The organism is Massilia sp. UYP34, from assembly GCF_056279385.1.
Map to the genome: position 1 here is coordinate 1 of NZ_JBWBRF010000006.1, position 115343 is coordinate 115343.

Below are 115343 nucleotides of genomic sequence, written 5' to 3' on the forward strand. Positions count from 1 at the left end.
CAAATATTCTTGCACGACTGCGAGCTTGAACTGCTCATCGTACTTGGTCATGAAAAACCCCCAAAAGTTGTGTCCAACTTTTGGGGGTCAGTTCACCGAGGTGCGCCGTTTTTTTGTTCCAGCTCAGCTGATCAGAACTTGGCGGTCAGGTTCAGGAATACGTGACGGCCCATCGCGTCGTACACCTGCGGGTAGGTGTTGCCGTTGCCGAAGACTTCAGCCACGACGCCCGACAGTGGCGGATCCTTGTCCAGCGCGTTGTTCATGCCGGCGCGCAGAGCGAAGATCTGGTTGATTTGCCAGCCGGCGGTCAGGTCCAGGTAGTTGCGCGCGCCCAGGCGTGCGTCGGCTGCCTGGAAGGTGCCGCTCAGCAGAGGCTGCTCGCTGGTCGAGTCGAGGTCGGTGCCCTTGACGTAGCGCCAGGTCGCGCCCAGCTCCACGCCACGCCATGGGGTGCCCCACACCGCGCGCACCTTGTGACGCCATTTCGGCAGCGGCACGCCGCAGGTGGTGCCGTGCAGGCCGGCGCAGTCGTACTCGCCCGAACCCGGGAAGTCTTCCTGCTTGAACTCCTTCAGGTAGGTGCCCATCAACGACAGGTTCAGGCTGCCCCATGCGCCGAGCTTGGTGTTCCAGTTGGCGCCCAGGTCGACGCCCTTGGTCGAGCTCATGCCCAGGTTCTGGTTGGTGGCGACAATGTTGGCGCTTTCCAGGGCCCACAGGCTGCCCAGGCGGTCACGCGTGATCAGGCCGCAGAACTGCGGGTCGCCGGTTTCCAGGCACTGGGTCAGGGTGGTCGATGCCGGCAGGCCGCCGATCGTGCCGTTGACCTTCATGTCGAAGGCATCGATGGTCAGCGAGGTATTGCGGGTCGGGGTCAGCACCAGGCCCAGGGTGTACGAATCCGATTCTTCCGGTTCCAGGTTGGTGTTGCCACCGATGATCTGGTTGTACTGCTGGGCCGGCGAATTCAGGATGTTGCCGTACTGGCCAGCGGTCACGCCGGTGCGCGCGCACTGTTCCAGGGTCGCGGCCGGATTGGCGCCGGCGCAAGGATCGGCGCCCATGCCGAACAGCGCCAGGCCGGACGGGGTGTACAGCTCGACCACGTTGGCGGCGCGCGCCGCGCGCTGGTAGCTGAAGCGGAACTTCGCTTCCTTCACTGGCGCCCACTCGAGGCCGAAACCGTAGGAGTCGGTGTCCTGGCCGGTCGAGTAATCCGATTTGCGGTAGCTGCCGGTCATGGTCAGCTGGTCGGCGAACGGCACGTTCTGCAGGATCGGGATGCGGGTTTCGGCGAAGTAGTCGCGCACGCTGAACTGGCCGCTCACGTTCTTGGTCGGGCCGCCCTGGCCGGCCAGGTCACCTGACTCGAAGGCGACGTCCGAGTTCAGCTCGAGCTTTTCGGTGCGGTGTTCCCAGCCGAGCGCGATGCCCACGCCTTCGCTGCTGGTGGGGAGCTTGATGCCGTATTCGCCCAGGTCGGACGACAGGTTGATGCCCTGCACGGTCTGCGAAGTGTGGCCCTTCTGGAAGCCCGGGGTCTGCAGGTAGGACAGCGCTTCCGGAGTCACGCCGCCCAGGCGCCAGATGTTGTACGGGACGCAGTTCGGGTCGACGCCGTTGAGGGTGCTGGCGCAGACCGGCTGGCCGTTGGCGCCCGGGACCACGTTCAGCGCGCGCGCGCTGCGCGAGACCGAGAAGTCGTTGAAGTAGGTTTCCGAGTACAGCACCTTGCCGACCTGGGCGAAGGCGTCGTACCTCCAGTTGCCGATATCGCCCTTGACGCCGATCACGCCGCGGTACGAGGTGTGGCGCAGGTCGTCGCGGCGACCGCCGCCTTCGACGTTGCGGCGCAGGATGACGACGTCGGCGGTGTCGCCGGGGCCGGTCATGCCCAGTGCGCTGCGCCAGGCGTCGGACAGCAGAGGATTTTCCCAGCGGATCGCATTGGCGCCGGAAGCGTCCAGGCCGAACAGGCCGGATGGCGCGATCTGGGCCACGGTGCTGTCGTCGTGGAAGCTGGCCTCGGCGTACAGGCGGGCCTTGTCGTTGATGTCGTAGTGGGTGAACGAGCTGAAGGTGTAGCGTTCCGAGGGACGGCGGAAGTAGTTCAGCGGACCGAAGTTGTAGGCATCGCTGGCGCCCACGTAGTTACGCACGTTGCCGTTGGCGTCGGCCACGGTTTTCAGGCCGGTGGCGGTGATGAACTGGCCGGGGAAGCTGGTGCCGGAACCGCCGCAGTTGAAGACGTCGCCACGGCTGGCGCCGCCCAGCGCGCAAGACGTGAAGTCGCGCTCGGATTGCAGCAGCGCGTCTTCCTTCTTGTAGCCGAAGAACACCACGGCATTGCCCTTGCCGTCGGCGAAGTTGCCGCCCATGGTCAGGCTGATGTCCTTGACCTTGCCGTCGGCGCCCTTGTCGCCCGGCAGCGCGAAATTGCGGCGCTTGGCGGCGTCGGCCACCGGGCCGCCGTTCTGGTCGTGGTTGTAGAACTGGTAGTTGGCGTCGATCTGGACGCCCTGGAAGCGGTCGTCCATGATGAAGTTGACCACGCCGGCCACGGCGTCCGAGCCGTAGATGGCGCCGGCGCCGCCGGTCAGTACTTCGACGCGCTTGATCAGGCCCACCGGAATCTGGTTCAGGTCGGCCGCGGTATTGCGCGGGCTGCCGGCCGGCAGGCGGCGGCCGTTGACCAGCACCAGGGTGCGGTCGGCGCCGAAGTTGCGCAGGTTGACGGTGGCGGTGCCGGACGAGCCGTTCGACACCGAGCCGCCCTGGTCGGCGAACACCTGGGGCAGGTTGTTCAGCAGGTTCTCGACCGAACGGACACCTTCCATCTTGATGTCCTTGGCGTTCACCACGGTCACCGGGCTGACGCTTTCCAGGTTCGCGGTCGCGATGCGCGAGCCGGTCACTTCCACCCGCTGCAGCGATTCGGCGGCAGGCGCCGTATCCTGGGCGTGGGCCGCCGTGCAGGCGACGGCAAGGCCGCCCGCGCAGATCAGGCGCACCGATCGAGATAACACAGTTTCAACCATCATAGTCAGTCTTCCCCGTAAGACCTGGCGGCGGGTCGCGCCGGCCAGTAAAAGTCAGTGAATCGCCGTGTGATATGGACACGGCATGTTTTTGCTACTTAACAATAAAAACATTGACCAATCGACAGTGTCAATTGGTAACGTCGGCGCCGAGCAAAATACAACTACTTGATGGCTTGTCTTTACAATCTGAATTTTTTTTGCTAGTCACACAAAAGTCACAAAACTCGGACTGCGATAGTTCATGCGACAAATATAGTTGGATGTGGAATTTGATTCGTTCAAACTTTATTTTTTGGGCATGATATTGCCGTCAGCACGTTGTGTGTGCCGAAGGAGGATGGCAAGGTTCTTATATGAAATATTGATACCTGTGTCATTACGTGGCAATAACCTGCAACTATCGGGGCATAAGATTGCGCGGCTGTCGGCGCGTGCGGATATGCGCTATCGTGTCGTTTTTTGCCGCCTAGAATTTGGGCTGGTGGCAATCCTTGGGGCGGCCCGTTCGCCCAATCCGCAAATTCGGGAGTGCGATGTTTGCTTATGTCCTGCGCCGGCTGTGGCAGATGGTGCCGACAATGGGCGGCGTGGTGCTGCTGGTGTTTTTCTTGTTCAACTGGGTCGGCGGCGACCCGGCCTATCTTTTGGCAGGCAAGATGGCCGACGCCGGCGCGATCGAGAACATCCGGCGCCAGCTGGGCACCGACCAGCCCTATGCTGTGCAGCTATGGATCTTCGTCAAGCAGATCCTGACCTTCGACTTCGGCAACGCCTGGAGCACCGGCGAGCCGGTGTCGCACATCATCAAGAGCCGCCTGGGGCCGTCGCTCACGGTCCTGATTCCACTCACCGTGCTCGAGACCGTGCTGGGCGTCGCGCTGGCGCTGGCGATCGCCTTCGTGCGCGGCTCGCTGACCGACCGTGCCGTGATGGTCGCCTGCACGGTGGGGATGTCGATCTCGATCCTGGTCTACATCATCGTGTTCCAGTACGTCTTCGCCTATCAGCTGGGCCTGTTTCCGGTCCAGGGCTGGGGCAATAGCCTGGGCGAGAACCTGCTGCGCTATGCGCTGCTGCCGATCATCATCGGCCTGGCGGTCTCGATCGCGCCGACGCTGCGCCTGTACCGCAGCTTCGTGCTCGACGAGGCAGGGCAGGACTACGTGCGCACCGCGCGCGCCAAAGGCCTGGGAGAGGGCCGCATCGTCTGGGTCCACGTGCTGCGCAATGCCGCGATCCCGATCATCACTCACGTGATGGCCAACCTGCCGGCGCTGCTGATCGGCGCCTTCCTGCTCGAGCGCTTCTTCGGCATTCCCGGCATCGGCCGCGAGGTGATCCTGGCCGTCGAACGCAGCGACTTCCCGGTGATCAAGGCGATCACGGTCTACGTGGCCGCCGCGACCATGGTGTTCAACCTGCTGGCCGACCTGCTGTACCAGGCGGTCGATCCCCGCGTGCAGCTCAAATAGCGATGACGGCCACCCTGAACACGAGCGCGCACATGCGCTCTCCCGGATTGTGGGCGCTCGCCTGGCGGCGCCTGTGCGCCGACCGCGTCGGGATGGCGGCGCTGGCCGTCGTCGCCGGTTTCCTGCTGCTGGTGTTGTTGTCGGCCACGGGCATGCTGGCGAGTGACTGGGAAGAAGAGGTTGCGGTCAACTATGCGCCGCCCACGTTCGTCGGCGCCGACCCCACGGCGCGTGCGCTGGCGCTGGCCCAGTTGCCGCGCACGACGCCGCCGAACGCCTTCGATCCGCTGGCGGAGGAGCTGGCCGAACTCAGGGCGCAGGTCGCGCAGACCCATCCGCCAGTGGAAAAGCGCACGACGTTGCCGTTCGGCGCCGACAAATGGGGGCACGACATCGTCAAGAAAACCATCAAGGGCGGCGAGACCTCGATCGTGGTGGGGCTGGTCGCGGCCCTGCTGGCGGTGGCGCTCGGCACGCTGTTCGGCGCTGTCTCGGGCTTTTATGGCGGCTGGGTCGACGACCTGTTCAACTGGTTCTACAGCATCTTCACGGCGATCCCGGCGATCCTCATGATCCTGACCGTGGCCGCCGTGCTCCAGCAAAAAGGCGTGGCCACCATCGTGCTGATCCTCGGCCTGACCGGCTGGACCGGCCCCTATCGCCTGATGCGCGCCGAATACATCAAGCACGGCGCGCGCGAATACGTGATGGCGGCCGATGCCATCGGCGCCTCGCCCTGGGCCCGCATGTTCGGCCACATCCTGCCCAACGTCTCGCACGTGGCGCTGGTGCAGATGTCGATCCTGGTGGTGGGCTTCATCAAGGCCGAGGTGATCCTGTCGTTCCTGGGCTTTGGCGTGCCGGTCGGCACCGTATCCTGGGGCAGCATGCTCAACGAGGCGCAGAATGAACTGATCCTCGGCAAGTGGTGGCAGCTGGCGGCGGCGGCGGGCGCGATGGCGCTGCTGGTGACGAGCTTCTCGCTGTTCGCGGACGCGCTGCGCGACGCACTCGATCCCAAGATCAAATGATGCCCGATATGACCCCAGCAACCACGCCCCTGCTGCAGGTACGCGACCTGCGCATCGCCTTTCGCACCGACAAGCGGCACACGTTCGAGGCTTTGAAGGGCGTCTCGTTCGACGTCCCGGACGACGGCACGGTGGCGCTGGTGGGCGAGTCCGGCAGCGGCAAGTCGGTCAGCTCGCTGGCCGTGATGGGCCTCTTGCCCGCGGCGACCACCGTCATCGATCCCGCCTCCAGCATCCGCTTCGCCGGCCGCGAACTGCTCGGCCTGCCTGCGCGCGAGCGGCGCGCGCTGTGCGGCAAGGAGATCGCGATGATCTTCCAGGAGCCGATGTCCTCGCTCAATCCGGTGTTCACGGTCGGCTATCAGATCGGCGAAGTCCTGCGCTTGCACCTGGGCATGAGCAGGCGCGCGGCGCGGGCGCGCACCCTGGCGCTGCTGCACGAGGTCGGCATTCCCGATCCGGACCGGAAGATCGACGCCTACCCGAACCAGATGTCGGGCGGCCAGCAACAGCGGGTGATGATCGCGATGGCGATCGCCTGCGAGCCACGCCTCCTGATCGCCGACGAACCGACCACGGCGCTGGACGTGACGATCCAGAAGCAGATCATGGACCTGATCGCGCGCCTGCAGCGCGAGCGCCGCATGGCGGTGCTGTTCATCACCCACGACCTGGGGCTGGTGGGCGAGATCGCCGACCGCGTGATCGTGATGCGCCACGGCGAGGTGCGCGAGCAGGGCGCGGTCGGCCAGGTGTTCGGCGCCCCGGTCGACGCGTATACCAGGGCCTTGCTGCATTGCCGGCCGCCGCTCGATGCGCGACCGCTGCGCCTGCCGGTGATCGACGACTATCTGCGTGGCCTCGAGCCCGATCAGGCGCCCGAGCGGGCGCCGGCGCAGCGCGTGCGCGGCACCGCGCCGGATGACGAGCCGGTGCTGGTGGTCAACAACCTGGCCAAGAGTTTCTGGGTGCGCGAAGGCCTGTTCGGCAAGCGCGAATTCAAGGCGGTCAAGGACGTTTCGTTCACCCTCTGCCGCGGCAAGACCCTGGGCGTGGTGGGCGAGTCGGGCTCGGGCAAGACCACGGTGGGCTTGACCCTGCTGCGCCTGCATCGCGCGAGCGGCGGCTCGGCGCTGTTCGAGGGGCGCGACCTGCTGGCCATGTCCGACCGCGAATACCAGGCGTATAAACGCCGGATCCAGATCATCTTCCAGAATCCCTATGCCTCGCTCAACCCGCGCTTCACGGTGGGCCAGATTTTGCTGGAACCGATGCGCATCCACGGCATCGGCGCCAATGAACTGGAGCGCGAAGCGTTGGCGCGCCAGCTGCTGGGACGGGTGGGCTTGCCGGACGCCGCCTATGGCCGCTATCCGCACGAGTTCTCGGGCGGCCAGCGCCAGCGCATCGCGATCGCGCGCTGCCTGACCATGCGGCCCGAGATCCTGGTGTGCGACGAATCGGTGTCGGCGCTCGACGTCTCGGTGCAGGCCCAGGTGCTGAACCTTCTGCAAGACCTGCAGGACGAATATGGCATGAGCTATATCTTCATCTCGCACGACCTGTCGGTGGTCAAGTACATCTCGGACCAGGTGATGGTGATGCACCACGGCAGCGTGGTCGAGATGGCGGATGCCGACGTGCTGTACCGCAATCCGCAGCATCCGTACACGCGCTCGCTGCTGGCGGCGATTCCCCGCGGCGCGGGGTAGAGCGGGGCGCAACCGGCGTCGATCGTCTGCGCCACATCCGTCCCGCATGCGCCCGGAGTCAAGGCCGCGTTGCGCTGACGCCAAACGGAATGGGGGCGCTCCTGTGCCGCCAGCCCAATTGCGCTAATATACATGGATGCCCCAGTTAGCCGAACTCCTCCAGGTCTATGGCGTGCTGATCGTGTTCGGCATCGTCCTCGTCGAACAGTTCGGCCTGCCCATACCCGCCTACCCGGTCCTGATCGTGGCCGGCGCGCTCTCGGTCACCGCCGACGTGAGCTGGCAGCTGGTATGGATGGCGGCCATCCTGGCCTGCCTGATCTGCGACGCCTTCTGGTTCCGCGCCGGCCGCTTCTACGGCAAGCGCATCCTGCGGCTGCTGTGCAAGATTTCGCTGTCCCCCGATTCCTGCGTCAACCAGACCGAGGATCGCTTTCGCAAGTTCGGCGTCAAGTCGCTGCTGGTATCCAAGTTCATCCCCGGCTTTAACATCGTCGCGGCGCCGTTGTCGGGCGCCATGGGCGTCCACCTGCGCCCGTTCCTGCTGTATGCGGTGAGCGGCGCGGCGCTCTGGAGCGGCACCGGCATCCTGCTCGGCGTCTGGTTCCACGACAGCGTCGACGGCGTGCTCGATACGCTCTCGACCATGGGCAGCACGGCGCTGACGATCGTGGCCGGCCTGCTGGCCCTGTTCATCGCCTTCAAGTATGCCGAACGGCGCCGCCACCGCTCGCGCAGCGCGATCGAGCGCATCGGCATCGACGAGGTGCTGGCCCTGATCGATGCCGGCCAGGATCCGGTGATCGTCGATGCGCGCAGCCTGAGCGCGCAACAGCTGGAAGCCCCGATCCCGGGCGCCCTGATTTTCAAGGCTTGCCAGCCCGAACACCTGATGGCCTCGCTCGACCGCGACCGCCACATCGTCGTCTACTGCAGCTGCCCGGACGACGTCACCGCCGCCCAGGTGGCGCGCCAGTTCCTGGCCAACGGTTTCCACCGGGCGCGGCCGCTCAAGGGCGGGCTCGACGCCTGGAACGCCCGGCGCGGCGACGATCCCGCGCTCGATCCGGCCGCCTGCTGATCGGCGCCGCGCGTCCGGCGGCGCGATGCTTTCAATGTTCGGTGCAAGTAGTTCTACTACGTCGGCGTGCGTCCAGGTAATAAGGTGCATTGGTGCATCGTGCCGCCGGGTATGTACCTAAACTACAGAAAACACTTGTCGTCAGGGCAAAAAATTTAGTAAGCTTGGGGGTCTCTTACATGCGTACCGCCATGACTGTCTCCCCGCTCAGCCCTTCCACCGACCGCCTGCACCGCGGCGGCGCCCGCCTGCTTGCCGATATCGGCGGCACCAATTGCCGCTTCGTGCTGGAGCTGGGGCCGGGCCGGCTCGCGGCAGTCGAGGTGCTGCCTTGCGCCGACTATGCGACCCTGGGCGAGGCCATGCGCGCCTACCTGGGCAGCGCGGCGGTCAAGGCCTGTTGGGCGGCGCCGATCCGCCACGCCGCGATCGCCATCGCCAACCCGGTGAATGGCGATTATGTGCGCATGACCAATCATCACTGGGAATTTTCCACTGAAGCCTTGCGGCAGGAATGCGGTTTCGAGATCCTGCTGGTGGTCAATGACTTTTCGGCCCTGGCACGTGCGCTGCCGCACCTGGGCGAGCAGAAGCGCCAGGTGGGTGGTGGTGCGCCGCAGCCGGACGCGGTGCTGGGTCTGGTGGGCGCCGGCACCGGCCTCGGCGTTTCCGGGCTGGTGCCGTGCGGCGCCAGCTGGACCGCGCTGCGCAGCGAAGGCGGCCACGTCAGCTTTTCCCCCGTCAGCGAGCAGGAAATCGCGATCCTGCAATATGCGTGGCGCGAGTTCGAGCACGTCTCGTTCGAGCGCTTCCTGTCCGGCGCCGGCGTCGAGCTCATCTATCGTGCGCTGGCCGATCGCGCCGGCCGCCCTGGCGAGCGCCTCGGCGCGGCCGAGATCTCGCGCCGCGCGCTCGCAGGCGAATGCGCGCTGTGCGACGAGGTGCTGGAAGCCTTCTGCGGCATGCTCGGCACCGTGGCCGGCAACCTGGCCGTCACCCTCGGCGCCCAGGGCGGCGTGTACATCGGCGGCGGCATCGTGCCGCGCCTCGGGGAGCGCTTCGACCGTTCGTCGTTCCGCCGCCGCTTCGAGCAGAAGGGGCGCTTCGCCGGCTACCTGGCCGACGTGCCGACCTATGTGATCACTGCCGAGTACCCCGCATTCCTTGGCGTATCGGCGATTTTGTCCGAAAAACTGTCCGACTGACGCAAATAGGTGCGCATCGCAGGGCCGTCCCTTGTCCGCTGCGGGGTTTTATCGGTTACAATGGCCGCCAGTTGGAAGAAACGACGTCGTCCACTCGCGTGCCGCACAGGCCGCTCCCAGGCGGCGCCCCGATCGCGGGCGTGCCTAAGAGCCAGAGTTCCGCCGAGTTCCACGTTTCGCAATGAAAATCAACACCAGCGGCCCGTCGCACAGGCGGGTTGCCCTGGCGGGTTCCTTGCCCGCCATGTATTAGCTCCGGCGCTCAGCGCGCCGGGCCCACGGATTCCGGTTTCAGGCAGCACAGCGCAAAGCGCAGGGCGACAGCCGGCGCATGGCACGCAGGCATGCGCACCACGCGCATCGATGCTGTCCCAACCCCGATTGGCCCAATTGTTTGATTGACGACATCGCGATATGAATACTGACGAGGCCAAGAGAGTCCTCGAAACCGCCTTGCTATGCGCCCGCGAGCCGATGTCGATCCACGGCATGAAGAAACTTTTCGCCGAGGTCGACGGGCAAGGACGGCAGATTGGCGCCGGCGTCGGCGCCGATACGATCAAAATCTTGCTGGAAGAACTGCGCCAGGACTGGGATGGACGCGGCATCGAGATCGTCAGCCTGGCGTCGGGCTGGCGTTTCCAGAGCCGTCCCGAGATGAAGCCCTATCTCGACCGCCTGGCGCCCGAAAAGCCGCCCAGGTACTCGCGGGCGACCCTGGAAACACTGGCGATCATTGCCTACCGCCAACCGGTGACGCGCGGCGACATCGAAGAGATCCGCGGCGTCGCGGTCAATTCGCAGACCATCAAGATGCTGGAAGACCGCGGCTGGATCGACGTCGTCGGGCACCGCGAAGTGGTGGGGCGGCCAGCCCTGCTGGGCACCACGCGCCAGTTCCTGGACGACCTGGGCCTGGCGGCGCTGTCCCAGTTGCCGCCGCTGCAGCCGCTGGCGGAAGGCCCGGACAGCCGCAGCCTGGAAGCCCTCGAGGCGGCATTGAATGACAATTTTGACAAGGTGGATGCCCCCGCACCTGCCGACGATATAGAGTTAGCGACTTCACCCGTTGAAGTTCCGATCCGCGACACGCTTGACGACGGGATTGCCAAGGCGGGTCAGCACAATAAAGACACGAACGATGAACCCAACTGAACAAAACGATACCAAGCCCGTGGATGCAGGCGAGCCGGCAGTAGCCAAGCCGAAGCGTACGCGCAAGACGGCTGCCGCTGTCGTTGCCGACACGACGACAGGCGAGGCCGTCGCGGCCGACGCGCCGGCCAAGCCGAAGCGCACCCGCAAGGCAGCCGTTGCCGCCGAGCCGGCCGCACCGGCGCCAGATGCCGAAGCGCCGGCGCCGAAGGCCCGCAAGCCGCGCGCCGCCAAGGTGGCGAAGGAGGCGTCCGACGCTTCGGCCGTGCCGGCAGCCGCCGCCGAAGCGCCGGCGGCCGTCGAAGTCGCCCCGGCCCAGGAAGCGCGCAAGCCGCGCGGCCCGCGCCAGATGCGCGAAAAGCGCGCCGAACGCGAAGCGTTGCAGCAGGCCGCCGCGCCGGTTGTCGCCGAGCAGGCTGCTGCCGCGCCCGAGACTGGCGCCGACGCCGCGCCGGAAGGCGCCGGCGCGCAGGAGGGCGCCCAGGAGGCGCGTGGCCGCGGCCAGGGCAAGCGCGGCCAGCAAAGCGGCCGTCCGACCCAGCAAAGCGGTCGCCCCACCGAAGGCGGACGTCCGGCCAAGCAGATCGGCCGCGGCGGCAAGCAGCAGCCGGGCAAGGGCGGCAAGCAACAGCCGGGCAACGAGGCCGATAATGTGTTTTCGTTCGTCACCTCGAGCGACTTCGACGCCAACGACGGCGCGCGCAGCAATGCGCCGGCCAAGGCGGCGCGGCGCGACCTGACCGCCGACGACGATGCGCCGAAGCTGCACAAGGTGCTGGCCGAGGCCGGCCTGGGTTCGCGCCGCGACATGGAAGACCTGATCGTCGCCGGCCGCGTCTCGGTCAATGGCGAGCCGGCCCATATCGGCCAGCGCATCCTGCCGACCGATGCGGTCCGCATCAACGGCAAGCTGATCCAGCGCCGCGTGAGCAGCAAGCCGCCGCGCGTGCTGGTCTACCACAAGCCGGCCGGCGAGATCGTCAGCCACGACGATCCGGAAGGCCGACCATCGGTGTTTGACCGCCTGCCGACCATGAAGGCCGGCAAGTGGCTGGCCGTCGGCCGCCTCGACTTCAATACCGAGGGCCTGCTGCTGTTTACGACCTCGGGTGATCTGGCCAACCGCTTGATGCACCCACGCTACAACATCGACCGCGAATACGCGGTGCGCACCCTGGGCGAGCTCGAGGAAGGCATGCGCCAGAAGCTGCTGTCCGGCGTGGACCTGGACGACGGCAAGGCTGCGTTCTCGAAGATCCAGAACGGCGGCGGCGAAGGCATCAATCGCTGGTACCGCGTGGTGATCGGCGAAGGCCGCAACCGCGAGGTGCGCCGCATGTTCGAGGCGGTCGGCCTGACCGTCTCGCGCCTGATCCGTACCCGCTACGGCGCCATGACCCTGCCGAGCGGCCTCAAGCGTGGCCGTTGGGAGGAGTTCGAAGAGAACGATGTGCGCGCGTTGATGGCGGCCTTCGGCGTCGAAAAGAAAGGCGCTGCCCCCGAGAAGCATGTCAAGGGCGGCCACAAGGGCAAGGGCCCGCGACCGGACGGCATGCGCGCCGACGGCAACCGCGGCGCCGAGCGCAACAACGAGCGCAGCGGCGAGCGCGGCAACGATCGCAGCGATGGCAATCGCATCGACCGCGCCGACGCCAACCGCAACGTCGATCCCTACGGCCCGCCGGTCGCGCGGGTCGGCAGCACCCGGGGGCAGGGCATCCTGAACGGTCCAGTGCCGAGCGGCAAGCCAGCCACCGGGCGCCAGGGCGGCTTCGGCGGCCAGGCTGGCGGCAAGGGCCGTGGAGCCAGCGCGGGCGGCGGCAAAGGTGGCGCCAACAGCGGCGCCGCCAGCAGCCGTCCGCGCCAGCCGGACCCGCTGCAGACGACCTTCGGCTTCGCCGGCACCGGCGGCGGTGGGCGTCGCGGTGGCCAGGGGCCGCGCGGCTCCGAGCACGGCCTGCCGCGCCGCGGTCGTCGCGGCTGAGAACCTACCGGGACAGGTTCTGAGTAGCATCCATGTCCGGCCTGCGCGAGCGTGCGCTGGCCGCGCATGCGCCGGTGGATCGGCGTAAAATATTTCTTCGCCCTTAGAAACTATCCCGTAGGTTCTTAGCAGCTCGCCAACTGTTGTTTAAAATCTCATTGATGGTATGGCGATTGCGAGAGAAGCGGAAAAGCAGTATAATTTGCAGCCTAATCGAAGTCCTTCCCCGAACGCTGTATCCGCAAGTCATGATGCGCGTGAAATTGGTGCAAGTGCTTTCATCTGGTTGGGTTGTAAGTACAAAAAGATGGGCAGATGCCCATTTTTTTTTTGGTAAATCGTTTTAAAGCCCTGGAGAAGTGCCGTGCAGCAGTTTGACTTAATCGCCACGACAGTCAGTGGACTCGGCTATGACCTCGTCGATGTGGAACGAGGCGAGCGCGGGATCCTGCGTGTGTACATCGATTTCCCGGCTGCCGATGCGGACGAAAAGGGCCCGATCACGGTCGAGGACTGCGCCAAGGTGAGCCACCAGTTGTCGCACGTGTTGACCGTGGAAAACGTCGATTACGAACGATTGGAAATTTCGTCGCCGGGCCTCGATCGCCCGGTACGGACCCTCGCCGATTTTGCCCGCTTCGCCGGCCATGAGTGCACGGTCAAGCTGCGCGTCGCGGTACCCGGCAGTGATCACCGCAAGACGTTCACCGGTATCCTGCGCGGCGTCGAGAACGACAAGGTCGGCTTGGAATTTGACAGTAAAGATGGCCCGGCGTTGATGGAATTTACGCTGGCCGAATTGGACAAGGCACGTTTGGTGCCACAGGTGGATTTTAGGAGTCGCAAAGCATGAGTCGCGAAATTTTATTGCTGGTGGATGCGCTTGCGCGCGAAAAGAACGTCGACAAGGAAGTCGTTTTCGGTGCGCTCGAGTTCGCGCTGGCACAGGCCACGAAGAAGCGCTATGAAGGCGAAGTCGACATTCGCGTGTCAATCGATCGCGACACCGGTGAATTCGAGACTTTCCGCCGCTGGCACGTGGTGCCGGACGAAGCGGGCCTGCAACTGCCTGACCAGGAAATCCTGCATTTCGAAGCCAAGGAACAGATTCCTGACATCGAAGTCGACGAGTACATTGAAGAGCCGATCGAATCGGTCGATTTCGGCCGTCGTTTTGCCCAGGATACCAAGCAAGTGGTGCTGCAGCGCGTGCGCGATGCCGAGCGCGAGCAGATCCTGCAAGACTTCCTGGAGCGCGGCGATTCGCTGGTCACCGGCACCATCAAGCGCATGGAACGCGGCGATGCGATCGTTGAGTCGGGCAAGATCGAGGCGCGCCTGCCGCGCGACCAGATGATCCCGAAAGAAAACCTGCGCATCGGTGACCGCGTGCGCGCCTTCATCCTGCGTGTGGACCGCAATATGCGCGGCCCGCAGGTGATCCTGTCGCGCACTGCGCCAGACTTCATCATGAAGCTGTTCGAGCTGGAAGTGCCAGAGATCGAACAAGGCCTGCTGCAGATCAAATCGGCGGCCCGTGACGCCGGCGTGCGCGCCAAGATTGCCGTGTTTACGGCCGACAAGCGCATCGATCCGATCGGCACCTGCGTCGGCATGCGCGGTTCGCGCGTGCAGGCCGTGACCGGCGAACTGGGCGGCGAGCGTGTGGACATCGTGTTGTGGTCGGACGATCCGGCCCAGTTCGTGATCGGCGCCCTGGCTCCTGCGAACGTTTCGTCGATCATGGTCGACGAAGAAAAGCACGCCATGGATGTGGTCGTGGACGAAGAAAACCTGGCCATCGCGATCGGCCGTTCGGGCCAGAACGTGCGCCTGGCGTCCGAGCTGACCGGCTGGAAGATCAATATCATGACCGCCGAGGAATCGGCGAACAAGGTGGAACAAGAATCGGCCGCGATCCGCGCGCTGTTCATGGAAAAACTGGACGTCGACCAGGAAGTGGCCGATATCCTGGTTGAAGAAGGCTTCTCGAGCCTGGAAGAGATCGCATACGTGCCAATTTCCGAGATGCTGGAAATTGAATCGTTCGATGAGGACACCGTCAACGAACTGCGCACCCGCGCCCGTGACGCGCTGGTGACCGAAGCGATCGCTTCCGAGGAAGGTCTCGAAGGCATGGAAGAAGCTCTGGTCAATCTGGAAGGCATGGACCGTACCGTTGCCGGCAAGCTTGGCCTGGCTGGCATCAAGACGGTCGAAGCATTCGCGGCGCTGGCCTATGACGAATTTGGCGCCATCCTGGCGTTGCCGTCGGACCGCGCCCGCGAATTGATCAAGAGTGAATTTAATGATGTGACCGACGACGAGATGAAGCTGGTCGATGGCAAGTATGACGACCGGGCGAAAGCACTGCAGGCGAAAGCCTGGAGCCTGGCAGAAACGGCCAAAGCTTGAACATTTCTTTATCATCTGTCGCGACACGTAGAAAAGAGGACTGAATGGCGAGTAACAACGTAGCCCAATTTGCCACCGAGCTGAAGATGCCTGCAGACCTGCTGCTGACCCAGCTGCGTTCGGCCGGCGTCGAGAAAAGCTCGACGTCAGATCCCTTGTCGAAAGATGATAAGGACAAGCTGCTGAACCACCTGCGCCGTGCCCACGGCGCAGCCGACACCGGCGAAAAGAAGAAAATCACGGTGACGCGCAAGGAAACCAGCGAAATCAAGCAGGCCGATTCGTCGGGTAAATCGCGCACCATCCAGGTCGAAGTCCGCAAGAAGCGTACCTTCGTGCAGCGCGACGACCTGGTCACCACCAAGGCCCCGGAAGAACCGGTGATCGACGCCGCCGAACAGGCGCGCCGAGAAGAAGATGCGCGCCGCCAGACCGAGCTGATTGCCCGTCAGGAAGCCGACCTGCGCGAAAAGCAGGAACGCCTGGCCAAGCTGGAAGCCGAAGAAAAGGCGCAAGCCGCGGCTGCCGAAGAGCAGTCCAAGCGCGAAGCCGCCGAGGCGGCCAAGCGCGACGCTGCCGAAAAGGCCGCTGTTGCTGCCGCCAAGGAAGTCGCTGCCGGCAAGGAAGCCGCTGCTGGCGCCGACGAGGCCGCCAAGAAGGCCGCCGACGACGCCAAGGCCGCCAAGGAAGCTGCCGCCAAGGAAGCTGCCGAACGCGTTGCCGCCACCGAGCGCGCACGCAAGGCCGTGGCCGACGAAGTGGCGCAGATCAAGCTCATGATGAGCCAGCCGCGCCGCGTGATCAAGGCGCCGGAACCGGTGGCCAAGCCAGCCGCTCCGGCCGCTGCCGCCGGCACGCTGCACAAGCCTGCGGACAAGAAGCCGGGCGAAGTCAAGAAGGACGACGCCAAGAAGCCGGGCGACAAGAAGTCGATCAAGTCGGCCAATGTGTCGTCGACCTGGTCGGACGACGCCAAGAAGCGTGGCGGCCAGGGCCTCAAGACCCGTGGCGCACCTGCCGGCGGCGGTGGCCGTGACGGCTGGCGCAGCGGTGGTCGTGGCGGCCGTCGTGGCCATGGCGACGATCGTGAATCGAACTTCCAGGCGCCGCTCGAAGCGATCGTGAAGGACGTGTACGTGCCCGAAACCATCACCGTGGCCGAGCTGGCGCACAAGATGTCGGTCAAGGCGTCCGAGGTCATCAAGCAGCTGATGAAGCTGGGCCAGATGTGCACCATCAACCAGGTGCTGGATCAGGAAACCGCGATGATCCTGGTGGAAGAGATGGGCCACAAGGCCTTCGCCGCCGCCGAGGACGATCCGGAAGCGGTCCTGGCCGACCAGGGCGAGCACACCGAGTTCGAGTCGAGCCCGCGTGCGCCGGTCGTTACCGTCATGGGTCACGTCGACCACGGCAAGACCTCGCTGCTGGACTACATCCGCCGCGCCAAGGTGGCGTCGGGCGAAGCCGGCGGCATTACCCAGCACATCGGTGCCTACCACGTGGATACCCCGCGCGGCATGATCACCTTCCTGGATACCCCGGGCCACGAAGCGTTCACCGCGATGCGTGCCCGCGGCGCGAAAGCGACCGACATCGTCATCCTGGTGGTGGCGGCGGACGACGGCGTGATGCCGCAGACGAAAGAGGCGATCGCTCACGCGAAAGCCGCCGGCGTGCCGCTGGTCGTCGCGATCAACAAGATCGACAAGCAGGGCGCCAACCCGGATCGCGTGACTCAGGAACTGGTCGCCGAAGGCGTGGTGCCGGAAGAATACGGTGGCGAGTCGCCATTCGTGCAAGTGTCGGCGAAAGTCGGCACCGGCATCGACGACCTGCTCGAGAACGTGCTGCTGCAGGCCGAAGTGCTGGAACTGAAGGCGCCGACCGAGTCGCTGGCCCGTGGCCTGGTGGTCGAAGCCCGTCTGGACAAGGGCCGCGGCCCGGTCGCGACGATCCTGGTGCAGTCGGGCACCCTGAAGCGCGGCGACGTCGTGCTGGCGGGTTCCTCATTCGGCCGCGTCAGGGCCATGCTGGACGAAAACGGCAAATCGATCGCCGCAGCCGGCCCGTCGATTCCCGTGGAAATCCAGGGCCTGACCGAAGTGCCGAGCGCCGGCGAGGAAGTCATGGTCATGGCCGACGAGCGCAAGGCGCGCGAGATCGCTCTGTTCCGTCAAGGCAAGTTCCGTGACGTGAAGCTGGCCAAGCAGCAAGCCGCGAAGCTGGAAAACATGTTCGAGCAGATGGCCGAGGGCGAGGTGAAGAACCTGCCGCTGATCGTCAAGACCGACGTGCAGGGTTCGCAGGAAGCGCTGGTGGGTTCGCTGCAGAAGCTGTCGACCTCGGAAGTGCGCGTGCAGATCGTCCATGCGGCGGTCGGCGGCATCACCGAGTCGGACGTCAACCTGGCGACCGCCTCGAAAGCGGTCATCATCGGCTTCAATGCCCGTGCGGACGCCCAGGCGCGCAAGCTGGCCGAGGCGAACGGCGTCGACATCCGTTACTACAGCATCATTTACGATGCGATCGACGAGATCAAGACCGCACTGTCGGGCATGCTGGCGCCGGAGAAGCGCGAGACCATCACCGGCCAGGTCGAGATTCGCCAGGTCATCCTGGTGTCGAAGGTCGGCGCGATCGCGGGCTGCCTGGTCACCGATGGCGTGGTCAAGCGTTCCTCCTCGGTCCGCCTGCTGCGCAACAACATCGTGATCTGGACCGGCGAGATCGATTCGCTGAAACGCTTCAAGGACGACGTGAAGGAAGTGCGCGCCGGTCTCGAGTGCGGTCTGTCGCTGAAGGGCAACAACGAAATCCAGGTCGGCGACGTCCTGGAGGTGTTCGAAGTCACCGAAGTGGCGCGTACGCTGTAAGTCACGCCGTTGGCGTACCATGGGGGCCAGGACGCTTCGCGGCAATGCCGCGGGGGGCCTGGCCCTTTTTTATCCGTACAGGAACGGGACGGCCACCGGCCCGGACACGTCGTTCCCGCGAAGGCGGGAACCCAAGTTTGTTCGCTTGAACGCTACCCGCAAGGCCAGCTGCTGAGCTAAGAAACTTGGGTCCCCGCCAAGGCGCCCGGCTAGGGCGGGGACGACGCTAACAAAAGAATAAAGTAGTGAACCATCATGGCTAAACACAGTAAAAGCATTCCACAGCGCGGCCTGCGCGTGGCCGACCAGATCCAGAAGGACCTGTCGGAACTCATTGCCTTCGAACTGAAGGACCCGCGCGTCGGCATGGTCACCATCAGCGAAGTCCAGCTGACCCCTGACTACGCCCACGCCAAGATCTATTTCACCCTGCTCAAGGACAGCGCGGAAGACGTGCGCCAGACGCTGGAGGGCTTGAACAAGGCCTCCGGCTACCTGCGCAATATGCTGGGCAAGCGCCTGCACATCCATACGCTGCCGTCGCTGCACTTCCTGCACGACACCTCGACCGTGCGTGGCCTGGCGATGTCGGCCCTGATCGACCAGGCCAACGCCACCCGCGCCAAGGACGATCCGGAGTCGAATCCCGATTCGCATCCCGACGCGCAGGCAGCCGACCCGGCGGAGAAAGAGTGAACGGTCGTCCCGCGAAAAAGCCGCGCGATCCTCTGGATGGCGTGCTGCTGCTCGACAAGCCGGTCGGCCTGTCCTCGAACGACGCCCTGATCCGCGCCAAGCGCGTGCTGAACGCGAAGAAGGCCGGCCACACCGGCACGCTCGACCCGTTCGCCACCGGCTTGCTGCCGCTGTGCTTTGGCGAAGCGACCAAGTTCTCGCAAGACCTGCTCGAGGCCGACAAGACCTATGAAGCCACGGTCCACCTGGGCGTCATGACGAATACCGGCGACACCGAGGGCGAAGCCATCGAGACCCTGCCGGTGGAGGTCACCGTGGAACAGATCGAGGCGGCGCTGGCGCGTTTTCGCGGTCCGATCCAGCAAGTGCCGCCGATGTATTCGGCGCTCAAGCGCGACGGCAAGGCCTTGTATGAATATGCGCGCCAAGGCATCACGCTCGAGCGCGAGGCGCGGCCGGTGACCATCCACGCGCTGGCGCTGATCGACTACCAGGCGCCGTTCCTGAAGATCCGCGTCACCTGCAGCAAGGGCACCTATGTGCGCGTGCTGGGCGAGGACATCGGCGCGGCGCTCGGCTGCGGCGCGCACCTGAACGCGCTGCGCCGGATCGAGGTCGGCGCGCTCGACGTCAGCGGCATGATCACGCTGGACGAGCTGCTGGCGCATCCGGACCCGCGCTCGCTGCTGCGGCCGGTCGATGCGCTGCTGTCGACCTTCCCGTCCATCGAGCTGGACGCCGAGCTGGCGCGCCGCTTCCTGCAGGGCCAGCGCCTGGCGCTCGGCAAGGAAGACGTCGCCGTGCCGGACCAGCAGGGCAGGATGCGCATCTACCATGCCGGCCGCCTGCTCGGCACCGGCCAGCTGGGCGAGTATGCGATCCTGGCGCCGGAGCGCCTGATCTCGACGGCGCCGGCGGCCTGATCCTTTTTTCCGCTACGCATGTCACGCCACTGTCACGGGCAGCGGCTACGCTGCCACCGTGACCGGCTGTTGAAATTCCGTCGAAAAGTCGTGCCTTTCGGCGGCGAGACTCAGACTGGGCGGCTTCCCATGCTATACTAGTCGGTTTCCGAAATCAGCAGTATCGGACCATCTTCGTACACCACGCTACTTCTCTAAAATCCATGTCAAACACCAAACGCGCGATTCGTAATATCGCAATCATTGCCCACGTTGACCACGGCAAGACCACGCTCGTCGACCAGCTGCTGCGCCAGTCCGGCACCTTCCGTGAAAACCAGGCCGTGGACACCCGCGTCATGGACTCGAATGATCTCGAGAAAGAGCGCGGCATTACCATTCTGTCGAAGAACTGCGCGGTCGAGTACGAAGGCACGCACATCAACATCGTCGACACCCCGGGCCACGCCGACTTCGGCGGCGAAGTGGAACGTGTGCTGTCGATGGTCGACTCGGTGCTGCTGCTGGTCGATGCGCAGGAAGGCCCGATGCCGCAGACCCGTTTCGTGACCCGCAAGGCGCTGGCGCTTGGCTTGAAGCCGATCGTCGTCGTCAACAAGATCGACCGTCCGGGCGCGCGCGCCGACTGGGCGATCAACCAGACCTTCGAACTGTTCGACAAGCTGGGCGCGAACGACGAGCAGCTGGACTTCCCGATCGTCTACGCTTCGGGCCTGAACGGCTATGCCGGCATGGACGAGAGCGTGCGCGGCGGCGACATGAAGCCGCTGTTCGACGCGATCCTGCAACACGTGCCGGTGCGTGACGACAATCCTGAAGGCCCGCTGCAAATGCAGATCACCTCGCTGGACTACTCGTCCTACGTCGGCAAGATCGGCATCGGCCGAGTCAATCGCGGCACCGTCAAGACCGGCCAGGACGTGATCGTCCTGAACGGCCCTGATTCGACGCCAATCCGCGGCCGCATCAACCAGGTGCTGAACTTCAAGGGCCTGGAGCGCGTGCTGGTCGACGAAGCCGTCGCCGGCGACATCTGCCTGATCAACGGTATCGAAGACATCGGCATCGGCTCGACCCTGTGCGCGGTGGACACCCCAGAAGCGCTGCCGATGCTGACCGTCGACGAGCCGACCCTGACCATGAACTTCATGGTCAACAACTCGCCACTGGCCGGCCGCGAAGGCAAGTTCGTCACCAGCCGCCAGCTGCGCGAGCGCCTCGAGCGCGAACTGAAGGCCAACGTCGCCCTGCGCGTGGCGCCGACCGACGACGACACGGTGTTCGAAGTGTCGGGCCGCGGCGAACTGCACCTGACCATCCTGCTGGAAAACATGCGTCGCGAAGGCTTCGAGCTGGCAGTGTCGCGTCCACGCGTCGTCTACAAGATGGTCGATGGCGTGCGCCACGAGCCGTACGAGAACCTGACCGTCGACGTCGAGGAAGTCAACCAGGGCGGCGTGATGGAAGAACTGGGCCGTCGCCGTGGTGACCTGCAGAACATGGAATCGGACGGCAAGGGCCGCGTGCGCCTGGAATACCTGATCCCGGCGCGTGGCCTGATCGGCTTCCAGGGCGAATTCATGACCCTGACCCGCGGCACTGGCCTCATGAGCCACGTGTTCCACGAGTACGCACCGGTCGACAACAGCAAGGGCGACCTGGCCGGCCGTCGCAACGGCGTGCTGATCTCGCAGGACGACGGCGCCGCCGTCGCCTACGCGATCTGGAAGCTGCAGGACCGCGGACGTATGTTCGTCGAGCACAACACCCCGGTGTACGAAGGCATGATCATCGGCATCCACTCGCGCGACAACGACCTGGTCGTCAACCCGATCAAGGGCAAGCAGCTGACCAACGTGCGTTCGTCGGGCACCGACGAAGCGGTGCGCCTGGTGCCGCCGATCCAGATGTCGCTGGAATACGCCGTCGAGTTCATCGAGGACGACGAACTGGTCGAGATCACCCCGAAATCGATCCGCCTGCGCAAGCGCTACCTGAAAGAGCACGAGCGCAAGAAGGCCAGCCGCGACGGCGCGTAAGCAATTCCCGGGGCGGTTCGCCGTCCTGGAACAAAAAAATCCCGCTGCATGCAGCGGGATTTTTTTTCGTCCGACCTGGCCGGCCTGGGCGTCGATGGCAGCCCGGGATTGCCGGCCGGCAGCGACTGCGTCAGATTGGTGCGGAGGTCGGCGTATTGGCTGGCGGCGGGTTGGGACGCGCGTCCCGTGGTGGAGGCGGTCGGCATGGTTCGATCATCCTGAGAGGGGATGTCGTGCAACCGGAGGTCGCTGACCGTGTTTTATCGCGTGAAAATGCGGCCGCGAACAGTCATCGATTGTAGCGGCGGCCGGAACGGTCAGGTTCCGGGCTCCCGCGCGGCTTTAGCGCAGGCCCAGCAGGGCGTGCACCCGCTCGCGGCTCACGCCGACCAGGGCCGAGGTGATGGCCAGCAGCGACTCGTAGTCGTGGCTGGCGGCGGTGGCGGTGAAGTCGCGCGCGATCATGGCCAGTTCGGCGGTCGGGATCTCGGGCTGGGCGGTGCGCGCCACGGCGGTGCTCAGCGCCAGCGAGGCCGCGTCCTGGGAGCGGCGCACCCGGGCCAGCGCCTGCACCACTTCGCGCAGGCTCTGGCGCAGGGCGTCGGGGTTGCCCAGCTCCCAGGCTTGCGGTGCGAGCGAGGACGGCAGGGCGACCGTGTCGACCCGGCCGCGGCCGGTCACCGCGATCGCATCCTTGACGCCGGCGAACGCCGATTCGCGGGTGGTGAACACCAGTTCGCGATCCCGGTCGAGGCCGGCGCGCACCTGGACCGGGGCCAGGGTGCGGTCCAGGCGCCGGGCGATCTCTTCCGGCGTCATGCCCGGTTCGATCGCGGCGGCCAGCTGCGGGCCGCCGGCGCTGCCGACCGAGAAACCCAGGGTCTGGGCGCCGCCGGCCTTGAGCGAGGCGATGTCGAGGCCCTGGATGCGGAAGCGCTGCTGGGCGCCCTTGACCGCGTCGAAGTCGAGTTGGGCGTCGAGGCCGTCGCCGGCCTGCTGGCGGCGCGCTTCGAGGGTGGCGGCGAGTTGGCGCACGCGTGCTTCGAGTTCGCGCGAAGCGGCGCCCCGGCCCGACAGGCGTGCGCTCAGGTCGCCCTTGAGCGCCTCGAGCTGGCCGGCCATGCGCTCGAGATAGTCGAGCGCCTGCTGGGCGCGCGCGACTTCGCCCTGGTTCTGCTGCATGCCGATGCCGCGCCGCAGCGGACTGGCCGTCGGCGCCGCGCGGCCGATGGTGCGCTCGGCGGAGCTGGCGCTCTGCAGCGCATGGGTGCGCCCGGTGGCCGCGGTGCTTTGGGCGCCGGTATTGCCGCTAACGACGCCGCCCTTGAGGTCAGCGCCGCTGGCGGTCGATGTGCTGGTTGGTCTGAGCAGGGCTTCCATGGCCATCAGATCGCATTGAACAGGCTCAGGTTGCCGATCTTGGCGTAGGCCTTGTAGGTCGCCTGCAGGGCAGTGGTATAACCGTTGAGCTCAGTGGCGGCGATGCCGACGTCGAGCGCGCCGATCTCGGTGATCGCGATCTTGTTCGACATGCTGACGTTGGCGTGGTTGTCGTCCAGCGTCTTGATGATGTTCTGGCGTCCGCCAAGATCGGCGATCTTGCTCGAGATGAGGGCCTGGGTATCGTCGAAACCGCCCAGGTTGGCGGTCAGCACCGCGCGCACGGCCGGATCATTGGGCGATGCGCCCGGCACCGACATCACGCGAATGGTTTCGTCGAGCTGGTTCAGCAATGTTTCCAGGCCGGCCAGGTTCTGGTTGGCGGGCTGCGTGAGGCCAGTGCCGACCACCACGTTCTGGGCGTTGGTATTGCCGGTGTAGGTATAGCGCGAACCGGAAGGCGCGGCCGGGTCGAAGGTGATCGCCGGGGTCTTGGTCAGCGTGCCCGAGAACAGGTGGTTGCCTTCATGGTCGACCGTGTTGGCCCCGTACAGCAGGCTCTCGCGCAGCGATGCCAGCGGCGCGATCATGGCTTGCAGGTCGTCCGGGGTATTGCCGCCGTCGAGGGCCCAGACCATCAGATCCCGCCCCGACGTCATCTCGGTGACCATATTGCTCAGGTAGCCTTCGGACTTGGTCAGGCGCAGCTGGAGCGAAGAAATATTGCTGCGGTACTGGGTTACGCTGGATTCCTCGCGCGCCAGGCGCGACAGGCGCACGCTGTCGACCGGGTCGTCCGAGGGCAGCAGGATGCGCTTCTGGCTATCCAGCTGGCGCATGATGTAGCTGAGCCGATCCTGGTTATTCTGGAGCGACTGGTTCATCGTCGATTGGTATTGGGCGGTCGCGATACGCATGGTGTTTCTCCTTAAGCCATCATCGCCAGGGTGGCGTCGAACAGCGAGTTGGCGATCGAGATCACCTGCATGTTGGCCTGGTACATGCGCTGGAACTCGACCAGCTTGACCGCTTCTTCGTCTTCGTTGACGCCGCTGGTCGACTGCCAGTCGTTGATCGACTGGACGCGCACGGTCTCGGTGGTCTTCAGGGCGGCCCTGTTGATCTTGCTGTCCACGGCCAGCTTGCCCAGCATCTGGCTGTCGGCGTCGCTCAGCAGCACGCTGCCGATGCCCGGCAGGGGGATCGACTGGCCCTTGAGCGCGGCCAGCTGCTGCAGGTTGCCGGTGTCGCCCGGCGTGCCGTCGCTCGAAAAGGCCAGGTCCTGGGCCTTGAAGCCGGCGACCGTCTTGAGCATGTCCGAACCGCTGCCCGGGGTATAAACGAACAGGGGGACGCCGTTCGGCGTGGCGCCGGGCGCGTTGTAGCCCAGCGTCAGCTGGGTGTTGACGCGGTTGGCGATCTCCTCGGCCAGCGCGGCGACGTCTTGCTGCAGCGGGAGCAGGGTATTGATCTCGAACTGGGTCAGGCCGCCGAGCTGGCCGCCCATCTTGCTGGCGTCGAGCGCGAAGGTCGAACTGGCGAAGGTGATCGAGAACGCTTGCGGCGACGTGGCGGTCGGCGCGGCTTTGAGCTTGCCGTGCATGCTGCCGATCACCAGCGCCTGTCCGCTCTTGAGCGAGACGTCGCGGCTGCCGTCGCCGTTGTCCGATACTTCCAGCGCCATCTTGGACGACAGGTCGTCGATCGCCTGGTCGCGCGCATCGATCAGGCTCGAGGCCGACACGCCGCCGGCCTGGGTTTCGATGATCTGCCGGTTCAGGCGGGCGATGGTGGCGATATCGACGTTGGCCGCGTCGACCAGGGCGCTGCGCTGCTGGCGCACCGAGGTCAGTTGCGAGTTGAAGACGTTGTTCAGGCCGTTGAAGCGCTCGCCCATCAGGCCGGCCGCAGTCAGGACCTGCTGGCGCAGCGGGGTCGAGCCGGGGTCGCCGGCCACCGCATTGACCGCCTTGAAGAAGTCGTCGATGCCGGCCGACAGGCTGGCCGAGGCGTCGCCCATCACGCTCTCGAGCTGGGTCAGGTAGGGCTGCGACTGCGAATACATGCCCTGTTCCGAATTGGCGCGCCACATCGCCTGGGTCTTGTAGTTGTCCGAGAAGCGCAGCAGCGAGGTCACTTGCACGCCATTGCCGGCCGAGCGGCCGCTGGCGTCCGGCCCGACCGCCGTCAACAGCGCCGACTGGCGGGTATAGCCCTTGGTCTGCAGGTTGGCGATGTTCTGGCTGCTGGCCGACAGGGCGAGCTGGGCGGCGAGGGCGCCGGTGAGGGCATTATTGATGATCGTCATGGTGCGAATACGTCCTCGAGACAGGGTTAACCTGCGTTAACCTAATAGGGCGACCAATTATTGCCGTTTATTAAGTGGTCGATGAATCGGATGTGCCCGGCAGGCCGGGCAGGCCTCAGCGCTTGCCGGTGGTGGCGCCCGGCACCAGCTGGCGCAGGATGGCGTCGGCGATGCCGAAGGCGCGCTGGCCGGCCATATTCCCGGCCAGCAAGTCGTCGGCCATGTCCTGCATGTCCTGGTTGACGCGGTTATTGAACACGCTGTCCTCGGCCGCCATCGCGCGGGTCGAGGAACGCATCGTGCGCAGCATGTGACTCACGAAGAAGCGTTCGAACTCGACCGCGGCCTGGGTGGCTTTCGCCAGGTAGGCCGGGTCGGGCTGGTCCGCGGCCGGCGCGACCGGGGCGTCAGCGTTCGCGCTCGGGCTGGCGTTGCGAAGATCGTCGATACGCATCAGATCACCACCAGTTCGCCTTCGATCGCGCCGGCCTGGTCGAGGGCCTGCAGGATCGCCATGATGTCGTCGGGCGAGGCGCCCAGGCTGTTCACGGTGTCGATGATGGTCTGCAGGCGCGCGCCGGGCGGCCAGCGGAACATCTGGCCTGAACCCTGGTCGACCGACAGCTTCGATTCCGGCGTCACCGCGGTCTGGCCGCGCGCGAACGGGCCCGGCTGGCTGACGCGCGAACTCTCCGAGATGATCACCTTGAGCGAGCCGTGGGTCACGGCGGCCGCCTTCACGCGCAGGCCGTCGGCGATGACGACGGTGCCGGTGCGCGAGTTGAACACGACTTTCGGCACTTCGATGCCGGCTTCCACGCTCATCGCGCTCAGGGCGGCCACAAAAGCGACGCGCGCGGTCGGGTTCTCGGGGGCGATGACTTCGACGCTGGTGCCGTCCAGGGTGGTGGCGATCGGGCCGTAGCGCTTGTTGATCGCGTTGACCACGTTGGTGGCGGTCTCGAAATGCGGCTGGCGCAGGCGCAGCATCACCTGCGGGCGGGTCGCGAAGTCGGTCGCGATCTCGCGCTCGATCATGGCGCCGTTCGGCACCCGGCCGGCGGTCGGGGTGTTGACGGTGACCGAGGAACCGCTGCGGCCGGTGGCGTTCAGGCCGCCGACCACCACATTGCCCTGGGCCAGGGCGTAGATTTCGTTGTCGGCCGCGCGCAGCTGGGTCAGCAGCAGGGTGCCGCCGCGCAGGCTCTTGGCGTCGCCCAGCGAGGAAACGGTGACGTCGATGCTCTGGCCGCGGCGGTAGCCGGGCGGGAAGGTGGCCGAGACCATGACGGCCGCCACGTTCTTGTTCTTGGCGTCCTCGCCTTCCGGCAGGCGCACGCCGAACTGCTTGAGCATGTTGATGACCGACTGGCTGGCGAACCTGACCTGGGTCGAGTCGCCCGAGCCGTTCAGGCCGACCACCAGGCCATAGCCGACCAGCGGGTTCTCGCGCACGCCTTCGACGCTGACCAGGTTGCGCAGGGCTTGCGCGGCCTGGGCGGGCAGGATGGCGCATCCGAGGACGGCGGCGACCATCAGGGGAGCGAGCTGGGAAATCTTTTGGCGCAGGTTCATATCGTCCTCAGAACGGCATCAGGGAGCTGTTGAAGAACCGCGTCAGCCAGCCCGGCTGGTTGGCGTCGGCCAGCGCGCCGCGCGCCGAGTAGGCGATGCGGGCATTGGCCACGCGCAGCGAGGACACACGGTTGTCTGCGTCGACGTCGGCCGCGCGCACGAAGCCCTTCAGGCGCACGAATTCCTCGCCCTGGTTCAGCATCAGGTTCTTTTCTCCGGCCACCCGCAACAGGCCGTTGGGCAGCACTTCCTGCACGATCACGGTCAGCGAGCCGGACAGCGCATTCTGCTGGGTGCTGGTGGCGTCGCCCTGGAAATCGCGGTCGGCCGTGATGTCGACCGCCACCTTGTCGTAGACCTTGCCCAGCGCGGCCAGCGGCGAGATGCCGATCGACGAGCCCTTCGAGATGCTGGTGCCGGCGCGCTTGCTGGCCTGGGTCGTCTCTTGCAGGATCACGGTGACGGCGTCGCCCACGCGGTAGGCGCGGCTGTCCGAGGTCAGCGAGACGGTGTCGGCGGTGAACACGCCGCCCGAGACGCCGCCGCGCGCCATGCGCTGCAGCGGCATGTGGTCGTCGTCGTCTTCGCGCATGGCGACCTGCGCCGGCGTGGCGCAGCCGGCCAGCACGACGATGCCGAGAACGGCGGCCAGGGCTTTCATCAGCGCGCCGCCTGCGACAGGTATTGCAGCATATTGTCGGCCGCCGACAGCACCTTGGTGTTCATTTCGTAGGTGCGCTGGGCGGCGATCATGTCGACCATCTCTTCGACCACCTGCACGTTCGAGCCTTCCAGCATGCCTTGTTTCAGGCTGCCGAAGGCGGCGTCGCCCGGACGGCCTTCGTTCGGCGCGCCGCTGGCGGCGGTTTCCTGGAACAGGTTGTCGCCCAGGGCCAGCAGGCCCGTGGGGTTGATGAAGGCGGTCAGGTTGATCTGGCCGATTTCCTGCGGATCGGGCTGGTTGGCGAAGCTCACCGAGACCACGCCGTTTTCGCCGATGGTGACGCGGGTGGCGTTCTGCGGAATCGTGATCTGCGGGACGATGGCCAGGCCCTGGGCATTGGTCAGCGTGCCGTTCGGGTCGACCTTGAGCTGGCCGGCGCGGGTGAAGGCCGGTTCGCCGTTCGGACGCAGCACCTGCAGGAAGCCGGCGCCCGAGATGGCGACGTCCAGCGGCTGGCTGGTGGTCTGCAGGCTGCCATTGGTGAAGGCTTTCTGGGTGCCGACCACGCGCACGCCGTTGCCGAGCTGGACGCCGCCGTTGACGGTGTTGTCGGCGTTCTGGGCGCCCGGCTGGGCGTCGACCTGGTAGAACAGGTCTTCGAACACGACGCGGTCGCGCTTGAAGCCGACGGTGTTGACGTTGGCCAGGTTGTTGGCGATGGCTTGCAGCTTGGCGTCTTGTGCCTGCACGCCGGTCTTGCTGATCCACATTGCTGGATTCATGGTTGCTCCCTGTTTGGTTGTGGCGTCGCGCTGTGCGCTATGCGCCGATGAGGCGGTTGCCCGACTCGTTCATGCTGTCGCTGGCCTTGAACATCTTCATCTGCAGTTCGAAGCTGCGGTTCAGGCTCATCACGGCCACCATCTCTTCCACTGCCGAGACGTTGCTGCCCTCGAGGGCGCGGCCGCGCACGGTCACGTTCTGGTCGGCCGCGAGCGGCGCGCCGTCGCGCGTGACGATCAGGCCGGCCTCGTTCTTGGCCAGCTGGGCGCCGTCGGCGCTTACCAGCCGCAGGCGGTCGATGATCTGGGTGATGGTGCCGCCTTCGGGCATCACCGAGATGGTGCCGTCGACCGCGATGTCGACCGCGGTGTGCGGCGGCAGCACGATCGCTCCGCCTTCGCCCAGCAGCGGGCGGCCATTGACCGACAGCGCGCCGTTGGCATCGATGTCGATCGCGCCGGCGCGGGTATAGGCTTCGCCGTTGTCGTATTCGACCGCCAGGTAGCCGTTGCCGTTGACGGCGACGTCCAGCGCGCGGCCGGTGTCGCGCACCGCGCCGTTGCGGGTCGAGACGGCATCGGCCACGCTGCGCGACAGGTGCACGTCGTCGTAGCCGTAGCCGGCCAGGGCCTGGCTCGATGCCAGTTCGATGTTCGCGCGAAAGCCCGGGGTGTCGGCATTGGCCAGGTTGTTGGCGCGCACCTGCTGTGCTTGCAGGGTACGCTGGGCGCCGCTGACGGCAGTGAAGATGAACTTGTCCATGGTCCGTGCTTACAGTGCCTGCATCAGCGACTGCATCATCTGGTTCTCGGCGGTGATCACCTTCGAGTTGGCCTGGTAGTTGCGCTGCGAAGTCATCAGGCCGACCAGTTCCGAGGTGATGTCGACGTTCGAGCCTTCGAGCGAGCCCTTGGACAGCTTGCCGGCCAGGCCGGAGCCCGGGGTGCTGTACAGCGGCGCGCCGGAACTGGCGTTGGCGACCCAGGTGGTGTCGCTGGACGGGGCCAGGCTGCCTTCGTCCGCGAAGGTGGCGATCGCCACGGTGCCCACGACCTGCTGCTGTTCGTTGCTGTACTTGGCGACGACCGAGCCGTCCTCGGCCAGTTCCACGCCGACGAAGGTGCCCGAAGCGTAGCCGTTCGCGCGGTTGGTGGTGGTGGTGGCTTCGCCGGCGAACTTGGTGGTGGCGGTGTAGTCGATGTTGATCGCCAGCGGGGCCGCGCCTGGCGCCGGGACGGCAATGGCCGGGCCGGTGACGCCGGCGGTGATCTGGCCATTGACGTCGAAAGTCAGCGTATGCGCGGCGCCCGTCGCGCCGCCGTTGACGCTGTAGTACACGTCCACGTCCGTCGGAGTGGTCTTGACGAAGTATTGCGACACGGTGTGCTGGTTGCCGAGCGAGTCGTAGACCACCGATTGCTTGACCATGTTGTAGGTATTGGCGTCGGTCATGTCGAACGCCAGGGCCGGCGTCTGCCAGTCGGCCGACATATTGCCGGTATAGGCGACTCGGGTGCTGGCCACCGCCGGGATCTGGCCGGTCGGGATCGCGATGTCGCCCATGGTGCCCATGATGCCGTTCACGGTGGCGCCATAGCCCTGCACGCGGTTGCCGGTGGCGTCGACCAGGTAACCGTCGACATTGGTGTTGAAGATGCCGACGCGCGAATACGAGACCACACCCTGGGCGTCGCGGCTGGCGAAGAATCCGCGGCCGAGGATGGCGGCGTCGAGGCCGCGGCCGGTGGTCTGCAGGCTACCGTTCTGGCCGATGTTCTGGGTCAGCGAGCCCACCTGCACGCCGTTGGCCATGTCGCCCGCGTACACCGACGCGAAATTGGCGCGGCTGCTCTTGAAGCCATAGGTGCCGGCGTTGGCGATATTGTTCGACAGGGTGTTCAGCTGTTCGTTGATGGCCTGGATGCCCGACAGGGCGATATTGAAGCTCATGGGGGAATCCTTTGTTTAGTTGGTCAACGCCAGGTCGGCGGAGGTGTTCTTGCCGTTGAAACCGGTGATCCAGCCTGGCTCGACTTCGCCAATGCCGGCCACCTGCATCAGGATGCCGCCGGTCGAGTCGAGGCGCACGCTGTTCAGGCGGCCGTTGATCTCGATCGCCGGCTTGGTGCCGTCCGACGCTTCGGCGGCGATGCTGTACTTGCCGGCCGGCAGGCCAAGCTTGGCCGGGTCGAGCGTGAATGCCTGGCCGCCGATGCCGTGCGGCGGCAGTTCAATGCGGGTCTGCCTGCCGGCAACGTCAGTCAGGACCACGTGGGTGAGGGTGCTGGCGCCTTCCAGGCGCACACTGCCGGTGACCGGCGCATCGCCCAGTTCCATGCGGCCGGTCTGGACCGAGACCTGGCTGCCGACCTGGCCGCCCATCGCCAGCACCTGCAGGCTCTGCAGCATGGCGGCGCTGGCGGCGGTGGTCTGGGTCATCTTTTCCAGCGCCTCGGTCTGCGACAGCTGCGACAGCTGGTTCACGAAGGTGGCCGGATCGGACGGCGCCAGCGGATCCTGGTTGCGGATCTGCGCCACCAGCAGCTTGGTGAACATGTCCTTGTTCTCGCTCACCGGCGCGCTGACCGGGCTGTTGCCGGTACCGGTGCTGGCGTAATTGCTGCTGAAACCGAAGTTATTGTTGGTCGTGACCATGATCAGCTTTCTCCCATGCGGATCAGGGACTGCTGCATCGACTTGATGCGGCCCATGACTTCGACGTTCGTTTCGAAGGCGCGCGACGCGGCCATCATGTCGGCCATCTCGGCCACTTCATTGACGTTGGCATAAAACACCATGCCATCGGCGTCGGCCAGCGGATTGTCCGGCTCGTGCAGACGGCGCAGCGGCTCGCTCGACTGCACCACGTCCAGCACCTGCACTTTGGCCACGCCTTCGCCGTCGAGCACGGCGGAAAACACGGGCTTCCTTGCGCGGTAGGCTTCGGCCTCGGTGGTAGCCACGGCATTCGCGTTGGCCAGGTTGCTGGCAATCGTGTTCATGCGCACGGTCTGGGCCGCCATGGCCGAGCCGGCGATCAGGGAAATATCTTTGAAACCCATTCAGCGCTCCTTATTGGCCGGAAATGGCTTTGTTCAGGCCGCGCAGCTTCATGTTGATGAAGGTCAGGCTGGTCTGGAAATCGGAAGCGTTCTGCGAGAACGCTGCCTGCTCTACGCCGATCTCGACGGTATTGCCGTCGGCGCTTGGGTGGTAGGGCACACGAAACAACGGGCCATCCTCGGACAGGGTAGGCAGGCCGTCGTCGGCATCCATCCGGCCCTGCATCACGCTGGCGAAGTCGATGTCGCGCGCCGTATAGCCGGGCGTGCTTTCGTTGGCGATGTTTGCGGCCAGCACGCGAGTGCGCTCGGCGCGCAGTTGGAGCGCGTCAGCGCTGACGCCGAGGGCTTCCTTGAAATTAATCGACATGGCGATTCTCCGGTGAACTGCAGTGAACTTGGTTAGAATGGATCTTTCTGCCTGACCCGTATTGTCCAATGATTGCTTTCCGCACGGCAACAATAAGTATTGTAACCTGTCTGTTGTGCACCACAGCGTGGTCGGCGCAAACTCTTTCCGTGCAAATAGAACAAGTCGCGCGCGAGCAGCTCGAGAAGGTCGCCGCGGCCAGCGGCCTGGGCGATCCCGAGTTCGACCTGGACGTCGCCAGCAGTCGTCCGGCGCCCGCCTGCAAGGGGCCCGTGAGCGTCGAAGCGCTCGACACGCGCCAGCCGGCGCGCATGCGCTTCGTGGCGCGCTGCCCGGACGGACAAGGCTGGCGCCATGATTTCGTGGTGCGCGCGCGCATGTCGGCGCTGGTGGCGGTCACCGCGACGCCGGTGGCCGCCAACCAGACATTGGGCGAATCCGACGTCACCTTCGAGCGGCGCGACGTCACCAACCTGCGCGATCCGGTCGGCGTGCCCGAGGAGGCGGTCGGCCGGTCGAGCCGGCGCAGCCTGCGCGCGGGCGAGGTCCTGCGCGCCAGCCAGCTGGTGGCGCCGATCGCGGTCAAGCGCGGCGACGCCGTGGTCATGACCGCGCGCCAGGACGGCATCGAGGTCAGCATGGCGGGCGAGGCGCTCGACGCCGGCGCGCGCGGCGCCGTGGTGCGGGTCAAGAACAGCGCCAGCGGCCAGGTGGTGCGCATGCGCGTGCTGGGCGCCGGCGCCGTGCAGCCGATCGACCTGCCGCTGGGCGAATAGACCGTCATTCCCTGTTTCCTTGCAGGCGGCCCGCGATGCGGGCCAGCTTGGCGGCGTAGCCCGGATCGGTCGCGTAACCGCCGCGCGCCAGTCCCTGGGCGAAGGCCTGCGCGTCGTTGCCGGTGTTCAGGGCGGCGCGGTAGCGCGGATTATCGGTCAATACGCGCGCATAATCCTGGAAGGCGCTGGCCGCGTCCGGATAGGCGCGGAAACGCTCGCGCGTCTTGAGCGCGGCGCCGTTCACGTATTCGGTGGTGGTGGACACGCCGGCGGCGCCTTCCCAACTGGCGCCGGCCTTGATTCCGAACAGGTTGTGGCTGCTCGCGCCGTCGGCGGTGCGCAGCGGACGCTGGCCCCAGCCCGATTCGAGGGCGGCGTGGGCCTGCACCAGTTCCGGCGCCACGCCGAGTTGTCTGGCGGCCTGGCGCGCCCAGGGGGCGATGCTGTCCAGGAATGCCTGCTGCTCGGGCGTGTCGGCGGCCGCGCCGCCGCTGACGGCGGCGGCATCGTCGCTGCGCTCTTCCTCGCCCATGATCACGCCTTGCGCGCGCAGGCGCACCGTGGCTCCTTCGGCGCTCAGGCCGCCGGCGGCGCCGCCATCCGGGTCGCCGTGCTGGATGTAGGCGTTCACCTCGCCCTGCAGTTCGCTGAACAGGCGGCCGAAGCTGGCTTCGCCGCCGCCGCCGATGGCCGCGGTCGGACGGGTCGAAGCGGTCGCCGCCGTGGCCGCGGTCGGCGCGATGGACAGATCAGCGTGGCGCATACAGGGTGTCCTCGCCGTGCAGCACGCGCTGCATGACGGAATATTGCTCGGCCAGCAGCTGGCCGTTGCGGGTGGTCGCTTCCTTGCAGGTGCGCACGATGGCTTCCAGCCCGGCCCAGGCGGCTTCGAACGTGGCACGCGCGGGCTGGGCCAGGCTGGCGACGTATTGTTCCATCGCGGCTTGCGGGCCGAGCAGGGCGCGCACCAGCTGCAGGCGCTGCTGGCGGCGGCCCTCCATGGCCTCGAGCAGCGGCGCCAGGTCTTCGGCCAGCGCGGTCAGTTCAACGCTGCGGTGGCGCACGGCGGCCTCGAACTGCCGTTCCAGCAAGGCGTGGATGGCGGTTGCTTCGTGCAGGTCGCGCTGGACGCCTTCGAGCAGCAGCGCATTGGCCTGGGTGCGGGTAAGTGTGGTCATCAGCGTCCCCCGTGGAATTTCTGGATCAGTCCGGCCAGGCGGCCCGGATCGAACGGCAGCTCGCCGCGCGCCAGTGCGTCGCGCAGCTCGGCCACGCGGGCGGCGTCGAAGTCGGGCATGGCGCGCAGCGCTTCGGCCGCGGGTTTGAGCACTTCGGACTGTAAGGCGGCGGCCGGCGCGGCCGATGAATCGGGCTGGAACTGCGCGACCTGGACCGGCGCGGCCACAGTCTGGGCGCTACTGGCGACGCTGGCCACGGCGCCGTTGGATGAGCCGGTGATTTTCATGCGGTTACCTCGGGATTTCGGTTGGATCGTCATGGCGTTTTCGGCAATTGGCCGCGCAATTCTTCGAGCGCCGTCGCGTCCGGCAGGGTGACGGTGGCGCCGCTGCCCAGCGCCACGCCGTTGCTGCCGGGGGCGCCGAACATGTTCGACACCGCGCGCGACTGGGCGCTGGTCAGGATCAGGAGTTCGATGCGGCGGTTCATGCCGCCCAGCGGGTCTTCCGGATGCAGCGGACCGCGGTCGGCCATGCCGACCACCTGCAGAATGGTGGAGGTCTGCATGCCGCCGGCGAGCAGCTGCGCGCGCGCGGACAGCGCGCGGTCGGTCGACAAGGCCCAGTTCGAATAGCCGCCCTTGTCGGCGCTGGCGTAGCGGCTCGAATCGGTATGGCCGACGATCAGCATCTGGTTGCGCATCTGGGCGAACAGCGGCCCCATCTTCTGCAGCAGGCGCGCGAAGCGGCCGGTGGGCAGCGCGCTGCCGCGCATGAACATGCCCTGCTTGTCGGTGTCGTGCAGCATCACGCGCAAGCCGTAGGGCGTGACGACGGTGGCCAGGTTCGCGCCCAGGCCGGCGTTCACCGACAGCTCGGTCAGGGCCTTCGACAGGGCGGCCAGGTCGGCCGGGGTTTCATAGGCGGTGCGCGGCGCGCTCGGGCTGCCCGGCTGGCTGGTGCCGGCATTGCCGGTGCGCGGGACTTCGAAGCGTTCGATCAGGCTGCCGCTCGGCTCGGTGGCGATGGCCGGCTTCTGGCCCTGGCCTTCGAGCATGCCGGCATTGGTGGCGTCGCTGACGATCGCCTTCAGGTTCTGCTGCTCGCGCGCCGCGATCAGCCACAGCACCAGGAATAGCGCCATCAGGGCCAGGCAGAAGTCGGCGAACGCCACTTTCCAGGCGCCGCCGTGCTCGTCGTGCTGGTGCTTGCCGCCGCCGCGCTTGACGATGGTCGATTCGTGCTTGTCGTTCGTTTTCGACACGTGTTACCCCGCCATGCGGTCGCTGCCGCGGCGCCGCTTGTTCTGCGATTCGTCTTCGCCGCCCATGGCGTTGATCCACTGTTCGAGCTGGGCGAAGCTGGGTTTGGTGTTCAGCTGGATCAGGCGGCGCCCGGCGTCGATCGCCAGCAGGGCTGGCTTGCCGGCCACGTGGGTGCACAGCACCACCTTGACGGTCTCCATGGTCGAGGCATCCGAATTGACGGTCTGCTTCATCAGGTTGGCCAGCGGTTCCAGCACGCCGTAGCAGAAGAAGATGCCGATGAAGGTGCCGACCATGGCCGCGCCCACTTTCTCGGCGATCTCGCCCGAATCGGCGCCGCCCGAGACCGAGAACATGGCCATCACGATGCCCAGCACCGCGGCCAGGATGCCGAACCCCGGCATCGCCTCGGCGATCTTTTGCAGCGATTTCGACGGCTGGGTCAGCTCTTCATGGATGGCTTCCAGTTCCTGCTCCAGCACGCCTTCCAGCTCGTGGGCGTTGATTTTGCCCATGGCCATCAGGCGGAAGTTGTCGACGATGAAGGCCAGCAGCTTCGGCTCTTCCAGGATCAGCGGATAGCGCTGGAACAGCGGGCTTTCGGCGGGCGCCTCGACGTGCGCATCCAGGGCCTTCAGGCCGCCGGCGGCGGTCTGCAGCAGCTCGTACATCAGGAGCAGCAGCTGGCGCTGGAATTCGGAATCGTGCTTCTTGCGCGCCGCGACCTTCTTGAGCTGGTGGCCCATCTCGGCCAGCACGTGCCTCGGATTGCCCAGCACCAGGGCGCCGAAGGCGGCGCCGCCGATGATCAGGATCTCGATCGGATGGAAGATTGCGGAGAATGTGCCTCCCATCATCGTGAAACCGCCGAAGACGGCGCCGAGCACGATGGCGATACCGAGTAGTTGCTGCATGACGTAGGGCCTTTCTGGCGTTTCTGTTATTCGGTTCAGTCGCGCTGGAGCGCGGCCTTCATCTTGGCCAGCGCACTCTTGTTGAGCTGGCAGACGCGGGCGTCGGACAGGTCGAGCACGGCGGCGATTTCCTTGTAGCTCAGTTCGAACTCGTAGATCATCTGGATCACGCGCTGCTCCTTTTCGTTGAGGGCGGTCAGCACCTGTTCCAGGCTGCGCCGCACCATGAACTGTTCTTCCGGGCCGGGCGTATGGTGGGCTTCGGCGACCGCGTCCTGCAGCACTTCGTCAAAGCTCAGCATTTCCTCGGCGCTGTCGTCGAGCAAATATTGCTGATACTCCTCGGCGGAAAGGCCCAGGGCCTGCGCCGCCTCCTTTTCGTTCGGCTCGCGGCCCAGGTTTCGGGTCAGCGCGCGCAGGGCGTCGCGCTGGCGGTGGCTGTCCTGGCGCACGGCGCGCGGGCGCCAGTCCTGGCGCCGCAGCTCGTCGAGGATGGCGCCGCGCACGCGCAGCGCCGCATAGCTCGAAAAGCCGGTGTCGGGCTGGCCGTAGCGGCGCAGCGCTTCGAGCAGGCCCATCAGGCCGATCTGTTCCATGTCCTCGCGCCCGACCGCGCCCGACACCTGGCTGCCGAGCTGGCGCGCGATGCGCTTGACCAGCGGCGCGTAGGCCAGCAGGTGGCGGCCTTCGTCCTGCGCGCTCATGGCGGCGGCTTGCGCCTCGCCATATTCGGCGCAGGCGCCGCCGGCGGCGACGTCGAGGTAATCGGTCATATAGGCCACGTGGTCACCCAAAATGGTGCATCACTCGATGATCAGCTTGCCGACCATGACTTCGGAAAACGGCTTGATGTGGTTTTCCTTTTCATAGTTGGCGTTGAAAACCTTGTTCAGCTCGGCCGCATACTGGTCCACCGTCATGCTTGATGCTTCTGCCATGGTGCGCGCCGACAGCGCCGAGACGGCGATCGAGCGCAGCAGCGGCAGCTGGTCCTTGGCTTCCTTTTCTTCGGCCGGGGTGGTGGCCAGCACCAGGTCGACCGACAGGTAGTGCGCGGCCTGCTCGTTCGGCGCGCGGCGCAGCATGACGATCACCTTGTCCAGCGTGACGTACTTGGTCGGCTTCTTTTCCGGGGCCGGCTTGGCCATGGCGCCCGCGGCGGGCGCCGGGGTCATGTACCACATGGCGCCGCCCGCGGCGGCGGCGGCGGCCACGGCGACCCCGGCAAAGGCGATGATCAGTTTTGCTTTCATGGTCTTCTTAGTCGCGGTTATTCATCGAAAACAAGGAACCGGCATCGCCGGCGTCGTTCAGGGCGAGGCCCGGCGCGCGCTGGCGCTGTTCTTCCTCGCTCTGCTGGCGGCCGCGGCCCTGGGCATCGGCGCCGGGCTGGCCGGACGGCTGGTTGCCGGCCTGGGCGGTCGATTGCGCGCGCGGGATCTCGCTGACGCTGACCGAGACGTTGCTGTACTGGCGGCCGGCCAGGTCGTTGCGCAGGCTGTCGCTGACCGTGTTCAGCTGGCGCAGCACTTCGCCGTTGGAGGCGGCGATGGACACTTCCAGGTTGCCGCCGCTGTGACGTACCGAGATGTCGATCCGGCCCAGCATCGGCGGCTCGAGGCGGATCGTGGCCTGCTGCGCGCCGCGGCCGAGCTGCAGCTGGAGACGCTCGCCCAGCGCTTCCTGCAGGGTCTGGCGCCAGGCGGTCGGCGGGCCGGCGAGGACGACGCTGTCGGCGCCGCGCGCCGCGGCCGGCTGGGCGCCGGCGCCGGCGATGCCGGCGCTGGTGGCGCTGGTGGCCGTGGGCGCGGTGTCGGCGCCGTCGGCCGGCGCGGCGTCACGGGCGGCGGCCGACGGCGCGGCCGGCGCGGCCGTGGCCGGGGTAGGGGTGGCCGGCAGCGACTGCGCCACGGCGGCGTCGCCGCGTGGTGCGGCGGGAGGAGCAGCCTGCAGTGCCGGGAGCGGGAGCGGGACCGGGCCGTCGACCGCGCTGCGGGCCTGCGGCGCCGCGGCATCGGGCGCCAGCGGCGCAGCCGCCATCGCGGCGGCGGCCGGCGCAGCCGCTATCGCCGCAGCCGCCGGCGCGACAGTCGCCTCCGGCGTCGCGGCGGCGGCCGGGGCGGCCAGCGTGGCTGGAGCAGTTGGAGCGGTTGGAGCGGTTGGAACGGCTGGAGCGACAGGTGCGGCAGGCGCGGCGCCGTCATTGGCGGCGCTGAATCTGGCGCCCGGTTTGGCGCCTGGCATGGCCAGCATCATGGCCGGCAATGCGGCCGGGACAACCTGCGGCGTCATCGCGGCCAGCGCGGCGTCGAGCGGCAAGGCGGCGTCGGCGTCGTCCGGCTGTGCGGCGGCTGGATCGCGCGGCGAGGCGTCAGGCGCGGCGGCGTCGGCCGTGGCGGCGTCGGGCGGCAGCGTCGCGGCGGGTGGCAGCGTCGCGTCGGCCAGCGACGGCGCGCCATCGACGGTGATCCATTGCTGGAACGGCATCACCTGGGCCGACAGCTGGGAAGGCAACGCGCCCGGCAGCGCGCCCTCGCCGGGCATCGCGGCCGGGGCCGATCCGAGCGGCGCGCCGTTCGCGGCGACCTTGCCGGCGCTGGCGCCGACGGCGTTCATGGCATTCATCGCGCTGTTCATGGAGAAATTCATTATTGGGTGCTACCTGCTTCGAGTTCGCCCGCGAGGGCATAGGCTATCCAGCCTTCCTTGTTGTCGCGCATCTCGCCCAGCTGCGCTTGCAGCTGCGTGGTGGCGGCGGCGGCCGCGCTGGCGGCGCCATCGTGGGCCGCGCGCAGGCCGGCCAGGGCGGCGCGTTCGCGCTCGTTCCAGGCGCCGCGCTCGGCCAGCGTTTGCACCTGCGGCCCCAGCTCGCGCACGGCCAGCTCCAGCAGGCTCCAGTCGGCGCGCGTAGCGGCATCGTTCAGGCGCCCGGCCAGGCCGTCGATGGCGGCGGTCCTATCCATTGCGTTCCTGTACACCTTTCCAGCCCTGGCGGATGGTGGTCAGCACCCCGATCACATCATCGACCATGGTGGGGTCGAGCTTGATCCCGGCGCCGTGCAGGCGGGCGGCGCAGAATTCATAGATATTGGCCAGGTTGGCCACGGTCTCGCCGCCGCCGTCGAAGTCGAGCGAGCTCGACAGACCATTGATGATCTCGATGCATTTGTCGATGCTGATCGCCTTGGCTTCGTAACGGCGCGCGACGATATGGGCGCGGGCGCGCGCCAGCTCGTCGAGCAGGCCGTCGGTCAGCAGCAGGACCAGCTCCACCGGCGAGGCGCGCGAGGTCTGCGCGTCCAGGTTGACGGCGTGGTAGCTGCCGTAGGCTTCCTGATAGGACATGATGTCTGGCTTTCGTTTAGTCTTTGCTGTTGCCGAACAGGGCGTCGAACAGCGACACGTTATGGTTCATGACGCCCTGCATGGCTTGCAGTTGCGTGAACTGGCGCAGGTAGCGGTCGTAGGCCGACTTGTGCTGCATGTCGAGCGTGGCCTGGCGATCGGTCATCCGGGCTTGCTTGATGCCGTTCTGGTCGCGGCGCAGCTTGATCTGCCCGTCGACGCCGTTGCTCCAGGTCTTCACGTACTTGTCGAGCTCACCGGCGATGCCGGTCGGGGCGCTGATCGAGGCCGAACCGATCACGGCATCCAGGCCGTTCGGATTGCGCGCCAGCTGGGCCAGAAGGCGATCGGTGTTCACTTCGAGGGTGCCGCTGCGGGTGGCGATGATGCCGTAGGTGGCCAGCGATTCGCCGGTGCCCGGACGCAGCAGGGCCGCCAGTCGATCGCTCAGCGCGCGCACGCCGCTGTCGCGGGCAAAGGCGCCGTCGTCGGCCGCGGTGGCAGGGTCGTTGCCGGCGGTTAACTTGGTCAGGGTACCCTTGAGCTTGTTGAAGGCATCGACGAAAGCCTGGACATTGGCGATGGTGCCCTTGTCGTCCGGCGCCACGGTCAAGCTGACCGCCGCGTCGCCGCTGGCCTGGGCCTTGGTGAAGGTCATCTTGACGCCATCGATGGCGGTGAAGATGTTGCTGGCCTGGATAATCGGGGTCCCGCCTTCGGCGCCGACATGGATTTCGGCATCGGACGCCGCGACCACCGTGCGCAGGTTGGCGGCGTCGAACTTGTCGGCGAGCGTGCCGGCGGTGAGCGTGCCTTGCAGGTTGGAGGCATCGACCGTGATCTTCGAAGCCAGGCCGGTGTCCTTGGCCGTGAGCACCAGCTCCGAGGTGCCGTTGCCGGTATTGACCACCGAGGCCATCACCTTGCCGGCGTTGCCCTGGGCGCTGTTGATCGCGGTCGCCAGTTCGCGTGGGGTCAGATCGCGGGGTGTGGCGCCCAGGTCGACCTCGAAGGACGTCCCGCTGGCGCCGCCCATTTCAATGGTCAGCTTGCCGCTGACATTGGTGGCGTTGCCCAAGCCGGCATACGACACCTGGCTGGCGGCGGCCAGTTGCTTGACGAAGAAGGAATAGGTGCCGGCCGCGGCGGTGGCGGTGGCGGTGGCGCTGCCGATGGTGGTGTCGCCGAAGGTTGCCGACTGCGCATACACAGTCTTGTTCAGGCCGGTAAGCGCGGCCAGGCTGGTCTGGAACGAGGTCAGCGCCGAACCCAGGTCGGACAGGCCTTTTTCGGCGGCATTGGCGGCCGCCTTCTGCGCGTTCAGGATGGACTGGCGCGACGCGATGTACTTGTCGGCCAGATCGTTCGCGGTCGGAATCGGATCGTAGGATGGTGCCGTGATTGCAGTTGCCATGAATTGCTCCTTGGTTTATTCGTATGGGTCGTTCATGCTGCGGCCAGGCCGCCCGTTTTTCCAGCCATCCACGATTGCGTGGCGACGTCGTCTTCGCGCTTTCTGGTGGCGCGCTCTTGTTCGATTGCCAGCGCATCCTGCTCGCGCACCAGCACCTTGCCCAGCAGCTCGCGCCGCACCCAGGCGTCCTTCAGGCGGCCCTGCGCCACCGCCATGTTCGCTTCGTGCAGCGACAGGTCGACGCGATGGCTGTCGGCCAGCGCCAGCACGCCCTGCTTGTAGGCGCCGCAGTTCAGCGCCAGCGCCGGGTTGAGCGCCAGCCTGGCGCCGGACGCGCCGCTGCCTTCGGCCAGCCGCGCCAGGCGCTCCAGGTTGACCTGGTAGCGCGCCCGGGTCGCTTCCTGGCTGGCCAGATCGGCCTGCAGGCGGTCGACCTGGGTCGAGCGCAGCTGCACCAGGGTGTCCAGGCTCCGGATCGTCTGTTCGCGCTTCATGCCATCATCTCCTTCAGGGCGGCGACGCAGCCATCCATCGGCGCTTCCTCGCGCGTGCCCTGGCACAGGAAGGCTTCGATCCGCGGCTGCAGCTGCACCGCGCGGTCGGTTTCCGGATCGGCGCCCGGCACATAGGCCCCGAGCGGAATCAGGTCGCGCACGCGCGCATGGCGCGCCATCGCGGCTTTCAGCTTGCGCGCGGCCAGCGTGTGCTCCTGCGACACCACCTGGGCCATGCAGCGCGAGATCGACTGGGCGACGTCGATCGCCGGATAGTGGCCGCGCTCGGCCAGTTCGCGGGTCAGCACGATGTGACCGTCGAGGATCGCGCGCGCCGAGTCCACCACCGGATCCTGCTGGTCGTCGCCCTCGGCCAGCACCGTATAGATGGCGCTCATGCTGCCTTGCGGGTGTTCGCCATTGCCGGCCGATTCGACCAGCTGTGGCATGTTCGAAAACACCGAGGGCGGATAGCCGCGCGTGGCCGGCGGCTCGCCGAGCGACAGCGCCACTTCGCGCAGCGCCATCGCATAGCGGGTCAGCGAATCGCACAGCAGCAATACGTTCAGGCCACGGTCGCGGAAGTGGGCGGCGACCGCGTGGCACATCTCGGTCGCCATCACGCGCATCAGCGGACTTTCGTCGGCCGGCGCCACCACCAGTACGGCGCGTTTCAGGCCTTCGGGGCCGAGCGAGCGCTCGACGAATTCGCGCACCTCGCGGTTACGCTCGCCGATCAGGCCGACCACGATCACGTCGGCCACGGTCTGGCGCGTGATCAGGCCCAGCAGCACCGACTTGCCGACCCCGGAGCCGGCCATCAGGCCGACGCGCTGCCCTTTGCCGATGGTGAGCATGGCGTTGATGGCGCGCACGCCGACGTCGAGCGGCTCCTCGACCGGCGCCTTCTTCAGCGGATTGACGCGCGGCGGGGCGGTCGACAGCGGCTGGTCGCCGCCAAGGCGGCCCAGGCCGTCGATCGGCTCGCCCAGGCCGTTGACCATGCGGCCAAGCCAGGAAGGGCCGATCATCAGTTCGCTCTTGTCGGGCGTGGGCAGCACCCGCGCGCCGGTGGACAAGCCGGTCGCCTTCTTGAACGGCATCAGGTACGAAACCTTGTCGCGAAAGCCCACCACCTGGGCGTCGAGCCACTCGCCGTCGACGGTCTCGATGCGGCAGCGCTGGCCGGTGTGCAGGCGGCAGCCGACGGACTCCAGCAGGAGTCCCTGGGCGCCCACCAGGCGCCCGGTCGGCGTCGCCACCGGCACCGCGCCGATGTCGACCGCGCGCAGACTGTCGGCCAGGGCCATCATGCCGTCGGCTCTTCCATCATGAGCTGCTCATGGACCTGCTCCATCACCGCCGCCAGGCGGCCCTGGCAGCCAGCGTCGACCTCGTTGTCGCCCGAGCGCACGCGGCACTCGCCGGGTTCCAGGGCCGGGTCGGGCAGCAGGGTCCAGGTGCGCGCGCGCTTGGGATCGAGTTCCTGCACCCGGCGCAGTTCTTCGGGGTTGAGGAAAACCTCGACCTCGTCGCGCGAAGGCGGCATCACGGACAGCGCTTCTTCCACCAGGGCCAGCAGCTGCACCGGCTGCAGCGCCAGTTCGGCGCGGATCACCTGGCGTGCGATCTTGCCGACCAGTTCGACGACTTCGTTGCGCTGGGCCGCGCGCAGGTCGGCCTTCAGCTGGGTCAGGCCCTGGAGCATGGCCTCGACCGGGCGCGCCAGCTCGTCGAAGCGCGCCAGCGCGACGGCGCGGCCTTCTTCCATCCCGCGCTCGCGGCCTTCGGCCTCGCCGCGCGGATAGCCTTCGGCGCGGCCCTGGTCGAGGCCGGCCTCATAGCCCTCGCGCTGGCCCTGGCGGTAGCCGTCGGCCAGGGCGCCCTGCCATTCTTCCTGCGAGCCCACGCCGCTGGAGCCAGCCGGGCGCGCGGCGCCGAACTGGTGCAGCGGCGGGAAGTGATAGGACCTGAACTGCTTCATTCCGCGGTCGCCTCGGCAAACAGCTGGATGTCGATTTCGCCGGCGTCGGCCAGTTGCTTGACGGTGGCCATGATTTCGCGGCGGGTCTGCTCGATGCGCGACATCGGGACCGGGCCCGAACGGCGCATCAGGTCTTCGAAGCTCTGGGCCTGGCGGCGTGGCATCGCGGCCAGGATGGCGTCGCGCAGCGGCGCCTCGGCGCCCTTGAGCGCGATCGCCCACTGTTCCAGCGGCACGTCGTCGAGCAGGCGGGTGATGACCTGTTCGGTCTGGCGCGACAGGATGAAGAAGTCGTACATCGACATCTCGATCTGCGACACCACTTCCGGATCGTGGGCGCGCAGCAGTTCGACCATGCCGGCGCGGTTGTCCTGCAGGCGGTTGAGGATGTCGGCGACCTGGCGCACGCCTTCCACGCTGGCGCTTTGCGTATCCAGCGCGGCCAGGCAGCGGTGGACCAGCTCTTCGAGTTCGTGCAGCACGTCGCGGTCGATCTCGTCGAGGCGCGCCATGTTCAGCAATACCAGCTCACGGCCCTCGACCGGCAGCGCCTCCAGGATCTGGGAAGCCAGCGCCGGCGGCAGGAAGGCCAGGAACACGGCCTGCATCTGCACGTGCTCGCTCGAGACGAATTCGGCCAGCCAGCGCGGCGACGCGTATTGCAGGCGCGCCATCTTCGGGCGGATCGCATCGCCATAGATCGTGTTGAGCACGCTGTTGGCGATGTCGCTGCCCAGCGCCAGGTCGAGCGAGCGCTTGAGGTAGCTGCGCGAGGCGCCGTGCAGGCCGCTCTGCTGGCGGTAGTCGTCGAAGAAGGACTGGAGCGCCGACTTGACGGCATCGACCTTGATGCCGCTCATGCGCGACATGACCTGGGTCAGTTCCATCAATTCGTCCCGTTCCAGGCAGCGCAGCACGGCCGCAGCCTGCTCCTCGCCGATCGACAGCAGCACGATCGCGGCCTGTTCGACCGGGCTCAGGACGACGGCGTCGTCGTCCTCGTAATTATTCTGGTCGGCCATGTTTTTTCTGTACCCATTGTTTGACGACTTCGGCAACGCGCTCAGGCTCCTTGCCGGCCAGGATCTTCAGGTGATCGACCATGACGTCCACCGCGGAACCGCTCGGCGGCAGGTCGTAGTTCTCGAGCAGCGGGACCACGGCGCCGGGGCTGGCGGCCGTGGCGGCGTCCGGCGCGCCGAGGGCGGCCACGCCGGCCGGCAGCGCGCCGGCAGGCGTAGCAGCGGCGCCGGGGGCGCCCGGCAGGGCCGCGGTGGCCGGCGCCAGCGGCGGCTGCTGCGGCGCCAGGCGCGTGGTGACAGCGCGCAGCAGCGGGCGCGCCAGCAGGAAGTAAGCCAGGATCGCGCCCAGCGCCCACAGGGCGTAGCTGGTCATGTCGACCACGTTGTCGCGCTCCTGCCACCATTCCTGGGCGACCGGCGCGGCCGGGAAGCTCAGGCTCGACACGGCCAGCACGTCGCCGCGCGCGGCGTCGATGCCCAGGCCGCCGGCCAGGATGGTCTTGATGTTGGCCAGCTCGGCCGCGGTCCAGGCCTGACCATTGGCGGCGCTGGCATTGTTCAGCACCACCGCCACCGACAGCTTCTTGAGGCGGCCGCGTTCGCGCTTGATCTGGGTGATCGCGCGGTCGTAGGCGTACTGGCGGGTGGTGGCGTTCTTGCGCGCGCTGCCGTCATCGTCGTTCGCGCCCGGCGCCTCGGTGTCGAGCGCATCGGGGTTGGCCGGCGCCGGCGCGCGGTTCGACAGGGTGCCGGGCACGCCCACCGTCATGCGGTTCTTTTCCATCTCCTCGCGCATCGCTTCGCTGGTGACCTTCGGCGCTTCGCCGTATTTTTCCTGGGTCTCCTGGATGCGGTCGTTGTCGACCGCGGCGGTGACGCTGAGCTTGTAGTTGTTCACGCCCAGGATCGGCGCCAGCAGGTCGTTGACATTGGCGCGCACCTCGTCGGTGTAGCGCTTCGAGGCTGCATCGCCCTGCGTCGCGCCCTCGAAGCCATCCTCCAGGTCGACCCGCGAGGACAGCAGGTTGCCGGCCTGGTCGACCAGCGACACGCGCTGCGGCTGAAGGCCTGGCACGCTGCCCGAGACCAGGTTGACGATCGCCGCCACCTGTTCGTTCGACAGCGCGCGGCCGGGCTTCACCGAGACCATCACCGAGGCCGAGTTGCCATCGGTATTGGCGGTCACGAAGGAGCTGGTCTTGGCGATCGCCAGGTGAACCCGGGCCGAAGCGATGGCGTCCATGGTCAGGATGCTTTGCGCCAGCTCGCCTTCCAGGCCGCGCCGGAAGCGCACGTCCTGCACGAACTGCGACACGCCCAGCGGATCGTTGCGGTCCATCAGTTCCAGGCCGGCCGGCAGCTGGGCGGTCACGCCCTTGGCGGCCAGCAGCATGCGCACCTTGCCCAGCGCCGACGCCGGCACCATCACCTGGCCGCTCTCGGGATGGATGCGATAAGGAATCTGCTCGGCTTCGAGCACGGTCATCATGTCGGCGGCGACGACTTTTTCGCGCGCGCCGAACACCGGCTTGTAGCTGGACTGGTCCTGCCACAGGTACATCATGACGGCGGCGGTGAGCGCCACGGCCAGGCCGAGCATCAGCGGCAGGTTGTTGCGCAGCAGCGGCGGCAGCGAGGGCAGGGCCAGCTTGCCGCCGAAGGCGGACTTGAGAGAGGAAATCACGGGAAGTTTCGCTGAATGGTTAGACCGGGAGCTTGATCAGCTCGTCGACGGCCGTCATGACCTTATTGCGTACTTGCATCAGCATCGAGAACGACAGGCTGGCTTGCTGGCTGGCCAGCATGGCGCCGACCAGGTCGTCGCTCTTGCCGGATTCGACGGCGGCCACGCGCGCGCCCGCCGCCTGGTCCTGGGCATCGACGTTGGCGATGGCCTGCTTCATCGCCTGGGTGAAGGAAAAGGCGTTTCCGGCATCGGCGCCGGGGGCGTCGAAGGGGTTAGCGGGCGCGATCGCCAGGCGGTTCGCGTCGTTGGTCAGTTGTGCCAGGTCGGCCCGGATCAAGCCGGCAAGTTCAGTTGCCATCGTGGTTCCCATGTAAAAGCGTTGTTGTTTGCGAGCGACAAAAATGTGCGATTTTTCGGCTTTTGCCAGCCCGGTGAGTCTTTTAATTCTTAAACATCGGTCAACGAACGAACGTTTGTTTTTACTGTTTGTTTCGTGTTCTGGAACCCATTCTCTCCTCTGAGAAGCCGGGAAGCGGGGCCGGTTGTTGCGATGCGACAGTACGATATTACCGTACGGCAAGTTGGAAATCAAAGAAGAATGTCAAAGCTTCTGCGGAAGACTTCCCTGTATAATTGTTGCCGTGGAGAATGAAAAGCTGCTATCGAAACGTAACACTTAGTCAACAAACATGTCGATAAATCAACCAGATCGTGCACGCGATTTCCAGGTGCTCGACCCCTGCCTGCTGGGGCGGCCGGTGCATCTGTTGCCGGCCTTCGCGGCGCGCCTGGCCGAGGCGCTCGCCGCTGCGATGGTTTCTCCGGGAGGACGCCGCTATTGGGGCGCCTTCCGTCTCGAGAGCCTCGCCTTCGAGCGCGCCCCCGATGACCGCGCGCTGCGCTGGCTGGGCTTGAACGGTCCGTATGGCGTGTCCGCCGTCGCTTTCGAACGCAGCCTGCTGCTGGACCTGCTCGAAGGCCGCTATGCGCGCCGCACGCAGGGCGCGCCGCAGGGGGCGACTGCCGCGCCACAGCGCGACCCCGGTCTCGAGCGTGTGACCGCCACCGAGGAGCGCCTGGCCGCGACCCTGGCCCAGCAGGTGGCGCGGCTGCTCGACGAGCAAGTGGCGCACGGGCTGGCCGCGGCCGGCGCCGCCGCGCCTGCGGCCGCGCCGCAGCCGGCCAGGGCCGGCGCCTCGATCGTGCCGGCCGGCGCGCCAAGCAAGGCCGGCTGGGTGATCCGCGCCGTGCTGCGCGCCCAGTACGGCCGGCGCGACACCGACGACCCCGGCCTGGCGGCGCCGGAAGGCCGCCTGTGGATCGGTCTCGACCACGCCCTGATGGCCCACGTGCTGCAGGGCCTGATGGCCGACCGCAACGGCATGCGCGGCGCGCCGCGCATGGCGCGCGAGACGCTGGCGTCGCACCTCCAGGTCAAGCTCGAAGGCCGCCTGGTGAGCAAGGAAGTGACCCTCGCCACACTGTTCGGCCTGAAGGTCGGCGACGTGATCCCGGTCTCGGTCGGCCGCGCCGACGTCCTGCTCGACGATTCCCGCCTGTTCACGGCCGCGGTGGCCGAGCACAAGGGCAAGCTGTGTTTAACCTCATTTGAAGACGCCGAATAATGGACATGAACCTCAACGAGCAACTGGCTGGCGACGTGATCATCGATGATCTGGACGCCGCCGACGGCGCGGCCCCCACGGCCGGCCGCGATGCCGGACGCCGGCTGCCGCAGATGATGCGGCGCATCCCGGTGACCCTGACCCTCGAGGTCGGCTCTGTCCGCGTCTCGCTGCAGGAACTGATGGAGATCCAGCCGTCGTCGGTGCTGCCGCTCGATTCGCTGGCCGGCGAGCCGCTGGTGATCAAGGTCAACGGCACCCCGATCGGGCGCGCCGAGGTGGTGGTCGCGGGCGAGCAGTACGGCCTGAAGGTGATCGACCTGGACGGCCTGAACCTGGACATGCTCGCGCCATGACGGGTGTCACCCGCAGTGCGCCGATGGGCGCGCTGCTGTTCGGCGCGCTGCTGGGCGGCCTGCTGTTGTCGTCCCCGGCGCTGGCCCAGAACCAGGACCTGCTGGCCGGCGTCATCCCGGGCGCCGATGCGACCAGCTCCGGCATGACCGTCAAGTCGCAGATCCTGGTCATCATGACCCTGCTCGGGCTGCTGCCCGTGATGATCATGATGACGACCTGCTTCACCCGCTTCGTGATCGTGCTGTCGCTGCTGCGCCAGGCTCTCGGCCTGCAGCAGGGACTGCCCACCCGGATCATCACCGGCATCGCCCTGATCCTGACCATCCTGGTGATGCGTCCGGTCGGCGAGCAGGTGTGGAAAGAGGCGTTCCTGCCCTACGACCAGGACAAGATCGGCCTGGAACAGGCGCTGCGGATCGCCGAAGTGCCCCTGTCGCGCTTCATGCTGGCCCAGACCAGCAAGACCTCGCTGGCGCAGGTCGCGCGCCTGGCGGGCGAACCGGCATATGCGCAGCCGCAGCAGCACAGCTTCCCGGTCAAGCTGGCCGCCTTCGTGCTGTCCGAACTGAAGACCGCGTTCCAGATCGGAGCCATGCTGTTCATTCCGTTCCTGATCATCGACCTGGTGGTGGCCTCGGTGCTGATGGCGATGGGCATGATGATGCTGTCGCCGCTGGTGATCTCGCTGCCGTTCAAGCTGCTGCTGTTCGTGCTGGTCGACGGCTGGACGCTGACGGTGAGCACGCTGGTGGGCAGCATCCACGGCTACTAGCCGGCCATTCCTACACGAGAGAGCGACGAACATGAGTCCCGATATCGCCGTCGACCTGGTGGTCGAGGCCCTGCAGATCGTGATGCTGCTGGTGATGGTGCTGGTCATCCCGGGCCTGATCATGGGCCTGGTGGTGGCGCTGTTCCAGGCCGCGACCCAGATCAACGAACAGACCCTGAGTTTCCTGCCGCGCCTCCTGGTGACCCTGCTGGCGGTGATCCTTGCCGGCCACTGGATGACGACCCGGCTGATGGATTACTGCGTCTCGGTGTTCCAGCGCGCGGCGACCCTGGTGGGTTGAATGGGCGTCGAGCTGTACGGATACCTGTTGCCGCTGATCGGCGCCCTGTGGTGGCCGTTCTGCCGCATCATGGCGATGATGGTCACCGCGCCGGTGATGGGCGACGGCGCCATCCCGATGCCGGTGCGCGTGCTGCTGGCGATCGTGCTGTCGTTCCTGATGCTGCCCCTGACCACGCGCGCCGGCATGGCCGCTCCCGATCCGTTTTCGCTCTCCGGCGTGGTCGCCATGTTCGAGCAGGCCGTGATCGGCGGCGTGCTGGGCCTGGCCCTGCAGTTCGCGATGGCGGCCGTCACCATGCTGGGCTTCCTGGCCTCGAGCCAGATCGGGTTTTCGATGGCGCAGATGAACGATCCGATCAACGGCCAGGTGTCGGACGTGATCTCGGGCCTGATGTCGCTGGTGGCGATGCTGGTGTTCTTCGCCATCGACGGCCACCTGGTGCTGGTGGCGGTGCTGGGCCAGAGCTTCCATGCCTGGCCGGTCGGCGCCGGCTTCCAACCCATGCTGCTGGAGGCGGTCGCGCTCAACGTCGGCTGGGTGTTCGCGGCCGCCGTGCTGCTGGCGCTGCCGATCGTGTTCTCGACCATCGTGGTGCAGATGGGCTTCGGTTTCCTGAACCGGGTCGCGCCCAGCCTGAACCTGTTCTCGCTGGGTTTCGCGCTGGTGACGATCTTTGGCCTGTTGATGTTGATCCAGCTGGTGCGCTTCATCCCCGAGCACTACGTGGCGATGACCAACCAGGTGCTGGAGATGCTGACCGAACAGATGAGGATGGCCCGTGGCGGATAACAACAGCAGCGGCGACAAGACCGAAAAACCCTCGGCGCAAAAGCTCAAGAAAGCGCGCCAGGAGGGCCAGGTGGTGCGCTCGCGCGACCTGGCGACCGCGGTCGGCATTTTGATCAGCCTGAAGCTGTTCGCGCTGATGGCGCCCGGCTACCTGGAAGACCTGCGCCACCTGTTCCGGCTGGTGTTCGTGCCCATGGGCGCGGCCGGCAACATGGAAAACGCGCTGTCGACCGTGTTCGGCGCCAGCATGATGCTGCTGGTGCAGATGGTGCTGCCGCTGCTGGCGATTCCGCTGGCGATCATCGTGGCCGGCGCGGTGCCGGGCGGCCTCATCGCCAGCGGCAAGAACCTGCAGCCCAAGTTCAGCCGCTTCAGCCCCATCACCAACCTGGGCAACCTGTTCTCGCAAAAGCACTGGGTGGGCTTTTTCACCTCGGCCGGCAAGGCCGTCATGCTGGGCGTGGTGCTGTGGATGGTCTCGCGCGCCGGCATGAAGGCCTACGTCGAGCTGCAGCGCATGCCGCTGACGGAAGCCGTCGTCGCCGGCAGCAGCCTGGCCTTCGACGCCCTGATGGCGATGGTCGCGGTGTTCGTGGTGTTCGCGCTGATCGACGTGCCGGTGCAGCACTGGCTGTTCATGCGCAACCAGCGCATGAGCAAGCAGGATATGAAGGAAGAACACAAGAGCAACGAGGGCCGGCCCGAGGTCAAGCAGCGCATCCGCCAGTTGCAGCAGCAGCTGGCCCGGCGCAGCGTGCGCAGCACGGTGCCGACCGCCGACGTCGTGATCGTCAACCCGGAACACTACGCGGTGGCGCTCAAGTACGACACCGAGCGCGCCGAGGCGCCGTTCGTCGTGGCCAAGGGCGTGGACGAGATGGCGCTGTACATCCGCCGGGTGGCGCGAGAAAACAACGTCGAGACCCTGACCCTGCCGCCGCTGGCGCGCGCCATCTACAACACCAGCCAGGTGCAGCAGCAGATCCCGGCCCAGCTGTACCAGGCTGTGTCGCAGGTGCTGAACTACGTGCTGCAACTGAATGCGTTCCGCACGGGCCGGCGCCAGGCGCCCCCGCGGTTCCCCAACGAGATGGAAGTCCCATCTCATCTGAGCGAGAAACAAGCATGAACTTTACGACTACCTTCAACGCGTTCGTCGGCGAGCTGCGACGGCACAAGTTCGCCGCGCCGGTATTCCTGATCGCGCTGCTGGCCATGATCATGCTGCCGCTGCCGCCGATCCTGCTCGACGTGCTGTTCACCTTCAACATCATGCTGTCGCTGATCGTGATCCTGGTCGCGGTGACTGCCAAGCGTCCGCTCGACTTCTCGGTGTTCCCGACCGTGATCCTGGGCGCCACGTTGATGCGCCTGGCGCTCAGCGTCGCTTCCACGCGCGTCGTGCTGCTGCACGGCCACGAGGGCACGCATGCCGCCGGCCAGGTGATCGAAGCCTTCGGCAACGTGGTCATCGGCGGCAACTTCGTGGTCGGCCTGGTGATTTTCGTGATCCTGATGATCGTCAACTTCATCGTCGTCACCAAGGGCGCGGAACGGATTTCGGAAGTCTCGGCGCGCTTCACGCTCGATGCCCTGCCGGGCAAGCAGATGGCGATCGACGCCGACCTGAACGCGGGCCTGATCAACCAGGAACAGGCGACCACGCGGCGCAAGGACGTCGCGGCCGAAGCCGACTTCTATGGCGCCATGGATGGCGCCTCGAAGTTCGTGCGCGGCGATGCGATCGCCTCGATCCTGATCCTGATCATCAACCTGGTGGGCGGCGTCGCCATCGGCGCCCTGATGTACGACCTCGCCCTGGGCGACGCTTTCCGCGTGTATGCGCTGTTGACCATCGGTGACGGCCTGGTGGCCCAGATCCCGGCCCTGATGCTGTCGGCGGCCGCCGCGATCCTGGTGACCCGCATCGGCGAATCGGGCGATCTCGAACAGCAGGTCGGCAACCAGGTGCTGGCCCAGCCGGGCGTACTGTATTCGGCGGCCGGCGTCATGCTGCTGCTGGCGATCGTGCCGGGCATGCCGTGGATGTTCTTCACGGTGGCCGCGGGCGTGCTGGCCTACGCCGGCTGGAAGGTCGGCGCGCGGGTCAAGGCGCCCGACATCGACGGCGTGGCGAAAATCGAGGCCGCGCTGCGCGACGAGCGCGCGCCCGACCTCGACTGGCAGGCCTTGCCGGTGGTGCAGCAGGTGGCGGTGGCGGTCGGCTACAAGCTGGTCGGCATGGTCGACCGCGCCCAGGGCGAGCCGCTGGTCAAGCGCGTCAAGGGCGTGCGCCAGAGCCTGTCGGAACAGATGGGGATGCTGCTGCCGGCGATCGCGGTGCGCGACGACCTGGCGCTGCGCCCGACCCAGTATTCGATCAGCCTGTCCGGCACCGTGGTGGCCGAGGCCGAGGTGATGCCCGAGCACCTGCTGGCGATCCCGTCGCCGAGCGTGTACGGCGAGCTCGATGGCATCCCCGGCATCGAACCGGCCTACGGCATGGCCATCACCTGGATCGAACCAGGCCAGAAGGCGCACGCGCTGGGCCTGGGCTACCAGGTGGTCGAAGTGCCGAGCGCGATCGCGACCCACGTCTCGAAGGTGGTGCGCGAATACCTGCACGAGCTGTTCCGCCACGAAGACGTGCCGGCGATCCTGGAACGCCTCACCGCCTTGTCGCCCAAGCTGGCCGCGGCGCTGGAAAAGTCGCTGACGCACACCCAGCTGCTGCGCGTGTTCCGCGTGCTGCTGGCCGAGGGCGTGTCGCTGAAGGACATCGTGGTGATCGCCACCACCTTGCTCGACAGCTCGGAGACGACCAAGGATCCGATCCTGCTGGCGGCCGAGGTGCGCTGCGCGCTGCGGCGCCAGATCGTCTCGACCCTGTTCGGCAAGAAGAAGGAGATGCCGGCCTTTAACCTGTCGGCCGAACTGGAAAACATGCTGCTCGGTTCCCTGAACCAGGCGCGCCAGAACGGCGGCGGCAAGGTCGTGCTGGACAATTACCCGATCGATCCGCAACTGCTGTCGCAATTACAGATTAATATGCCGGTGGCGCGCGAGCAGATGAAGCAGCAGCATACGCCGCCGCTGCTGCTGGTGCTGCCGCAGGTGCGTCCGCTGCTGGCGCGCTATGCGCGCCTGTTCGCGCCGGGCCTGCACGTGCTGTCGTATAACGAGATTCCCGAGAACCGCGACGTGTCGATCGTGGGAACGGTCGGGTAAAGGAAGAGGGGAGAGGAGATGGCGGAGGATATGAGCCAGCGCAAGCCGATCTATGTGACCCAGCCGGACATGCCGCCGCTGGAGCAGTTCCATGCCTATCTCGCGCAGATATGGGACAACAAGATGCTGACCAACGGCGGTCCCTTCCACCAGCAGCTGGAGGAAGAGCTGTGCCGCCACCTCGGCGTCGAGCACATCTGCCTGTTCACCAATGGCACCCTGGCGCTGCTCACCGCGCTGCAGGCGCTGCGCGTCACGGGGGAGGTGATTACCACCCCGTACTCGTTCGTGGCGACTTCGCACTCGCTGCTGTGGAACGGCATCAAGCCGGTGTTCGTCGACGTCGACCCCGACACGCTCAACCTCGACCCGCGCCGGATCGAGGCCGCGATCACGCCCCAGACCACCGCCATCATGCCGGTGCACTGCTACGGCCAGCCGTGCGACACGCGCGCCATCGGGGCCATCGCCGACAACTACAACCTGAAGGTGATCTACGACGCGGCCCATGCCTTCGGCGTGCGCCACGAGGGCTCGAGCGTACTGAACCAGGGTGACCTGTCGGTGCTGAGCTTTCATGCGACCAAGGTGTTCAACACCTTCGAGGGCGGCGCCATCGTGTGCGGCGATGCGCGCACCAAGCAGCGCATCGACCGCCTCAAGAACTTCGGCATCGTCGACGAGACCACGGTGGTGGCGCCCGGCATCAACGGCAAGATGAGCGAGATTAACGCCGCCTTCGGCCTGCTGCAGCTCAAGGGCGTGGATGCCGCGATCGCGGCGCGCGGCCGGCTGGCGCGCGCCTATACCGAGGCGCTGGCCGGGGTGCCCGGCATCCGCTGCGTGCAGCCATGGACCGAGCCCGACGCCAACGCGCGCGATGCGACTAATTTCTCGTACTTTCCGATCCTGGTCGGCCCCGACTATCCGCTCAGCCGCGACGCCCTGCATGCACGCCTGAAGGAGCACGACATCGTCGCGCGGCGCTACTTCTATCCCTTGATCTCGAGCTTCCCGATGTACCGCGACCTGCCGTCGGCGGCCCCTGACCGCTTGCCGGTCGCGGCGCGCGCCGCCGAGCAGGTGCTGTGCCTGCCGATCTTCCCGGCGCTGGCCGACAGCGACCAGCGCCGCGTCATCGACCTGATACGGGAGACCGCATGAAACAGCACGCCACCCTGGCCGTCATCGCCGACCTGGCCGGACACCTGCCCGCCACCGTGCTCGACAACGAGGAACTGGGCCGCCTGTATCCCGGCTGGGGCGCCGACAAGATCTTCGAGAAGACCGGCATCCGCAGCCGCCGCATCGCCGCGCCGAACGAGACGGCGGGCGACCTGGCCTTCCACGCCGCCGAGGCGCTGTTCGCGCGCGGCAAGGTCAAGCGTGAACAGGTCGACTTCGTGATCCTGTGCACCCAGGCGCCCGACCATGTGCTGCCGACCACCGCCTGCATCCTGCAGCACCGGCTCGGCCTGGCCACCGGCAGCGGCGCGCTCGACGTCAACCTGGGCTGCTCGGGATTCGTGTATTGCCTGTCGCTGGCCCGCGGGCTGGTCGAGAGCGGCGCGGCGCGCTGCGTGCTGGTGCTGACCGCCGACACCTATTCGAAATACATTCACCCGCTCGACAAGAGCGTGCGCACGCTGTTCGGCGACGGCGCCGCGGCGACCGCCGTGGTGGCGCGCGAGGCCGCGCCGGAGGAACAGCCCGCGATCGGCCCCTTCGTGTTCGGCACCGATGGCCGCGGCGCCGACAAGCTGATCGTCGAGGCCGGGGGCTTTCGCACCCCGCGCAGCCAGGACACGGCGCGCGAAACCAGCGACGACTCGGGCAATGTCCGTTCGCGCGAGCACCTGTACATGGCGGGCGCCGATATCATGGCGTTCTCGCTGCGCGAAGTGCCGCGCGCGGCTACCGCGCTGCTGGACAAGGCGCAGGTCGCGCGCGAGGCGGTCGACTACTTCGTGCTGCACCAGGCCAACCGCTTCATGCTCGAATCGCTGCGCAAGAAGATGGGCGTGGACCCGGAGCGCTTCCCGATCCACGTCGAGGACTGCGGCAATACGGTGTCGTCGACGATTCCGCTGGCGCTCGACGCGATGCGCGCGCAGGGCTGCCTTGCGACCCCCAAAACATTGATGCTACTCGGCTTCGGCGTGGGATTTTCCTGGGCCGGCTGCCTGTTAACCCTGGAACTGGACTAAAAACATGAGCAAATTCTACGAAGGCATGGCCGAGATCTTCGAGGTCGACCCAGCGCGCATCAACCCGGAATTCGAATTGAACAGTGCCGAGGCGCAGTGGGATTCGCTGGCGCTGGTCTCGACCATCGCCCTGGTCGACGACTGCTACAACGTCATGCTCGACGGCAGCGCGCTGGCCGCCTGCACCACGATCGCCGACATCGAGGCGCTGATCGCCCAGGCCGCGAAAGGCTGACCATGAACGCCGGACGTGAAGCGAAGGTCGCCGGCGCGCGCATCGCGGGCCTGGTGTCCTGCCTGCCGCGCGAACGGGTGGGCAACGCCGGCTTCGCCGAGCGCTTCGGCCAGGCCGCGGTCGACGAGGTGGTCAAGATGATCGGCGTGCAGTCGCGCCGCCGCGTCGCGCCCGGCGCCACCACGCGCGACCTGTGCCGCGTCGCCGGCGCCCGTCTGCTCGAGGGCCTCGGCTGGAGCCTCGACTCGGTCGACGCCGTGATCTTCGTGTCGCAGACCCCTGATTGGCGCCTGCCGGCCACCGCCTGCGCGCTGCAGGCCGACCTCGGGCTGCCGCCCGGCTGCATCGCCTTCGACGTCAACCTCGGCTGCTCCGGCTATCCGTACGGCCTGTGGCTGGCCCAGGGCATGGTCGCGGGCGGCGCCGCGCGGCGCGTGCTGCTGGCGGTGGGCGACACCGTCAGCCGCATCGTCGATCCGCAGGACCGCGCCACCGCCATGCTGTTCGGCGACGCCGGCACGGTGACCGCGATCGAGGCCGATCCGGACAGCCTGGCGCATTTCATCCTCGGCAGCGATGGCCGCGGCGCGGCCAACCTGATCGTGCCCCAGGGCGCATTCCGCGAGCACGTGGCGGGCGTCGATGCGCGCCTGGACGGGCGCGACCCGGCCGCCCTGTACATGGATGGCGGCGAGATCTTCAATTTCACGCTGCGCTCGGTGCCGCCGCTGGTGGCCCGCACCTTCGAACACGCGGGCATCGGGATGGAAGGGCACGACGCCTTCCTGTTCCACCAGGCCAATCTGTTCATGCTCAAGCACCTGGCGAAGAAGGCGAAGCTGGCGCCGGAAAAGGTGCCCTTCAATATCGACCGCTACGGCAATACCAGCTCGGCCTCGATCCCGCTCCTGATGACGACCGACCTGGCCGAGGCCCTGCGCAGCGGACCGCGGCGGCTGGCCATGTTCGGCTTCGGGGTCGGCTATTCCTGGGCTTCCGCCTCACTGGACGTGGGCCCGCTTGCGGTCTGCGAGACCATCGACACATGACGACTATTCCTGATACCGGCCTGGCCGGCACCTATCTCGTGACCGGCGCTTCGTCGGGCATCGGCCGCGCCACGGCCGAACTGCTGGCGCGCCGCGGGGCGCGCGTGATCGCGGCCGGACGCGACGCGGCCCGCCTGGATGCCACTGTCGCCGGCCTGGCAGGCAGCGGCCACGTGGCCGCCAGCGCCGCGCTGCAGGACGCCGACGGCGCCGCCGACTGGGTCAAGTTGCTGGTCGCGGACCACGGCCCCTTGCAGGGCGTGTTCCACGGCGCCGGCATCGAGGCGATCCGGCCGGTGCGCCTGCTGCGCCAGCAGCAGGTGGACGAGGTGATGGGGGGCTCGCTGTTCGCGGCGCTCGGCATCGCGCGCGCGCTGGCCGCACGCGGCGCCATGCCCGACGGCGCCTCGCTGGTGTTCATGTCCTCGGTCGCCGGCGCCGCCGGCCAGGCCGGCATGGCCGCCTATTCGGCGGCCAAGGCCGGCATCGAGGGCATGGTGCGCTCGCTGGCCTGCGAGTTCGCGCCGCGCAGGATCCGGGTCAATGCCATCGCCGCCGGCGCGGTGCGCACGCCGATGCATGAGCGCCTGGCGCGCGCCGGCACCGAGGCCTCGATGCAGGCCTACGAAGGCCAGCACCTGCTGGGCTTCGGCGAGCCGGGCGACGTGGCCGAGGCCGCCGCCTTCCTGCTGGGGCCGGGCAGCCGCTGGATCACCGGCACCGCCATGGTGGTCGATGGAGGCTACCTGTGTCGCTGAATCACGCATCCACGACAGCGCGCACGATCCTGGTGGGGGCGGGCGCCTTCGCCCGCGAACTCATCGACTGGTCGCTCGACGGCGCGCTGGAAGACGGCCGCGCCTTCACCGGCTTCCTCGACAGCAGCCCGGCCGCGCTGGACGGCTTCGGTTACGCGCTGGACTATCTCGGCGCGATCGACGACTTCGTCCCGCGCGAAGGCGACCGCCTGGTGATGGCGATCGGCGATCCGGCGGCCAAGGCGCGGCTGGCAAGCCTGCTCAAGGCGCGCGGCGCCCGGTTCGCGCGCCTGGTGCACCCGAGCGCCACCGTGGCGCGCAGCGCCGTGCTGGGCGAGGGCGTGGTGATCTGCCCGCAGGCGGTGGTGTCGAGCCATGCCCGGGTCGGCGACTTAGTCGCTGTCAATGCGCTCAGCGGCGTCGGCCACGACGTGGTGCTGGGCGCGTATTCGACCTTGAGCTGCCACGTTGACCTGACCGGCGCCGTGCAGGTGGGCGAGGGCTGTTTCTTCGGCAGCGGCGCGCGCGTGCTGCCCAAGGTCGCGATCGGCGCCGGGGCGCGCATCGGCGCCGGCGCCACCGTGATGCGCGACGTGCCCGAGCGCGCCGTGATGTACGTGATGCCCGCAAAGAAGCTCTGACATGGATTTCGACGCCCGATTGTTCCGCGAGCACTGGCACCTGCTCTGCCACCGCAACGAGCTGCCGCTGGCGGGCGACTACCTGCGCCTGCACACGCCGCTGGGCGAGCTGGTCGTCTTCAACGACGGCGGCGAGCTGGTCGCCTTCGACAACCTGTGCCCGCACCGCGGCGCGCGCATCTATCCCGACGCCGCCGGCAACCAGCCGCCCACCTGCCGCTATCACGGCTGGAGCTTCCATGGCGGCCGGGTCAGCGTGCCGCAGGCCGCGTCCTTCGCCGGCTGCGACCTGTCCACGGCGCGCCTGAACACGCTGCAGCTCGACTGGTGCGGCGACTTCCTGTTCGCCGCGGTCGCGCCGGCGCTGGCGCTGTACGACCAGCTGGGCGAGGCTGCCGGCCTGCTCGAGAACATCGGCTTCAATATCGCCGGCCGGCTCGATCTGAACACCTACGATTTCGGCTGCTACTGGGCGGTGGCGGTCGAGAACGCGCTCGAGCCCTACCATATCGGCATGGTCCATCCGGATACCCTGGGCACGCTCGGGCTGGAGGCCGGCGAGAACGTCTACCATGGCCGCAACTCGGTATGGCGCGCGCCGCTGGGCAATGCCCGCGTCGCCAGGCAGCTGCAGTCGTTCAGGCGCCATTTCGCCATCGACTACGCCTACGACGGCTACATTAGCATCTACCTGTTCCCGTTCACGATGATCTCGTCGACCTTCGGCTACTCGTATTCGCTGCAGCATTTCTTCCCGGCCGCGCACGGCGCCGAGACCACCCATTTCAGCAGCCGCCTGCTGGGCGCGCACCCGGCGAATCCGCGCTCGGCGCAGCTGCTGGCGCCGCTGTTCGCCTCGAGCGCCGAGATCAACCGCAAGGTGTTCGAAGAGGACCACCAGGTCTGCCGCCTGGTGCCGAAATCGAGCTGGAGTCCGGCGCCGCTGGCGTACGCCTCGGCGACCGAGGCAAAGATCGTCCATTTCCGCCAGTCGTGCCGCGACTGGCTGGCAGGGCTCTAGACTTCCTGCTCCCGCGCCGGCACGGCCGGCAGCAACAGCGCCAGCTCGGCCACGGTCCGGAACACGGCCGGGGTCAAGGCCTGGGCCGCGGCTTCGGCATTCGCGATCATGGCGTGGGTGCGCCCGACCGGCAAATGGCCGCGCAACTGCCAGCGCACGACATTCACCCCGGCGCGCGCCAATACTTCTTCGAGTTCCGGCTGCAGCCGGCGCAGGCGCGTCAGCGCGCGCGCATCCGGCGCGCACAGTTCGATCGCCACGCCCTGCGGCAGCGGTTCGACCTGGATCACCACCGGGGTGCCGTCGGCCAGTTCCAGCTCCAGGCGCAGGGCCGCGCGCGGGCGCCGGCGGCGTCCAGGCGGCTTGTCGGCGTCTTCCGCCAGCACCCCCAGGTGCTGGGCGGCCTGGCCGCCGGCATGCACCGTGAAGCGCCAGGCGTCCGGGTGGGCCAGCTGGTGCTCGGGGGCCCTCGCCACTTGCCCCTGCTGGGCCGCCGCCAGCATGGCCGGCGACAACTGGCCGGCGCTGGCCGCCAGCGCGCGGCTGGTCAGCTGGCTGCCGTGGTTGCGCACCTGGGCGCGCCAGCTGCGCGCGAGCTGCGCGGCGTCCTGCGGCGGATAGGCCAGCTGGCGTGCCAGCACTGCCTGGTCGGGACGCATGGCCGCGCCTTCGGCGCCGGCTTCGGCCGCCGCTGCCTGGCCATTGGCCGCGGCGGCGCCCGGCAGCGGCTGGGAAAACGGCAGCGGCGGTCCATCGCCGCCGAGCAGGGCGGCGGGCAGGGCGGCGGCCACGGCGCCGACCTGCAGCGCGGGCACGATGGGGGGAGGCAGGGCGGCGGGCAGGAGGGGCGGGATGGCCATGGCGGTCGTGGTCCAAAAAAGAAAAAGGCCAACCGCGCGGCTGGCCTTCTGGAATCTTGCCCGGGGTGAGGCCCGGGCGAGGTCCGGCTATGCGGTCATTACTGCAGCAGCGACATGACCATCGACGACATGCTGTTCGACTGCTTCAGCATGGCGGTCGACGCTTGCAGCAGCATCTGGTTGGAGGTCATGTTCGCGCTCTCGCTGGCGAAGTCGACGTCCATGATCTGACCGGTCGCGGCCTTGGTGTTGGTGCTGATGTTGGCCAAGTTGTTGTACACGTGTTCCAGGCGGTTTGCAGCGGCGCCCAGGCTCGAACGCACGGTGCTGACCGACGCCAGTGCGTCTTCCAGGGTCTGGATGGTGCTGTTGGCGTTCGTGGTCAGTTCGGTGCCGGTGGTAGCGGCGCTGTAGTTCGCCGACACGGCCGAGATGTCGGTGTCCAGGGTGCTCATCGCGGCGCTGAGGTCGACTTCCATGGTCTCGCTCGACGAAGCGCCGATCTGGAAGGTCATCGCCGATTCCACGGTGCCGCCGACCAGCAGCGTCTCGCCGCCGAAGGTGGTGTTCTTCAGAACATTGCTCAGTTCCAGGCCCAGTGCATCGTATTCCAGCTGCATGGCGTCCTTGTCGTCGTCGGTCGACGATGCATCGGCTGCCTGGGTTGCCAGATCCTTCATGCGGACCAGCATGTTCGACACTTCGTCCAGCGCGCCTTCGGCGGTCTGCAGCATCGAGGTCGAATTCTGGGTGTTACGCATTGCGACGGTCATGCCCGAGGTCTGCGCTTTCAGGCGCGAAGCGATCTGCAGGCCGGCGGCGTCGTCCATTGCCGAGTTGATGCGGTAGCCGGTCGACAGGCGGGTCATCGAGGTCGACAGGTTGCCCTGGGTCCTGGCGATCGAGTTCTGTGCGGACAGTGCAGCGTTGTTGGTGTGAAGGCTCAGCATGTTTAGCTCCTGGTAAGCAGGTAATTCGGTCAATCGGTCGGTGTTTTCGAGTGCGTCACTCGCTCTCACAGTAACAAGGCGACCAATTTCCCTGCGGCATTAAATTCTTTTTAGAAATTTTTTTGATGCCCGCTCCGGTCACGCCATCCCGTCCTGCCCGGCTGCGGCGGACGCCCCGGTATCGGCCAGGTCCTGCATCGTGATCTCGATCGGCGCCGCGTCCATCCCACGGCACCAGCGTTCCCACATGCGGCGCAGCGCCAGTTCGACGCCACCGCCAACGATGCCGGGGTAGCCGAGGATGGAATTGAGGAACCGCTCGCGCATTGTGCTGCGGATGGTCGCCAGCGCGGACAGGTTCTCGGCCAGCAGCTGGCCCAGCTTGACATAGGTCTCGGGGCTGTCGGTGACAAAGGTGTGCAGCCCCAGGTGGGTCATGTACGGCGCCGCAGCCTGGCTTGGATTGGTCTTGCCGACCGTGCCGAGGGTGGGCACGCCCATCCACAGCGCATGGCCGATGGTGGTCGAGCCGCTGTAGGGGAAGGGGCTCAGGCAGATGTCGACCTCATGGTGCTGGGCCAGATAGGCGCGGATGCCGCTGCGCTGGCGCATCAGCAGGCGCTCGCGTGGAATTCCCTCCCGGGCGAACCACTCGGTCAGCAGTTCATCGTTGCCGGCCACCAGGCCGCCGAGCAGCATCTTCGAGGTCGGCACTGCGCGCAGCAGCGAGGCCCAGAGTGCGATCACGCTAGGGCTGAGCTTGCTCGCGCGGTGGAAGCTGCCGAAGGTGAGGTAACCGTTGCTCAGCGCCGGCAGCGGGTTCACCGGTGGCGCGTCTGACGACGGCAGGAAGGGTGCGCCCAAGGGCAGCTTGACGATTTTCTCGGTAAACTGCTTGTCGTAACGCGTCCCAGGCACCATGAACCGGTCTTGCAGGATGTAGTCCATCGAGGCCAGGCCGGTGGTGCCGGCATAGCCCATCCATGTCGCCTGGACGGGAGCGGGTTTGCGCGCGAACAGGGGCAGGCGGTTCATGGCCGAATGGCCCGACAGGTCGATCAGGATATCGATGCCGTCCTTGCGGATCAGGTCTTCGGCGGTCGCATCGTCCATGTTCCAGATGACGCGCCAGGCATGGACATCGTTCTTGATCGCGTGCGTGATGGCGTCTTCGCGTGCGTTATTGTAATAGGCGTAGATCTGAAGCTGGGTGCTGTTCTTCAGTGCCGACAACGTCGGCGCCAGGAAGTTGGACACGGCGTGATTGTACAAGTCGGCCGAGACCAGTCCGACCCGCAGTACCCGCGCCGGATCCCGGTCGTTCGTGTGCGGCCGGCGCAATGCCTGCAAGCCGGGTTCCCAGCGTTCGCCGAAGGCGAGGTGCTCGCGCGTGAGCGCTTCTGCGTCGGTGCAGCAGTGGCTCAGGATGAACAGCAGGATGCTATGGTGCACCGCCGAAGGCGACACCTCGAGCAGCCGCCGCGCCGCTTGCAGGGCATGTTCCCATTCTCCGATCGTGAAGTGGCAATGCAGCAGGGTATTGAGGGCATTGCCGCTCTCAGGATTGCGCTCCAGCAATTGGCGCGCCACCCCGATGGCGTCCGGATAGCGTCGAAACTTTTGCAATACCGCGCGCAGCTCGTCGAGCAGGCTGTCGTCGCCGGGCGCGAGCGTGACGGCTTGTTCCAGCGTACGGATCGCTTCGTCGCCGTTGTCGAGTTGTTTGTGGCACAGCGCCAACTGGTGCAAGGCGCGGACGTGCTGCGGCTGAGCGGCGAGCACGCCCTCCAGGCAGGTGCGCGCCTCGATCAGGCGGTTGCCCTGGTAAAGCAGGCATGCCAGGTCGAAACGCGCGCCGGGCTCGTCCGGGGCCAGCGCCAGCACCCGCGCCATGATCTCGTCGACTTCGGCAGCGGCGCCGCGGGCGTTCATCACGCCGGCCAGGGTCAGCTGGATGGCGATGTCCTGTGGCGCCAGCTCGGCCGCGCGACGGGCGCTCGGCTCGGCCTCGTCCGCGCGGCCAAGGCGCAGCAAGGCGTCGGCCAGATGCTGGTGCAGGTCTGCCGCTTCCTGGAAGCGCAAGGCGACGCGGTAGCAGGCGACGGCTTCTTCATAACGGCGCAGGTCGAACAAGGCGCCGGCCAGCACTCCGTGCACCCCGCGCAACTTCGCATTGAGCTCCAGCGCCCGCTGCAATGCCTTGACGCCCTCCTCGAGTTGCAATTCCTTGAGCAAGGCAAGACCGAGCAGGGCGTTGGCGTTGGCATCGCGCGGATTGCGGCGCACGCCTTGACGGCGTTCGGCAATCCTGGCCGCGGCATCGGGTGGAATCATATTGTTCATGCATACAGGGCCGACGCAAATCGGCTTGCCTATGGGAAATAATGCTAATTGTAATTCGGTATGCCGGCACCATGCCTTGTTTGTTGCTGCATGGGAGCGTTTTTTTCGCCGCGCCGTCGTCGAGCGAACATGACTGCAGACACGAAGGCCAACGACCGGATCTGATGCCGTCATGCACGCCAGGGCGCCGCTTCCCCGGCGTGCAGGCGTGAGAGAAATCGAATCTGGTTCAACCATGCGCCAGGACATCGGTCGACTCGATACTATTTGGATAACACCAACTATCAAGGACAATCCGATGTCGACTGTCGTTACAGCAAACCCGGCATACCGCAGTGCGCCGGGCACGCTTCATACCATCCTGCTCGCGGGCAGCGTCTCGCTGTTCCTGGGCGCATTGCTGAGCGATCTCGCCTACTACAATACTTACCAGATTCAGTGGAGCAATTTTGCGTCCTGGCTGATCGCCGGGGCCGAGTTGCTCAGCGGACTCGCTCTGGTGTTTGCGCTGGTCAACCTGATCCGGGCGCCGCACAAAAAGGGCCATGTCCTGACCTACTTCCTGCTGCTCCTGGCCACCTGGGCGCTGGGGCTGTTCAACGCCTTCCAGCACGCCAAGGACGCCTGGGCCGTCATGCCGGCCGGCCTGGTGCTGTCGGCCATCGTCTTCGTCCTGGCCTGCCTCGCGGCCTGGGCCGGTCTCCAACCACGCGTGGGAGGTGCACCATGAAGCGATCGAGCACACTGGTATTGCTGGGCGTTAGCCTGCTCCTGGCTGGCTGCACCGAAGGCGAGGGCGCCAAGACGCTGTCGCTCGGTACCGACCCGAAACTGCCGGCGCCGCAACGCGGCATGTTGCCGAGCATGAAGATTGCCGAACCATCGCCATGGGGCGACCAGAAGCCGACCGTGCCGGAAGGCTTCAGCGTCACGGCCATCGCGACCGGCCTGCAAATCCCGCGCCAGACGCTGGTCTTGCCGAACGGGGACATCCTGGTGGCGGAAGGCCGCGGCGGCAATGCGGCCAAGCTCAAGCCGAAAGACGTGATCGCCGGCTACATCAAGGCCAAGGGCAATACCCAGGTCAAGGGCGGCAATCGCCTGACCCTGCTGCGCGATGCCGACGGCGACGGCCAGTACGAACTGAAAACCGTGTTCGCGGACAAACTGAACGCACCGTATGGCCTGGCGTTTGCCAACAACAAGATTTACGTGGCCAACCAGGATGAGCTGGTGAGCTTCGACTACCAGGAAGGCCAGACCGCGGCCGGCGGCGCGCCGACCTCGATCACCGAGCTGCCTTCCGCGATCAACCACCACTGGACGAAGGCGATGACCGTCAGCCCCGACGGACGTTACCTGTACGTCGGCATCGGCTCGAACAGCAATATCACCGAGCGCGGCATGGAAGCCGAAGTCGACCGCGCGATGGTATGGCAGATCGACGCCGCTGCCGGCACCTATAAACCGTATGCGACGGGCCTGCGCAATCCGACGGCGCTGGCGATCCATCCGGACACCGGGCAGCTGTGGTCGGTGGTCAACGAGCGCGATGAGCTGGGACCGGACCTGGTGCCGGATTACCTGACCTCGGTGCGCGAAGGCGGCTTCTATGGCTGGCCGTACGCCTACTGGGGCCCGAACGCCGATCCGCGGGTCATGCCGGGCGACCCGGAAAAGGTCAAGGCCACCATCAAGCCGGACTACAGCCTCGGCTCGCACGTCGCCGCCCTCGGCCTGCATTTCTCGTCGCCGGTGATGGGCGAGCAATTTGCCAACGGCGCCTTCGTTGGCGAGCACGGCAGCTGGAACCGGATTCCGCCGGTAGGCTACAAGGTGATCTTCGTGCCGTTCGCCAACGGCCGTCCGGCCGGCGAGCCGATCGACTTCGTCACGGGCTTCCGTGACGAGAACGGCAAGACGCGCGGCCGTCCGGTGGGCGTCACCGTCGATCCGCGCGGGGCCCTGATCGTCGCGGACGACCTGGCCAATACCGTGTGGCGGGTGAGCCGCAACCGTTGATGCCGTTGCCCGAGTGTGCGTAGTTCAACAGCCGCGTAATGAAAGCGGCTTGAGCGGCGCGCGCGCGGGCGCGCCGCGCAGGAACGTCAGCAGGTCATCGACGTAGTCCGCAGCTGAGCGCTTGACCCCTGAGCGCTCAGCTTTCTCATGCATCCGCACGGCATCCGAAGCGCGTCCAGATCGCGTCACAGATGCGGCGCAGCCAGGTTTGGCTTATCATTGCCGGTTCCCGACAGTATTCGTCGCCCGCACCGGCGGCGACCAGACTCTTCCAGCATGAGCACCACCTCGACCATTCCGGGCGCCGCCGCCCCTGTCCTGCCATCGCGCCGCCTGTCGGTCGCCCCCATGATGGATTGGACCGACCGCCACTGCCGCGTCTTCCACCGCCAGATTACCCGCCACACCTGGCTGTACACCGAGATGGTCACCACCGGCGCCCTGGTCTACGGCGACGTCGAGCGCCACCTGCGCTACGACGACGTCGAGCACCCGGTCGCTCTGCAGCTGGGCGGCAGCGATCCGGCCGACCTGGCCAAGAGCGCGAAGCTGGGCCAGCAATGGGGCTACGACGAAATCAACCTCAACTGCGGCTGCCCGTCCGAACGGGTGCAGAAGGGCGCGTTCGGCGCCTGCCTGATGAACGAGCCGCAGCTGGTGGCCGATTGCGTGAAGGCGATGCGCGATGCGGTGTCGATCGACGTGACGGTAAAACACCGCATCGGTATCGATTACGACGAGGAATATGGCTTCGTGCGCGATTTCGTCGGCACCATCGCCGCCGCCGGCTGCAAGACGTTCATCGTGCACGCCCGCAATGCCGTTCTGAAAGGGCTCTCGCCGAAGGAAAACCGCGAGATCCCGCCGCTGCGCTATGCGGTGGCCTATCAGCTCAAGCGGGAGTTCCCTGACCTCGAGATCCTGATCAACGGCGGCATCAAGAGCGACGACGAGATCGCGCTGCACCTGGAGCATGTCGACGGCGTGATGCTGGGCCGCGAGGCCTATCACAATCCCTGGACCATGGCCGACTGGGACCGGCGCTTTTATGGCGACCTCGATGCCGGCCGCCCGCGTTCGCGGGTCGAGGTGCTGGAAGCGATGATTCCGTATATCGAGGAGCAGCTGCGTCTGTACGGCCCGCTGGGCCTGAAGCTCAACAGCATCACGCGCCACATGCTGGGGCTGATGCAGGGCTTGCCGGGGGCGCGTTTATTCCGCCAGACCCTGTCCGACTCAAAAAAACTGGCGCTGGGCGACCCGCGCCTGCTACTCGACGCCGCCGCCAGGATGCCGGCCACGGCCTGAATCTATCCAAGCGTAACGAAAAGGCGTGCCTCGGCACGCCTTTTTCATTTCCTGTCGACAAATCGATACATCCGATTGTCAATACAACCACAGAAGTTTCAAAATTGCTTGCTGCGTGGAAATAGTCGTTCCATAATGCAGACCTGTTCCATATGTTGCACTGTATCAATCCTGTTGTTGTTCCGAAACAATTCGGTTGAGCAAGAGGTTTTCTGACTAGCCATATGAAATCTTGATTTATCCTGTCGGAAATACCTGAAGTCGTGGAGAAATAACGATTTCAGATGCGCTTCGCTGGGCGCTTGCCTCTCCGAGCGAGTTTCGATCAATAAGTTACAGGGAAAACACGAATGAATTTGAACAACATGAAGGTCGGTACCCGTCTGGCCCTCGGTTTCGCACTGATTCTGCTGCTGCTGGTGGCTGTTGCCGTAGTGGGTATCCTGCGCATGTCGCAGATCCAGCATCGCCTTGATCACGTGGTCAGCGTGAGTAATGTGTCGACCGGCCTCGTGATCGAGATGCGCAACAACGTCAACGATCGCCTGCAGTCGCTGCGCGTCCTGACCCTGATGGCCGACCCGGCCGACATGGAGCCAGAGATCGCCAAGTTCAAGGAGCAGACTGCCCAGTACAACGAAACCCAGCGCAAGCTGACTGCCCTGTTCGCATCGAACGGCAACGACCAGGAAAAAGCGCTGCTGGCCCAGATCAAGGAACACGAAGCCGCCGCCATGCCGGCGATCGCCCGCGCCACCGAACTCTATCTGGCCGCCAATGCCATGGACGCTACCCGCGTGATGGTGCGCGAAGTGCGCCCGGTGCAGCGCAAGTGGACCGACGCCCTGAACGCGCTGGCCGCCCAGGAAGAAAAACAGAACGCCCAGACCAAGGCCGAGGCCGAAGCGGCGTTCGCCAATGCCCGTAACTTCATGCTGGTCCTGCTGGCCCTGGCCGTGGTGCTGGGCGTGGCGGCGGCCGTCGTGATCACCCGCAGCCTGCTCAAGCAGCTCGGCGGCGAGCCTGGCTACACCGCCAGGATCGCCGGCAGCATCGCCAACGGCGACCTGTCGATCGCGATCGACACCAAGAGTTCGGACCGCGGTAGCCTGCTGGTCGAAATGAAGGAAATGCGTAATAGCCTGGTGGACATCGTGGGCCAGGTGCGCCGCGGCACCGAAACCATCGGCACCGCCTCGCGTGAAATCGCCGCCGGCAATATCGACCTGTCCTCGCGTACCGAACTGCAGGCCAGCTCGCTGGAAAAGACCGCCTCGGCGATGGAGCAGCTGACCTCGACCGTCAAGCAGAACGCCGACAACGCCCGTGAAGCGAATGCGCTGGCCGCCGCCGCGTCGGATGTGGCCCGCAAGGGCGGCGACGTGGTGTCGCAAGTGGTCGGCACCATGGGTGAAATCAATGGCTCTGCCAGCAAGATCGCCGACATCATCGGCGTGATCGATGGTATCGCTTTCCAGACCAACATCCTGGCGCTGAACGCCGCGGTCGAAGCGGCCCGCGCCGGCGAACAGGGCCGCGGCTTCGCGGTCGTGGCTTCCGAGGTGCGTAACCTGGCCCAGCGCTCGGCTGCGGCGGCAAAAGAGATCAAGACCCTGATCGACGATTCGGTCTCCAAGGTCGAGCGCGGCAGCAAGCTGGTCGGCCAGGCCGGCGTGACGATGGACGAAGTGGTATCGAGCGTCAAGCGCGTGACCGACATCATGAGCGAGATCGCCAACGCCAGCGCCGAACAGAGCGCCGGCATCGCCCAGGTCAACACCTCGATCATCGAGATGGATGGCATGACCCAGCAAAACGCCGCGCTGGTGGAAGAAGCCGCCGCGGCCGCCCAGAGCCTGCAGGACCAGGCCGGCGAACTGGCCCGCGTGGTCAGCATCTTCAAGCTGGAAGAGAGTGAGCAGTTCCAATTCGAGGCGCAGGCGCCCGTCGCGACCACCACCGCGGTGGTGGTCCGTCCGGCCGCGAAGCGTCCCGCACCGCCGGCGCCGAAAAAGCCGGCCGCCGCCAGCGCCGCGGTGAATCCGGAAGAGGCAGAAGTTGCGCCGAAGCCGAAAAAGGCAGCTGCCACCGTCGGCAACGACGAGTGGGAAGAATTCTAAGAACGCATTACCAAGCAATTTGCGCCGGCCAGTCGGGCGGCGTGTAGCGAAGCATCACGACATTCAACTCTTAAAAACCTTATCTGGGGAAACCATGAAAAACCTGTCCGCCAAGCTGTTCGTTGCACTGACCCTCACTGCTGCCGCCAGCGCCAGCTTCGCCGCCGAAACCCCGGCGTCGTTCGATCCGAAGAAGTGCACTATCGAATATCCGAAGTCGTCGCTGATGAACGAAGAGCAGGGCACGACCTCGGCCTCGTTCCTGGTCAACGCGGACGGCACCGTGGCGGAGTCGAAGATCGACAAGTCGAGCGGCTTCAAGAACCTAGACCGCGCACTGGTCAAGGGCCTGACCTCGTGCAAGTTCAAGCCGGGCACCAAGGATGGCGCACCGGCCCAGACCTGGACCAAGGTCGACTACGCCTTCAAGCTCGACTGATCCCTTCCCCCTTTGCACGGCCGGCTTCCATCGCCGGCCGTGTTTTTGCAGCGCCCGCTTTTCTCGCCTCCCGCCTCTCCCTGTTCCCTGTTCCCTGTTACAAGTTTGTAGCGGCATGTATCCGCTGTAAAGACTTCCTTCAGTTCATCTTTTTGGCGTCCCGTCTCGCTATAGTGGTTTCACACCAACCGAAACGGAGAGCACCATGAAAACCATTCTTGCCACCGCCGCCGCCATCCTGATCGGCAGCGCAGCATTCGCACCAGTGCAGGCCCAGGCCGCTCATCCGCGGGCCGACGTACTCGTCATCAAGAAGGCGCCGCCGGCGCCCCGCCGCGAAGCCGTGCCGGCCGCGCGCCGCGGCTTTGAATGGGTGTCGGGTTACTGGGACTGGAACGGCCGCCGTCATGAGTGGGTCGCCGGCCACTGGGAGCGTGTGCGTCCGGGCTATGCCTACCAGCGCGCGCAATGGCGCCAGGACCGCAGCGGCTGGCATCTCGACCGAGGCGGCTGGCAGCAGTCGCGCCAGGTGGCGGCCTACCGCGACCGCGATCGCGATGGCGTCCCCAACCGCCACGACGCCCGTCCGAACAATCCTTACCGCCATTGATGATGGCGAGCCTGGCGCGGCCCGGGCAGCGGCTCAGGAGGCGGCGAGATCGCCGCCGCACACCTGGTTGCGGCCCGAATGCTTGGCCTGGTAGAGCAGGGCGTCGGCCCGCTCCACCAGCGCAGTGGCGCTGCCCGCCGGCGCACCTGGGGCGCTGGTGTCGACGCCCACGCTGATCGTCACGATGCCGGCGCCATTGCCGGCATGCGCGATTGCGAGTGCCATCACCGCCTGGCGGATGCGCTCCGCCACCATCCTGGCGCCGGCCGGATCGGTATCCGGCAGCAGGGCCACGAATTCCTCGCCGCCATAGCGCGCGGCCAGGTCGGCCGGACGCACCAGGCAGTCCCTCAAGGTCTGCGCAACCTGGCGCAGGCAGGCGTCGCCGGCCACGTGGCCATAGGTGTCGTTGTAGCGCTTGAAGTAATCGACGTCGAACATCAGCAGCGACAATGGCGCGCCGCTCCTGGCCGCGCGCACGAATTCCATCTCCAGGGCTTCCTCGAAGCGGCGCCGGTTGGCGATGCCGGTCAGGCTGTCGTGGTCGGCCAGGACCGCCAGCGCGCGGTTATGTTCCTGCAGCAGTTCGCGCGCCTGCACCAGTTCGTGCTCGAGGTGGTCGCGGATCACGATCTGGCGCACCAGGCGCCGGCCGAAGTACAGCAGCAATGCAATGGCGACCGCCGTGAACACGGCCTGGCCAAGCACCGACTTCAGCCATTTTTCCAGGATGTCGTGTTTGCTCTGCGCGGTGGCGACGATCAGCGGATAGGTTTCCAGATGGCGGTAACTGTACAGCCTTTCGATGCCGTCGATCTTCGAGCGCAGCATGGCGGTACCGGCGGGGCCCGAGCTGCGATACATCTGGTGCACCGGACCGTTACTGATGTCGGTTCCGACCAGCTTCTCGTTGTGTGGCAGGCGGTAGATCAGGGTGCCGTCGTCGAGGGCCAGCATGATCACGCCGGACTGGCCGACGTCGAAGCTCTGGTACAGGCTCGAGAAATACGCGATGCGGATCGTGCCGAGCGCGACGCCGCCGAAGGTCCCGTCCGGATTGTTCAGACGGCGCGAGACCGGCAGCATCCATTCGCCGGTCGACCGGCTGCGCACCGGCTTGCCGACATGGACGAAGCGATCGGGATTCTTGACGTGGTACTGGAAGTATTCGCGGTCGTCGACCGTGTACAGCGGAAGGCGGTCTTCCGAGCTCATCAGCCAGTGGCCGTCGGGGCCGAACACGAACAGACCGTCCAATTCGTCGACCTCGGCCGCCATGTTCTTGAGATGCAATTGCAGGCGTGGGCGCCCCGCGCCCGTCATGCCATCGGTCTCGGCCCGCTCGACCACGCCCGCCAGCACCGTATCGACCACCCGCACCGCGCTTTCGGCCTGGGCCGCCAGCGCGTGCGACATATTGGTGGTGGCAACGGCCACCTCGGCCAGGCGCTCCTTGCGCGCGCGCCAGCCGTCCCACACCTGTAGTGCCGGCAGCAACAGGCACAGGGCGAGGATGAACAGTACGGCATTGCGTACGGCAGGGCGTTTCTCGGCGGTGAGGCGGGAGATTTCGGGATTGACGCGCTTGTTTGGCATGGATCGGGGAGTCGCCACTGGCTGCCGCGGTGTGGCGGCGAAAACGGCGACTGGAGTTTCTTTTGGAAAACTCATCAATTGTCGCACATCAGGCATCTTCCGGCGGGCCGGTCGTTGCATTTTGCGCCATTTCCCGTGGTCGACGCGAGATGCGGCAGGGTCGGGCGCTTTCCCGGCTGGCTTTCGTAAAACGGAAAAAAGCCACATGCCGGGCAGGTGGCCTTTGGTGGATCCCGGTGGGCGGCGGTAACAGAACCGCCGCCTTTATTTAGTCGGTCTTGGCCGGCGCCGGGCGCAGGCCCAGTTCGGTTTCGTACTTGATGATCTTGAGAACGCGCGAATTCGCGAAATATCGGGCGCAGTTGAGGGGTGAATAGAAGATGTCGGTCTTCCATTCGCCGGACAGCAGCTCCTTGCTGGTCGGATCGTCAGCCGGCTGCATGATCATGTCGGCCATGATGCGGTGCACGCCGTTCTTGTTCGGCCCCGATTCGTGCCACAGGGAGCTGTTCATCACGATGAAATCGCCCGGATGCAGCTCGGGCGTCACTTTGGGCCACCGGATCTCGAACGCCTCGGGGTTGATTTCACCCGCGTCGCCGAGATAGCCCAGCTTGTGCGAACCGGCGTGGAAGGTCATGCCGCCATTGTCTTCGTTGGCAATGCTCAGCGGGACGAACAGGCTGCACTTGTTCAGGTTGCCCAGGTGGTAGCAGCTGTCCTGGTGCAGGAACACCTTGCCCGAGCTGTGCGCATCCTTGATCACGAAGCGGTGATTGAACAGTGCCACGTTTTCGCCGAAGATCTGCTTGACGGTGTCGATAAACACCGGCTCGCGGTACATCCTGGCCAATGCCTCGGGCAGTTCCTCGGTCAGCGCCACCGGATTGGCGCGGTTGACGTTGCGGCCCTCGCTCAGCTTCCCGGCATGGAAATCCTGCCACACCTGCTGCCAGCGCGCGACGACCTGCTTGTCGATCGCCTGGCGCAGGATGAAGAAACCGGTTTCGGCATACACCTGCGGGTCGAACCGCTGCGCCGATACGTGCGCCAGTGCGCGTTCGACTCGTTCGATCGTGTTCATCGTGGCCTCAGATATAGCGGAACGCCAGTTCGTGATCCTCGACCCGCTTTTCCTTGTTGCACTTGGCGAGTACGTTGTAACGGATGGGGAACAGTTCACGTCCGGGCGACTCGAGGCTGTCGATGGTCTCGATGTCGAAGTCGCGCAGCAAGGCCTTCCAGCCATGTTCGGTGATGCGCCAGCAGTCTGGGATCGGCCCGTGGATGCGCCAGTTCAGGGGCGCCGAGATCAGGAGATGGCCACCATCCTTCAGGATGCGACGGATTTCCTTGACCGCCTCGAACGGGTTCAGCGTGTGTTCGATCACTTCCATGCAAACCACGCAATCGTAGGTGCTGTCGGCGATGAAGTCGTTGTGTTTGGTAATGTCGCCGACCAGGGTGGGCTTGTAGGTATCGACGATGTCGAAGGTGTCGACGGCGAAGTTCGTGAAGCTTTCCCGGACCAGCGAGCGTTCTTGCGGCCCGACCTCTAGCAGTCTTCCGCCGTGTGCCGACAGGCGGCGGGCGGTGGCGGTGACGAAGTCCGCCAGGTGCTGGCGGGCCAGCGAGAAGGTGTCGTTATCAAACTGGGAAGGGGTGGCCATAGGATTCGCTTTTCTTTAGAAATGCAACAGGGGACAGCCATGTCAACAGTGAGGATGGCGATCCAGGTAACAAGCCATGATAGCTGTTGCATTGCCTCGATGCAATGTCGAGCGCCGCGACTGTTGGGTTGTTGCGGAACGTCGGGTCGGAGTGTCAGTTTAACGGACCTGGGTTGCGCGAGCAGGCAACGGTGACTGGTCCCGAAACAGGTTGACAGTGACACGCATCGATATCGGATGCTCTGCTGTTCCAGAGACGTCCGATGATCTCGTTGAACCGCCCTGGGTTTTGTAGAGAGTGAAATGGACGCCTCCCGCCCGTAACGGACGAGGAGTCGAGGCGAGGTCAAGCCGGTGCGTCGGCAACCGGTCTGAATGAACAGTGTGAAGCGATCTGGTCGGGAGCCGCTCACCCGATCCGAGATTCAGGCTGTCGTGGTCCGCACGGACCTCGACGCCGCAATTGACGCCGCCAACCATGCCGCCGCTCGATAGCGCGCTGGCGGCGCCGTGCCCGGCGATCGCGCGGCCGACCGCCGACGACTATGACGCCTGGCAGGCCTGGGCCATCGACCTGCTGCACCAGTATGCTGAGTGCGCGTCGCGCCATGCGAAGACCGTGCAGGCCTGGCCGAAGTAGGGTACTGGCCGGCCCGCGGTCATTTCAACGGCCAGAACCAGATCGGCTTCGCCGCCCAGTAGCAGGCACGAGCGCAAGCCTGAAAGCTGCTCCCTGGCCGCTGCGCGATCAGGTCAATATGGCCGACCGGGCCGCCACCGATGCGGAAGAACGACGACGCCGTTGCGGTTGCCGATCCCGATGCGGGCTGCGTTCTCGTCGTGGTAGACCTCGGGCTTTCCCCAGACAACTTTCAGAATCTCCGAAAGCTTTGCCTGCCCTGGCTCGATATATTTCCCGGCCAGAGCGCCGCTCTTTGCCTTCATCCGTGCGCCAGGCAGCGGCACTCCCGCTCGCAGCAGCCCGTAGCTCATGCGGACCGCACACGTATTCATGTATGCGGGGTTGTTGCTCAAATCATCCCAGCCTATTTCGCTGTACAGCTCGTGGCGCGAGGAGTCAGCGGGGAAGTGCTGAAGCACTCGAAGAAAGCTGGGTCTCATGACTTGGCTCCGGATTTTTGGCATGGGTAGAGCTTGCTCACGACGGCAAGGGCCAGCTCGGCGGCGCTGCCCTTAAGTTGTTCTGGCGGCAGGCGCCTCATTTGACCGGCAGCTTCATAGCCAAGCTCATGTGCGACATGGTGTCCAGCCGGACACCACCGCACGCCAACCGTTCCGTCCAACACGCCATCCATGTAGCCCATTGCCCGCTCGCGGCGGATCGTAGCCAGATCGCTGTCGGGCAGGGGGCGCATATCGCGAACGAACTGCTCGCCGGTCATTGCGGGCACCGGCGGCGATGGCGGTAACGGCGTCGCGCTCGCTGTGGGCGCGGCCCACGCCAAAACGAATGCGCTGATCGCTCTTGCGGCGCCCCTGATTGGGGCTTTGGCTTTCTGTTGTCCCATCTGACCCCCTTTGTCGAACACCCATGTTCTCAGGGGTGTGCGCAATGCAAATTGGTAGAGGTCAACTATCGAGTGAATGAGGCGTTTGGCCAGGACGGGCGGCACACGGTCAATCCTGGGACGCTGGCTCCACAATATTCCGACGCTCGGACGGGCGCAGCAGCACGCGGTCAATTACTGCTGGCGAAACGCCCGAGTCGACCATCATCTGCTTGGCCGAAGCGTAGCCGATCAGCGGTAGGAGGATGAGGGGGACGTCGAAGCGGCTGGCGAGGCGCTGCTTCGTGAGCTGGACGCCGAGCCGGTAGTGCAGGAGCAGCCGAAGTTATAGACGCCCGTACGACCAGGCGCAACACGCAAAAAAGCCACCTCTAGGGTGGCTTCTTCGTTTCGGTTGTTGGAAAATTCCGATTTGCATTGGAAATTTCACTATCCGAAAAATCTAGACTCTTATAACCGCTTTAATCTAGACGAATTCTTGGGGTGGCTGATGGGGCTCGAACCCACGACAACAGGAATCACAATCCTGGACTCTACCAACTGAGCTACAGCCACCACTGACTTGCTTTTCTATCTCTGCATTGCCGAGACAGAACGAGATTATAAGGGCTTCTTCTGAAACTGGCAAATTTAAATGCGCACTCAGGATGCCGGGACGGGCGGCCAGCCTCTCGGCAGCGGCAGTTTCACCTCGTGCACCGGCGGATCGATGCCCAGCAGGCTGCGAAACGCCGCCGTCAGGGCGGTCGCGCTGGCGCTGGTGTAGCCGGTCAGGCTGGCGGGAAGGGGGGCGCAAGCGCCGCGCACGCGCAGCAGGCTCGCGCCGGCCAGCAGGCGTGCAAGCTGGCGCGCTACGGCGTCGCCGGTGTCGACCAGGGCCACGCCCGGGCGGCCGGCGTCGTTCAACACGCGCTCGATCGAGGCGCGCACCAGCGGGTAGTGGGTGCAGCCCAGCACCAGCGTGTCTGCTCCTTCAGCCAGCAGCGGCATGATGAAGCGTTTCAGCATCGCGCTGGTGGCGCTCGAATCGAGTTCGCCGAACTCGATCTGGTCGGCCAGGCCGACGCAGGGCTGCAGCAGGAACTCGGCGCCTGAATCGCGGTGGATCTGGTCGCGCAGCTGCAGGAACTTGGCGCCGCGCAGCGTGCGCTCGGTGGCCAGCACCCCCACCTTGCCGCTGCGGGTAAGGCTTGCCGCGGGCTTCAGGCCCGGTTCGACGCCGACGATGGGCATGCCGGGATGGCGTTCGCGCAGCTCGCGTACGGCGGCCACGGTGGCGGTGTTGCAGGCCACCACCAGCGCTTTCGCGCCTTGCGCGAGCAGGAAGTCGCCGATCGCCAGCACGCGCTCGACGACGATGTGTTCGGGTTTGTCGCCGTAGGGGGCGAAGCCGGTGTCGGCCAGGTAGAGCAGGCGTTCGTGCGGCAGCTGCGCCTGGATGTGGCGCAGCACCGAAAGGCCGCCGACGCCCGAGTCGAAGATGCCAATCGGAGCGTCGGGGAGAGTCATGATGGCGTGCGAATCAAGCGACGGTGATCGGCACGCCTTTCAGCGATTCGATCTTGGCCGACCATTCCTTCGGGCCGGTGTTGTGGACCGAGGTGCCGGTGGAGTCGACGGCGACGGTGACCGGCATGTCGGTCACGTCGAACTCGTAGATCGCTTCCATGCCCAGGTCTTCGAAACCGACCACCCTGGCCGACTTGATCGCTTTCGAGACCAGGTAGGCCGAGCCGCCGACCGCCATCAGGTAGGCCGACTTGTGCTTCTGGATCGATTCGATCGCCGCCGGGCCGCGCTCGGCCTTGCCGATCATCGAGATCAGGCCGGTCTTTTCCAGCATCATGTCGGTGAACTTGTCCATGCGGGTGGCGGTCGTCGGGCCGGCCGGGCCGACCACTTCGCTGCCGACCGGATCGACCGGCCCCACGTAATAGATCACGCGGTTGGTGAAGTCCACCGGCAGGCTCTCGCCCTTGGCCAGCATGTCCTGGATGCGCTTGTGCGCGGCGTCGCGGCCGGTCAGCATCTTGCCGTTAAGTAAGAGGGTCTGGCCCGGCTTCCACGATGCGACTTCTTCCTTCGTCAGGGTATTCAGGTCGACCCGCTTCGACTTCTCGGTGTCCGGCGTCCAGTTTACATCGGGCCAGGTCGACAGCGCCGGCGGTTCGATGTAGGCCGGGCCCGAGCCGTCCAGCACGAAGTGGGCGTGGCGGGTGGCGGCGCAGTTCGGGATCATCGCCACCGGCTTCGATGCCGCGTGGGTCGGGTACATATTGATCTTCACGTCCAGCACGGTGGTCAGGCCGCCCAGGCCCTGGGCGCCGATGCCCAGCGCATTGATCTTGTCGCACAGCTCGATGCGCAGCTCTTCGAGCTTGTTTTGCGGGCCGCGCTGGCGCAGCTCGAACATGTCGATGTCTTCCATCAGCGACTCCTTGGCCATCAGCATCGCCTTTTCGGCGGTGCCGCCGATGCCGATGCCGAGCATGCCCGGCGGGCACCAGCCGGCGCCCATCAGCGGCACGGTCTTGAGCACCCAGTCGACCAGCGAGTCGGACGGGTTGAGCATGACGAACTTGGTCTTGTTTTCCGAGCCGCCGCCCTTGGCCGCCAGCTTGACGTCGACCGTATCGCCCTCGACCAGTTCCATGTGGACCACGGCCGGGGTGTTGTCCTTGGTGTTCTTGCGCTCGAAGTGCGGGTCGGCCACGATCGAGGCGCGCAACTTGTTGTCGGCGAAGTTGTACGCGCGGCGCACGCCTTCGTTGACGGCGTCGGTCACCGAGCCGGTGAAGCCTTCGAAGCGCACGCCCATGCCCACCTTCAGGAACACGTTGACGATGCCGGTGTCCTGGCAGATCGGACGCTTGCCTTCGGCGCACATGCGCGAATTGGTCAGGATCTGGGCGATCGCATCCTTCGCGGCCGGGCTCTGCTCGGTCTCGTAGGCGCGTGCCAGGTGCTGGATATAGTCGGCCGGATGGTAGTAGCTGATGTACTGCAGTGCGGCCGCGACGGATTCGATCAGGTCTTCCTGGGTAATGACGGTTGCCATGGTGGGAAATCTCTCGTGATGGAGTGTCGGAGTATCGTTGTTGTTACTGCTTCAGTGCTTTTCGTTGTGCGTCATGGTGGTGATGCGGTCGGTCCACGAGATCGCCAGCGCCGACACCAGGAAGGCGACGTGGATCAGCGTCTGCCACATCAGGGTCTTCTCGTCGTAGTTGGCGGCGTTGATGAAGGTCTTGAGCAGGTGGATCGACGAGATGCCGATGATCGCCATCGCCAGCTTGGTCTTCAGGACCGACGCGTTCACGTGCGACAGCCATTCCGGCTGGTCAGGGTGGCCATCGAGGTGCATGCGCGAGACGAAGGTCTCGTAGCCGCCGACGATCACCATGATCAGGAGGTTCGAGATCATGACCACGTCGATCAGGCCGAGCACGACCAGCATGATGACGGTTTCGGTCAGGCGTTGCGGACGATTGCCGGACAGGCCGACGGCGTCAATGATATGGTTCAGCGAATCGACGTTGCCCATGGCGGCGCCGATCAGGTCAACGAGCTCGACCCAGAAGTGGAACACGTAAACGCATTGCGCCAGGATCAGGCCGAGGTAAAGCGGCAACTGCAGCCAGCGGCTGGAGAAGATCAGATTACTCAGTGGGGACAGCTTGCGGACTTGCTTGCTTGGTTCAAGGGCGGACATTGGGATGGAACTCCAGGGGGATGCGAAAAAAATTTCAGCTCAGCATTTTACACCGGAGCCTGTCGATACGGTGGGGCGCGCGCCGGCAAGGGCGGCACTTGCACGCTTTGCAACGGCTGGCGGTAGAATAAGGATGAATAAAAGGCGGACAAGCGCGGTCAATACCGATCCGCCAGGAGCCACTCTCGCCTGCCGGGACAGGCTCCAAGGGGTTTCCATGTAAGGGCTCAGTAAGCGAGCCCCCCTATGGTATCTGGCATAACCTACTACATTTAAAATGGAGACGAGCATGGCCGAGAACGAGACCACCCAAGAGCAAACCCAGGGCCTGCAGGAACACCGCGTGTTCCAGCCGCCGAAGGCGTTTGCCGACAAGGCCGCCATCAGTGGCATGGCCGCCTACGAAAAGCTGCGCGCCGAAGCAGCCAGCGACTACGAAGGTTTCTGGGCGCGCCTGGCGCGCGAACACCTTGACTGGCACAAGCCTTTCACCTCCACCCTCGACGAATCGAACGCGCCGTTCTACAAATGGTTCGCCGACGGCCAGCTGAACGCCTCGTACAACTGCCTCGACCGCAACCTCGAAAACGGCAACGCCGACAAGACCGCCATCATCTTCGAGGCCGACGACGGCTCGTCTACCCGCGTCACCTATCGCGAGCTGCACGAGCGCGTCTGCAAATTCGCCAACGCGCTCAAGTCGCGCGGCATCAAGAAGGGCGACCGCGTCGTCATCTACATGTCGATGTCGATCGAAGGCGTCACTGCGATGCAGGCCTGCGCCCGCATCGGCGCCACCCACTCGGTGGTGTTCGGCGGCTTTTCCGCCAAGTCGCTGCAGGAGCGCATCATCGACGCCGGCGCCGTGGCCGTCATCACGGCCGACGAACAGCAGCGCGGTGGCAAGGCGCTGCCGCTCAAGGCGATCGTCGACGAAGCGCTGAGCCTGGGCGGCTGCGACACCGTCAAGGACGTCATCGTCTACAAGCGCACCGGCGGCAACATCAACTTCAAGGAAGGCCGCGACATCTGGCTGCACGAGCTGGTGCAGGACCAGTCGGCCGAATGCGCGCCGGAATGGGTCGATGCCGAGCATCCGCTGTTCATCCTCTACACATCCGGCTCGACCGGCACCCCGAAAGGCGTGCAGCACTCGACCGGCGGCTACCTGCTGTGGGCCGCGCTGACGATGAAGTGGACCTTCGACCTCAAGCCCGAAGACGTCTACTGGTGCACCGCCGACATCGGCTGGATCACCGGCCACACCTATATCGCCTACGGCCCGCTGGCCGTCGGCGGCACGCAGGTGGTGTTCGAAGGCGTGCCGACCTTCCCGAACGCCGCCCGCTTCTGGCAGACCGTCGAGAAGCACAAGGTCAGCATCTTCTACACGGCGCCGACCGCAATCCGTTCGCTGATCAAGGCGTCGGACCTGGACGAGAAGGTGCATCCGAAGAACTTCGACCTGTCCAGCCTGCGCCTGCTCGGCTCGGTCGGCGAGCCGATCAACCCGGAAGCCTGGATGTGGTACTACCGCAATGTGGGCCAGGAACGGTGCCCGATCGTGGACACTTTCTGGCAGACCGAGACCGGCGGCCACATGATCACGCCCCTGCCGGGTGCGACCCCGATGGTGCCGGGTTCCTGCACCTTGCCGCTGCCGGGCATCATGGCCGCGATCGTGGACGAGGCCGGCGCCGACGTGCCGGACGGGCAGGGCGGCATCCTGGTCGTCAAGCGCCCATGGCCGTCGATGATCCGCACGATCTGGAACAATCCGGATCGCTTCCGCACCAGCTACTTCCCAGAAGAACTGGGCGGCAAATACTACCTGGCCGGCGACGGCGCGATCCGCAACAAGGACACGACCAACTTCACCATTACCGGCCGCATCGACGACGTGCTGAACGTGTCGGGTCACCGCATGGGCACGATGGAGATCGAATCGGCGCTGGTGGCCAACCCGATCGTGGCCGAAGCGGCGGTGGTGGGCAAGCCGGACGAGACCACGGGCGAGTCGATCTGCGCCTTCGTCGTGCTCAAGCAGGCGCGCCCGACCGGCGAGGAAGCGAAGAAGCTGGCCAACGAGCTGCGCGCCTGGGTGGGCAAGGAGATCGGTCCCATCGCCAAGCCGAAGGAGATCCGCTTCGGCGACAACCTGCCGAAGACCCGCTCCGGCAAGATCATGCGCCGCCTGCTGCGCGTGCTGGCCAAGGGCGAGAACATCACGCAAGACGTCTCGACGCTCGAGAATCCGGCCATTCTCGAGCAGTTGAAGGAATCGGCTTGAGCTACAATGCCTGAGCAACCTGCCTGCGCCAGCCCACAAGGCTGACGCAAGGCTTGCCCGCCTACTCGGGAGAGGGGCGGGCATTTTTTTTGAAGGGTCCCCCGGGAGGGTTGGCGACTGCAGTGGCGACGTGCGCCATCGTAGGGTGGACGGCCGTCCACGCGTTCAGCAAGGTATCCTCCTTGCGGTCCTTGTACTGCTGGGAATACTTGCTATAATAGGCGGCTTCGTGGGGTTCCCACGTTGACCCATCAGGAGAGATGGATGAGTGGTTTAAGTCGCACGCCTGGAAAGCGTGTGTAGGTTCATAGCCTACCGGGGGTTCGAATCCCCCTCTCTCCGCCAGGAATACCGAAAAGCCCCTATATCGGGGCTTTTTTATTTCTGCCTACCCCTATTTCTACCCACAGCGGCAGGAGTCGGGTCAGGTCTAACATCAAGGTCAGACATTCAGGGGCGGTCTGATATTCAGACACGGCGCCAGCTTTAACCAGGTCGGAGCGACGCGAGCGATAGGACCGGCTAGGGTCATATCATCATCTGAAGCTGTATGCATAGGCTCGCTAACGTTGTCGAGTTCGTTACCGAATGTCACCTCACCCTTTTCCGGATCCCTGTCCGCTGGGGAAAGTCCAGCTCAGTAGTGTCTACTGAAGTCGTAGCGCGTGGATCATCTGCTCGACGTTGGCGATCATCACATTCTCCAGTCCGACCTCGTAATACTTGACGCGCTGATCGTCTCCGTCAGCGCGCATGAACTCCAGCTTGGCCTTCGGAATGGTTTTCCCATCGAACAGGTCTACATGAGCAGGGGAGAGGACAGGTCTGCAAGCTTCGATAACGCCAGCGTACGGTGCTCACACCGCTCAGCGGTGTGGCCACTCCCTGTCGATGCGGTAGCGCTCCCTTGGCTGCACGACGCCCCACTGCGCCGAGGTGACTTCGATCCAACCTCGATGCGCAGAGTCCTGAGACTCGCCCTTGGTGCCGTCGATCTGCAGATAAACGTCGGTTGCCACGCGCTCCTCCTTGCTAGTGAAGGACGCAATTGTCATGGTGCACGTCGCCCGGTACGTTGACGTCGACTAAGTGACAACCAATCAATGGCAGCCGATCGCCTTCAAAAAGCGCTGTTCGACGAAGCATCACCGCATATTGCCCATAAATAATTGTCAACGACTGACTTTGTGAGTTGTCAATTTGTATTTGAACAGCGCTGAACATGGTAATGTGGGAAGCATATGCCCATCTGCCTGAACATTCTTCACCCTAGCGTTGCTCCGCGGACCATCTGAGCTGCTCGCGCCCCTACGGACATGAATAAATTCCCGAGAAAATCGCGACCCACGATCGGTGATGATTCATTTTCTGTGCCGCATGTGCCGATCGCTGCCGCCAACCAGTCGACCAGGCTGCTGCTCGTGGACGACGAGCCGCGCATGCTCGCGTCGCTGCACGAGTTGCTCAGCCAGCGTCATTTCGACATCGATACGGCAAGCACCGGCACCGACGCACTGGCATCCCTGTCCAGCACCCGGTATGACCTGGTCTTGCTCGACCTTAGCCTGGAAGACATGGATGGCCACCAAGTCATGGATTTCATCAACCACCACTGCATCGAAACCGACGTCGTCGTCATCAGTGGCAACGTCCAGATCGACGCCGCCATCGGGGCGATGCGGCGCGGCGCCCACGACTTTCTGCGCAAGCCATTCAGCCAGCAGGACTTGTTCAAGAGCATCGATCACGTGCTGACCCTGCGCCGGCTCCGGCAGGCCAACCGCGACATGGCGCATCGGCTGGAGATGTCCGAGCGCACCTACCGCTACATGGTCGATACGTCTCCGGATCTCATCTATATGGTCGAACCGGATGGACGATTCACGTTCGTCAATGAACGGGCCTGCCAGATGCTGGGCTACGATCGGCGCGAACTGATTGGCCAGCATTATTCGGTGCTGGTGCACGAGGAGGATTTCGCCAGGGCGCGCTATGCCTTCAACGAGCGGCGCTCCGGCGACCGGGCGTCGCGTGACGTCGAACTGCGCATGACTTACCGGCCCGGCGCGGCCCGGGTGGACAGCGTCGACGCATCGATCACCGTATCGCTCAACGCGGTCGGCATGCATCTCGATCACGTGGAGCCGGGCGGCTCGAGATATATCGGCACCTATGGCATCGCCCGCGATATCACGGCGCGCAAGCAGGCGGAGGCCATCATCCTTCATCAGGCCTACCATGACGTCCTGACCAACCTGCCCAACCGCCTGCTGTTCAAGGACCGTCTCGGACAGGCGATCCTGCAGTCCCGGCGCAACCAGACCGAGCTGGCGACCATGTTCATCGATCTCGATCGCTTCAAGCTCGTCAACGACACGTTCGGTCACGACAAGGGCGATGAACTGCTGCTGCAAGTGACGGCGCGCCTCAAGGGCTGCCTGCGCAAGGGCGACACGCTCGCGCGCCAGGGAGGCGACGAATTCACCGTCGTTCTTCCCGACCTGCACACCCGGGACGACGCGCGCGTGGTCGCCGACAAATTCCTGGAATGCCTGAATGCGCCGTTCGACCTGGGGGGGAGGGCGGCGACGATCTCCGCATCGATCGGCATCGCGGTCTTTCCCCATGATGGTGAAACGATCGATGAACTGCTGCGCCGCGCCGATGTCGCCATGTACACCATCAAAACGCGGGGCAAGAATGGCCAGGCGTTTTATGCCGACACGATGGAGCAGGGCGCCGGGTCCTGATCGGCACGCATCGGAAATCCACGCGACCAGATCGACGTGCGCGCAGGCGTCGCGCACACCCTCCCTGGCATGCATCCAGACACGGTACGCCGCTGACAGGACGCCGTGATCCAGGGTCTGCCAGGTTGCCGGTCTTGCGAATGAACCGCGATGCAAACGCCGGTTTCGGCGACCGTGGCGGCCGGCGTCCGGGCGCCGTGGCTGCGCCGCCGGTTCTTCCCCGATGCCGATACGATCGCGTACAATGCCCCTTCCCTCACTACAAAACACTCCAATGGAATGGCTACTTGACCCGAATATATGGGTCGGCTTGCTCACACTCGTCGTGCTCGAAATCGTCCTGGGCATCGACAACCTGATCTTCATCGCCATCCTGGCGGACAAACTTCCCCCGCACCAGCGCGACAAGGCACGGCTCCTCGGCCTGTCCCTCGCCATGATCATGCGCCTTGGCCTGCTGACGATGATTTCGTGGCTGGTCACGCTCACCGCACCCTTGTTCTCCGTCGGCACCCTGTCGTTCTCGGGGCGCGACCTGATCCTGCTGATCGGCGGTATCTTCCTGCTGGCCAAGGCGACCATCGAACTGCACGAGCGGGTCGAAGGCAAATCGCACGTCCAGAGCGGCAAGCGCGCATACGCGAGCTTCGCCGCCGTGGTGGCGCAGATCATCGTGCTCGACGCCGTGTTCTCGCTCGACGCCGTGATCACCGCGGTCGGCATGGTCGAACAACTCAGCGTCATGATGGCCGCCGTGATCATTTCGATGGGCGTCATGCTGTTCGCGTCGAAGCCGCTGACGCGCTTCGTCAACGCCCATCCGACCGTCGTCGTGCTGTGCCTGTCCTTCCTGCTGATGATCGGCTTGAGCCTGATCGCCGAAGGCCTGGGCTTCCACATTCCGAAGGGCTACCTGTACGCCGCGATCGGCTTCTCGGTGGTGATCGAGTTTCTCAACCAGCTGGCGCGCCGCAACTTCATCAAGCAAGAGGCGCACATCCCGCTGCGCGACCGCACCGCCGACGCCGTGCTGCGCCTCTTGGGCAGCAAGCGCGGGGCCGACCATCACGACGAACCGGAAGCCGAGGCGCAGGCAACCGAGGAACCGACGTTCGAGGCCGAGGAGCGCAACATGGTCAGCGGCGTGTTGAGCCTGTCGCAGCGCTCGGTGCGCTCGATCATGACCAACCGCTCGGAGATCTCGTGGATCAATATCGAGAATGACGCCGACACCATCCGCGCCCAGCTGCTGGCCACGCCGCACGGTTTCTTCCCGGTGTGCCGCGGCCAGCTCGACGAAGTGATCGGCGTGGCGCGCGCCAAGGACCTGATCGCCGACCTGACCCTGTCGGGCGCGATCGACCAGGGCCATATCCGCGCGCCGATCATCATGTCCGACGCCAGCGGCGTGCTGAGGGTGATGGACCGCCTCAAGCGCTCGCATGGCCAGCTGGTGATCATCGCCGACGAATACGGCACCCTGCAGGGCCTGGTGACGCCGATCGACATCCTGGAAGCGATTGCCGGCGAATTCCCCGACGAAGACGAGCAGCCGGTGGTGCAGGCGCTCGGGCCGGGCCGCTGGCGCGTCGACGGCACCGCCGACCTGCACTACCTGGAACAGGTGCTCGAGGTGGACGCCCTGGTGGGCGAGACCGACGACTACACCTCGCTGGCGGGCCTGATGCTGGAACGCTTCGGCACCCTGCCGAAGGTGGGCGACGCGGTCGAGATCGAAGGCTTCCGGTTCGAGGTGGCGCAGGTGCTGGAGCGGCGCATCGCCACCGTGATCGTGAGCCGGGTCGAGGACGAATACGCCCAGCCGCTCGACAAGGCCTGAGCGAACGACTTTCCCCGGTTGGAGGTTGACATGAAACAGCTGCAACGCGGCGAGCGCCTGCCGCTGGCGCAGTTGGCGCCCGACGGCGTCCTGCAGGCCGGCCTGTCGGCGCAGGGCCTGGCGCTGGACTTTGCCTGCTTCGCGCTCGACGCCGGCGGCAAGCTGGCCGACGAGCGCTACATGACCTTCTTCAATCAGCCGGCGACGCCGTGCGGCGCCGTGGCGCAAACCAGCGTCGGCCCTGATGCCGGGGGCTTTTCCTTTCGCCTTGCCAGCCTGCCGGCATGGGTCGAACGGCTCAGCATCGTGGCCAGCACCGACGGCGCGCCGATGTCGCAGTTGCAGGCGGGGCGCCTGCGCCTGGTGAGCGCGCAGGGCGAGATCGCGCGCTTCGACTTCGCCGGCCGCGACTTCACCGGCGAAAGGGCGGTCATGCTGGGCGAGCTGTATCGCAAGGACGGCGGCTGGCGCTTCATGGCGGTCGGCCAGGGCTTCAACGGCGGCCTGGACGCCCTGGTGCGGCATGTCGGCGGCGCGGTGGCCGATGAAACGCCGCCGCCTGCATCACCGGCTCCTGTCCCTGTTGCGGCCCCTGTTTCGGCCCCGGCATCCGCCGCGCCGCGCGCCGCCGCTGTCGACCTGGAAAAGCGCGTCGCGCAATCGGCGCCGCAGCTGGTCAACCTGGTCAAGTCGGCGGCGGTGTCGCTCGAGAAGGCCGGCCTGGCGCAGCACCGGGCCAAGGTCTGCCTGGTGCTGGACATCTCGGGTTCGATGAGCGCCTTGTACCGCAAGGGCCTGGTGCAGCAGTTCGCCGAGCGCATCCTGGCGCTGGGCTGCCGCTTCGACGACGACGGCGAGATCGACGTCTTCCTGTTCGGCCGCAACGTGCACCGCGGCGCGCCGATGGGCCTGTCGAACTGGTCGAACTATATCGAGCGCATCATCGACAAGCATCCGCTCGAAGGCGACACCCGCTACGGCGCCGCGCTCGAGGCGGTGCGCCGGCATTACTTCCCGGACGGCGGGGGCGGCGAGCGCAAGGCTCCGCTCAAGGCCGAGGTGCCGGTGTACGTGATGTTCGTGACCGATGGCTCGACCTCGGACAAGCCGCTGACCGAGCGCCAGCTGCGCTGGGCCAGCCGCGAGCCGATCTTCTGGCAGTTCATGGGCATCGGCAAGGGCCGCAAGTCGCGCGCCAAGGCCCTGGCCAACTTCGCCGACTCGGACTTTCCATTCCTGGAAAAGCTGGACGAACTCGATGGCCGCCTGATCGACAATGCCGACTTTTTTTCGGTAGCCTCGCCCGACGAACATTCCGACGGCGCGCTGTACGATCTCCTGATGAACGAATACCCGCAATGGGTCATCGAAGCGCGCCAGCGCGGTCTGATCGCCTGATCGTATCATTCCGGCATCGCTCGGCGAGGCGCTGGCATGACGAAATTCCAGCGGTGCCGCCTGGTGCATGCCCGCATGGGCGAGTAGCCATGCCTGGTGCATGTCAGCGTAAAGCCAGCTGAACGATAAACACAGGGGGAAATACCGCTCTTTTCATCGATTTGGCCCGCTCCGGCGCACGTTATTCTCTATGCAATATCAGGGCGACATTTCCCTGATCAATATACCAACAGGGGGAATGCCGTGTTTGAAGGAATCATCCAGCTCAGCCCCATGGGCGTCGGGCTGACCATGGCGGGGTCGTACATCATGACCGTCTTCGCCAGTGAGCTGTATCTGCACCGCTCGCGCAGCCACCGCGCCGTGACCTTTCATCCGGTCCTGTGCCAGCTGTTTCGCATGTGGATCTGGCTGACGACCTACGGCGTCACCGCCAAGACCTGGGTCGCGGTGCACCGCAAGCACCATGCCAAGTGCGATACCGTGGAAGATCCGCACAGCCCGCGCATCCATGGCCTGTGGACGATCCTGGGCAAGGGCACGCTGCTGTACCGCAAGGCGGCGCGCGACGCCGACCTGGTCAAGGCCTATGGCGTCGGCATCAGGGAAGACTGGATGGACGAGCACCTGTATACCAGGCACCGCTTCCGTGGCGCGCTGGTGTTCCTGGCGCTCGAACTGCTGGTGTTCGGCCCCGTGACCGGCTTCATGATCTGGCTGTTCCAGCTGTCGATCCTGCCGTTCTGGGCGTCGGGCTTCATCAACGGCATCTTCCACGTGGTCGGCTACCGCAATTTCGACACCAAGGAAGATTCGCGCAACTTCTTCCCGATCGGGATCCTCTTCGGCGGCGCCGAACTGCACAACAACCACCACGCCAACCCGGCCTCGGCCAAGCTGTCGATGAAGTGGTGGGAGTTCGATTCCGGCTACCTGGTGCTGCGCGCGCTGGCCTTCCTGCGCCTGGCCAGGATCAACCACGTCGGCCGCCTGCCTGCCGGCGACCAGTCGCGTGCCCGCCGCCATGCGGCCGGTTCGGCGGGGCAGTGAAGCCGGCGGCGATGCCCTGAGTTCTCCGCCGTGCCGGGCGGCGGGCGCTGAGGTTTGCATGGTAGACTGCGGCCGCATCTTCAATCGCGACCGTCGGCGTGTACCGCAGGTTCTCGCCGCATACACTCCCTGCCCATGCCGAGCACGCCCGTCCATCCCTTCCTGACGTTCCCCGGCCAGATGGCCACGCTGATCCGCGAGAAGGACTGGTCGACCACCCCGTTCGGTCCGATCGACACCTGGTCGACGGCGCTGCGCTCGGCGGTCAGCATCTGCCTCGGCTCGCGCTTTCCCATGGTGCTGTATTGGGGCGAAACGCGCGCCCTGATCTACAACGACGCCTGGGCGCCGGTGCCGGGACAGAAACATCCCTGGGCCCTCGGCCGGCCGGGCGTGGAAGTGTGGGCCGAGATCTGGGACATCATCGGTCCCATGTTCGACCACGTGATGGATACCGGCGAGGCGACGTGGTCCGAAGACCAATTGCTGCCGCTGAACCGCTACGGCTACGTCGAGGAGTGCTATTTTTACTACAGCTACTCGCCGGTCCGGGGCGAGGACGGCACGGTGGAAGGCATCTTCACCGCCGTCACCGAGACCACCGACCGGGTGCTGGCCGAGCGGCGCGAGCGCCTGCTGCGCGAGATCGCCGAGCGCGCGGCCCAGGCGCGCCATGCCGCCGAGGCGTGCCGCGCCGCCCTCGATACCCTGGCGGGCATGCCCGAGGAGGCGCCGTTCGCGCTGATGTACCTGTTCGACGCCGCATCCGGCACGTTGCGCCTGGCGGCCGGCGCCGGCGGCATCGTGCGGCCGGAACTCGCGCCCGCGGAGGCCGCGATCGGCGACGACGCCCCCTGGCCGTTCGCCGCCGCCTTGCGCGACGGCGCGCCGGCGCCGGTGGCCGGCCTGGCGCGGCTCGACCCGCCGCTGGCGGGCACGCCATGGCCCGAGCCGGTCGACGAGGCGCTCGTGGTGCCGGTGCCGAGCACCCGGCGCGACGCCCCGTTCGGCTTCCTGGTGGTGGCACTGAGCCCGCGCCGGCGCATGAACCGCGCCTACGGCACGCTGTTCGAGCGGGTCGCCGGGCACCTGGCGACCGCCGTGACGAATATCGAAGCCTACGCCGCCGAAAAGCGGCGCGCCGAGCAGCTGGCCGAGATCGACCGCGCCAAGACCGTGTTCTTCTCGAACGCCAGCCACGAACTGCGCACGCCCCTCACCCTGATGCTCGGGCCGCTCGGCGACATGCTCGAGACGGCCGAGCGTGACCTGCGCGAGCAGCTGACACTGGTCGCGCGCAACGGCCAGCGCCTGCTGCGCCTGGTGAACGGCCTGCTCGATTTCAGCCGCATCGAGGCCGGCCGCGACGACGCCCGCTTCGTCCCGACCGACCTCGCCGCGCTCTCGGCCGACCTGGCCAGCTCGTTCCGTTCGGCCTGCATGCGCGCGGGCCTGGCGCTGGTGGTCGATTGTCCGCCCTTGCCGGCGCCGGTGCACGTCGACCAGGGCATGTGGGAAAAGATCGTCCTGAACCTGCTGTCGAACGCGTTCAAGTTCACGCTCGAAGGCGCGATCCGGGTGACGGTGCGCGCCGCCGGGGGCCAGGCCGAGCTCGAGGTGGCCGATAGCGGCGTCGGCATCGCGCCGGCCGAACTGCCGAAGATCTTCGAACGTTTCCACCGGGTCGACGGCCAGCGCGGGCGCTCGGTCGAGGGCACCGGCATCGGCCTGTCGCTGGTGCGCGAGCTGGTGCGCCTGCACGGCGGCACGATCGACGCGGCCAGCCGCGAAGGGCAGGGCAGCAGCTTCGTCGTGCGCCTGCCGTTCGGGGTCGCCCACCTGCCTTCCGAAAAACTGTCGGTCGCCGCGCGCGGCGCGGCGCGCAGCAGCGCCTTCGTCGAGGAAGCGCTCGGATGGGTCGACGGCGCCGCCGCGCACGACGCCGCGGCGCAGCCCGGCGCCGAGGGCGCGCGCATCCTGCTCGCCGACGACAATGCCGACATGCGCGGCTACGTGTCGCGCATCCTGGTGCAGGCCGGATACCAGGTGCAGGCGGTGACCAACGGCGTCGCGGCCCTGGCCGCGGTGCGCGCCGGAGCGCTGCCCGAACTGGTGCTGAGCGACGTGATGATGCCCGACATGGATGGCTTCGCCCTGCTGCAGGCGCTGCGCGCCGAGCCGGGCGCCGACGGCCTGGTCGTGATTCTGCTGTCCGCGCGCGCCGGCGAGGAAGCGCGCGTGGAAGGCCTGGATGCCGGCGCCGACGACTACATGGTCAAGCCGTTCAGTGCGCGCGAGCTGGTTGCGCGCGTGGGCGGGGCGATCGCGCTGGCGCGCGTCCGGCGCGAGGCGGCCGCGCGCGAGCAGGCGCTGCAGACCGAGATCGAGACCGAGCGCGGTCGCGCCGCCCTGCGCGAGAGCCAGGCCCACCTGGCCACGCTGTTCGAGCAAGAGGCCGCGGGCATTGCCGAAGCCGGCATGGACGGGCGCCTGGTGCGCGTCAACGACCGCTATTGCGCGCTGGCCGGCTATCCGCGCGCGCGGCTGATCGGCATGGCAATGACCGACCTGCTGTGCCCCGACGACGTCGCCGAGGAGCGCGCCTTGCTGCACCGGCTGCGCGACACGGGTGCGCCCTTCATGGTCGAGAACCGCTACCTGCGCGCCGACGGCCGCATGACCTGGGCCAGCAAGGCGGTGTCGCTGGTGCGGGCCGGCGCCGCCAGCGAAGCGACCGGCATCGTCGCCGTCGTGCTCGACATCGCCGACCGCAAGCTGGTGGAACGGCTGCAGGATGCGGACCGCCGCAAGGACGAATTCCTGGCGATGCTGGCGCACGAGCTGCGCAATCCGCTGGCGCCGATCGGCGCGGCGGCGCAACTGCTGCAGATGATGAAGCCGGACGAGAGCCGCGTGCGCGAGACCAGCCGCATCATCGGGCGCCAGGTGGCGCACATGACGCACCTGATCGACGACCTGCTCGACGTGTCGCGCGTCACCCGCGGCCTGGTGGAACTCGACGACACCTTGCTCGACGTGCGCCAGATCGTCGCCGACGCGGTGGAGCAGGTGACGCCGCTGGTCGAGGCGCGCCGGCACCGGCTGGTGCTGTCGCTGGCGCCCGCGCCGACGCGGGTCGTGGGCGACAGGAAGCGCCTGGTGCAGGTGTTCGTCAACATCCTCGCCAACGCGGCCAAGTACAGCGACGATGGCGGGCGCATCGAGTTGATCACCAGCCTGGAAGGCGCCAGGGTCAAGGTGCAGGTCGTCGACGACGGCATCGGCATGACGCCCGAACTCGTGGCCAGGGCGTTCGATCTGTTCAGCCAGGGCGAGCGCACGTCCGACCGCTCCATGGGCGGGCTCGGGCTGGGCCTGGCCCTGGTCAAAAGCCTGGTCGAACTGCATGGCGGCGCGGTCGAAGCCGCAAGCGCCGGCCCCGGAGCCGGCAGCACCTTCACGATCCGCCCGCCGCGCGCGGCGGCGCAGGCCGGTCTTGACGAGCCGGCGCCGGCGCCGGCCCTGTCCGCCGGCGCGCCGCAACGCATCCTGATCGTCGACGACAATGCCGATGCGGCCGCGATGCTGGGCATGCTGCTCGAGGCGTCCGGGCACGAGGTCGCGATCGAGCATGATTGGCGCGGGGCGCTCGCGCGTGCGGGCGAATGGGCGCCCGGCGTCTGCCTGCTCGACATCGGCTTGCCCGGGATGGACGGCTACGGCCTGGCGCGCGAGCTGCGCGCGCGGCCGAACACCGCGGGCAGCCTGATCGTCGCGGTCACGGGGTATGGCCAGGAACAGGACCGACGGCGCTCGGAAGCCGCCGGTTTCGACCATCACCTGGTCAAGCCGGTCGACATGGCCCGCCTGGGCGCGCTGCTGGCCGCGCGCTGACTGCGTCCGAGCGTGCGCCCGAGCCGGCGCTGAGCCGCTGCCGAAGCCGCGGCGCTGCAGAGCCGCCGGTTGCCGGGTGGCCTGGGCCAACGCATGGGATACCGCAGGCACGAACAGAACGAACAGGAACGCCAGGAGCACGGCCCAGCCATACGGCGTTCGGGTTGTCCGGAGCCTGTGCATGTGAAAATTATTGCCTTGCCGATGCGGCGGCGTGCACGGGTGGGCAATTGGCCTGCCGCCCCGATCCTGCTACCATTGGCTGTCATTTCCCAAGGAGCGCGCGCGTGTAATACCTCATCGATGCCATTTTTTCTCGGTCTTCCCGGCATGGCTGCGGAAGTGTCCAGGCATCCTTGGAGTCTTGCATATGACGCATCCCATTCTGGCGCTCGACGGCGTTTCCCTGTCTCTGCCCGACGGCAGAATCCTGTTTTCAGACCTGCATCATCAGTTCGACCTGCGCCACACCGGCCTGGTGGGACGCAATGGCGTGGGCAAGTCGATGCTGGCGCGCGTGCTGGCCGGCGAGCTGGCGCCCACGAGCGGACGCTGCCTGCGCAGCGGGCGCGTGTCCTTTCTCTCGCAGCAGGCCGGCAGTGGCGGGGCGGACTCGGTGGCCGGGCTGGCTGGCGTCGCGCCGATCACGCACGCGCTGGCGCGCATCGAGGCCGGCAGCGTGGACCCGCATGATTTCGATGCCGTGGGCGAGCACTGGGACATCGCCGCCCGCCTGCGCCAGGCATGCCAGGCGCATGGCCTGCCGCACCTCGACCCCGACACGCCGGTGGCCGCGCTCAGCGGCGGCGAGGCGATGCGGGTGGCGCTGATCGGCGCCACGCTGTTCGATCCCGACTTCCTGATTCTCGACGAGCCGAGCAACCACCTCGATGCAGCGGGCCGCGCGGCGCTGGTGCAGCAGCTGCAGGCATGGCCCAAAGGCCTGCTGGTGATCAGCCACGACCGCGCGCTGCTGGACGCGATGGACTGCATCGTCGAGCTGTCCAGCGAGGGCCTGCGCAGTTACGGCGGCAACTACGCGTTCTACGAGGAGGCGCGCCGCCACGAGCAGGGAGCGGCGCAGGGCGCGCTCGATCATGCGCGCCAGGAATGGCGCCGCGACGAAGCCGCGCGCCGCGCGCAGCGCGAACGCCAGGACCGGCGCCAGGCGCGAGGCAACCGCGACGCCAGGCAGGCCAACCAGGCCGCGATCCTGCTCGGCCGCGGCAAGGACCGCAGCGAGGGCAGCGCCGGCCGCCTGCGCCAGCAACACGAGGCCGCGCGTGCGGAGCAGGCCGGGCGCGTGCGCGACGCCTTTGATCGGGTCGCCGCCGACGCCGCCGTGCGCATCCACGCGGCGGCAGTCGACGGCGCGGGCCAGCGCCGCGTGGCGCGCCTGGAACAGGTCGTGCTGCCCTGGGTGGCCGCGCCGCTGGAGCGCATCAGCGTGAGCCTGACGGGGCGCCAGCGGGTGGGCCTGGTCGGCCCGAACGGCAGCGGCAAGTCGACCCTGCTCAAGGTACTGGCAGGACGGCTCGATCCGCTTGCGGGCGAGCGTCGCCTGCCGGCGCACGTCGCCTGGCTGGACCAGCAGCTGGGCAGCCTTGATCCGCGCCGTTCGACGCTCGACCAACTGCTGGACGTGAACCGCAGCGCCGGGCAGGACATGCTGCGCACCTGGCTGGTCCAGCTGGGCCTGGATGCGTGCGCGATCACCCGGCCGGCCGGCCTGCTGAGCGGCGGCGAGCGCCTGAAGGCGGCCCTGGCCTGCGCGCTGTATGCCGACACGCCGCCGGCGCTGCTGCTGCTGGATGAGCCGAGCAACCACCTCGACCTGGCGTCGCTGGCGGCGCTGGAGGCGATGCTCAGCGGATACCAGGGCGCACTGGTGGTGGTGTCGCACGACCGCGTGTTCCTGGAGCGCATCGGGCTGACCCACCGCTTGTGCGCGCTGGACGGCGGCTGGCGCCTCGAGGAATGCTGAATCGGCCGCGATTGCTATAATCGTGGGTTGGCACACCACCTGAAGAACACCATGTTGCGCACCCTTGTGATTTCCCCGAACTGGATCGGCGACGCCGTGATGGCCCAGCCGCTGCTGCGCCGGCTCAAGGAGCTGGCGCCGGGGAGGCCGATCGACGTGCTGGCCCCGACCTGGGTGGCGCCGGTCTGGCGCGCGATGGCGGAAGTCGACACCGTGATCGAGTCGCCGTTCAAGCACGGTGCGCTGCAGTGGAAGGAGCGCAAGGCCTTCGCCAGGATGCTCGAGGCGCGCGGCTATGCCGACTCCTATGTGCTGCCCAATACCCTGAAATTCGCGCTCATCCCCTGGCTGGCCGGAATCCCGAAACGGGTTGGCTACAAGGGCGAGATGCGCTACGGCCTGGTCAACGTGATGCACCACGACGACAAACAGGCGCCGCGCCCGATGGCCCAGTTCTACCAGGCGCTGGCCGACGCGCCGGTACGACACCTGCCGCGCCCGGAACGCCTGCCGGAACCGGTCATGACGGTCGCCGCGGGCGAAGCCGAGGCTGCGATCGCGCGCCTCCAGCTGCCGGCCGGCGTCTTCGTCGCCTTCGCGCCGGGCGCCGAATTCGGCCCGGCCAAGCGCTGGCCGGCGACTTATTTCGCCGAACTGGCCCGGACCATCCTGGCCAACCGCCCGGACGCGCAGATCCTGCTGCTCGGTTCCCCCAAGGACCGCGCGGTATGCGACGAGATCACGGCCATCGTGCCGCAGGCGCACAACCTGGCCGGCTCGACGTCGCTGAGCGAAGCGATCGCATTGATCTCGGCCGCCGCCGCGGTGGTCACCAACGATTCGGGCCTGATGCACATCGGCGCCGCCCTGGGGCGGCCGCTGGTGGCGATCTATGGCCCCACCGACCCGCGCCACACGCCGCCGCTGTCCCAGCTGGCGCAGATCCTGTGGCTGCACATCGAATGCTCGCCCTGCCAGCAGCGCGAATGCCCGCTGGGGCACCAGAACTGCATGAAGCAGATTCTTCCAGCTGACGTGTGGCAGCCATTGCAACCCATGCTTGCCGGCGCCTAAACCAAGGCAGGAGCGGCGGCACAACGATATTGAAGAGGACTTAATTATGATTCTGGTTACCGGCGCAGCAGGCTTCATCGGCGCGAACCTCGTGCACGCGCTGTCGCAGCGCGAGCCGTTCAGCGTCTTCGCCGTCGACAATATGTCGCGTCCCGAGAAGTTCCACAACATCGTCGACGCCGAGATCGCCGACTATGCCGACAAGGAAGACTTCCTGGTGCGCCTGAAGGCGGGCGAATTCGACAACAAGTTCACCGCCGTGCTGCACCAGGGCGCCTGCTCCAACACGATGGAGACCGACGGCCGCTACATGATGAAGAACAATTACGACTACACGGTCGCCCTGTTCGAATTCTGCCAGCGCCAGGGCATCCCCTTCATCTATGCCTCGTCGGCCGCCGTCTACGGCGCCGGCACCGTGTTCCGCGAGGAGCGCCCGCTCGAACGTCCGCTCAACGTCTACGGCTACTCGAAATTCCTGTTCGACCAGTACCTGCGCCGCTACTGGCAGGCCAAGGGCCAGGACGCCGGCAGCCAGGTGGTCGGCCTGCGCTACTTCAACGTCTACGGTCCGCTCGAAGGGCACAAGGGTACGATGGCGTCGGTGCCGTTCCACCAGTATCACCAGTTCCTCAAGGACGGCAAGGTCAGGCTGTTCGGCGCCAACGAAGGCTATCAGGCCGGCGCCCAGATGCGCGATTTCATCTACGTGGAAGACGTGGTCAAGGTCAACCTGTTCTTCCTCGATCACCCGGACAAGCGCGGCATCTTCAACCTCGGCACCGGCCGCGCGCAGCCGTTCAACGACCTCGCGGTGGCCACCGTCAACGCCCTGGCCAATGAAGGCAAGCCGGCGCTGTCGCTGCAGCAGATCATCGACGGGGGCCTGCTCGAATACCTGCCGTTCCCCGACAAGCTCAAGGGCAAGTACCAGAGCTTCACCCAGGCCGACATCGCGGCGCTGCGCGCGGCCGGCTACGACGAGCCGTTCACCGATGTGGCGAGCGGCGTGGCGAAGTACATGGACTGGCTGCGCGCGCAGCCGGCGCGCTGAGCCCTTTTCAAAAGGCAGCCGCGAGCCGCGCCACAAGCTCGACGCCGATCCAGCCCAGCCGCGCCACCTGCCCACCGAACCCGGCGTGGGCTACCGGCTCCGGCTGGGGCAGTGAGTGTGTGGAGGGCTCAGCGCGCCAGTCCGTGGCCGCCAACCGGTTCGGTCTCGAACCGTTCGGCGAAGCCGGCGATCAGCGGCCGGCCTTTGGCGATGGCGGCCTGCACCGACGGCAGCGACAGCGAAGCCTTGTGGCTGGCCTGGTCTTTCCAGGTCTCGGTGATCCAGATCGCGTCGGCATCCTGCGCGTCTTTCGCGATCACGTAGGCCAGGCAGCCGGGCATGCCGGCGGTGCCGTCCAGCAGGAGGGCGATGAGTGCGTCGCGCTGGCCCGGCTGGGCGCGCATTTTTCCAATCAAACCGTACATCCTGGGCTGCTCCATATCGATGGTGGTGGTGGCGGGGCCGGCGTACGCGCCGGACAGCGGCGTGACGGCCAATGGGGTGATGGCCAATGGTGTAATCGCCAACCCTGCGATCGCCGTGCGGCGGGATACCGGCATATGCTTTCTCCTGGCGTCATTGCAGAGTGACCGACAGTATAAGGCCCTGTTGGTTTAAGATGGTTTTTTTCACCACACTGTCACGGAACTTCGATGCGACTTCATCCCCTCGCCCTGGCCGCCGGCGCCGCCATCCTCGCCTTGTCACAAGCGGCGCACGCCCAGCAACCGTCCGCCATATCGGAAACCGCGCTGCGCGCGCACATGTCGTTCCTGGCCGATGACCTGCTCGAGGGCCGCGGCACCGGCCAGCGCGGCGGCGACCTGACGGTGCGCTACCTCGAGACCCAGGCCGCCCTGATCGGCCTGAAGCCAATCCCCGGCGGCGGCTATCGCCAGAAGGTCGAGATCGAGGGCAGCAAGCTGCTCGAGGGCAGCGCGGTCTTCAGCGCCGGCGGCAAGACCATCGAGCCGGAACTCGGCAAGGGCATCGTGATGGGCACCAGGAGCGGAAAAGAGAACGTGGCGTTCGACGCGCCGCTGGTCTTCGTCGGCTACGGCGCCGCCGCGCCCGAGGAAAACTGGGACGACTACAAGGGTCTGGACGCCAAGGGCAAGATCCTGGTCATGATGGTCGACGATCCCCAGCCCACCGCCGAAGAACCGAACCGCTTCGCCGGCAAGGCCTATACCTGGTACGGCCGCTGGGTCTATAAATACGAGGAAGCCGCGCGCCGCGGCGCCGCCGGCGTGCTGTTGATCCATACCACGCGGTCGGCCTCGTACCCGTGGAGCGTGCCGGCCAACGGCTTCGGCAACGAGCGCTTCGGCCTCAAGGGCAACGGCAACCCGATGGAAGGCTGGCTGCACGAAGACACCGCGCGCGAACTGTTCGCCGCCGGCGGCCATGACCTCGACCAGCTGCGCGCCCAGGCCGAGCGGCGCGATTTCCGCCCGGTCGACCTGAAGGTGGCCGCGAAGGTCGCGCTGCGCTCGACCATCCGTCCGGTGGACCAGTTCAACGTGGTCGGCATCGTGCCCGGCAGCGACCCGAAGCTGAAGGAGCAGGCCGTCATTTATTCTTCGCACTGGGATCACTTGGGCGTGGCAGAAGCGAAACCGGGCGCCGACCCCAAGGCCGACCGCATCTACAACGGCGCGATCGACAACGCCTCGGGCACCGCCGCGCTGCTGGCGATGGCGGCCGAAGCCGTCAAGAAGCCGGCCAAGCGCACCCAGATCTTCCTGTGGCCGGCGGCCGAAGAGCAGGGCCTGCTGGGCGCCGCCGCCTACGTCGCCAAGCCGGTGTGGCCGCTGGCGCAGACCGCCGCCGACCTGAACCTGGACAGCCTGAACTTCGTGGGCCGCACCAGGGACATCGGCGTGGCCGGCGCCGAGCGCAGCTCGCTGTACGAGACCTCGCGGCAGGTGGCGAAGTCGATGGGCCTGAAGATCGCGCCGGCCGTTCCCGACCTGTCGGGGTCCTTCTTCCGCGCCGACCACTTCGCCTTCGCGAAGGCGGGCGTCCCGGCCTTCAACGTCGGTTCGGCCGTGTTCTCGGGCGACGGCCACTTCGAGTTCGAGCAAAACCAGCAAGCATCGAGCGCCCGGATGAAGGACTTCAAGAACCATTACCACCAGGTCACCGACGAATACGTCCCGGAATGGGACCTGTCGGGCATGGTGCAGCAGGCCCAGTTCACGCTCAACCTCGGCTACGCCGTCGCCAACGCGCCGGCCATGCCGACCTGGAACAAGGGCGAAGCCTTCGGCAGCGTGAAGCGCTGAATTGAAGCGCTGAATGTGAAGCGCTGAGCTAGGCCGCCGCGGCGCCGCCGACTGCCGCCAGGATCCGTTCCAGCTCGGCCATGTCGAGCGGCTTGACCAGGTGATGGTCGAAACCGGCGCGGCGGCTGGCTTCGCGATCCTCGGCCTGGCCATAGCCGGTGACCGCCACCAGCAGCGCGCCGGCGCTGGCCGGCTGCGCGCGCAGGCGGCGCGCCAGTTCGAGTCCGTCCATGCCGGGCAGGCCGATGTCGAGCAGGCAGGCGTCGGGTGCGAACGCCTCGGCGCGCGCCAGCGCCGCGAACGGGTCGTGCTCGAGCGCGACTTCGTGGCCGGCGGCGCCGACGTACAGCGCCAGCACCTGGGCCGCGTCGACGTTGTCGTCCACCACCAGCACCCTCAGCGCGCGCGCCGCTTCCACCCGCGCCGCGCCAGGGCCGGCGCCAGGCGCGCCGGCGTTGCGCCCGGCGCAGCGCGGCAGGGTCACCGTGAAGGTGCTGCCCTGGCCCTGGCCGGCACTCTGCACCGCCACGCTGCCGCCGTGCAGCAGGACCAGGCTGCGCACCAGCGCCAGCCCGATGCCCAGGCCGCCCTGGGTGCGGTCCGGCGTGCGCTCGCCCTGCACGAACATCTCGAAGGCGCGCTCCAGCTCGTGCGGCAGCATGCCGATGCCGTTGTCGGCGACGACGATGCGCAGTGTCGTTTCATCGAGTTCGAGCGCCACCGCGATGCGCCCGCCGGCGGCGGTGAACTTGACCGCGTTGTGCAGCAGGTTGCCGACCACCTGCACCAGGCGCTTGCGGTCGCCCATCACCCAGGCCGGCGCCGGCAGCAGCGCGGTCTCCAGGTGGTGCCGCTTCTGGCGCAGCGGCTCGCCCACCTGTTCCAGCGCCTCGAGCACCACCTCGTTGACGTCGATGCGGACCTTCGACAGCGCCACCAGGCCGCGCGTGACGCGCGAGACGTCCAGCAGGTCGTCGACCAGGCCGGCCATGTGGCGCGCCTGGCGCGCGATGATGCCGCTGATCTGGCGCGTGCGCGCCGGATCCAGGCCGTCCCGGCCCAGCAGCTGGGCGCCCGAGGCGATCGGCGCCAGGGGATTTCTCAGTTCGTGCGCCAGCATGGCCAGGAATTCGTTCTTGCGGCGGTCGGCCTCGCGCAAGCCTTCCTCGGCGTTGACGCGGTCGGTGACGTCCTGGATGGTGCCGCGCAAGGCCGTCACGCGGCCGTCGGCGTCGAGCACCGCTTCGCAGTGCAGGTCGATCCAGATGCGGTGGCCGTCGGCGTGCAGCACCTGCATCTGCAGGCGGCCATTGCCGCCGTCGCGCTCCAGCTCGCGCAGCAGGGCGTCAAGCCGATCCCATGAGTCCTCGGGCAGCAGGGTGCCGCGCTGCTGCGCGAATGGCGGCAGCGCGCGCCCGCTGATGTAAGTCACCGATTCCGAGGTCTCGATCGCGCCGGTGGCCAGCGTCAGGTGCCAGGTGCCGAAGCGCGCCATCCGGTGCGCGTCGCGCAGCTCGGCCTCCTTGACCGCCAGCGCCTGCGCGCGCTCGCCCAGCAGGCGCGAGGCGGCGCCGATCGCCTCGGCCACCTCGGCCGTCTCCTTGACGTAGGCATGGGCGAAGCGCGGGGGATCCTCGCCCTTGCCCAGTGCCACCGCCGGCGCCGTCAGGCCCTGGACCGCGCTGGCCAGCCGGCCGCCGATCTGCCACGCCAGCCACAGGCCGATCGCGAACAGCAGGGTGATGCCGGTCAGGAGCGCCGCCAGCGGCTCGAACATGGCCTCGTTCAGGTTCGCGCGCGGCACGCCGATCGCCACGTGCCAGCCGGTGGCGCGCGAGCGCGAGTAGAAGGTCAGCAGGGTCGTTCCTTCCTGCGAGACCGAGGGCACGATGCCTTCGGGTGCGCTCAGGATGGCGCGGTACAGGGGATCGGTGACGCGCTTGCCGACGAACAGCTCCGGGCTGAGGTTGCGCGCGAAGATGGTGCCGGCGGCGTCGATCACCGAGGCGCGCGCGCCGTCCGCCACCGCCTTGGGCGACAGCATGTCGTCGAAGTAGTCGGGCTGCACGCCGACGCTCAGCACGTAGGCGATGCGGCCGTCGACCAGCACCGGAACGTTGACGCTGACGGTGGGGCGCTTACCTACCGCGCTGGTGAACGCGTTCGAAATCGAGGGTTTGCCGCTGGCGAACACGCTCTCGAGCTGCTGCGCGCGTCCGACCGGGAGCCCGGCGCCATAGGGAAGGCTGGTGTTGAAGATCTGCTGCCCGCTGCGGTCGCGCAGGACGGCGCCCATGCCGGGGCCGGCCAGCCGCAGGGCTTTGCGCGCCTGGCGGTGCGCGCGCGCGAAATCGGCGCTTTGCAGCGCGTCGAGGGTCGACAGGGTCTGGGCGATTGCCTGCGCCTGCAGCAGCTTGCTGTCGACCGTGTGCACCAGCGCGCGCACGGTCTGCATGGTATTGCGCTCGTACTGGGCGCGGCTCTTGCGGTATTGATCGATGAACAACAGCGAGGCGCCGACCACGCCCGGCAGCAGGGTCGCCAGGACGAGCCAGAGCAGGTAGGCCCGCAGCGGCCTGCGGGTCATGATGGAGGAGGCGCCAATCACATTGCTTTCCGGAAGTTTTGAACTGGCGATTCTACGCGCAATCTTCCCCGGGCACACTGGCCGGCGCGGTCGCTCATGGCCGGCGCACGATGGCGCGCAATCGTCGCGCGGTAGCGGCGGCTCAGGGACGGCTGCGGCTGAACAGTGTCTTGTAGTAGATCACCGTCGCGTGCCAGCGGCCGTTCGGGGTGCAGGCGTATTCGGGCAGCTCGCCGACCCGCTGGTAGCCGGTCTTGCGGTACAGCGCTTCGGCCTCGGACCCGGCCGCCGTGTCGAGGTAGAGCAGGCCGCGGCGCAGCGCCAGCGCCTCGATCTCGAGCGCCTGCATCAGGGCGGTGCCGATGCCCCGGCGGCGCTCGGTGCAATGCACCAGCACCTTCTGCACCTCGGCGCGGTTGTTGCCGTTCGGTTTCAGGCACAGCGCGAGCTGGGCGCTGCCGACCAGGTTGCCGTCGCGCTCGGCCGCGAGCAGCACGCGCCGCCCGGCGCCGACCTCGTCCGCCACGGCCTGCCAATAGGCGTCGAGCTGGTCCTGGTCGAGTCCGTTAAGAAAGCCCAGCGAATGGCCATCGGCGACGGCGTCGAGCAGCAGCGTGGCCAGTTGCGGCTTGCGCTCGGCGATGGCGCGCGGGTCGAGTCGGCGGATGATCATGATGGCTCCTGGTTGGGTAGGTGGCGCACCGGATCGCAGTGCGGAGAAATTTTATTTCCGAAGCACAATTTATGCCAACTGGTATGGCACTGAGTTGGAAAGCCTGTTCAAAATCGTTGCTATCACGCCATAGTTAAACCTAAATTAGAACGAATTTCACGGGTATTGACACTTGTCCATCGACAGCCGCAAGCGGCGTCAGTAACGTATTTCCGTTGAGAAATTTATTGACGCAGCAACCATTGGACGGGAAACGATATGGAAACGAGCAACGAGAACGAAGTGCTGTCTTTCCGCCTCGGAAAGGAAGAGTACGCGATCAGCATCCTGAAGGTGCAGGAAATCCGCGGCTACGAAGCGCCCACGCGGCTGGCCAGCGCGCCGGCGCACCTGAAAGGCATCATCAACCTGCGCGGCGCCATTGTTCCGATCGTCGACATGCGCCTGAAGTTCGGCATCGGCGCCGCGGTGTATGACGCGTTCACCGTCGTGATCATCCTCAACATCGAGCACCACGTGATCGGCATGGTGGTCGACAGCGTCTCGGACGTGGTCACCCTGAGCCCGGAGCAGATCCGGCCCGCCCCCGAGATGCAGGCCACGCTGGACGGCAACTGCCTGCTTGGCCTGGGCACCGTGGACGAGCGGATGCTGATCCTGCTCGATATCGACAAACTGATGCAGTCCGACGAGCTCGGGCTGGTGGCAGAGCTGCCGCGCGCTGCCTGAAAGGGAACCGACATGACACTTGCACACCTGAATATCGGAAAACGGCTCGCCCTGGGCTATGGCGTGATCTGTGCCATGCTGGTGGTGATGATCGTGATGAGTAATGCAATGCTGGGCCGGATCAATGCCGGCACCGACGAGATCGTCAACGGCCGGATGCCGCGCATCGAGCTCACCAACAGGATGCAGATGGAGGTCAGCGATATCGCGATCGCCGTGCGCAATATGATGCTGAGCAGCGACGCGGCCGACCATGCGCGCCAGGTGGATGTCATCATAACGTCGCGCAAGGCAATCGACGAAATCCTGGCCCAGATGAAGGATGCGCTGACCAACCCGAAAGCGGTCGAGCTGCTCGAACAGATGAACAAGGAAGTCGTGTCATACAAGGCGGGCCAGGATGCAATGATCAAGCATATCGCCGCCGGCGACATGGAGGCGGCGCACGCGCTGCTGGCGGACGACTTGCGTCCGCTGGTGCGGCGGCTCAAGCAGGCGACCGGCGAACAGATCGCGCTGCAGAACGAGATCGCCACCCAGGCGGCGCGCGATGCCGATGCCACCTACCGCAGCACCAGCATGCTGATGTGGGGCCTGGGCGGCGCCGCGCTGGCGCTGGCGGCCCTGGTGGCGTGGCGGATCACCCGTTCCATCACCGAGCCCCTGGGCCGTGCGCTCCAGATTGCCAATACCGTGGCCGCGGGCGACCTGACCAGCCGCATCGAGGTCACCGCGCGCGACGAGACCGGCCAGCTGCTGCAGGCCCTGAAGAGCATGAACGAGAGCCTGGCGCGCACCGTCGGCGCCGTGCGCGTCGGCACCGACACCATCGCGGTGGCCGCCGGCCAGGTGGCGGTGGGCAGCCAGGACCTGTCGGGCCGCACCGAGCAGCAGGCATCGGCGCTGGAAGAAGCGGCGTCCTCGATGGAAGAGCTGACGTCGACCGTGCGCCAGAACGCCGACAATGCGCGCCAGGCCAATGTGCTGGCCACGGCCGCATCGAACGTGGCGGCCCGCGGCGGCGCCGTGATCGAGCAGGTGGTGGGCACCATGGACGCGATCAACGCTTCATCAAGCAAGATCAATGACATCATCGGCGTCATCGACGGCATCGCCTTCCAGACCAATATCCTGGCGCTCAACGCGGCGGTCGAAGCGGCCAGGGCCGGCGAGCAGGGCCGGGGCTTTGCCGTGGTGGCGAGCGAGGTGCGCAACCTGGCCCAGCGCTCGGCAGCGGCCGCCAAGGAGATCAAACAGCTCATCGGCGACTCGAGCGACAAGGTGGCCGGCGGCAGCCGCCTGGTGGCCGAAGCCGGCGCCACGATGGCGGAGATCGTCGACAGCGTGCGCCGCGTGACCGACATCATGGGCGAGATCAGTTCCGCCAGCCACGAGCAGACCGAGGGCATCGAGCAGATCAACGGGGTGGTGGCGCAGATGGACGAGGGCACGCAGCAGAACGCGGCCCTGGTCGAGGAGGCGGCGGCCGCGGCGGCGGCGCTGCGCGAGCAGTCGACCTTGCTGGCGCAGGCCGTGTCGGTGTTCCGGATCGACGGCGCGCAGATGCTGGCGGCGTCGAGCGCCGCGGTGGACGCGTCGCCGGCGGGCGCGGGGCCGGTGGTGGCGCCGGTGGCGCCGCCGGCGCGGCCGGTACTGGCCGCAGGCAAGCCACGTGCGCGCCCGGCTGCGGCGACATCGACGGCGAAGGCGACGGAGGCGGCGGGGGAGTGGGAAGCGTTCTGAGGCCGGAGGATTGACAGCCGCGACGGCAAGCCTGGCTTGCCGTTTTGCTGTTTTGATATGAATCATTACTAAAAACCTTGCATATCGTCCAGAAAATAGCTCGATCAGGCGGATATCCCCGATTCGTTAGCGTGCACACATCGTCATAGCAAGAACTTGAACGTACTCTAATTTCCATTTGGAAATATCTATTAATAGAATGGAAATGAGGAGTACGACCATGAAGTTAGCAAACCTGGGTATCGGCAAGCGCCTGGCGCTGGGTTTCGGCGCCGTCAGCCTGATGCTGGTGCTGATCAGCGCCCTGAGCAATGCCTCCATCCTGCGCCTGAACAACGGCACCAGGGAGATCGTCGAACACCGCATCCCGGCCATCGAGATGAGCAACCGGATCGATGCCCAGATCAGCATCATCGCCATCGCCGTGCGCAATATGATGCTCAACGACGATCCGGTCGACCGCCGGCTGCAGGTCGGGGCGATCGAGGACGCGCGCAAGGTGATGACCACCACCCTGGTCGAGATCGAGCCGACCCTGCTGGCGCATGCCGCCTCGATCGGCATCCTGCGCCGCATGGAAACGGCCAGCGCCAGCTATCTGGCCGGCGCCGACGAGCTGGTCAAGCTGATCCAGGCCGGCGAGGACGCGCAGGCCAGGGCTTATCTGCTCAACGAGCTGCGTCCGCGCCTGGGCGCCCTGAAAGAGGCCATCGGCGCCGAGCTGGCGCTGCAGAAACAGTTCAGCGAGGCGGCGGCGCAGGATGCGGCCGCGACCTACGGCAGCACCATCCGCCAGACCTGGGGCCTGGGCCTGTTCGCGCTGGCGCTGGCTGCGGGCATCGCCCTGTGGATCACGCGGTCGATCACCCGGCCGGTGGCGCGCGCGCTGGAAGTGGCCAATACCGTGGCCGCGGGCGACCTCACCAGCCGCATCGAGGTCACCACGCGCGACGAAATGGGTCAGCTGCTGCAGGCCCTGAAGACCATGAACGAAAGCCTGGCGCGCACCGTCGGCGCCGTGCGCGCCGGCACCGACACCATCGCGGTCGCCGCCGAGCAGGTCGCCGCCGGCAGCCTGGACTTGTCGAGCCGTACCGAACAGCAGGCGTCGGCGCTGGAAGAAACCGCGTCATCGATGGAAGAGCTGACCTCGACCGTGCGCCAGAACGCCGACAACGCGCGCCAGGCCAGCATGCTGGCCGCATCCGCGTCCGGCGTGGCCGCGCGCGGCGGCGACGTCATCCATCAGGTGGTCGGCACGATGGACGAGATCCAGGCGTCTTCGAGCAAGATCGGCGACATCATCGGCGTCATCGACGGCATCGCTTTCCAGACCAATCTCCTGGCGCTGAACGCCGCGGTCGAAGCGGCCAGGGCCGGCGAGCAGGGCCGGGGCTTTGCCGTGGTGGCGAGCGAGGTGCGCAACCTGGCCCAGCGCTCGGCGGCGGCGGCCAAGGAAATCAAGGGGCTCATCGGCGACTCGAGCGACAAGGTGGCCAATGGCAGCCGGCTGGTGGCCGAGGCCGGCGCCACGATGGACGAGATCGTCGACAGCGTGCGCCGGGTGACGGACATCATGGCCGAGATCAGCGCGGCGAGCCGGGAGCAGACCGACGGCATCGAACAGATCAACGGGGCGGTGGCGCAGATGGACGAAGGCACGCAGCAGAACGCGGCCCTGGTCGAGGAAACCGCCGCCGCATCGAATGCGATGCAGGAGCAGGCGGCGCGGCTGGCGCAGGCAGTGGCGGTATTCCGGATCGCCGCCGCCCCGGCTGCCGCAGCGCCGAGGGCGGCCGTGCGGGCGCCGGCGTCGCGCCGCCCGGCGGTCGCCGGCCCTGCCGCAGCCGGGGCGGCGGCGTTCTGAGCGATTGTCCGACCAGCGCGAACCGGACGGCCAAATCGAGCCGCTGCACCCGTCGGCTGTCGATGACGCCGAATGTGATGCGCAGCAAGTGCTCAACAGAAGCGACTCGCCCGCCATCGCGCCCGATGCCAGCCGAGGTAGTTGGGTAGCCGGCGCGACGCCACGTCATGAAAGCGCCAGCCATTCCTTGAAGCGTCGGTGACAGCCGTTGACGTGCTGGACATGGAGGGCGCCCCCGACGGCCTTGCGGACCCGTTCGCCGGCGCCGGCATTGACGGCCTGGTGCGCGACGCCGAGGGGCACGCGCGAAGGCATGGGCGGCGCTGGCGTCCGTGACCAGCAGCGCCTGGGGCGCATCCACAGCGAACGAGGACAGCGCCAAATAAAAACGGCAAGCCGCGAGGCTTGCCGTTGTTGTGCTTCGTGCCGGGTGACGCACACCCGGATCGAGGCGGCGTCGTTTAGAACGAGTGACGCAGGCCGACGTTGTAGACCTGTGGGTCCGAACCGAAGGCGGTTGCTGGCAGGGCGACGGTGCCTGCTGCCGAGGTCAGCGAGAACACGCCGTTGCTGTTGTTGCGCAGCTTGGCGTACGACGCGTACACGTTGGTGCGCTTCGACAGGGTGTAGGTGTAGGCCAGGGTGACTGCCTTGCCTTCCGTATCGCCCAGCTCCTGCTCTTGCTGCTGGTAGTTCAGGTAGACGCGGCTGGCGCCGAAGCCGTACGAAATACCGGCGTTCATCTGCTCGTACTTGTTGTCGATGCGGTTGGCGAATTCAGGATCGGCTGCCATGTAGCCGCCACGCAGTTCGAAGTCGCCGAACTTGTAGCCCAGGCCGAAGTTGTATTCCTTGCTGTCGCCCGATGGCAGGTCTTCGCGGTTCTGGTAGCCAGCGCCGACGTAGAAGCCCGCGTTCGCGTATTCCAGCGCCACGCCGGTGATGTCGCCGGTGTCTTGCGTGGTGGTCTCGTTACGCTCGCCCGCGCCATAGGCTGCGCGCAGAGTGAAGCCGTTCAGCGCGTTGCTCTGGTAGTTGACCGAGTTGTCCAGGCGACGGGTCAGGCGGTTGGTGCCGAAGGCTGCCAGGTTGGAACCGTAGAAACCCTGGCCCAGGATGTCCGATGCGCCAGCGACGGCGGCGATCGGGCCGTATTCGCGGCCGACGGTCACGGTGCCGAAGGCGCCTTGCAGGCCGACCACGGCGCGGCGGTCGAACAGACGCGAGTTGGTCGCGCCGGTGTCGGCAGCGATGGCGGCTTCGATGTTGAACAGTGCTTTCAGACCATTGCCCAGGTCTTCGGTGCCACGGAAGCCGAGACGGCTTGCCGACTGGGTGCCCGACTGCACGACGGTGCGGCTGCTTTCGCCTGGCGCATCGTTGTTTTCGACGCCGATCGAGGCGTCGATCATGCCGTACATGGTGACGCTGGTTTGTGCTTGAGCCGCCAGCGGGAGTGCCGACACGAGGGCGATGGCAAGGATTTTGTGCTTCATGGATGTCTCTCCAGTGTTTGTTTGTGAAATAGCATATTCATGATGACATGCCAGACGGACATTTGTCATCGGTCCCCAACCAATCGAAACGAGGGCGAAACCCCCAATTGACAAGCGCGAATCGACCTCGCACGCCGCCGTTTTCATAGGAGAACCCTGTATTGGCGGGCTCCGTGCGAAGTAACCCGGGGGACATCGGAGGGCCTAAAAAAATTGCTGATAATCAATTTATTGCGTTGCAATAACGCCACATTTTCGCCATTGACATCTGCTGCGGTGCGCAATAACGGTGCGAATCCCCACTGCCGCTGGTGTAGCGGCGGCGGCCGGCGCGGCGCGCATGGATGCCCGCGCACGCTGTTGCCGGGTACCAGATAGGCCTCGTCTGCCTGTGGCCCTTGCACTATGCATATGCGCTTTTTGCACCGCGGTAGTGCATCGTCTCCGCACCCGCCGGCGTGGCCCGGCGCAACAGACTTGACAGTCGCCTCGATACGTCGATGGTGTCGGAGCCATGGGGGCAGGCCGCTTTCGATGTGCGACGGGGCGCCACGACCAGGCCGGCGCGGATGCCGACCTGATCGCTTCAGCGTGTGGTCCAAGTCGGCGCGGCCGGCCTCGGCGCCATGCTACGATCACGGCGTCGATGGCCCCGGCCACGATTCGCTTATTGATATGGACGACATTCCAGAGGACCGATACGACGTGCAAACCGGTATCACGCAAGCGCCATTCGGCCGACTGCCCGACGGCAGGGCCATCACCCAGTTCACGCTGACCAATGCCGGGGGCATGGTGGCGAAGATCATCGACTTTGGTGGCGTCATCACCGAGCTCCATGCGCCCGACCGCGACGGCAACTTCGCCGACGTGGTGCTGGGCTTCGGTTCGCTTGAGCACTACCGCACGGACAGCCCCTATTTTGGGGCGCTGATCGGCCGCTACGGCAACCGCATCCGGCATGGACGCTTCACGCTCGACGGACAAGAAGTGCAGCTCCCGGTCAATAACGGCAACAACCACCTGCATGGCGGGCCGGATGGCTTCGACCGCGTCAAATGGGAGGCAGCGGTGATTGGCGCCAGCCTGCGCCTGCGGTATCGCAGCGTCGATGGCGAGATGGGCTATCCGGGCAACCTCGATGCGACCGTCACCTACACGCTCCTCGACACCAACGAGCTGGTGGTGTCGTTCCACGCCGTCACCGACAAGGCGACGCCGGTCAACCTGACCCAGCACAGCTACTTCAACCTGGCCGGCGACGGCGACATCCTCGGCCACGTCCTGAACATCGAGGCCGACGCCTTCGTGGCCATCGATGCCGAATCGATCCCGACCGGCGAGCTGACGCCGGTGAGCGGCACGCCGTTCGATTTCCGCACGCCGCGCCCGATCGGCGAGCGCATCGGCTGGCCGGACGAGCAGCTGGGCCATGGCGGCGGCTATGATCACACCTTCGTGCTCGACAAGCCGCAGGGCAAGGCGTTGCGCCGCGCCGCGCGCGTGTACGAGCCGGGTTCCGGGCGGGTGCTGGAATTGTGGACCGAGGAGCCGGGCGTACAGTTCTACAGCGGAAACTTCCTCGACGGTTCGCTTGCGGGCAAGGGCAGGACGTACCCGCACCGCAGCGGCTTGTGCCTGGAGCCGCAGCATTTCCCCGATTCGCCGAACCAGCCGCAATTTCCGGACGTGATCCTGCGTCCGGGCCAGGTGTACCAGACCGAGTCGCGCTTTCGCTTCCTGGTGGAGCCGGGCGCATGATGGAGGTGCTGCAGGGCGCCGGGCACGAGCTCGGCGAATGCGCGCTGTGGTGCGAGCGCACCGGCCGGCTGCTGTGGACCGACATCCCGGCCGCCACCCTGTGGTCGCATTCGCCTTCGACCGGCCGCACCGCCAGCTGGAAGATGCCCGAGCGCCTGTGCAGCTTCGCGCTCACCGGCAGCGACGATCGCCTGCTGCTGGGGCTTGCCTCCGGCCTGGCCTTTTTCACGTTCTCGACCGGCAAGGTCACGCGCATCGTCGACGTCGAAGCGGATGATCCCTCGACGCGCCTGAACGACGGACGCTGCGACCGCCAGGGACGCTTCGTGTTCGGCATGTTCAACCAGGACGAGAATCCGAAGCGCGCGGTGGGCGGCTTTTATCGCCTGAACCTCGACCTGTCGCTGGAGTCGCTGCCGCTGCCGAAGGCGGCGATCGCCAACAGCATCTGCTTCAGCCCCGACGGCCGGCGCATGTATTTCGCCGACTCGCAAGAGAAGGCCATCCTGTACGCCGACTACGATCCCTGCAGCGCCCGGGTCGGGCGCGTGCACACCTTCGTCGCGGCCGATGCCGCGCCGGGCGAGCCGGATGGCGCCACGGTCGACGCCGAGGGTTTCCTGTGGAGCGCGCGCTGGGGCGCGGGGCAGGTGCTGCGCTTCGCCCCAAGCGGCAAGCTGGATCGGGTAGTCCCGCTGGCCGCGCCGCAGCCGAGCTGCCCGGCGTTCGGCGGGCCCGGCCTGTCGACGCTGTTCGTCACCAGCGCCCACGCGGGCATGACGGCGATCGACCGGGCTGCGGCGCCGCTGTCGGGGGCGGTGTTCCAGCTGCCCCTGGACGTGCGCGGCTTGCCCGAAGCGCGCTTTCTTCACCGCTGAGCGTTGCCGTGGGCGGCCGCAACCGCCGGGCTCGATTCAATTGTGTCATCGACACAACCACCAAAAGTCACGGATGTGTAACGGGCGCAGCCTGTTTCGTTTGCTCGCTATAATCGCCCACGATAAGAAAAATGTTGGCGGCCGGGCAATAAGAACGCTTCGGGAAACGTTCCAGTGTATCAAGCCCAGCCAGCTTTGCGAGAACCATACTGGGCAATCCTGATGAGCAATCTGAGCAGTTTCCCGCCGGCGGCCGTCGGCGGCTTGGCGCTGGGAGAGCCGGCGCAGTCCGAGCCACACGCCTGGCCCGAGGGCCTGCGCGCCATCTTCGACCTGATCCTGGCATCGCGCTTTCCGATGTTCCTGGCCATCGGCCACGACCTGCGCCTGTTCTATAACGACGCCTATTCCGACTTGCTCGGTGACAAGCACCCGGCCGCGTGCGGCGCGCCATACGCCAGCGTCCGGCCCGAATTGTGGGAGCGCATGCGGCCCTATTTCGCACGCGTGCTGGCCGGCGAAGCGACCCAGCTCCAGCACGCCCTGATGGAATTCGAGCGCAACGGCAAGCGCGAGCGGCGTTTCTTTTCCATCTCGCTGTCGCCGGTGCGCCATGCGGGGCAGGTGGCCGGCGTCTATTGCGTGTTCACCGAGACCACGTCCGACGTGCTGTCCGAGCACCGCCACGCGTTTCACCAGAAGCTGGGCGAGACCCTCGACGGCCTGGATGACGCCGCCCACATCATCAAGGCCACCAGCGCCATGACCGGGCAGACCCTGGGCGTGGCGCGCGTCGGCTATGGCGAGATCGATCAAGCGGGCCGTACCGTGAACGTCGACCGCGACTGGACCGACGGCCGCATGGCCAGCCTGGCCGGCATGTCGCATGCGCTGGACGACTTCGGACCCGGGATCGCCGCCATGCTGCGCCAGGGCCGCACCGTGCGCATCGACGACGTCGCGGCCGACGCCCACTCGGCGCCATGCGCCGCGGCCTATGCCGGCATCGGCGCGCGCGCCGCGGTGATCGTGCCGATCATCGAAGAAGGCCGCCTGTCGGCCGTGTTCTACCTGCACGAACCGTCCGCGCGCCACTGGACCGAGCAAGAAACCGCGATGGCCGAGGACGTGGCGCGCCACACGCGCGAAGTGGTGCGCCGCTCGCGCCTCGAGGAAACCCTGCGCGACGAGTCCCGGGTGCTGGAGGCCGTCAACCGCACCGGCCAGGTGCTGGCCTCGACGCTCGACCTGGCCACGCTGTCGCAGGCGGTCACCGACGCCGGCACGGAGCTGAGCGGTGCGCGCTACGGCGCCTTCTTCCACCATGCCGACGGCGAGCGCGAACCCTTGCGCTTGTACGCGCGGTCGGGCGCCGCGTGCGACGGGTTCGAGCGGATCGGGCCGCCGCTGTCGGCCGAGATTGTCCGCCTGGTGATGCAGGGCCACGGCGCGCTGCGCAGCAACGACATCGGCAGCGACCCGCGCTATGCCTCCCTGGCGGCCTGCGGCATGCAGCCGGGCCACCTCGCGGTGCGCAGCTTCCTGGCGGTGCCGGTGGTCTCGCACTCGGGCCGGGTGCTGGGCGGCCTGTTCTTCGGCCATCCCGACGCCGGCGTGTTCAGCGAGCGCACCGAACGCATCGTGTCCGGCATCGCGGCCCAGGCCGCGGTGGCAATGGACAACGCCCAGTTGTACGAAATCGCCCAGAAGTCGGCGCTCGAGCGCGACGCGCTGCTGCAGAGCGAGCGCGCGGCGCGCGTGCAGGCCGAGCGCCTCAGCCACGCCAAGGACGAATTCCTGGCCATGCTGGCGCACGAGCTGAGAAATCCCCTGGCGCCGATCAGCAGCTCGGCCAGCCTGCTGAGCATGCAGTTCGCCACCGAGCCGCGCATCTGCCAGACCAGTTCCATCATCAGCCGCCAGGTCAAGCACATGAGCCGCCTGATCGACGACCTGCTGGACGTCTCGCGCGTGACGCGCGGCCTGGTCAAGCTCAAGCTGGCGACGGTCGATTTTCGCGAGGTCGTGACCGGGGCGCTCGACCAGACCCGCCCGCTGGTGCTGGAAAAAGCGCACCAGGTGCGGGTGGAACTGCCGGAGGCCCCGGTCTGGGTGCGCGGCGACCAGACGCGCCTGGTGCAGAGCGTGGCCAATATCGTCAACAACGCCGCCAAGTACACGCAGAAAGGCGGCCAGCTGGCGCTCAGGCTCGAGGTGGTCGATGGCCGCATGGTCTTGCGCGTGCGCGACAACGGGTCCGGCATGCCGCCCGACCTGGTGCCGAGCGTGTTCGACCTGTTTACGCAAGGCGCGCGCACGCTGGCGCGCTCGCAGGGCGGCCTCGGGCTGGGCCTGACGCTGGTCAAGCGCCTGGTCGACCTGCACGAGGGCGAGGTGGCGGCGCACAGCGACGGCGTCGGCTTCGGCAGCACCTTCACGCTCACCTTGCCCTGCGTGACGCTCGCGTGCGACGGCAGTGACGTGCAGCCGGGCGACCCCGAGGCCGCGCGCGCCGTCCTGCAGCGCAAACTGCGGGTGCTGATCGTGGACGACAACAGCGACGCCGCGGACAGCCTGGCCAACCTGCTGCAGGTGCAGGGCCACGCCACCTCGGTCGAGTACGACGCCCAGTCGGCCCTGCGCCGCGCGCGCGCCGAGCGGCCCGACGTGATGCTGATCGATATCGGCCTGCCCGACGTCGACGGCTACCAACTGGCGCAAGAGCTGCGGTCCCTGCCCGAGACGGCGGCCACGGTGCCGGTCGCGGTGACCGGCTACGGCCAGGCCAAGGACCGCGAACGGGCGCTGCAGGCGGGCTTCGCCCATCACCTGGTCAAGCCGGTCGACATGACGGCGCTGGTGCGCGTCCTCGAGTCCAGCGCGGCGCTCGCGGCGGTGGCGGAAGCGGCGTCCGGCCCCGTGGCGCCCAGGCCGGCTTCGGCGTCCGAATCCGAAGAGACGATGGCGCCGGCCTGAATCGACCGCCGGACCACGGCCGTCCGGGGCGGGGGCTTTTTACAGTCAGCTCGAACTTGCTCATTGTTGCGCGGTCTTATGCAATATGAGCAAGCTTGTTTCGATCAGAGTCGCCGCCAAGGCGCTTGGTGTCTCGGCCAGCACGCTGCGGCGCTGGGAAGCGAGTGGACGCCTCGTGCCAGTGCGCACCGAGGGTGGCCAGCGCCGCTACGACCTGGCGGCCCTATGCCCCCGGTTCGCCCATGGCGCGCCGGCGCCGCGCCGGACGATCGCCTATGCGCGCGTCTCCAGCCACGACCAGCGCGCCGACCTGGAACGGCAAAAGCGGGTGCTGGAACTGTACTGCGCAAGCCAGGGCTGGTCCTTCGACACGGTCGCCGACCTTGGCTCGGGCATGAACTACCATAAGAAAGGCCTGGCTCGGCTGCTCGAGGCGATCCTCGCAGGCACGGCCGGACGCCTGGTGCTGACCCACAAGGATCGCCTCCTGCGCTTCGGCGCCGAGCTGGTATTCGCCGTCTGCGAGGCAAAACAGGTCGAGGTCGTCATCATCAACCAGGGCGAGGACAGCAGCTTTGAGGAAGACCTGGCCAGCGACGTGCTGGAGATCATCACCGTCTTTTCTGCACGGCTGTACGGCAGCCGAAGCCACCGAAACAAGAAGCTGATCGACGGGGTGCGCCGCGCCGTGCAGGAGGCGCAGTGCTGATCGCGCACCGCATCCGGCTCGCCCCCAACAACGCCCAGGCCACGTACCTGGCGCGCGCGGCCGGCGTCGCCCGCTTCGCCTACAACTGGGCCCTGGCCGAGTGGCAGAGACAATACGAGGCGCGCAAGGCCAACCCCGCCCTGCCGGCGCCGTCGCAGCTGGCGCTGCGGCGCCAGCTCAACGCCATCAAGCGCGAACAGTTCCCCTGGATGCTCGAGGTGACCAAGAATGCGCCGCAGATGGCGATCATCCAGCTCGGCGAGGCCTTCAAGAATTTCTTCGCGCGCCGCGCGCGCTACCCGAAGTTCCGCAAGAAGGGACGGCACGACCGTTTTACCTTGACCAACGACCAGTTCCGCATCGACGGCAAATACATCCAGATCCCGAAGCTGGGCCCTGTTCGCATGCGCGAAAGCCTGCGCTTTGCCGGCCGCATCGTCTCGGCCACCGTCTCGCGCACTGCCGGGCACTGGTACGCCAGCATCACGGTCGATACCGCAGAGGAAACGCACCTGCCGCCCGCCGACAACCAAGGCGCGGTCGGGGTCGACCTCGGGGTAGCGGCGCTGGCGACCCTGTCGAACGGCGAAGTGTGGACCGGGCCGAAGGCGCTCCGATCCCTGCTCGGGCGGCTGCGCCGGCTGTCGCGCTCCCTCTCGCGCAAGGTCAAGGGCTCGCGCAACCGGGCCAAGGCGAAACTGAAGCTGACCCGGCTGCACGCGAGGATCGGCCACCTGCGCAGCAACGCCTTGCACCAGCTCACCAGCAGCATCGCGCGGCGCTTCCACACCATCGGCATCGAGGACCTGAACGTCAAGGGCATGCTGGGCAACCGGCGCCTGGCGCGCGCGATCGCCGACATGGGTTTCCGTGAACTGCGGCGCCAGTTGGACTACAAGGCGGCATGGCGCGGTGGCCGGGTGGTGGTGGCCGGCCGCTGGTACCCGAGCAGCAAGACGTGCTCGATCTGCGGCCACATGCTGGAGAAGCTCGACCTGGGCGCCAGGCAGTGGACCTGCCCGGGCTGCGGAACGGTCCACGACCGCGATGTCAATGCGGCCGTTAACCTCGAAACGATGGCGGTAAGTTCTACCGCGACAGCCTGTGGAGGGGCAGGCGCTGGCGCCGTGCGCGAGCACGGCGTGAAACCGGCCCCGGTGAAGCAGGAATCCAGCAGCGAGCAGGTTTAGGCAATTTCGACCAGCTTTGCGCAAGTCTGGAGGAACGGTATGATTGCGCCTCCGTCAATGAAAGGATGAGCATGTCCGAATTCGTCTTCGCCGCACCCGCCACGCCTTCCGTGGCCGTCAGCGGTTCGAGCAGCCGTTTCCCGGTGCGCCGCGTGTTCTGCGTCGGCCGCAACTACGCCTCGCATGCGCGCGAGATGGGGAGCGACCCGAACCGCGAACCGCCGTTCTTCTTCACCAAGCCGGCCGACGCGGTGGTGCCGGCCAGCGGCGCGGTGCCGTATCCGCCGTCGACCGGCGACCTGCATCATGAGATCGAACTGGTGGTGGCGCTGGGCGCGGGCGGCGCCGACGTCGACCCGGCCGACGCGCTCGACCTGGTGTGGGGCTATGGCGTGGGCCTGGACCTGACCCGGCGCGACCTGCAGGCCGCGGCCAAGGACACCGGCCGTCCCTGGGACATGGCCAAGGGCTTCGACGCGTCGGCGCCATGCAGCGCGCTGCATCCGGTGAGCGAGGTGGGCCATCCCGCCAAAGGCCGTATCTGGCTGGAAGTGAACGGCGCCCTGCGCCAGGAAGGCAACCTCGATGAACTGATCTGGCCGATCGCCGACGTGATCGCCTACCTGTCGCGCTTCGTGACCCTGGCGCCGGGCGACCTGATTTATTCGGGCACGCCGTCGGGCGTGGCGGCGCTCAGGCCGGGCGACCGCGTGCGCGGCGGCGTCGACGGCGTCGACACCTTCGAACTCGAGATCCGCTGAGCCTCCATCAAGCCTGCCATCTGCGCCTGCAAGGCCTGGCGCGCCGCGTCGAGCTGGGCGCCGTTGGTCTTGCCCGAGAGCGCGCCACGGTCCTTGCGCCCCAGGAAGTAGGCGACCCGCTCGGCATTCGCGCCGGAAGGGTGGGGCAGGCCGTGCAGGATGCGCTCGGCGCGCAGCACGCCTTGCGCCGCCAGCCAGTCCAGGCTAGCGCCGACGCTGGCTCCCATTGGGATGAACAGGGCGTCGGGCAGCATGGCCGCTTCATGCGCGAAGTAGCGCAGCGTTTGTTCGCGTAGAAAGGCGTGGCGCGGCATGGCGGGCGTGCCGCTGTAGTTCTTGCCGTCCACGAACA

100 protein-coding genes, 2 tRNA genes and 2 pseudogenes (1 of these 104 running past the window's edge) are annotated in these 115343 nt (G+C 66.6%); 55 read left to right on the top strand and 49 right to left on the bottom strand.

The window, feature by feature from the left end; genetic code table 11:
- Positions 1-131: 131 nt before the first annotated feature.
- Complete coding sequence (locus ACZ9AQ_RS11865; RefSeq protein WP_429206335.1) at positions 132-3044, bottom strand: TonB-dependent receptor plug domain-containing protein; 2913 nt, start codon at positions 3042-3044, stop codon at positions 132-134.
- Positions 3045-3577: 533 nt separating this feature from the next.
- On the opposite strand from ACZ9AQ_RS11865, the gene ACZ9AQ_RS11870 reads away from it, so the two are divergent.
- The 13 genes from ACZ9AQ_RS11870 (at position 3578) to typA (ending at position 21633) form a co-directional block, all read left to right on the top strand.
- Positions 3578-4516 carry an ABC transporter permease gene (locus ACZ9AQ_RS11870; protein ID WP_429206336.1) on the top strand — a complete coding sequence of 313 codons (939 nt, stop codon included), beginning with the start codon at positions 3578-3580 and terminating at the stop codon, positions 4514-4516.
- A 32-nt stretch (positions 4517-4548) separates the two neighbouring features.
- Positions 4549-5547, top strand: a complete 999-nt coding sequence (locus ACZ9AQ_RS11875) for an ABC transporter permease (protein ID WP_429206337.1) — start codon at positions 4549-4551, stop codon at positions 5545-5547.
- A gap of 8 nt (positions 5548-5555) precedes the next feature.
- Positions 5556-7259 carry an ABC transporter ATP-binding protein gene (locus ACZ9AQ_RS11880; protein WP_429206338.1) on the top strand — a complete coding sequence of 568 codons (1704 nt, stop codon included), beginning with the start codon at positions 5556-5558 and terminating at the stop codon, positions 7257-7259.
- A gap of 136 nt (positions 7260-7395) precedes the next feature.
- Complete coding sequence (locus ACZ9AQ_RS11885; protein WP_429206339.1) at positions 7396-8340, top strand: VTT domain-containing protein; 945 nt, start codon at positions 7396-7398, stop codon at positions 8338-8340.
- 191 nt (positions 8341-8531) lie between these two features.
- A complete protein-coding gene (locus tag ACZ9AQ_RS11890; RefSeq protein ID WP_429206340.1) occupies positions 8532-9545 on the top strand; it encodes a glucokinase in 1014 nt (337 codons plus the stop codon).
- A gap of 414 nt (positions 9546-9959) precedes the next feature.
- On the top strand, positions 9960-10700 hold the full coding sequence (gene scpB, locus ACZ9AQ_RS11895) for an SMC-Scp complex subunit ScpB (RefSeq protein WP_429206341.1): 741 nt from the start codon (positions 9960-9962) through the stop codon (positions 10698-10700).
- Positions 10687-12684 carry a 23S rRNA pseudouridine(2605) synthase RluB gene (gene rluB, locus ACZ9AQ_RS11900; protein ID WP_429206342.1) on the top strand — a complete coding sequence of 666 codons (1998 nt, stop codon included), beginning with the start codon at positions 10687-10689 and terminating at the stop codon, positions 12682-12684. Before scpB ends, rluB begins: the two co-directional genes overlap by 14 nt.
- 364 nt (positions 12685-13048) lie before the next feature.
- The gene (rimP, locus tag ACZ9AQ_RS11905; RefSeq protein ID WP_137175228.1) at positions 13049-13537 is read left to right on the top strand and encodes a ribosome maturation factor RimP; all 489 of its coding nucleotides are present in this window, start codon (positions 13049-13051) and stop codon (positions 13535-13537) included.
- Positions 13534-15099, top strand: coding sequence for a transcription termination factor NusA (gene nusA, locus ACZ9AQ_RS11910; protein WP_429206343.1), 1566 nt, complete (start codon positions 13534-13536; stop codon positions 15097-15099). Before rimP ends, nusA begins: the two co-directional genes overlap by 4 nt.
- Positions 15100-15143: 44 nt before the next feature.
- On the top strand, positions 15144-17975 hold the full coding sequence (gene infB, locus ACZ9AQ_RS11915) for a translation initiation factor IF-2 (protein ID WP_429206344.1): 2832 nt from the start codon (positions 15144-15146) through the stop codon (positions 17973-17975).
- Positions 17976-18230: 255 nt separating this feature from the next.
- A complete protein-coding gene (gene rbfA, locus ACZ9AQ_RS11920) occupies positions 18231-18671 on the top strand; it encodes a 30S ribosome-binding factor RbfA (RefSeq protein WP_429206345.1) in 441 nt (146 codons plus the stop codon).
- Positions 18668-19594 carry a tRNA pseudouridine(55) synthase TruB gene (truB, locus tag ACZ9AQ_RS11925; protein ID WP_429206346.1) on the top strand — a complete coding sequence of 309 codons (927 nt, stop codon included), beginning with the start codon at positions 18668-18670 and terminating at the stop codon, positions 19592-19594. The genes rbfA and truB overlap by 4 nt, the downstream gene beginning before the upstream one ends.
- 203 nt (positions 19595-19797) lie before the next feature.
- A complete protein-coding gene (gene typA, locus ACZ9AQ_RS11930; protein WP_429206347.1) occupies positions 19798-21633 on the top strand; it encodes a translational GTPase TypA in 1836 nt (611 codons plus the stop codon).
- A gap of 342 nt (positions 21634-21975) precedes the next feature.
- On the opposite strand, the gene ACZ9AQ_RS11935 is transcribed toward typA, so the two are convergent.
- From ACZ9AQ_RS11935 to ACZ9AQ_RS11990, 12 genes are all read right to left on the bottom strand, one after another.
- The gene (locus ACZ9AQ_RS11935) at positions 21976-23019 is read right to left on the bottom strand and encodes a hypothetical protein (protein ID WP_429206348.1); all 1044 of its coding nucleotides are present in this window, start codon (positions 23017-23019) and stop codon (positions 21976-21978) included.
- Positions 23019-23930 (bottom strand): flagellar hook-associated protein FlgL, encoded by a 912-nt coding sequence (gene flgL, locus ACZ9AQ_RS11940; RefSeq protein WP_429206349.1) that lies wholly within the window; start codon positions 23928-23930, stop codon positions 23019-23021. Before flgL ends, ACZ9AQ_RS11935 begins: the two co-directional genes overlap by 1 nt.
- Positions 23931-23941: 11 nt before the next feature.
- Positions 23942-25321 (bottom strand): flagellar hook-associated protein FlgK, encoded by a 1380-nt coding sequence (gene flgK, locus ACZ9AQ_RS11945; RefSeq protein ID WP_429206350.1) that lies wholly within the window; start codon positions 25319-25321, stop codon positions 23942-23944.
- Between the two features lie 115 nt (positions 25322-25436).
- The gene (locus ACZ9AQ_RS11950; RefSeq protein ID WP_429206351.1) at positions 25437-25775 is read right to left on the bottom strand and encodes a rod-binding protein; all 339 of its coding nucleotides are present in this window, start codon (positions 25773-25775) and stop codon (positions 25437-25439) included.
- Positions 25775-26896, bottom strand: a complete 1122-nt coding sequence (locus ACZ9AQ_RS11955; RefSeq protein WP_429206352.1) for a flagellar basal body P-ring protein FlgI — start codon at positions 26894-26896, stop codon at positions 25775-25777. Before ACZ9AQ_RS11955 ends, ACZ9AQ_RS11950 begins: the two co-directional genes overlap by 1 nt.
- A gap of 7 nt (positions 26897-26903) precedes the next feature.
- Positions 26904-27557, bottom strand: coding sequence for a flagellar basal body L-ring protein FlgH (flgH, locus tag ACZ9AQ_RS11960; RefSeq protein ID WP_429206353.1), 654 nt, complete (start codon positions 27555-27557; stop codon positions 26904-26906).
- Positions 27557-28342: a flagellar basal-body rod protein FlgG gene (flgG, locus tag ACZ9AQ_RS11965; RefSeq protein ID WP_429206354.1), complete on the bottom strand. Its 786-nt coding sequence runs from the start codon at positions 28340-28342 to the stop codon at positions 27557-27559. Before flgG ends, flgH begins: the two co-directional genes overlap by 1 nt.
- A 37-nt stretch (positions 28343-28379) precedes the next feature.
- Positions 28380-29105, bottom strand: a complete 726-nt coding sequence (locus ACZ9AQ_RS11970; protein ID WP_429206355.1) for a flagellar basal body rod protein FlgF — start codon at positions 29103-29105, stop codon at positions 28380-28382.
- Positions 29106-29114: 9 nt separating this feature from the next.
- Positions 29115-30293 carry a flagellar hook protein FlgE gene (locus ACZ9AQ_RS11975; RefSeq protein ID WP_429206356.1) on the bottom strand — a complete coding sequence of 393 codons (1179 nt, stop codon included), beginning with the start codon at positions 30291-30293 and terminating at the stop codon, positions 29115-29117.
- A gap of 15 nt (positions 30294-30308) precedes the next feature.
- Positions 30309-30998, bottom strand: coding sequence for a flagellar hook capping FlgD N-terminal domain-containing protein (locus ACZ9AQ_RS11980; protein WP_429206357.1), 690 nt, complete (start codon positions 30996-30998; stop codon positions 30309-30311).
- A 2-nt stretch (positions 30999-31000) separates the two neighbouring features.
- Complete coding sequence (flgC, locus tag ACZ9AQ_RS11985) at positions 31001-31405, bottom strand: flagellar basal body rod protein FlgC (protein ID WP_429206358.1); 405 nt, start codon at positions 31403-31405, stop codon at positions 31001-31003.
- A 10-nt stretch (positions 31406-31415) separates the two neighbouring features.
- Positions 31416-31775: a flagellar basal body protein gene (locus tag ACZ9AQ_RS11990; RefSeq protein WP_429206359.1), complete on the bottom strand. Its 360-nt coding sequence runs from the start codon at positions 31773-31775 to the stop codon at positions 31416-31418.
- Positions 31776-31924: 149 nt separating this feature from the next.
- On the opposite strand from ACZ9AQ_RS11990, the gene flgA reads away from it, so the two are divergent.
- Positions 31925-32551 (top strand): flagellar basal body P-ring formation chaperone FlgA, encoded by a 627-nt coding sequence (gene flgA / locus ACZ9AQ_RS11995; protein ID WP_429206360.1) that lies wholly within the window; start codon positions 31925-31927, stop codon positions 32549-32551.
- A 4-nt stretch (positions 32552-32555) separates the two neighbouring features.
- Here the strand turns inward: flgA and flgJ are convergent, their stop codons facing one another.
- Genes flgJ through fliE form a run of 17 tightly spaced genes read right to left on the bottom strand, consistent with a single transcriptional unit; the run spans position 32556 to position 46212 of the window.
- On the bottom strand, positions 32556-33314 hold the full coding sequence (gene flgJ / locus ACZ9AQ_RS12000) for a flagellar assembly peptidoglycan hydrolase FlgJ (protein WP_429206361.1): 759 nt from the start codon (positions 33312-33314) through the stop codon (positions 32556-32558).
- The gene (gene flgN / locus ACZ9AQ_RS12005; protein ID WP_429206362.1) at positions 33301-33729 is read right to left on the bottom strand and encodes a flagellar export chaperone FlgN; all 429 of its coding nucleotides are present in this window, start codon (positions 33727-33729) and stop codon (positions 33301-33303) included. Before flgN ends, flgJ begins: the two co-directional genes overlap by 14 nt.
- Positions 33729-34016 (bottom strand): flagellar biosynthesis anti-sigma factor FlgM, encoded by a 288-nt coding sequence (gene flgM / locus ACZ9AQ_RS12010; protein WP_429206363.1) that lies wholly within the window; start codon positions 34014-34016, stop codon positions 33729-33731. Before flgM ends, flgN begins: the two co-directional genes overlap by 1 nt.
- Before the next feature lie 29 nt (positions 34017-34045).
- Positions 34046-34993, bottom strand: a complete 948-nt coding sequence (locus ACZ9AQ_RS12015; RefSeq protein WP_429206364.1) for a flagellar motor protein MotB — start codon at positions 34991-34993, stop codon at positions 34046-34048.
- 3 nt (positions 34994-34996) lie between these two features.
- Entirely contained in the window at positions 34997-35908 is a 912-nt protein-coding gene (motA, locus tag ACZ9AQ_RS12020) for a flagellar motor stator protein MotA (protein ID WP_429206365.1), read from the bottom strand.
- A gap of 35 nt (positions 35909-35943) precedes the next feature.
- Positions 35944-36681 carry a FliA/WhiG family RNA polymerase sigma factor gene (locus ACZ9AQ_RS12025; RefSeq protein WP_429206366.1) on the bottom strand — a complete coding sequence of 246 codons (738 nt, stop codon included), beginning with the start codon at positions 36679-36681 and terminating at the stop codon, positions 35944-35946.
- Between the two features lie 30 nt (positions 36682-36711).
- Positions 36712-37161 carry a flagellar basal body-associated FliL family protein gene (locus ACZ9AQ_RS12030; RefSeq protein ID WP_429206367.1) on the bottom strand — a complete coding sequence of 150 codons (450 nt, stop codon included), beginning with the start codon at positions 37159-37161 and terminating at the stop codon, positions 36712-36714.
- Positions 37162-37168: 7 nt separating this feature from the next.
- On the bottom strand, positions 37169-38545 hold the full coding sequence (locus ACZ9AQ_RS12035; protein WP_429206368.1) for a flagellar hook-length control protein FliK: 1377 nt from the start codon (positions 38543-38545) through the stop codon (positions 37169-37171).
- A gap of 11 nt (positions 38546-38556) precedes the next feature.
- Positions 38557-38871, bottom strand: a complete 315-nt coding sequence (locus tag ACZ9AQ_RS12040) for a hypothetical protein (protein ID WP_429206369.1) — start codon at positions 38869-38871, stop codon at positions 38557-38559.
- On the bottom strand, positions 38864-39253 hold the full coding sequence (fliS, locus tag ACZ9AQ_RS12045) for a flagellar export chaperone FliS (RefSeq protein WP_429206370.1): 390 nt from the start codon (positions 39251-39253) through the stop codon (positions 38864-38866). The genes ACZ9AQ_RS12040 and fliS overlap by 8 nt, the downstream gene beginning before the upstream one ends.
- Before the next feature lie 16 nt (positions 39254-39269).
- Positions 39270-40667: a flagellar filament capping protein FliD gene (gene fliD, locus ACZ9AQ_RS12050; protein WP_429206371.1), complete on the bottom strand. Its 1398-nt coding sequence runs from the start codon at positions 40665-40667 to the stop codon at positions 39270-39272.
- A 32-nt stretch (positions 40668-40699) separates the two neighbouring features.
- On the bottom strand, positions 40700-41161 hold the full coding sequence (locus tag ACZ9AQ_RS12055) for a flagellar export protein FliJ (RefSeq protein ID WP_429206372.1): 462 nt from the start codon (positions 41159-41161) through the stop codon (positions 40700-40702).
- On the bottom strand, positions 41158-42474 hold the full coding sequence (gene fliI / locus ACZ9AQ_RS12060; RefSeq protein WP_429206373.1) for a flagellar protein export ATPase FliI: 1317 nt from the start codon (positions 42472-42474) through the stop codon (positions 41158-41160). Before fliI ends, ACZ9AQ_RS12055 begins: the two co-directional genes overlap by 4 nt.
- Positions 42471-43145 (bottom strand): flagellar assembly protein FliH, encoded by a 675-nt coding sequence (gene fliH / locus ACZ9AQ_RS12065; protein WP_429206374.1) that lies wholly within the window; start codon positions 43143-43145, stop codon positions 42471-42473. The genes fliI and fliH overlap by 4 nt, the downstream gene beginning before the upstream one ends.
- Positions 43142-44167 (bottom strand): FliG C-terminal domain-containing protein, encoded by a 1026-nt coding sequence (locus ACZ9AQ_RS12070; protein ID WP_429206375.1) that lies wholly within the window; start codon positions 44165-44167, stop codon positions 43142-43144. Before ACZ9AQ_RS12070 ends, fliH begins: the two co-directional genes overlap by 4 nt.
- Entirely contained in the window at positions 44151-45851 is a 1701-nt protein-coding gene (gene fliF, locus ACZ9AQ_RS12075) for a flagellar basal-body MS-ring/collar protein FliF (RefSeq protein ID WP_429206376.1), read from the bottom strand. The genes ACZ9AQ_RS12070 and fliF overlap by 17 nt, the downstream gene beginning before the upstream one ends.
- A 19-nt stretch (positions 45852-45870) precedes the next feature.
- Positions 45871-46212, bottom strand: a complete 342-nt coding sequence (fliE, locus tag ACZ9AQ_RS12080) for a flagellar hook-basal body complex protein FliE (protein ID WP_429206377.1) — start codon at positions 46210-46212, stop codon at positions 45871-45873.
- Between the two features lie 331 nt (positions 46213-46543).
- Here fliE and ACZ9AQ_RS12085 point away from each other — a divergent pair, with 331 nt between their 5' ends.
- From ACZ9AQ_RS12085 to ACZ9AQ_RS12150, 14 genes are read left to right on the top strand one after another with little or no spacing between them, the layout of a single operon-like run.
- On the top strand, positions 46544-47479 hold the full coding sequence (locus ACZ9AQ_RS12085; RefSeq protein ID WP_429206378.1) for a FliM/FliN family flagellar motor switch protein: 936 nt from the start codon (positions 46544-46546) through the stop codon (positions 47477-47479).
- Between the two features lie 5 nt (positions 47480-47484).
- On the top strand, positions 47485-47835 hold the full coding sequence (locus tag ACZ9AQ_RS12090; RefSeq protein WP_429206379.1) for a FliM/FliN family flagellar motor switch protein: 351 nt from the start codon (positions 47485-47487) through the stop codon (positions 47833-47835).
- Positions 47832-48608 carry a flagellar type III secretion system pore protein FliP gene (fliP, locus tag ACZ9AQ_RS12095; RefSeq protein ID WP_429206380.1) on the top strand — a complete coding sequence of 259 codons (777 nt, stop codon included), beginning with the start codon at positions 47832-47834 and terminating at the stop codon, positions 48606-48608. The genes ACZ9AQ_RS12090 and fliP overlap by 4 nt, the downstream gene beginning before the upstream one ends.
- A gap of 31 nt (positions 48609-48639) precedes the next feature.
- Positions 48640-48909 carry a flagellar biosynthesis protein FliQ gene (fliQ, locus tag ACZ9AQ_RS12100; RefSeq protein ID WP_429206381.1) on the top strand — a complete coding sequence of 90 codons (270 nt, stop codon included), beginning with the start codon at positions 48640-48642 and terminating at the stop codon, positions 48907-48909.
- Positions 48910-49701, top strand: a complete 792-nt coding sequence (gene fliR, locus ACZ9AQ_RS12105; RefSeq protein ID WP_429206382.1) for a flagellar biosynthetic protein FliR — start codon at positions 48910-48912, stop codon at positions 49699-49701.
- Positions 49691-50830 carry a flagellar type III secretion system protein FlhB gene (flhB, locus tag ACZ9AQ_RS12110; RefSeq protein WP_429206383.1) on the top strand — a complete coding sequence of 380 codons (1140 nt, stop codon included), beginning with the start codon at positions 49691-49693 and terminating at the stop codon, positions 50828-50830. The genes fliR and flhB overlap by 11 nt, the downstream gene beginning before the upstream one ends.
- On the top strand, positions 50827-52929 hold the full coding sequence (locus ACZ9AQ_RS12115; protein ID WP_429206384.1) for a flagellar biosynthesis protein FlhA: 2103 nt from the start codon (positions 50827-50829) through the stop codon (positions 52927-52929). The genes flhB and ACZ9AQ_RS12115 overlap by 4 nt, the downstream gene beginning before the upstream one ends.
- 18 nt (positions 52930-52947) lie before the next feature.
- Complete coding sequence (locus ACZ9AQ_RS12120; RefSeq protein WP_476108125.1) at positions 52948-54093, top strand: DegT/DnrJ/EryC1/StrS family aminotransferase; 1146 nt, start codon at positions 52948-52950, stop codon at positions 54091-54093.
- Positions 54090-55136: a ketoacyl-ACP synthase III gene (locus ACZ9AQ_RS12125; protein WP_429206386.1), complete on the top strand. Its 1047-nt coding sequence runs from the start codon at positions 54090-54092 to the stop codon at positions 55134-55136. The genes ACZ9AQ_RS12120 and ACZ9AQ_RS12125 overlap by 4 nt, the downstream gene beginning before the upstream one ends.
- 4 nt (positions 55137-55140) lie before the next feature.
- Complete coding sequence (locus ACZ9AQ_RS12130; protein WP_429206387.1) at positions 55141-55371, top strand: acyl carrier protein; 231 nt, start codon at positions 55141-55143, stop codon at positions 55369-55371.
- Positions 55372-55373: 2 nt separating this feature from the next.
- On the top strand, positions 55374-56420 hold the full coding sequence (locus tag ACZ9AQ_RS12135) for a ketoacyl-ACP synthase III (RefSeq protein ID WP_429206388.1): 1047 nt from the start codon (positions 55374-55376) through the stop codon (positions 56418-56420).
- Positions 56417-57178, top strand: a complete 762-nt coding sequence (locus tag ACZ9AQ_RS12140) for an SDR family NAD(P)-dependent oxidoreductase (protein WP_429206389.1) — start codon at positions 56417-56419, stop codon at positions 57176-57178. The genes ACZ9AQ_RS12135 and ACZ9AQ_RS12140 overlap by 4 nt, the downstream gene beginning before the upstream one ends.
- Positions 57169-57819, top strand: coding sequence for a NeuD/PglB/VioB family sugar acetyltransferase (locus ACZ9AQ_RS12145; RefSeq protein ID WP_429206390.1), 651 nt, complete (start codon positions 57169-57171; stop codon positions 57817-57819). The genes ACZ9AQ_RS12140 and ACZ9AQ_RS12145 overlap by 10 nt, the downstream gene beginning before the upstream one ends.
- A gap of 1 nt (position 57820) precedes the next feature.
- On the top strand, positions 57821-58840 hold the full coding sequence (locus ACZ9AQ_RS12150) for an aromatic ring-hydroxylating oxygenase subunit alpha (RefSeq protein ID WP_429206391.1): 1020 nt from the start codon (positions 57821-57823) through the stop codon (positions 58838-58840).
- Here the strand turns inward: ACZ9AQ_RS12150 and ACZ9AQ_RS12155 are convergent.
- The 3 genes from ACZ9AQ_RS12155 to ACZ9AQ_RS12165 form a co-directional block, all read right to left on the bottom strand.
- Complete coding sequence (locus tag ACZ9AQ_RS12155; protein ID WP_429206392.1) at positions 58837-59700, bottom strand: hypothetical protein; 864 nt, start codon at positions 59698-59700, stop codon at positions 58837-58839. The two genes, ACZ9AQ_RS12150 and ACZ9AQ_RS12155, sit on opposite strands and share 4 nt — an antisense overlap.
- Positions 59701-59798: 98 nt before the next feature.
- On the bottom strand, positions 59799-60650 hold the full coding sequence (locus ACZ9AQ_RS12160; protein ID WP_429206393.1) for a flagellin N-terminal helical domain-containing protein: 852 nt from the start codon (positions 60648-60650) through the stop codon (positions 59799-59801).
- A 138-nt stretch (positions 60651-60788) separates the two neighbouring features.
- Positions 60789-62984, bottom strand: coding sequence for an O-linked N-acetylglucosamine transferase family protein (locus tag ACZ9AQ_RS12165; protein ID WP_429206394.1), 2196 nt, complete (start codon positions 62982-62984; stop codon positions 60789-60791).
- 307 nt (positions 62985-63291) lie between these two features.
- Between ACZ9AQ_RS12165 and ACZ9AQ_RS12170 the strand changes: the two genes are divergently transcribed.
- The 6 genes from ACZ9AQ_RS12170 (at position 63292) to ACZ9AQ_RS12195 (ending at position 69492) form a co-directional block, all read left to right on the top strand.
- Entirely contained in the window at positions 63292-63723 is a 432-nt protein-coding gene (locus ACZ9AQ_RS12170) for a DUF2231 domain-containing protein (RefSeq protein ID WP_429206395.1), read from the top strand.
- Complete coding sequence (locus tag ACZ9AQ_RS12175; RefSeq protein WP_429206396.1) at positions 63720-65015, top strand: PQQ-dependent sugar dehydrogenase; 1296 nt, start codon at positions 63720-63722, stop codon at positions 65013-65015. The genes ACZ9AQ_RS12170 and ACZ9AQ_RS12175 overlap by 4 nt, the downstream gene beginning before the upstream one ends.
- A 276-nt stretch (positions 65016-65291) precedes the next feature.
- The gene (gene dusA, locus ACZ9AQ_RS12180; RefSeq protein WP_429206397.1) at positions 65292-66323 is read left to right on the top strand and encodes a tRNA dihydrouridine(20/20a) synthase DusA; all 1032 of its coding nucleotides are present in this window, start codon (positions 65292-65294) and stop codon (positions 66321-66323) included.
- A 350-nt stretch (positions 66324-66673) separates the two neighbouring features.
- Positions 66674-68443 (top strand): methyl-accepting chemotaxis protein, encoded by a 1770-nt coding sequence (locus ACZ9AQ_RS12185; protein WP_429206398.1) that lies wholly within the window; start codon positions 66674-66676, stop codon positions 68441-68443.
- Between the two features lie 94 nt (positions 68444-68537).
- Complete coding sequence (locus ACZ9AQ_RS12190) at positions 68538-68882, top strand: energy transducer TonB (RefSeq protein ID WP_208279792.1); 345 nt, start codon at positions 68538-68540, stop codon at positions 68880-68882.
- A gap of 205 nt (positions 68883-69087) precedes the next feature.
- A complete protein-coding gene (locus ACZ9AQ_RS12195) occupies positions 69088-69492 on the top strand; it encodes a YXWGXW repeat-containing protein (protein ID WP_429206399.1) in 405 nt (134 codons plus the stop codon).
- Positions 69493-69525: 33 nt separating this feature from the next.
- Here the strand turns inward: ACZ9AQ_RS12195 and ACZ9AQ_RS12200 are convergent, their stop codons facing one another.
- The 3 genes from ACZ9AQ_RS12200 to ACZ9AQ_RS12210 form a co-directional block, all read right to left on the bottom strand.
- Complete coding sequence (locus tag ACZ9AQ_RS12200) at positions 69526-71088, bottom strand: sensor domain-containing diguanylate cyclase (protein WP_429206400.1); 1563 nt, start codon at positions 71086-71088, stop codon at positions 69526-69528.
- A gap of 268 nt (positions 71089-71356) precedes the next feature.
- Entirely contained in the window at positions 71357-72172 is an 816-nt protein-coding gene (locus tag ACZ9AQ_RS12205; RefSeq protein ID WP_429206401.1) for a phytanoyl-CoA dioxygenase family protein, read from the bottom strand.
- A gap of 7 nt (positions 72173-72179) precedes the next feature.
- A complete protein-coding gene (locus ACZ9AQ_RS12210; protein ID WP_429206402.1) occupies positions 72180-72758 on the bottom strand; it encodes a methyltransferase domain-containing protein in 579 nt (192 codons plus the stop codon).
- Between the two features lie 478 nt (positions 72759-73236).
- On the opposite strand from ACZ9AQ_RS12210, the gene ACZ9AQ_RS12215 reads away from it, so the two are divergent.
- A complete protein-coding gene (locus ACZ9AQ_RS12215; protein ID WP_429206403.1) occupies positions 73237-73398 on the top strand; it encodes a hypothetical protein in 162 nt (53 codons plus the stop codon).
- 113 nt (positions 73399-73511) lie between these two features.
- On the opposite strand, the gene ACZ9AQ_RS12220 is transcribed toward ACZ9AQ_RS12215, so the two are convergent.
- From ACZ9AQ_RS12220 to ACZ9AQ_RS12245, 6 genes are all read right to left on the bottom strand, one after another.
- Positions 73512-73880, bottom strand: coding sequence for a T6SS effector amidase Tae4 family protein (locus ACZ9AQ_RS12220; protein WP_429206404.1), 369 nt, complete (start codon positions 73878-73880; stop codon positions 73512-73514).
- Positions 73877-74161, bottom strand: a complete 285-nt coding sequence (locus ACZ9AQ_RS12225; protein WP_429206405.1) for a Rap1a/Tai family immunity protein — start codon at positions 74159-74161, stop codon at positions 73877-73879. The genes ACZ9AQ_RS12220 and ACZ9AQ_RS12225 overlap by 4 nt, the downstream gene beginning before the upstream one ends.
- Before the next feature lie 605 nt (positions 74162-74766).
- A tRNA-His gene (locus ACZ9AQ_RS12230) sits at positions 74767-74842 on the bottom strand.
- Positions 74843-74929: 87 nt separating this feature from the next.
- The gene (murI, locus tag ACZ9AQ_RS12235) at positions 74930-75796 is read right to left on the bottom strand and encodes a glutamate racemase (RefSeq protein ID WP_429206406.1); all 867 of its coding nucleotides are present in this window, start codon (positions 75794-75796) and stop codon (positions 74930-74932) included.
- Positions 75797-75809: 13 nt separating this feature from the next.
- Positions 75810-77345, bottom strand: a complete 1536-nt coding sequence (locus tag ACZ9AQ_RS12240; protein WP_429206407.1) for a fumarate hydratase — start codon at positions 77343-77345, stop codon at positions 75810-75812.
- A gap of 51 nt (positions 77346-77396) precedes the next feature.
- Positions 77397-77999: a TIGR00645 family protein gene (locus ACZ9AQ_RS12245; RefSeq protein ID WP_429206408.1), complete on the bottom strand. Its 603-nt coding sequence runs from the start codon at positions 77997-77999 to the stop codon at positions 77397-77399.
- Positions 78000-78288: 289 nt separating this feature from the next.
- Between ACZ9AQ_RS12245 and acs the strand changes: the two genes are divergently transcribed.
- Positions 78289-80289, top strand: coding sequence for an acetate--CoA ligase (acs, locus tag ACZ9AQ_RS12250; RefSeq protein WP_429206409.1), 2001 nt, complete (start codon positions 78289-78291; stop codon positions 80287-80289).
- Between the two features lie 254 nt (positions 80290-80543).
- Positions 80544-80634 (top strand) — tRNA-Ser (locus ACZ9AQ_RS12255).
- 302 nt (positions 80635-80936) lie between these two features.
- Here the strand turns inward: ACZ9AQ_RS12255 and ACZ9AQ_RS12260 are convergent.
- A pseudogene (locus ACZ9AQ_RS12260) lies at positions 80937-81344 on the bottom strand (type VI secretion system tube protein Hcp).
- A 261-nt stretch (positions 81345-81605) separates the two neighbouring features.
- Here ACZ9AQ_RS12260 and ACZ9AQ_RS12265 point away from each other — a divergent pair.
- The 8 genes from ACZ9AQ_RS12265 (at position 81606) to rfaD (ending at position 95333) form a co-directional block, all read left to right on the top strand.
- Positions 81606-83039 carry a diguanylate cyclase domain-containing protein gene (locus ACZ9AQ_RS12265; RefSeq protein WP_429206410.1) on the top strand — a complete coding sequence of 478 codons (1434 nt, stop codon included), beginning with the start codon at positions 81606-81608 and terminating at the stop codon, positions 83037-83039.
- A 274-nt stretch (positions 83040-83313) separates the two neighbouring features.
- A complete protein-coding gene (locus ACZ9AQ_RS12270; protein ID WP_429206411.1) occupies positions 83314-84879 on the top strand; it encodes a TerC family protein in 1566 nt (521 codons plus the stop codon).
- Between the two features lie 30 nt (positions 84880-84909).
- Positions 84910-86277, top strand: a complete 1368-nt coding sequence (locus ACZ9AQ_RS12275; RefSeq protein ID WP_429206412.1) for a VWA domain-containing protein — start codon at positions 84910-84912, stop codon at positions 86275-86277.
- A gap of 243 nt (positions 86278-86520) precedes the next feature.
- On the top strand, positions 86521-87327 hold the full coding sequence (locus ACZ9AQ_RS12280) for a fatty acid desaturase (protein ID WP_429206413.1): 807 nt from the start codon (positions 86521-86523) through the stop codon (positions 87325-87327).
- Between the two features lie 135 nt (positions 87328-87462).
- A complete protein-coding gene (locus ACZ9AQ_RS12285) occupies positions 87463-91221 on the top strand; it encodes an ATP-binding protein (protein ID WP_429206414.1) in 3759 nt (1252 codons plus the stop codon).
- A 370-nt stretch (positions 91222-91591) separates the two neighbouring features.
- On the top strand, positions 91592-93205 hold the full coding sequence (locus ACZ9AQ_RS12290) for an ABC-F family ATP-binding cassette domain-containing protein (RefSeq protein WP_429206415.1): 1614 nt from the start codon (positions 91592-91594) through the stop codon (positions 93203-93205).
- 51 nt (positions 93206-93256) lie between these two features.
- Positions 93257-94279 (top strand): lipopolysaccharide heptosyltransferase II, encoded by a 1023-nt coding sequence (gene waaF / locus ACZ9AQ_RS12295; RefSeq protein WP_429206416.1) that lies wholly within the window; start codon positions 93257-93259, stop codon positions 94277-94279.
- A gap of 43 nt (positions 94280-94322) precedes the next feature.
- Complete coding sequence (gene rfaD / locus ACZ9AQ_RS12300; protein WP_429206428.1) at positions 94323-95333, top strand: ADP-glyceromanno-heptose 6-epimerase; 1011 nt, start codon at positions 94323-94325, stop codon at positions 95331-95333.
- A gap of 128 nt (positions 95334-95461) precedes the next feature.
- On the opposite strand, the gene ACZ9AQ_RS12305 is transcribed toward rfaD, so the two are convergent.
- Entirely contained in the window at positions 95462-95893 is a 432-nt protein-coding gene (locus ACZ9AQ_RS12305) for a putative quinol monooxygenase (protein ID WP_429206417.1), read from the bottom strand.
- A gap of 93 nt (positions 95894-95986) precedes the next feature.
- Here ACZ9AQ_RS12305 and ACZ9AQ_RS12310 point away from each other — a divergent pair, with 93 nt between their 5' ends.
- A complete protein-coding gene (locus ACZ9AQ_RS12310) occupies positions 95987-97621 on the top strand; it encodes a M28 family peptidase (protein WP_429206418.1) in 1635 nt (544 codons plus the stop codon).
- A 28-nt stretch (positions 97622-97649) separates the two neighbouring features.
- On the opposite strand, the gene ACZ9AQ_RS12315 is transcribed toward ACZ9AQ_RS12310, so the two are convergent.
- Entirely contained in the window at positions 97650-100208 is a 2559-nt protein-coding gene (locus tag ACZ9AQ_RS12315; protein ID WP_429206419.1) for a hybrid sensor histidine kinase/response regulator, read from the bottom strand.
- Positions 100209-100350: 142 nt separating this feature from the next.
- Positions 100351-100881: a GNAT family N-acetyltransferase gene (locus tag ACZ9AQ_RS12320; RefSeq protein WP_429206420.1), complete on the bottom strand. Its 531-nt coding sequence runs from the start codon at positions 100879-100881 to the stop codon at positions 100351-100353.
- Positions 100882-101139: 258 nt separating this feature from the next.
- Between ACZ9AQ_RS12320 and ACZ9AQ_RS12325 the strand changes: the two genes are divergently transcribed.
- From ACZ9AQ_RS12325 to ACZ9AQ_RS12335, 3 genes are all read left to right on the top strand, one after another.
- Positions 101140-101610 (top strand): chemotaxis protein CheW, encoded by a 471-nt coding sequence (locus ACZ9AQ_RS12325; RefSeq protein ID WP_429206421.1) that lies wholly within the window; start codon positions 101140-101142, stop codon positions 101608-101610.
- Positions 101611-101622: 12 nt separating this feature from the next.
- Positions 101623-103353: a methyl-accepting chemotaxis protein gene (locus ACZ9AQ_RS12330; RefSeq protein WP_429206422.1), complete on the top strand. Its 1731-nt coding sequence runs from the start codon at positions 101623-101625 to the stop codon at positions 103351-103353.
- A gap of 220 nt (positions 103354-103573) precedes the next feature.
- Complete coding sequence (locus tag ACZ9AQ_RS12335) at positions 103574-105220, top strand: methyl-accepting chemotaxis protein (protein WP_429206423.1); 1647 nt, start codon at positions 103574-103576, stop codon at positions 105218-105220.
- Positions 105221-105278: 58 nt separating this feature from the next.
- Here the strand turns inward: ACZ9AQ_RS12335 and ACZ9AQ_RS12340 are convergent.
- Together ACZ9AQ_RS12340 and ACZ9AQ_RS12345 are read right to left on the bottom strand one after the other, a co-directional pair.
- A pseudogene (locus ACZ9AQ_RS12340) lies at positions 105279-105569 on the bottom strand (IS1595 family transposase); the annotation flags it as partial.
- Between the two features lie 112 nt (positions 105570-105681).
- A complete protein-coding gene (locus ACZ9AQ_RS12345) occupies positions 105682-106716 on the bottom strand; it encodes a porin (protein WP_429206424.1) in 1035 nt (344 codons plus the stop codon).
- 705 nt (positions 106717-107421) lie between these two features.
- Here ACZ9AQ_RS12345 and ACZ9AQ_RS12350 point away from each other — a divergent pair.
- From ACZ9AQ_RS12350 to ACZ9AQ_RS12375, 6 genes are all read left to right on the top strand, one after another.
- Entirely contained in the window at positions 107422-108477 is a 1056-nt protein-coding gene (locus ACZ9AQ_RS12350) for an aldose epimerase family protein (RefSeq protein ID WP_429206425.1), read from the top strand.
- Positions 108474-109355, top strand: a complete 882-nt coding sequence (locus ACZ9AQ_RS12355) for an SMP-30/gluconolactonase/LRE family protein (RefSeq protein ID WP_429206426.1) — start codon at positions 108474-108476, stop codon at positions 109353-109355. Before ACZ9AQ_RS12350 ends, ACZ9AQ_RS12355 begins: the two co-directional genes overlap by 4 nt.
- 222 nt (positions 109356-109577) lie before the next feature.
- Positions 109578-112331 carry a GAF domain-containing protein gene (locus ACZ9AQ_RS12360; protein WP_429206427.1) on the top strand — a complete coding sequence of 918 codons (2754 nt, stop codon included), beginning with the start codon at positions 109578-109580 and terminating at the stop codon, positions 112329-112331.
- 85 nt (positions 112332-112416) lie between these two features.
- The gene (locus ACZ9AQ_RS12365; RefSeq protein WP_476108126.1) at positions 112417-113040 is read left to right on the top strand and encodes an IS607 family transposase; all 624 of its coding nucleotides are present in this window, start codon (positions 112417-112419) and stop codon (positions 113038-113040) included.
- Positions 113034-114230, top strand: coding sequence for an RNA-guided endonuclease InsQ/TnpB family protein (locus ACZ9AQ_RS12370; RefSeq protein WP_476108127.1), 1197 nt, complete (start codon positions 113034-113036; stop codon positions 114228-114230). The genes ACZ9AQ_RS12365 and ACZ9AQ_RS12370 overlap by 7 nt, the downstream gene beginning before the upstream one ends.
- 71 nt (positions 114231-114301) lie before the next feature.
- Positions 114302-114991, top strand: coding sequence for a fumarylacetoacetate hydrolase family protein (locus ACZ9AQ_RS12375; RefSeq protein WP_429205290.1), 690 nt, complete (start codon positions 114302-114304; stop codon positions 114989-114991).
- Here ACZ9AQ_RS12375 and ACZ9AQ_RS12380 read toward each other — a convergent pair.
- Positions 114892-115343 carry the 3' portion of a hypothetical protein gene (locus ACZ9AQ_RS12380; protein WP_429205288.1) on the bottom strand. 427 nt of this gene lie beyond the right edge of the window, so the window shows 452 of its 879 coding nt (coding positions 428-879); its start codon lies beyond the right edge, outside the window — the gene reads right to left on this strand; its stop codon occupies positions 114892-114894. The two genes, ACZ9AQ_RS12375 and ACZ9AQ_RS12380, sit on opposite strands and share 100 nt — an antisense overlap.

Coding starts and splice junctions, on each gene's coding strand:
- ACZ9AQ_RS11865 (WP_429206335.1), bottom strand. CDS start 3,044: ATGATGGTTGAAACTGTGTTATCTCGATCGGTGCGCCTGATCTGCGCG.
- ACZ9AQ_RS11870 (WP_429206336.1), top strand. CDS start 3,578: ATGTTTGCTTATGTCCTGCGCCGGCTGTGGCAGATGGTGCCGACAATG.
- ACZ9AQ_RS11875 (WP_429206337.1), top strand. CDS start 4,549: ATGCGCTCTCCCGGATTGTGGGCGCTCGCCTGGCGGCGCCTGTGCGCC.
- ACZ9AQ_RS11880 (WP_429206338.1), top strand. CDS start 5,556: ATGACCCCAGCAACCACGCCCCTGCTGCAGGTACGCGACCTGCGCATC.
- ACZ9AQ_RS11885 (WP_429206339.1), top strand. CDS start 7,396: ATGCCCCAGTTAGCCGAACTCCTCCAGGTCTATGGCGTGCTGATCGTG.
- ACZ9AQ_RS11890 (WP_429206340.1), top strand. CDS start 8,532: ATGACTGTCTCCCCGCTCAGCCCTTCCACCGACCGCCTGCACCGCGGC.
- scpB (WP_429206341.1), top strand. CDS start 9,960: ATGAATACTGACGAGGCCAAGAGAGTCCTCGAAACCGCCTTGCTATGC.
- rluB (WP_429206342.1), top strand. CDS start 10,687: ATGAACCCAACTGAACAAAACGATACCAAGCCCGTGGATGCAGGCGAG.
- nusA (WP_429206343.1), top strand. CDS start 13,534: ATGAGTCGCGAAATTTTATTGCTGGTGGATGCGCTTGCGCGCGAAAAG.
- infB (WP_429206344.1), top strand. CDS start 15,144: ATGGCGAGTAACAACGTAGCCCAATTTGCCACCGAGCTGAAGATGCCT.
- rbfA (WP_429206345.1), top strand. CDS start 18,231: ATGGCTAAACACAGTAAAAGCATTCCACAGCGCGGCCTGCGCGTGGCC.
- typA (WP_429206347.1), top strand. CDS start 19,798: ATGTCAAACACCAAACGCGCGATTCGTAATATCGCAATCATTGCCCAC.
- ACZ9AQ_RS11935 (WP_429206348.1), bottom strand. CDS start 23,019: ATGGCCATGGAAGCCCTGCTCAGACCAACCAGCACATCGACCGCCAGC.
- flgL (WP_429206349.1), bottom strand. CDS start 23,930: ATGCGTATCGCGACCGCCCAATACCAATCGACGATGAACCAGTCGCTC.
- flgK (WP_429206350.1), bottom strand. CDS start 25,321: ATGACGATCATCAATAATGCCCTCACCGGCGCCCTCGCCGCCCAGCTC.
- ACZ9AQ_RS11950 (WP_429206351.1), bottom strand. CDS start 25,775: ATGCGTATCGACGATCTTCGCAACGCCAGCCCGAGCGCGAACGCTGAC.
- ACZ9AQ_RS11955 (WP_429206352.1), bottom strand. CDS start 26,896: ATGAACCTGCGCCAAAAGATTTCCCAGCTCGCTCCCCTGATGGTCGCC.
- flgH (WP_429206353.1), bottom strand. CDS start 27,557: ATGAAAGCCCTGGCCGCCGTTCTCGGCATCGTCGTGCTGGCCGGCTGC.
- flgG (WP_429206354.1), bottom strand. CDS start 28,342: ATGAATCCAGCAATGTGGATCAGCAAGACCGGCGTGCAGGCACAAGAC.
- ACZ9AQ_RS11970 (WP_429206355.1), bottom strand. CDS start 29,105: ATGGACAAGTTCATCTTCACTGCCGTCAGCGGCGCCCAGCGTACCCTG.
- ACZ9AQ_RS11975 (WP_429206356.1), bottom strand. CDS start 30,293: ATGAGCTTCAATATCGCCCTGTCGGGCATCCAGGCCATCAACGAACAG.
- ACZ9AQ_RS11980 (WP_429206357.1), bottom strand. CDS start 30,998: ATGGTCACGACCAACAATAACTTCGGTTTCAGCAGCAATTACGCCAGC.
- flgC (WP_429206358.1), bottom strand. CDS start 31,405: ATGGGTTTCAAAGATATTTCCCTGATCGCCGGCTCGGCCATGGCGGCC.
- ACZ9AQ_RS11990 (WP_429206359.1), bottom strand. CDS start 31,775: ATGTCGATTAATTTCAAGGAAGCCCTCGGCGTCAGCGCTGACGCGCTC.
- flgJ (WP_429206361.1), bottom strand. CDS start 33,314: ATGCGCCACGCTGATCTGTCCATCGCGCCGACCGCGGCCACGGCGGCG.
- flgN (WP_429206362.1), bottom strand. CDS start 33,729: ATGACCACACTTACCCGCACCCAGGCCAATGCGCTGCTGCTCGAAGGC.
- flgM (WP_429206363.1), bottom strand. CDS start 34,016: ATGAAAATCACCGGCTCATCCAACGGCGCCGTGGCCAGCGTCGCCAGT.
- motA (WP_429206365.1), bottom strand. CDS start 35,908: ATGCAGCAACTACTCGGTATCGCCATCGTGCTCGGCGCCGTCTTCGGC.
- ACZ9AQ_RS12025 (WP_429206366.1), bottom strand. CDS start 36,681: ATGACCGATTACCTCGACGTCGCCGCCGGCGGCGCCTGCGCCGAATAT.
- ACZ9AQ_RS12030 (WP_429206367.1), bottom strand. CDS start 37,161: ATGAAAGCAAAACTGATCATCGCCTTTGCCGGGGTCGCCGTGGCCGCC.
- ACZ9AQ_RS12035 (WP_429206368.1), bottom strand. CDS start 38,545: ATGAACAGCGCGATGAATGCCATGAACGCCGTCGGCGCCAGCGCCGGC.
- ACZ9AQ_RS12040 (WP_429206369.1), bottom strand. CDS start 38,871: ATGGATAGGACCGCCGCCATCGACGGCCTGGCCGGGCGCCTGAACGAT.
- fliS (WP_429206370.1), bottom strand. CDS start 39,253: ATGTCCTATCAGGAAGCCTACGGCAGCTACCACGCCGTCAACCTGGAC.
- fliD (WP_429206371.1), bottom strand. CDS start 40,667: ATGGCAACTGCAATCACGGCACCATCCTACGATCCGATTCCGACCGCG.
- ACZ9AQ_RS12055 (WP_429206372.1), bottom strand. CDS start 41,161: ATGAAGCGCGAACAGACGATCCGGAGCCTGGACACCCTGGTGCAGCTG.
- fliI (WP_429206373.1), bottom strand. CDS start 42,474: ATGATGGCCCTGGCCGACAGTCTGCGCGCGGTCGACATCGGCGCGGTG.
- fliH (WP_429206374.1), bottom strand. CDS start 43,145: ATGAAGCAGTTCAGGTCCTATCACTTCCCGCCGCTGCACCAGTTCGGC.
- ACZ9AQ_RS12070 (WP_429206375.1), bottom strand. CDS start 44,167: ATGGCCGACCAGAATAATTACGAGGACGACGACGCCGTCGTCCTGAGC.
- fliE (WP_429206377.1), bottom strand. CDS start 46,212: ATGGCAACTGAACTTGCCGGCTTGATCCGGGCCGACCTGGCACAACTG.
- ACZ9AQ_RS12085 (WP_429206378.1), top strand. CDS start 46,544: ATGTCGATAAATCAACCAGATCGTGCACGCGATTTCCAGGTGCTCGAC.
- ACZ9AQ_RS12090 (WP_429206379.1), top strand. CDS start 47,485: ATGAACCTCAACGAGCAACTGGCTGGCGACGTGATCATCGATGATCTG.
- fliP (WP_429206380.1), top strand. CDS start 47,832: ATGACGGGTGTCACCCGCAGTGCGCCGATGGGCGCGCTGCTGTTCGGC.
- fliQ (WP_429206381.1), top strand. CDS start 48,640: ATGAGTCCCGATATCGCCGTCGACCTGGTGGTCGAGGCCCTGCAGATC.
- fliR (WP_429206382.1), top strand. CDS start 48,910: ATGGGCGTCGAGCTGTACGGATACCTGTTGCCGCTGATCGGCGCCCTG.
- ACZ9AQ_RS12115 (WP_429206384.1), top strand. CDS start 50,827: ATGAACTTTACGACTACCTTCAACGCGTTCGTCGGCGAGCTGCGACGG.
- ACZ9AQ_RS12120 (WP_476108125.1), top strand. CDS start 52,948: ATGGCGGAGGATATGAGCCAGCGCAAGCCGATCTATGTGACCCAGCCG.
- ACZ9AQ_RS12125 (WP_429206386.1), top strand. CDS start 54,090: ATGAAACAGCACGCCACCCTGGCCGTCATCGCCGACCTGGCCGGACAC.
- ACZ9AQ_RS12130 (WP_429206387.1), top strand. CDS start 55,141: ATGAGCAAATTCTACGAAGGCATGGCCGAGATCTTCGAGGTCGACCCA.
- ACZ9AQ_RS12135 (WP_429206388.1), top strand. CDS start 55,374: ATGAACGCCGGACGTGAAGCGAAGGTCGCCGGCGCGCGCATCGCGGGC.
- ACZ9AQ_RS12140 (WP_429206389.1), top strand. CDS start 56,417: ATGACGACTATTCCTGATACCGGCCTGGCCGGCACCTATCTCGTGACC.
- ACZ9AQ_RS12150 (WP_429206391.1), top strand. CDS start 57,821: ATGGATTTCGACGCCCGATTGTTCCGCGAGCACTGGCACCTGCTCTGC.
- ACZ9AQ_RS12155 (WP_429206392.1), bottom strand. CDS start 59,700: ATGGCCATCCCGCCCCTCCTGCCCGCCGCCCTGCCTCCCCCCATCGTG.
- ACZ9AQ_RS12160 (WP_429206393.1), bottom strand. CDS start 60,650: ATGCTGAGCCTTCACACCAACAACGCTGCACTGTCCGCACAGAACTCG.
- ACZ9AQ_RS12165 (WP_429206394.1), bottom strand. CDS start 62,984: ATGATTCCACCCGATGCCGCGGCCAGGATTGCCGAACGCCGTCAAGGC.
- ACZ9AQ_RS12170 (WP_429206395.1), top strand. CDS start 63,292: ATGTCGACTGTCGTTACAGCAAACCCGGCATACCGCAGTGCGCCGGGC.
- ACZ9AQ_RS12175 (WP_429206396.1), top strand. CDS start 63,720: ATGAAGCGATCGAGCACACTGGTATTGCTGGGCGTTAGCCTGCTCCTG.
- dusA (WP_429206397.1), top strand. CDS start 65,292: ATGAGCACCACCTCGACCATTCCGGGCGCCGCCGCCCCTGTCCTGCCA.
- ACZ9AQ_RS12185 (WP_429206398.1), top strand. CDS start 66,674: ATGAATTTGAACAACATGAAGGTCGGTACCCGTCTGGCCCTCGGTTTC.
- ACZ9AQ_RS12190 (WP_208279792.1), top strand. CDS start 68,538: ATGAAAAACCTGTCCGCCAAGCTGTTCGTTGCACTGACCCTCACTGCT.
- ACZ9AQ_RS12195 (WP_429206399.1), top strand. CDS start 69,088: ATGAAAACCATTCTTGCCACCGCCGCCGCCATCCTGATCGGCAGCGCA.
- ACZ9AQ_RS12200 (WP_429206400.1), bottom strand. CDS start 71,088: ATGCCAAACAAGCGCGTCAATCCCGAAATCTCCCGCCTCACCGCCGAG.
- ACZ9AQ_RS12205 (WP_429206401.1), bottom strand. CDS start 72,172: ATGAACACGATCGAACGAGTCGAACGCGCACTGGCGCACGTATCGGCG.
- ACZ9AQ_RS12210 (WP_429206402.1), bottom strand. CDS start 72,758: ATGGCCACCCCTTCCCAGTTTGATAACGACACCTTCTCGCTGGCCCGC.
- ACZ9AQ_RS12215 (WP_429206403.1), top strand. CDS start 73,237: ATGCCGCCGCTCGATAGCGCGCTGGCGGCGCCGTGCCCGGCGATCGCG.
- ACZ9AQ_RS12220 (WP_429206404.1), bottom strand. CDS start 73,880: ATGAGACCCAGCTTTCTTCGAGTGCTTCAGCACTTCCCCGCTGACTCC.
- ACZ9AQ_RS12225 (WP_429206405.1), bottom strand. CDS start 74,161: ATGACCGGCGAGCAGTTCGTTCGCGATATGCGCCCCCTGCCCGACAGC.
- murI (WP_429206406.1), bottom strand. CDS start 75,796: ATGACTCTCCCCGACGCTCCGATTGGCATCTTCGACTCGGGCGTCGGC.
- ACZ9AQ_RS12240 (WP_429206407.1), bottom strand. CDS start 77,345: ATGGCAACCGTCATTACCCAGGAAGACCTGATCGAATCCGTCGCGGCC.
- ACZ9AQ_RS12245 (WP_429206408.1), bottom strand. CDS start 77,999: ATGTCCGCCCTTGAACCAAGCAAGCAAGTCCGCAAGCTGTCCCCACTG.
- acs (WP_429206409.1), top strand. CDS start 78,289: ATGGCCGAGAACGAGACCACCCAAGAGCAAACCCAGGGCCTGCAGGAA.
- ACZ9AQ_RS12265 (WP_429206410.1), top strand. CDS start 81,606: ATGAATAAATTCCCGAGAAAATCGCGACCCACGATCGGTGATGATTCA.
- ACZ9AQ_RS12270 (WP_429206411.1), top strand. CDS start 83,314: ATGGAATGGCTACTTGACCCGAATATATGGGTCGGCTTGCTCACACTC.
- ACZ9AQ_RS12275 (WP_429206412.1), top strand. CDS start 84,910: ATGAAACAGCTGCAACGCGGCGAGCGCCTGCCGCTGGCGCAGTTGGCG.
- ACZ9AQ_RS12285 (WP_429206414.1), top strand. CDS start 87,463: ATGCCGAGCACGCCCGTCCATCCCTTCCTGACGTTCCCCGGCCAGATG.
- ACZ9AQ_RS12290 (WP_429206415.1), top strand. CDS start 91,592: ATGACGCATCCCATTCTGGCGCTCGACGGCGTTTCCCTGTCTCTGCCC.
- waaF (WP_429206416.1), top strand. CDS start 93,257: ATGTTGCGCACCCTTGTGATTTCCCCGAACTGGATCGGCGACGCCGTG.
- ACZ9AQ_RS12305 (WP_429206417.1), bottom strand. CDS start 95,893: ATGCCGGTATCCCGCCGCACGGCGATCGCAGGGTTGGCGATTACACCA.
- ACZ9AQ_RS12310 (WP_429206418.1), top strand. CDS start 95,987: ATGCGACTTCATCCCCTCGCCCTGGCCGCCGGCGCCGCCATCCTCGCC.
- ACZ9AQ_RS12315 (WP_429206419.1), bottom strand. CDS start 100,208: ATGACCCGCAGGCCGCTGCGGGCCTACCTGCTCTGGCTCGTCCTGGCG.
- ACZ9AQ_RS12320 (WP_429206420.1), bottom strand. CDS start 100,881: ATGATCATCCGCCGACTCGACCCGCGCGCCATCGCCGAGCGCAAGCCG.
- ACZ9AQ_RS12325 (WP_429206421.1), top strand. CDS start 101,140: ATGGAAACGAGCAACGAGAACGAAGTGCTGTCTTTCCGCCTCGGAAAG.
- ACZ9AQ_RS12330 (WP_429206422.1), top strand. CDS start 101,623: ATGACACTTGCACACCTGAATATCGGAAAACGGCTCGCCCTGGGCTAT.
- ACZ9AQ_RS12335 (WP_429206423.1), top strand. CDS start 103,574: ATGAAGTTAGCAAACCTGGGTATCGGCAAGCGCCTGGCGCTGGGTTTC.
- ACZ9AQ_RS12345 (WP_429206424.1), bottom strand. CDS start 106,716: ATGAAGCACAAAATCCTTGCCATCGCCCTCGTGTCGGCACTCCCGCTG.
- ACZ9AQ_RS12355 (WP_429206426.1), top strand. CDS start 108,474: ATGATGGAGGTGCTGCAGGGCGCCGGGCACGAGCTCGGCGAATGCGCG.
- ACZ9AQ_RS12360 (WP_429206427.1), top strand. CDS start 109,578: ATGAGCAATCTGAGCAGTTTCCCGCCGGCGGCCGTCGGCGGCTTGGCG.
- ACZ9AQ_RS12365 (WP_476108126.1), top strand. CDS start 112,417: ATGAGCAAGCTTGTTTCGATCAGAGTCGCCGCCAAGGCGCTTGGTGTC.
- ACZ9AQ_RS12375 (WP_429205290.1), top strand. CDS start 114,302: ATGTCCGAATTCGTCTTCGCCGCACCCGCCACGCCTTCCGTGGCCGTC.